Genomic DNA, 115343 nt, shown 5'->3' on the forward strand with positions numbered 1-115343 from the left:
GTATTATACATGCCGGTAAATAAAATCATAAATGCTGTAGCTGAGCAGACAAATAGCGTATCAATGTATACAGAGAACGCCTGAACAAGACCTTGCTTTGCCGGGTGAGAGACTTCGGCCGCAGCTGCCGGGTGAGGACCTGTTCCCTGTCCTGCTTCATTTGAATAAATCCCGCGCTTAACGCCCCATGAAATGGCCATCCCCAGCAAACCGCCAAATACTTGATCCACACCGAACGCGCTCCGGAAAATAAGTGCAATAACAGATGGAAGCTCTGTAATGTTCATTAACACAATAATCAAAGAAATCAGAATATAGCCGAGTGCCATAAACGGAACAATCACCTGTGCTGCATGGGCAATCCGCTTAACCCCGCCGAAAATAATAAATGCGAGAAGCAAAACAACAACAATACCAGTCATAACAGGGCTGATGCCAAATGCATTGTTAATTCCTGCCGCAATGGAGTTAGACTGAACGCCAGGCATAAGCACAGCCATCGCAATCAGCGCTGCAAAAGCGAACAGCATAGCAAACCATTTAATGCCGATTCCTTTTTCAATATAGTATGCAGGACCACCGCGATATTGACCATCCTGCTTTGTTTTGTAAATCTGTGCAAGCGTCGATTCAATAAACGCACTGGACGCGCCGATAAACGCAATCGCCCACATCCAGAAAACCGCTCCAGGTCCCCCGTAAAAGATGGCTGAAGCAACCCCAGCAATGTTCCCGGTTCCCACTCGTCCGCTCAAGGCGATGGCAAGTGCCTGGAACGAAGAAACCCCTGCATCTGAACTTTTTCCTTGAAACATCAATCTAACCATTTCTTTAATGTGACGCACTTGCAATAAGCGGGTCATGATCGAAAAAACAAGACCGACACCGAGTAAAATATAAATAACCGGCGTACTCCATAAAATTGAATTTAACCATGTCACGAAGGCTTCCAAACAACATCTCTCCATTTCTGTCTCTGAGGTGATTTACTTTTTTAGAATAAATGAAAATGTAAAAAATAACAATACCCATGTTATGTTTTCTTACACAAAAAGAAGAAAGAACGCTTTCTTTTCACCCCCTAATTGTAAGCGCTATCTAAATGACCATTCTATCATGCCTTATTTTCATTAAAATGTAAATTATTTTTTTGACTTTTCAATTTATTATGGAAGAAAAACAAAAAGCGTTCAGCTCAGGGCCGAACGCTTTCGCATTGTTTGGTTTTACGACGTAATAAAATCGCCGCCGTTTACATGAATCGTCTGGCCTGTGACGTACGTGGAGTCGTTTGAAGCCAGGTACACAAATGCAGGCGCATTTTCTGAAGGCTGTCCGCGGCGTCCCATCGGCGTATCTGCTCCGTGCTTCGCTACTTTTTCCTCATCAAAAGTCGCAGGGATAAGCGGCGTCCAAATAGGACCCGGTGCCACTGCATTCACCCGAATGCCTTTTTCAGCCAGGTTCGCAGCAAGGGAGCGGGTAAAGGTTGTAATGGCTCCTTTTGTCGATGAATAATCGATGAGCTCCGGCGCACCGCGGTAAGCTGTCACGGACGACGTGTTTACGATGGTATCCCCTTTTTGCATATGAGGAAGCGCTGCCTGGCTTAAATAGAACATGGAGAAAATATTTGTCTGGAACGTTTCCTGCAGCTGTTCCGGCGTAATCGACAAGAAATCCTTTGTCGGAAACTGTTTGCCGGCATTGTTCACCAGCACATTTAAGCTGCCGAATTCAGAAACGACCTTATCAACGAGCTTTTTGCAGTTTTCCACATCGCTTACATCCGTTGCGATGCTGAATGCTTTCACACCGTATGCTTCAATCAGCTTGACCGTTTTCTCAGCATCGCCGTCTTCATTCAAGTAGGCAATCGCCACATTGGCGCCTTCCTTCGCAAAAGCGATCGCGACCGCACGGCCAATTCCGGAATCGCCCCCTGTGACCAGCGCCGTTTTGCCGGCCAGCTTGCCTGACCCCTGGTAATCCTGATCATCATAAATCGGTTCAGGCGTCATTTCAGACTCGATTCCCGGCTGCTGGCTTTGTGTTTGCGGTGGTGTTTCCTCATGAATTCGTTCGAATTTATCCTTTGCCACAATATCCATCTCCATCCATTTTTAATGTACAAGGAAAGTATTCCCCTCTAATGAAAAGATAAACATGTTATAATGGGGCAAAAAGGATGGAAGCCGATGATTGAATATGAGCAGCTGCACCATGTGGGGTTAAATGTGACCGATTTAGAAAAAGCGAAAGTTTTTTATGGAGAAGTCCTTTGTCTTCCCGAACTAAAGCGTCCCCCGTTCGACTTTGAAGGTGCCTGGTACGCGGCCGGCAGTCAGCAGATTCACCTGCTCGTTTTACCGGAGTCCCAGACAATCCGCCACGATCCTTTTCTATCCAGCCGTGAAGGACATCTGGCTCTTCGGGTCAAAAGCTATGAGCAAACACGAGAATGGCTAGAAAAAATGAACATCCCGATGTTGGAGAAGCCAAACAGTGTCAGCGGATTTGCCCAGATTTTTGTGTCAGATCCAGACGGGAATTTGATTGAACTTCACGTAGAACGAAACAAATAAGGACGGGCATCGGCCCAATTCTGTGCTGTTATGGCGCAATCATCCTATCGACGGCGCAATGAAAGCACATTTGCGCCGTAATCACTTTTTATTTACTTATTTAATTTTGAATTTTGCACATAATGAAACAAGAAAATAATGAACCCCGTTTAACAGGATTCACTGGATTCTTGTTGCCGATTTTTGTTTCTGCGCCCCAGAAGTGCATATAAAGCAAGCAAAACAGACAAAAAAGTGACGGACACATACCAGGGCATTTTTTCCATCGCTTCTCCGAATGCAGTGTACAGCAGCGCTGGCGTGATCACGCCTAAAATCGAATATTGCATGTACTCACGATAGGATCTCGTCATGTCCATTAAATAGATAGACAGCAAATGAAAGTGGACAAATGGCATCACACGAAGAATCATGACCTGGCCGATCGTCATTTTTCGCTCCCCCGCCACCTTTCTCTTCACTTTCATCATCCGCTCCCGAACAAATGGAAACCGATTGACGATTTTATAAAAAACCGCCCCCATTAACGACAGCCCAATGATCGAATAAATCGCCCCTTGTACAAACCCGAATAAATAGCCTCCCGCAATACAAATAACAACGACCGGCAAAAACAAAAAAGGCCGGAGCAAATGAAGCAATATAAAGAAAACCGGCCCAAGCCAGCCTGCCTGCTCAATAATTCCTTCAATCCATCTTTCCACTTCCATCATATTCGTTCACCTCTCTGCTTTTAGTGTAGCAGATTTCAAGCAGGAGGAAACGGCTTCTTTCCTTTTACAATTCATTTAAAAGAAGAGACACAAACAAGCCAAGCGCTGCCAGAAACCCAACAATCGGCCCCCCTTCTTCAAACGCTTCGGGCATCATTGTCGAACCGACCATTGCGATGATTCCGCCCCCTGCAAAAGCAGCGATCGCCGCCATGACCTCTAAAGAAGCACCTCCAAGGAAAAAATAGCCCGCCCAGGCACTGAATCCAGATATAAACAACACAGTGATCCAAAGAATGAAAATGTTCTTTTTTGAATAGCCGCTCTTCATCAAACCCGTTGTACTGGAAAGGCCTTCAGGAACATTGCTGATGAAAATCGCGATCACGAGCAGCAAGCTGACACCCTGGCCGGCGAGAAGGCTTGCGCCAATCATAATCGATTCAGGGATCGCATCCATGACCGTTCCAATAAAAATCGCAATCCCAGAGCCTTGATCGGACGATTGCGAATGAGACCGTTTCCGTTTGGACGCGCCCTTTTTAGAAATGGCGATATCCAGCAGGGTGAAAACGAGCGCTCCTGCTAGAAAACCAGTCCCTGTCGCCAAAAATCCTCCTTTTTCTACTGATTCACCGAGTAGCTCATACGTAGCCGCACCGATTAAAACGCCTGTACCAAACGCCATTATGTAGCCGATCACTTTTTTTTGGATCGGCAAAAACAACGCAGCGAGTGCTCCGAGCAATACGGCAGAACCCGAAACCCCGCCCCACATGAAGGCATGCCACATACTTCCCCCTCCTTTTTCTTTTTCAATTCCCTAACGATCTTTTATTAAAACGACTAATATTTGAATTTTGCACATAGTTAAATAAGATAATTTCAAAAGCCGAACGATGCATCGTTCGGCTTTTATTCTAGTGGTTTTGCCAATAACGTTTTTTTTACTTCTGAAGCGCCCGGTTGATGAGAGCAGCGGATTCCTGCCGCGTCACTGGCTGCTTCGGTCTAAATGTGTTGTTATTGTAGCCGTAGGCGATTTGGGCTGCGATTACCCGCCGGATCGATTCATAGGCCTGCATTTCAGGATAGACATCGGTAAAGGCGATCGATGCCGTTTTGTTTAACGCAAATGCATTCGACAAAATAATGGCCATTTGTTCGCGCGTTACGGGGCGATCGGCATAAAAGGAGCCGTCCGTAAAGCCATTCATGACTTCGTGTCTCATCACCGTCTCGATTTCACTCGTTCCGTTTGTCGGAAGCCCAAGCGCCTTGACCATCATAATCGCTGCCTGGCCACGGGTAACGTATTCGCCCGGGCGGAATGTTCCGTCCGGAAACCCGTTAATAATTCCCTGACTTGAAAGCGACGTAATGTCCTGATAAAAATTGTGGGAAGATGGCACATCCGTAAAGGTTTTCACCGGTAAAGGCTTGTCCGTTTTTTCAAGATAGGCGGACGATACATACCCGGCTTGTCCCGTTGCGCTTTTAACCGGAATCCAGACATACTGGACATTTGAACCTGCGTTTTGATCAAACTGCCAGGAATCCGTCACTTCAAGAACGGTTCCTTTTGCTAAAGAACCACTCAAGCTGCCTCCTGGAGCCGTGCGCAGATTGGGGCTGGCAGTCGTTTGAACGCGATCCCCTTTTTGAATGGTGTATATTGTATCATGCGTCTGCTCTGTGACCGTATAGCTCATTTTCGTAAACACAATATTTTCTGATGAATTCGGATTGTACTGAAAATCGCTTGATTGAAATGTAAATCCAGCCAGCTTCGTGTCATTTAAATAGCTGTTTTGTTCAATTTTCGCAAAAACCTGCTCCTGGTAAGCGAGAAGGTTTGGCAAGCCCGTGGATTGAACAATCGGGCTGTTCACCGGCTTGATGCCATTATACGCCATAACCGGGAAATACCAGTTTTCAATGACATCACGATCTGCACCGGCGATTTTCGGCACACGAGCATCATACATCTTATCTAGTACGGTGACCCCGGACTCAATGTTATAGAGAATATCTGTTTTCAGCTTGTCTGTGTCAAAGTCGCTTTGATTCGTCAGCTGCATTAAGCCGATCCCGCCATCGGCTGACACAATGGCCTGTCCGTTTGAATCAAACTGCTTCCATGCTCCGCTTTCCTGCGAAACAACGGCTTTCACGACTTCCGGTGGTATCTCCTGCTCAAGCGCTTCTGCCGTAATGAGACAATTTACCTGCTGAAAAGACGGATTAACCCCTTTCTGCAAGCTTCCATATGAGGCACACGCTGATGCATCTGCGGAGGCTTGTCCGCTAAACGCCGCAAGTACCGTTAAAAATCCTGCTGCGATAACCGTTTTCTTCATTCGATCCCTCCCTTTCTTTCCCTTTACTTTACCATATTAGGTGATAACTTACTATTTTTACCATAAAAAAAGACTTGCCCATTAAGCAAGTCTCCCTCTTTTTAAAGCAATCGCGCAAAGGCCGATTGTAAATAACGGTCAAAGGCTTGCTGCTCCCCTTTCACCCAATACAGGCTTTCCGGATAAGACAGCTTGTCCGCGTAAATATTATCAACCACTTCCACTTCTTCATCCGTTGTTTTGCCGCTCGTCACTTGAATGAACGGTTCTGTTTCATCAAATACGACGTCAAACCGGAGAAACCGATCCTCGATCCGTAGAACAGCCGCATTTTCTGCCGCTTCAAATACACTGTCCAGGCCGACTGAATGATACTTTTCTAAATCATTGTCGAATGCTTCAAGCTTTCCGTATAAATCCAGAAATAAATCCGATAAAAAAAGTTCATCCTCAAACCGGTTATCCAGTGCAGAAAATAGCTGTTCCTTAAATGACATGACATCTGCTCCTTTTTTTGAATATTCTTATTTCACAGTATAAAGAATATTATTCATAATGGAAACCTTTCGTTTAAAATACGATTCCTTTTTGATTTCTGTCCGGTGCTTGTCATTTTCCGTAGCGGATTCGACAGATTTTGAGTAAAATAGAACTAAATCGTCTTTGACAAAAAAGGGGCAGATGTCATGGAACCTATTTTCACCTCTTCATCCCTGCTCACTGCGTATCAGTGGCTATTTGAACAAGATGACGAAATTTCTTTTGCCATGGATACAAGTGGCCGGATACAGCTGATGAACGAAGCGGCTACCCGTCTTTTAGGCTATTCTGCTACAGAATTTTTTACGATGGATTACACAGCCATTTTGCTCAAGCAGCACGCCGCTCAAACAGTGCAGCATTTTCAGCGGGTATTTACCGGACATAAAGAATCTTTCCGGACGGCGCTTCGCCATAAAAACCGGCAAGTAGTGTATGTAGCGGTAACGGCCGTGCCCATTTTTCACGATCAAAAGATTCAAGGAGCCATTGGCATTGCGCGTGTTCGCACCGAAGAGCAATACAACAGTGACCTGCTGAACGGACAAAACGCGGTTTTGCAAATGATTGCGAAAGGTGCGCCGATCCAGGACGTGCTGCAGCAAATTGTCAATACAATCGAACGGTTCTCACCCGGACACCCCTGCTCCATCCTGCTGCTGGATGAGGAGAAGAAACATCTTTATCACGGAGCAGCCTCTCATCTGCCTAATGAATATATTACAGCAATCAATGGCGCCGCAATCGGTGAAAATCAGGGCTCCTGCGGCACAGCAGCTTTTTTGAAAAAACCGGTGATGACGACTGACATCAAGCAGGACCTGAGGTGGGCTAACTATCGGGACATTGCTTTAAAGCACGGGTTAAAAGCCTGCTGGTCCACGCCGGTATTCGACAATGACCGGAATGTCATCGGCACATTCGCGATGTACTACAATCAAGTATCTGCGCCAACGAGTATGGACAAGCGCATCATCCAGGAAGCGACAGACCTGGCAAGCCTGGCCATCCAGCATTACAAAGCGAAAAACCAAATTCAGCAGCTCGCTTACCACGATTATTTAACCGGGCTGCCAAATCGGCGCCAGTTCCGCCGCGTACTTGATGAGACCATCGCACACAGTCCTGACGAAACACACGCCCTGCTGTTTCTTGACCTGGACCGTTTTAAATTTATCAATGATTCTTTTGGCCACAAAAGCGGGGATGAGCTGCTGAAGATGATTGTCGGCCGCATTCAGTCCCGCCTTGACGACACGGTTCTGTTCTCTCGTGAAGGCGGGGATGAATTTACGATTTTGCTTAAGGCTGCTGATGAGCAGCAAGCGGATATCATGGCAAAAATAGTACTGGACGAGTTCCGCGCACCGTTTACTCTGTTCGAAAACGATTTGTTTATAACAGCAAGCATCGGCATCAGCTTGTACCCACGAGATGGCCTCCAGGAAGAAGAACTGTTTCGCAAAGCGGATATCGCCATGTATGAAGCAAAAAAAAGAGGCCGAAATTCGTATGAATTTTACACAAATACGCTGGACCGCCAGTCATTAAAAAAGCTCAAAATGGAAAGTGAACTCCGGACGGCGCTGGACCGGGGCGAGCTGTTTCTCGTTTATCAGCCTGTTCATAATTTGTGCACCGGTCAACTGCAGGGAGCGGAAGCACTGATTCGCTGGAACAGCCGGCATTTCGGCCTTGTGTCACCCGCAGACTTTATCCCGCTGGCAGAAGAAACCGGCTTGATCATCCCGATTGGCGAATGGGTGATCCGGACAGCGTGCCGGCAATTAAACATATGGCAGACGCTCGGTCAGCCTATTCAATCGATATCGGTGAATTTGTCCATTTCGCAATTTTATCAGCACAATTTGGCGGGCATGATTGAATCCATTTTGCAGGAAACCGGCGTTCATCCGAGCCATGTCACGTGTGAAATAACAGAAAGCATGACGATGGACACCGACAACGTGGCTGCGGTATTGCACAGCTTAAAATCTCTTGGTGTGTCCATTTCGATTGATGATTTCGGTACCGGGTACAGCTCCCTCAGCTACCTGCAAAAGCTGCCCATTGATACGCTGAAAATTGACCAGTCGTTCGTCCGCGATATTGCGGTGAATGAAAGCGCGGAAAAAATCGCTACGACGATTATTCTCATGGCTCACCACCTCGGCCTTCACGTCGTTGCAGAAGGAGTGGAAACCGCCGAGCAGCTTCAAATTTTAAGGGATTACCGCTGCAATGCCGCTCAAGGCTATCTCCTGGGCCGGCCGGTGCCGCCAGATGAATTTTTCCCAAAGAACTTCCCGGTCAGCCTTTAACATAAAGAAGGGAGTGACAAAATGGTTCAATTACAAGCTGGAAAGCATTTGCTGAAACGAAAAATTGCGACCGGCGCTTTAGCCGTTACATTGTTTTCTTTCATAATCGCCTTTTACCAACCCACGGGCAAAGGCAGAGCTCATTTTGTCTCTTTTCTTTCATTTGCTTTTCGGCAGTATTTTGCTTTGGATCGGGCTCGCTGCTTCCCTGGTCTTTTTCTTGACGGACCGACTGCTTGCTCGTTTTCAAAAACCGCTCACCTACCCTCTTGCCTTCGGGAGTTTAGTTGTTCCGGCCGTGATCTGGCTTTTATTTATGAGTTATCATTGGGTAACATCTACTTAAAACGTATCACCTAAAAATGGCCGTCTCCCAAAAAGGATGCCCCCCTTTTTATGGCGCAAATATAGACATATAAGGCGCAATTCATTCGGAATTGCGCCTTATTAGCAATTATTGCGCCGTAATTTGAATTATTGCGCCAGCCCTTCCTTTTGCCATTGACATCCTCCTGGCTCCGTCATACACTACATATATACAATCAAACAAATATTTGAATGAAGGGGATGCACATGACCGAGCAAACAAAACGTAAAAAAACATCCGATTCGTGTGAAACAGCTTGTTTTAATGAAGAGGTTGTGACACGTGTCCAGCCGCGAGTTGAGGAAGTCAACGGAGTTGAATTGCTGTTTAAAGCGATGTCAGATGCCACTCGGCTGAAAATCATTTATGCGTTAACGCTCGAAGATGAACTATGCGTGTGTGATGTTGCTCAAATCATTGGCTCCTCCACGGCAACAGCGTCCCATCATTTGCGTCTTCTCCGGAATATGGGCCTCGCCAAGTACCGGAAAGAAGGAAAAATGGTGTACTACTCCGTCAAAGATCACCATGTTCATCAGCTGGTCAGTATTGCGCTTGAACATTCCAGAGAGGATTGAGGACGATGAGCGAATCAAAAAGTGTATACCGTCTGCAAGGTCTTTCCTGTGCCAATTGTGCGGCAAAATTCGAAAAGAATATTAGAAGCATTCAAACCGTCGAAGATGTGCATCTGAATTTCGGTGCGTCAAAAGTGGCGGTCACGGGCGAAGCATCCGTCGAACAGCTGGAAGCAGCCGGCGCGTTTGACGGCATTAAAGTATATCCGGAACGGCAGAAGTTCACAGAAGAAAAAGTCCCCTTTTGGCAAAAGCGTGAAAACAAAAACACCATCGCTTCCCTGTTCTTTTTGATTTTCGGCTATACCTCGAGTTTTACACTGGGAGAAAACCATGTAAGCACGACTCTCATTTTTGCTTTATCGATCCTGATCGGCGGGTTTGATCTGTTCAAGGTTGGCTTGAGAAACTTGATGAAGCTTGAATTTGATATGAAAACGTTAATGACTGTTGCCATCATCGGCGCTGTGATCATCGGCGAATGGGGAGAAGGAGCGGTTGTTGTCTTTCTTTTTGCTTTAAGCGAGGCGCTTGAGGGCTATTCGATGGACAAAGCACGCCAGTCGATTCGTTCGCTTATGGACATTGCCCCGAATACTGCGATCATTAAGCGAGGGAGCCAGGAGTTCGAAGTGGCAGTGGAAGACATTCAAGTCGGCGATCTTATGCTCATCAAGCCGGGCCAGAAAGTGGCGATGGACGGTGATGTGCTGCGCGGCCAGTCTTCCATTAATCAAGCAGCGATTACCGGTGAATCCATCCCTGTTCAGAAGGAAGCAGGTGACGAAGTATTCGCTGGCTCGCTAAATGAAGAAGGCTTTCTGGAAGTGCGTGTGACGAAGCTTGCGGAAGAAACAACCATTGCAAAAATCATTCATTTAGTTGAGGAAGCCCAGGCAGAGCGGGCTCCATCGCAGTAGTTTGTCGACAAATTCGCGAAATTTTACACACCGGCGATTATGGTTATTGCGCTGCTAGTCGCGGTCCTTCCTCCTCTTTTGATGAGCGGAGACTGGTCAGAGTGGATTTACCGCGGGCTGGCTGTTTTAGTTGTTGGCTGCCCGTGTGCACTCGTGATCTCGACACCGGTTGCCATTGTTACGGCGATCGGCAATGCCGCCAAAAACGGCGTGCTGATCAAAGGCGGGATTCATCTGGAGGAAACCGGCCGTTTAAAGGTCATTGCCTTTGATAAAACCGGCACACTGACAGAAGGAAAACCGGAAGTGACCGATATCGTGGCGCTGTCCGATCTGGACGAACGGGAGCTTTTAGCCATTTCAGCTGCCATTGAAACGTTTTCCCAGCATCCTTTAGCCTCTGCTATTCTCCGGAAAGCCGGAAAAGAAAACGTCACCCCGTACGCGGCGGATGATTTTCACTCCTTTACGGGAAAAGGAGCAAAAGCGGTCGTGAATGAAACGCTTTATTTTATCGGCAATCCAACATTATTTGAAGACATGCAGGTGATTCCACCAGAAATCAAGCAACAGGTGGCCCGTCTTCAAGCGGAAGGAAAAACCGTGATGCTTGTCGGTACAGAGGGTGACATCAAAGGCTTTTTCGCCGTCGCCGACCAGGTGAGAAAAAGCAGCCTGTCCATTATTCAAAAGCTGCAAAAGCTCGGCATCGAAAAAACGGTTATGCTGACAGGCGACAACCGGGCCACGGGGGACGCGATCGGCTCTCAGCTTGGGTTAAGCGACGTACAGGCTGAGCTTATGCCGCAGGATAAGCTTGACGCCATCAAATTACTCCGGGCACAGCATGAAAAGGTGGCGATGATTGGAGACGGCATTAACGACGCGCCCGCTCTTGCCAGTGCGTCGGTCGGCATTGCCATGGGCGGTGCCGGCACAGATACCGCGCTCGAAACAGCCGATATCGCGCTTATGGCGGATGACCTGGAAAAGCTTCCATATACGATTGCCCTGAGCCGCAAAACGCTTTTCATTATCAAGCAAAACATTGCCTTTGCATTCGGCTTAAAGCTGCTGGCGCTCCTCCTGATTATCCCGGGCTGGCTGACGCTGTGGATGGCTGTGATTGCTGACGTCGGCTCTACTTTAATCGTTGTCCTAAACTCGATGCGGTTGATGAAAACAAAAGATTAATGATGGAAGTGACCGGTAACCGATACGATCTGACCGATAAAACGATTTTTCCGGTCGGATCGGTCTGTTTATCAGTCACTTCCTTTATTTTATCAGTCAAAATGGACCTATCCTGTTTTAATAGCACGAGTAAAGCCCTGCATTTCTGCAGGGCTTTCCATCGTTATTCTTTCATTCGGTTTTCATTGACCCACCAGTCGATGTAGTCTAAATCGAATACGAATATGCCACTAGCAGGTTTTTTGTGAGGAAGCTTTTTTTGGTCAATCAGGTTCTCTATCTCCTCATAAGCTAGTGGGAAGTCGATCGAATCAAGGTATGAAAGTAAATGATTTATGCCTTGGATTCTTCTCATTTCATCACCTCCCACCAACATTTCTCATGATCTTAAAACGCTGAGAAACCTTCGTGTAAAGGATCAAACGATTGAATCTATCATCCTATATACCCACTCTAGCGGCTATTTACACCTGAACCGAGATGCAGAATCCGCTCACCCGGCACCATCATCTTAAAGCATTGGCCCGGATAATGCGCATAAAGATAATCGACAAAATAAGCCGGGTTGTCCGCGTTAAATGGAAAAAGATCATAATGAATTGGGATGACTAAATCCATTTGAACGGCTTCTGTCAGGTCGGCAGCTTCCCGAAAGCCCATGTTTCCAGCAATGCCTTTCTCCGCCCGGCTGTAATCTCTTCCATTAATCGGCAGGAACGCAAGGTCGATAGAGAATGGCTGCAGCGCTTCAATGAGCTCACTGTGCAAAATCGTGTCTCCGGCGTGATAAAAAAGAATACCGTCTGTCTTCACGATATAGCCAAGGTACGCATGGTCCCCGTTTTCATCTACTGAAAATTCTTCGTGCTGACAGGCAACAGGCAAAACAGATACGCCTGCATCATGAACCCATTCCCCCGCCCGAGCCTCGATAATCCGCTGATCCGGAATGCCGAGCGATTGAAGACGTTCCACAGCAGGCGCCGGACAAATAAACCGGGCGTTTGGTGAAGCGCTCTCAATGCCGCGCAGCGAAACCGGATCGAGATGGTCCCCATGGTCATGCGTGATCAGCACATACCCGGCATTTGTGACGCCCTCCGGCTGAAGCGGCGGATCAAATTTTCTCGGCCAGGCACCGCCTTCATTTAAGGAGTCCGATAAGTACGGGTCAATATAGAACATGACGTCCCGGGTTTTAAGCGCGACACTCGCCTGTCCAAGATGCCACACCGCCACTCCTCCATGCGGTACAGCCGTTTGATTCATTTCTTCGATCAGATTCTCTCCAGACCGGCAATTGCGGTTATTCCTTTTCATACAGTCCACTCCTTCATATTATTTTCGCTCAAACGCACGGCGCTCTCCGTATTCTGCACAGGACGGGCACAGCTTTACGGCTTTTCCGTCACGCCCTTGAAAAGAACGGAGCGGCAGACCGGATCGTTTACACATCGAGCATTTTCGTCGAAGCCATTGAAACACTCGTCAGTTCCCCTTTCATCATTTTATCTTTCACTCAGCATACAAGACTCTCTCCCTGCTGACTACCCTCAGAAGCCGTTCAACAGCCAGATCAGCAAACCATAACGTTCTACTGTATTGTTTGAAGCAAATATGATATGTTATAGGTACTATAAACATTCAAGGAGGTGTGTCTATTGGGAAGGCGTTATTGCGTATTGGCGAAGTGGCGAAATTAAGCGGACTCTCTTCACGGACGATTGATTACTACACACAGTGCGGGCTGCTGCCTGTTGAACGGTCTTCATCGAATTACCGTTTGTATCCCGAGACGGTCCTCCAAACACTTGAACGTATTCAATTGTTGAAAAAACAACGCTTGTCGATTGAGGAAATCAGCCTGGCACTTCGAACACCAGAAGATCAGGAAATCGACCCCATCATGTATGATGTACAGGACGAAATCGACTGTTTACAAAAAAAGCTCGCTTCACTGGAGGAAAAACTCAAAAACGCGCCACCCGAGGAAAAAGCGCGGGTGCATGGCGTATTGGAAAAACGATTGACAGATGTCATGAAGCTTTTAACATTGTTTTAACACTATATGGAGGTGAATCCCTCACTAGAGGGAAATAATTGGATATTATCACAATCACAAATTTGTTTATGCTTGTTCTTTTGCTTGGGCTGACGGCGTTTTTCGTCGGATCAGAATTCGCAGTTGTGAAGCTGCGCATGTCACGAATCGACCAGCTCATTGCAGAAGGAAATAAAAAAGCGGTTCTTGCTAAAAAAGTAGCGAGCGACCTCGACTATTATTTGTCCGCCTGCCAGCTGGGCATTACCGTCACAGCTCTTGGTCTCGGCGCACTCGGCAAGCCGGCGGTTGAAAGCCTCATGTACCCGATTTTTGATTATTTTGAAGTATCGGACGCCGCTGCATCTGCTTCGTCTTATGCGATCGCGTTTATTCTCGTCACCTTTCTCCACGTCGTACTTGGGGAAATGGCACCGAAAACATTAGCGATCCAGTTTGCGGAGAAAATGACGCTGCTGCTTGCCCCATTTTTATACTGGTTCGGCAAAATTATGTACCCGTTTATTTGGGCGTTGAACGGCGCATCACGCGTTCTTCTTCGTTCGTTTGGCGTTAAGCCGGCTGGACACGATGAATCGTATTCCGAGGATGAGCTGCGCATTATTATGGCGCAAAGCTTCCAGGGCGGCGAAATCAACCAGTCAGAGCTTGCGTACATGGAAAACGTCTTTTCATTTGACGAACGGGCCGCTAAAGATATTATGGTGCCGAGAACCTCTTTTATCGCACTGGATAAAGAAATGAAATATGCGGACATTGTCAGCATATTGGCTGAGCATAATTACACGCGCTACCCGGTAACAGAAGACGGCGACAAGGACCGGATTATCGGTGTCGTGAATGTAAAAAAAATGCTGACGCACATTGCCGCAGGACGCGAGCGCAAACTCGAAGACTTTGTCCGCGATCTGCCGCTTGTCCATGAAGTCACCGGCCTTCAAGAAGCGCTGTTGAAAATGCAGACGGCCCGTGTTCATATGGCGCTCGTCATTGATGAATACGGCGGCACAGCCGGCATCATTACAATGGAAGACATTTTAGAAGAGCTCGTTGGCGAAATCCGCGATGAATTCGATGCGGATGAAGTGGCCGATATCGTGAAGAAAAGCGATCGTCAATACGTATTAAACGGACTTGTTTTATTAGAAGAATTAGAAGAACGGTTCGGGCTTGAGTTTGAAGGCAGCGACGACGTTGATACGATCGGCGGCTGGATTCAATTCAATAAAATGGACAGTGTGGAAGTGAACGACACCGTGACAGACGACAACGGCACGTGGACTGTGACAGAAATGGATCATTACCAAATTAAGCAAATCCTTTGGGAACGGTTGGAAACAGAGGAAACGCAGTAACCGGAACCGCCGATCTCAAATGCGGTACGGACATTTTACGGAGGTGAGTCCCCGCTATAGGGGAAACAATTGGACGGAATGATAATATTAAACTTGTTTTTAGTAGCGTTAATGATCGCATTAACCGCGGTTTTTGTCGGTGGCGAATTTGCGATCTTGAAAGTGCGTATGTCCAGAATCGATCAGCTTATTTCAGAAGGAAACAAAAAAGCCGTTCTGGCAAAAAAAGTAGCCAATGATTTGGATTACTACTTGTCTGCCTGCCAGCTCGGCATTACCATTACGGCCCTTGTGCTCGGTGCACTCGGAGAGCCGACAGTTGAAAAATTGCTTCATCCTGTGTTTGAAAGCTTTGAAGTGCCGGATGCCCTCGCTACTGTTCTTTCATACGCGATTGCGTTGTCCATCGTAACGTTTTTACACGTTGTGCTCGGAGAACTGGCCCCGAAAACGCTGGCTATTCAATTTTCAGAACGCATGACCCTTCTTCTCGCACCGCCGCTTTACTGGTTCGGGAAAATCACCGCCCCAATTATTTGGACATTGAATGGAGCAGCGCGTCTGTTCCTGCGCTTGTTCGGTGTTGAGCCTGCCGGGCATGATGAGGTGCACTCTGAAGAAGAGCTGAAGCTGATTATGCAGCAAAGCTACAAAAGCGGTGAAATTAATCAAACAGAGCTTGCGTATCTTCAAAACATCTTTGCCTTTGATAACCGGATTATTAAAGACATTATGATTCCGCGAACTCAAATTGTCACACTAGAGAAAGACATTACCTTTGAAGACATGATTGCCGTTTTAGACGAGCACGATTACACGCGCTACCCCGTAACAGACGGACACGATAAGGATCAGGTCATCGGCTTTGTCAACACGAAGGAAATGCTGACGCACATCGCCGCCGGGAATGATCGGGAGATGGAACGATTTATTCATGACATGCCACGCTTTCATGAAGCGACACCGATTAGTTCCGTTCTCGTGAAAATGCAGCAAAACCGGACGCATATGGCGATCGTGACGGACGAATACGGCGGTACCGCCGGCCTCGTCTCAATGGAAGACATATTGGAAGAAATCGTCGGTGAAATCCGCGATGAATACGATATGGACGAGGTACCGGACATTCGCGCTAAAAGCGAAACCGAATATGTGATGAGCGGACGTGTGCTGCTGGCGGATCTGGAGGAACAGTTTGGCCTCGTCTTCCCTGACAGCGAAGATCTCGACACAATTGGCGGCTGGCTGCAGGTCCAAAGTGATAACGTCCCGGAGGAGGGCGACACCATCCCTCTTGAACCGCATCTCTGGACGATTTCCGAAATGGAAAATTACCAGGTGGTGCTGGTTGAACTAAAGCTGAATACGCAAGCTGACGCTTAACCAAAACAACCTGCTGACAGCTTGTCGGCAGGTTGTTTTTTCTTTGTATTATCCTGACTGCTCGCGTCAAAGCTGTTTGTTTCATCTTCATTTCAATCCGCTGATATCTACCTGTCCACCGCCGATAAAATAAAAACAACGCCGATATTTAACCCTCGATCGCTGATATCCTTAACATATCAGCGATCAATTCTTTATATCAGCGATAACGACTAGATACCGGCGATATGGTCATCCTCCTTCAGCTCTACACCCATTCATGATGATGCTTTCGAACAAACTCAATATCCGCTTTATAATGAGAAAGATGACCTTCCTCAACCATTTTCTGAAAAGCCGGATCTCCTTCACCCGCTTTTCTTTTGATCGTCTGGCACAGCCCCTCCAAGCGCAGCTGGACGATGTCAAAAAAGGTCGGCGGCATTTCCTCACCGTAGGCTTCAAAAAACAAAGCCATTCTCTTTTTTACGCGCTCGGCATGCAATAAAGAGTCATAATGAACAGTCTCCTCTGCCTCGGACAAATAAAAGCGGCTCAGCGGCAGACACGTATACAGCGTATAGGCGGCGTCCCACATTTTCGGACCCGGTCCCGCCACATCAAAGTCAATAATGCCGACCGGTTTCTGTCCGTTAAAAATAATGTTATATACAGCGAAGTCGTTGTGGCACACGACCTCCGCTTCTCCCGGTGTATGGTCAATCGGCTTCAGCTCATTCATAAACGGAAAATCTTGAACCGCTTCATGATACAGCCGCAGCATGTTCGCTATATCAATTAGGGAGGCATCAGACCACATATAATCCTTTAATGGATAATGACCGGCTTCTCCTTCGATAAAAGACAATACTTCTCTTCCCTGCTCATCCATTCCTAAAAAGCGTGGCGCATGCGGAAATCCTTTTTGTTCTAAATGGATCAGCAGCTTGTGAATCATCGCGCTTTCCGGCTTTTGCTCCCGCCGCACGGTTTTTCCTGAGCGGTAAACATGCGAGACGTTCCCGCCCGCCAGGAGTTCTTCATGTTCGTTCATCGTCATCTGCACTTTCCCCCTAACTCACGGTTCTCCCTCTTATTCTTCTAAAATACGCCGCAGAAAATCCTCCCGATGCTGCATGAAATACCGGGTAATCTGCACATGATCCGTTTCATCGTAATCGACTTCCTTCAAGGATTCATCATCAAAGGACACAATCGAAGCATCCGGAAAGCCCATCAAAATCGGCGAATGTGTAGCGATGATAAACTGCGCTTCTTTCTTCTTCACCAGGTCATGCATGATCCGCAAAAAAGCAAGCTGCCGCTGAGGCGAAAGCGCCGCCTCAGGCTCATCCAGCAAATACAAGCCCTTTTGTCCAAACCGGTTCGCAAACAAGGACAAAAAAGACTCCCCATGCGACTGCTCATGAAGCGAACGCCCACCATACGCCTCGTAAATGTCCGGCATACAGTCATCATCAGCGATCTGGTCAAGATGAGACGCAAAATGATAAAACGACTCCGCCCGCAGAAAAAAGCCATTCGTCACCTTGGGCATCCACGACAAGCGCAAATAATCCCCCAGCGCTGATTCCGATGCGTGCACATCATACGTATTATTTCGTCCACCACCCGCCGCCGGGAATTCACACTTGTCCGCAATCCCTTCCAGAAGCGTTGATTTTCCAGACCCATTTTCCCCGACGAAAAACGTCACACTGCTGCGCAGCTCAAGCCGGTCCAGCTGCTGGATCGACGGGATGGTGAATGGATAGCGGTCAAACGATGGAATACGGTCGCGCTGCAGTTCAATGCTTTTTAAAAACAAGTTTCCACCTTCTCCCCTTTTAATAAGTGTACCTTTCAGGACCTTTGAACACCTCTTTCACGTGCCAAAACAAAAAAGACTGATCAGGTTCATACTGATGACTTATTGGTTTTGTGATCGGCTTACTATGAAATTTTAAAAGCCATTCTTCAAAGCCGATTGTTCCATGCGCTTCTTCTGACACAATAAGAATTCGCTCAGGATTTAATGTGAAAACTCCGCGATCAAATAATTTATGATGTAGAGAGCATAAAGCAATTCCATTTTCTTCGATATCCGGTCCACCAGCTTGATGCCACTTAATGTGAGCTGCTTCGATTCCAACTAATGTATGGCCTAGCCTAACATTGAATCCACACACTGCACAAGAGTACCCATAAGCACGAAGAATTTTATCACGAAACTGTGGATCTCTTTTCTTTCGTTGAAAACCTGAAGCTGAAAAGTCAAGACCTACTGCTTCTAATATATCTTCATGAATAGTATCTGGGAAATGGAGGTTCAAAATCTTGTAAGCTGCTTGTTGAATTATATCAGGATTTGTCATTAGGAGATTGAATACTTCGTCAGTAAAGCCCGCTTCCACTTTTCCTTCGCGCAAAAGGCGTTTTGAAATAGTAGAAATTAATTGATTGATTTTCCATATCCCACTCGTTTCAAGTCGGATAAATGGCTCTTCAGGATGATTACTTTTCCTTTTTGGTCCAAAATCAATTAATAATTTTTCTAGTGTCTCCTCTACTTCATCAAATCGAAAAAACTGTGCTTGTTCATTCTGTAATTTTCCCAATGCATACAATAGTACCAGTGGTTTATGGGGAGCCCTTACACCATTATTTCTCCAAACATTTAAGTTTGATATTCTTTGCATGAATTCTTCCTTTTCCACCTAAACACGCCCTTTTGTACTTTATATACATTATTTTACCAAATGATGGTGGAATTTTGTTGATATTTCTTCAATCAAAAATCAAATATGACGTTGCCTATCGTTCATAACCTATCACAATTCTTCACACCCCAATATTTGTATGATATGGTAAACACACCTTGTCGCTTAAGGAGGCATCTTCTTACTGAAGTTTATTAAAAAATCAAAACTGCGCCTTTACATATTCCTTTTTATACTGCTTTTCATTTGGTTCATGATCTTTGATTATTTGAATGAAGGACAGGTGAATGCGCTGGTCAATGCATTTAAAGCATTATTTTTCATTGCGGTGCATCTTTTTTTCACCTGGGCATGGGACAGCAAAGAGTACAATAAAAAGGAAAAGTAAACGCAAAAAAAGACTGCACACATCGCAGTCTTCACACCTTCTTCTCCATGACAACATACAGCTGGCCGTCCTTTTCAAACTCCTTCACTGTTCGGCGCAGGCCGAATCGCTCGTAAAAGTCCGCTTTATCTATCCGTGCGTTGCACCAGATGATTTCAGCTCCATAGTTTGCGGCTTCATGCAAAACGTGCTTCAGCAAAGCGGTGCCGTAGCCTTTGCCCTGCTGATCGGTGCGTGTGGCGAATTTGCGGAACTGGGCGCTTGTTCCGTTGACGAACAGGGAGACGACGGATTGAAGTGCTCCGTTTTCTATTAAGCCGTAATGAAGCCCAGCTGCGTCGTCTGTCAGCTTGATGTAATCGTATGGCTTGTCCGGCCACATGACGGTGTGGCGGAGTGTCCAGGCATCTTCCTTGGTGATCCGGTGAATGGTCATCATTTCTGGCTTCCTTCGTCCGTTCTCATCTCTTTTTCCATTTGCTTCATCCATTCCAGGCATTCCTCTGGCGGCAGCGGACGGCTGAAGTAGTAGCCCTGTGCCACGTCGCAGCCGAGCGCCTTTAGCCTTTGGACCTGCTCCTTCGTTTCCGTTCCTTCCGCGACTGTGATCAAGTCGAGGTTGTGAGCGAGTGTGACGATGGTGGAGACGATGTCCTCGCCTTTTTTTCCTTCTGTTAAATCCCGCATGAAGGACTGGTCGATTTTCAAGCAGTCGATGGGAAACTCTCTTAAATAGCGCAGGGAGCTGTAGCCTGTACCGAAGTCGTCGATCGACACATGGACGCCGATCTCTTTCAGCTGCTGCAGGATGCCAATGACGATGTCGCCGCTTGAGGCAATCGATTCGGTGATTTCAAGCTCAAGAAAGCGCGGATCGATCCCGGTTTCCTCGATAATGGCTTGGAGCATGTCCACGAATTCGGTATGGTAAAATTGGCGAATCGACACGTTGACGGATACTTTTACCGGGCGCATTCCTTGCTGCTGCCACTCTTTCATTTGCAGGCAGGCGGAGCGGATCACCCATTCACCGATCGTCACAATCAATCCGCTTTCTTCCGCAATCGGAATGAATTCAGCCGGTGACACAAAGCCGATCTCGGCGCTGTTCCAGCGAAGAAGTGCTTCTACGCCGTGCAACTCACATGTGTTCAAGTTAACTTGCGGCTGGTAAACGATCGACAGCTCCTGGCGGCGGATCGCTTTTTTCAGCAGCGGCTCCATTTTAAAATACTGGTCGTGCATGTCGCCTTCTGCTGAGTCGTAAAAGCGGTACTGCTGCTTGCCGCTCCGCTTTGCGATATACATCGCATGATCCGCTTTTTTAATGAGCGTATCACGATTTTCGCCATCGTGCGGGAACAAGCTGATGCCGATGCTCGTTGAGGTCGTAATCTCGATTTCATTCAGCACAAACGGCTCCTCGAACAAGTGAATAATCTGCCGGGCCGTTTGATCCGCTTCTGCCTTGCCGGCCCCTTCAAGAACAATAATCAATTCATCTCCGCCGTACCGGAACATGTGGGCCGATGAAGGGAGCGATTCTGTCAGCCGCTTTGCCGTAGCCACAAGCAATAAGTCGCCAAAATCGTGGCCAAACGCGTCGTTTACTGATTTAAACCGGTCCAGGTCGAGAAACAGCAGTGCAAGTGGAGACGGCTGGGCCGCTTCGCTAAGCTCCTGCATGAACTGCTGGAAATAATGCTGATTCGGCAGCTTCGTCAAGTAATCATGAAACGCCATGTTATTCAGCTTTTGTTCAACGTTCTTTATTTCTGTAATGTCTTTTCCGATGCAATGAATGCCCGTAATGGCCCCACCCACAATAATCGGGATGACGGTAATGTGCAGTTCGACGACTTCGTTCTTTTTCGTCAGCATCGCGGTTTCATATCGTACGGCAGTTCCATTCATAACGCGCTCATAATTGTTGAAGGTCTCAGCTTGCCGATCCGGAACAATGTGCGGTAAAAACGGCTTGCCAATCAGTTCCTCAGCCATGTAGCCCATCAACTGCTCCGTTGCCGGATTCACGTATTGAAAGCAGCCGTGAAGGTCAAACGTCAGCACCGCATCAATATTGTTCTCGAACAAGGAATGATACCGCTGCCTGCTTTCAATCAGCTCCCTTTCAACAGCTTTTTCTTTCGTAATATCACGGGCTGTTCCGACAACACCTGTCACCGTTCCGTCCGTCAAGATCGGTACAGCGGTCACATCCATAAGCCGGATATCGCCCGTTCCGTTGCGGATACGCAATTCAAGCTCCGCCACCTGTAAATCGAAAATAGAGCGAAAATGGTCTCTGGCTCGTTCAATGTCCTCTTCAATAATAAGCTCTGCATAGTTCATAAGCTGAAGCTGTCGTTTTGTATAGCCGAGCAGTTTCACACCAGCCGGATTAACATTCGTAAAATGCCCTTTTTCATTCATCATAAAAGTAAAGTCCGGATTAAATTCAAACAGTGATTCAAGCTGCTGATGCACCTTTTCAAGCAGCCGTTCGGTTTCCTGCTGCTGGCTCGTTTCGTAAAACTGCACAACGCTTACCTGCTCGCCATTCTCGAGCTCGACGATCCGGACAAACACATTCACCGGCACACGGCGACCACTCTTTGTCCGGTGCAGCGATTCAAACGCAGCCGACCCCTTCCGAAGCGTTTCCTGGTGGTCATACGTCACCTTTCGAAAAAAAGAATCGCATACAAGATCAAATGTGATCATTTGGCTCAGTTCTTCTCTAGAATAGCCAATGTGCTCTACCAGTGCATCGTTCACGGCAATAAACTGGTGAAGATGAGCCTGGTCATTGCTTGATATGTACATCGGGACAGGCACCTGTCGTATAATGCGGTTTAAATCTTCTGCTGAATAGAACGGTTTCCCCAGTCCTTGCATCGTTCACACCCCAAGATTTGTTTGATTTCCACTACTATTTTATCACATTTCGACAGTGGCAATGTGGTTTTCTGTTACAGGAAAAACCTTCTCTGCTTTTACCACAAAGAAGGTTTTGATCGTTATACACGGAATTGGGCAGCGAGGCTCCGCAGCTCATCCGCTAAGTGAGAAAGCGATTGGGCAGATGAAGAAATTTCTTCCATCGAAGCCATTTGCTCTTCAGCCGCAGCGGAGGCGTTTTCTGTTCCGGCTGCTGTGGTTTCCGTTATGTTTTGAATGGTATCCATGGCTGAGACGATTTGTTCGGTGCCGGCGGCCATTTGCTGAACGGCCGCAGATACTTCTTCCACCTGTGAGGTCACGTGCTGAATGGACTGTTCGATTGAAACGAACGTCGCACTTGCGCTTTCCGTCACCTGAAGGCCGTCCTGCACTTCCGTCGATACTTCGGTCATCGATTGAACCGCACGTGTCGTGTCGCTTTGTGTTTCAGAGATTAAGCTTTCGATCTGCTTGGCCGATACAGCGGACTGTTCCGCGAGCTTCCGGACTTCATCCGCGACAACCGCAAATCCGCGTCCCTGTTCGCCGGCACGAGCTGCTTCAATGGCTGCATTCAGTGCTAACAAGTTCGTTTGAGCGGCAATGGCGGTAATGGAGTCAATGATCTGGCCAATTTCATCCGACCGTGTGCCAAGCTGCTGAATAACACCCGACAAGTCGTCGACACGTCCGTTGATGCTGCCCATTTGGTTCTGAATGCGGGATACGGCTTCGCTTCCTTGTGAAACAAGAGCAAGCGAGTCGCCTGCCAATCCGCTTACTTCCTGCGCGTTGCCGGCAATTTGCTGTACGCCTGTTGACATTTCGTGAACCGTTGTTGAAGCATCGGATACGTGCTTCAGCTGGTCATTGGCCCCGTCCGCTATAGTTTCCATCGTTCCCGCGACAAGCTCCGTTGCAGTTGTCGTTTCACCCGCATTCGCATTCAGCTCTTCAGAAGCCGCTGCCACCTGTGTCGCCGTTTCTGAAACGCGAACGACGACGTTGCGAATGTTCTCCACCATTTCATTAAACGAATGAGACAGCTGGCCAAGCTCGTCTTTTGAATCATAGCTGCTCGTCACCAGTAAATTGCCGCTGCCCGCTTCCGCCATCGCTTTACGAACCGTTTCAATCGGCTTGCGGATCATCATGTAAATCCAGCTGGCCAATGCAAGGAATAGAATGATTGAAAGAACCGGCAAAAGTATCAGCATCATATTTGCCGTGCGATTGTCCTCTTGGTTTCCTTCATTAAGCATCTTTGCAAAATTAGTCGTGCCATCCATTAAATCACTTGCCGTCGAAACTAACACTTCACGCTCTTGTGCCACATTGCTTACGTATAATTCGTACGCTTCTTCATTTTGATTATTTTCTGATAAAACAAATACCTCTTCAAGTTCCGTTAAATAAGTTGTCAATGTTCTTGATAATTCTTCATACAGCGCTGTCGTCTCAGGATTCTGACTGTACGATGCTTCGAACTTTTTCAGGTTCGACAAAATCTGCACCTTTCGCTCTTCAATGTTCACTAAAAGCTCTTCATTTCGTGTTTGATCGGTTGTAACCATAAGCTCCATCACGAATGAATCAAGAGCCCGGTTATCCGTACGAATTTGAGAGATATATTCAATTGGCAACAATGCCTCAGTATACATATCATCAGATTTTGCTGCCATTTCACTCGTATAATAAAAACCTGTTCCTGCAATAGCGGCTAAAAACACAACTGCTGATGCAATGAGTGCCATCATCTTCCCGCGAATTGATAGGTTTTTCATCCTAAATACCTCCCAAAAATAAACAAATTTTAACCCCTCATATAACTCATTTTAACCGAAAATATATGAAATTAGTATAATTTTTTCTAGGACTTTTTGTTCGTTGCGTGGACAATTTCATCCAATATCGACAGAAAGCGCCATCATTTTTGCGCTACTAAATTACCTATCGGAATTGGTCACTATACAGCATCTGCTGTTCCGTTTAAAATGAAACGATAACGAATAAAAAAGGTGTGAAAGAACATGTCGAAGGAAATGGAAGAGTTTATCATACAAAGCTATCAAAAAGAAGAAAACATGATGATTTTAGTGTTTGCGCAGTGGTGTGTGAATCACGATCTTGATCCGGTTGATCTATACCAGAAAGCATATCCGGATCAAGTGGAGAACCAGGCACTGAGTGACGGTATCGCTCTTACGGTGCCGAAGGAGGAAGCAGGCGACGTGCCGGATGACACGCTGCTCGGCGTGCTTTCTTTGTTTGGGAATGAGGATTTGGCATTCGTGGTCACGCAGGAAATCGAAAAACGGAAACGTTCATAAAAAGACCCCTCTCTTCAAAAGCTGAAGAGAGGGGATCTATTGTTGTTGTGCCTTTCTCTTTTGCCACTGTACATGCAGCCACTTCAGGGGATTATTGGCGCACAATGAGCATGTCCTGTTCGTCAAACATCCAATCTTCTCCGAAGGCTACCTCCCAGAAATAGCCGTTCGGGTCCTGGAAATAGCCGCTGTATCCACCCCAAAAAACAGTTTTCGGCTCTTTCACGATGGCGGCTCCTGCTTTTCGAGCCAGCGAAAACACGGCATCTACTTCTTCCTTTGATTTCCCGTTGTACGCAAGCGTTATGCCGCCAAAGCCCGTTCCGATGGATGGCGGCTCTTGGTCATTAATGTCTTTTACTAAACGGTCGAGTGGGAATAATGAAATTTTTGTGCCGGCATTATTGACAAAAATGACGTCCGGATTGGCTTCGTCGCCATAGACCACAACGTCAAAGCCGAGCCCTTCCCGGTAAAACCGCAGTGATTCGACCATGTCTTTCACGCCAAGCGTAATTAAATTCAACCGGTTCATTTTTTCATCTCCCTGTCTTATCGTCTACTTTTCTTTATCTAGTATTCTCTTTATGAGCTGAAAACCCTTCCCGATTCCAGAAGAGTATGAAACTTTTTCCTTTTTCCATTCGTAAAGGCTGATGAATGGTTAGAAAGGAGTGGAATTTGTTGAGTATGATCATGTGGTCGGTAGCAGGAGGAGTGTCGATTCTTGTCTTTTTTCTTGTCTTGTTTCAGGTCCATTTTCAGCGTGAAGTCAGTCAGTCAGGACCAGCGGATCTCGTTCAGTTTGTCTGCGACAATGAATCGAGCAAGCGGGCGGCACTGTTTATTCGCTATAATGGCGAAGTAATCGCTTCGGTCAATCCCTCTGTCAGAATGCCTCTCGCCAGCACCGTAAAGATCATCGTTGCGATCGAATATGCCCGGCAGGCGGCGGATGGACGGATAGATCCCGAGCAGCCCGTTTCACTTGATGCATTGAGATCGTTTTATGTGCCCAAAACAGACGGCGGTGCGCATGAAGCATGGCTCAGTCATGTTCAGGCGATGTACGGAAATGACTCGGTGCCTTTATCTGAAGTGGCCAGTGGCATGATTGCGTACAGCTCGAATGCCAATACGGAATATTTGCTTCAGCTGCTCGGCATTAACAACGTCAATGACGTTTTGTCTCTTTTTGGTTTGACGGATCACGAGCCGGTTTATCCGCTCGTCAGCACTTTATTCGTACCTGCCCGACTGATGACTGAAAATGAATGGACGAAAAAGCAAACCGCTCAAAGGATTGAACAGATGAAGCTGGCCGAATACCGGCAGTGTTCGATCGATATTCATGAACACTGGCCACCTTCCCATCAAGAAATAAAGCATATGTATCGTATGATGAATATGACGTTTCAAAAATTATGGTCAGACCGGCTGCCACGATCAACGGTTGAAGAGTACGCAACGGTTATGGCCAAGCTAAACAGCAAATCCTTTCTTTCTAAAGAGGTGCATGCCTACCTTGATCCTGTGCTGGAACAGATCATGAAGGAGCCCGCGAACCAACAATGGCTGCTCCATGCCGGAAAAAAAGGAGGCTCCACTGCATTTGTGCTGACAGAAGCAATGTACGCCACGGCAAAGGACGGCGGGCGCATGGAGCTGGCTTTTTTCTCAGACGGGCTCACTGTGCTGGAGCAGGCGAAGCTGTTACGCGCTTTAAACACCTTTGAACGAGAGCTTCTTCAAAACGAATCGTATCGTCAAAAGATAAAGGATCTATTCAGTGGGTGAAAAAATGATGGATGTCGTGCGTTTTTCAGTCTTTCTTTTTCAGCTCTTTTCTTGCAAGAAGCAGCCCGGTCAGTCCAGCGATGATGGAAGGAGCAATGCTAAATTGAAAAAACAGCCAGTTTCCAGTCACTGCTGATAAGATAAAAAAACAAAATGGAATGCCGATTAAAACGAGCACAGACACACGAAACGCGAGTAAAGGATTATTCTTCACGTTGGTCCCTCCTTCTTTTTTCTTCCATATACTGTTTATACGCTTGTTTCACTTTGTCTTTTTCCGGTTCTCCTTTTTTAAACTGAATCGTATAGCTGATTGTGTTGAGCACATAGAGAATTTGGAACAGGAAGCCGATAATGAGTGAAACCGCGAGCAAAAGCGCTAATTCAAATGACAACATCGTAAGGAGAAACAAAGCGGCCGCTGTGGCAATGGTGGCTAGGATGACGTACATATGTCACCTCTCTTGTTTTAAACTGTTATTATTTTTTACTCGGAATGTATTTCAAAAAATAAATACCCGCGACGAGCAGAGTCAACTGCACTAGCCAGGCATACAAACCGATTAAATCCATCCATTCGTCAATTAAACCAACCAGACCGATCGAACAAAAGCAGATCGGTGTCAGCAAGCTTTTAAAGCCAGTGATGCCGTGTTGTTTTCTTTTTCGGCGGATAAGCAAAACCGCAAGCAATAAAGCGGCAGCCAGGAAAAAAGCCGGCCCGTTCATCATAAAAAAAAACACTCCCTCCCTTTAATTGTAACATAAGGGAAGGAGTGGATCCTTTCTTTTTATTCGTTTACCGTTTGAGCCGCGCACACACGGTTTCGCCCGTTTTGCTTTGCTTGATAAAGAGCCTGATCCGCTTCACGGTACAGGTTGTTCCTCCCTGCTGCCACGCCGATCGAAACGGTTAACTCGATTGTCTCTTTGCCTCCAAAAATGTAAAACGGTGTTTGTTCAATCCGGGCGCGGAGTCCTTCTGCCAGCTGCACGGCTGACGCTTTCGTATAGTCCGGCAAAATGATGGTAAATTCTTCGCCACCATTACGGGAGACAGTGCCGCTCATCGCATGCTCCTTCAGCAGCTGCCCGAGCTGTTTTAAAATCGCGTCGCCTTCAGGATGACCGTACGTATCATTCACCTGTTTAAAGTGATCAATATCGATAATACACAGTGACATTGTCCCTTTTTTGGACAGCACTTCATTCATCGCTGCATCAAACCGGCGCACGTTGTTTAAACCGGTCAACGGGTCAATAAACGCGTTTTTCTCGTACTCTGTAAACAGGGCATTTATCTTGCGCATGTATTCCGTTAAATATACAGCGGCAATGCCGGTCCCGAACGACAGCAGCCAATAGGGAACGATAACACGCAGGAAGGCCTCACCTTCAAGGAAAAATGTATAGGTGACGATGGAAGAAAGTACATTATGAAACAGGAGCATATACAAAATCGTCCGGTACACACATCTCGTTTTTCGGGCAATGAGCAAATACCCGGCCGTCGTGACCGCAAGCATCAAAACGGCGGTGTATGCCGCCATGCCGGCCCCAATCGTCAGCCTGTAGCCCGCAATCAAAACAGCGGCAATCACAGCGGGCAGCCAGCCGGCATACGTCGCGGCCAGCATCACCGGAATGTGGCGGAAGTCCACAAGCAGCCCTTGATCAAGCAGAAAGCCGAATTCCATTAAAATGAGGCCGAGCAGACCGGTTAGTGTGCCTAGCAGTAGTTTGCGGCGTATGGAAGAACGTCTCGTTGTCCCGTCTTTTTTTAAGATTTGAAAATAAAAAAACAAGCTCGATATTAAAATGGTGACATTTATAAATAATTCCCGAATCATCTGGATCCCACCCTACACGTTTCCTTTTATCACCTGGCCGGTTGATGCGGGGCTGGCCAGACAAACCTTGTTCCTGCCGCTGCGCTTGGCGTTGTACAGCGCCGCATCCGCCATTCGGTATACATCCTCAGCCGGTATATCTGGAAACATCGCAACGCCGATCGAAATGGTCATTTGGATTGCGTGGCCATCCTCTGTTTGAAAGGTGGCCCGTTCGACCGCCAGGCGGATCTGTTCTGCCCGGTCTATCGCTTCTTTCGGATGAACTCCTTCCATGATGACGGAAAACTCTTCTCCACCATTTCTTGAGACAATCATCTTTTGCGGCAGCTGATCCCGGAGCAGCTGGCCGAGCTGACTCAGCATCTCATCTCCTGTCGGGTGTCCGTATGTATCGTTAATTTTTTTGAAAAAGTCGATATCGATCATCGCCAGCGCCAGAGTGCCCTGTTCAGCCGAGATCCGTTCAATCGCATTGTTCATGGCGGTATCGAACCGCCTGACATTGTTCAAGCCCGTTAAGGAATCGGTATACGCTTTTTCTTCATATTCTTTAAAAAGCAGTTTGGTTTTCCGCAAATATTGAGACGTGTGGATGGTTAAGAATCCGCCGGCAAACGAAAACAGCCAGTACAGCATATTAGCGACGGCATACGTTTGAAGATCGTCAGCAAGTGGATAGGAAATAAATAAAAAGGCGATATTGGATAAAAGCAGCATCGAAAAAACGGCTGTCCACAAATGACGGATCTTTGACGCGATGACGATAAAGCCAATCGTTGAACAAAGAAGGAACGCCATCGCATAGCCCGCAGCGGCACCGCCGCCGATGGACAATCTGGCGAAAGCGATGACGACAGCCGCGATGATTGCTGGACCCGGTCCCGCATATAAGGCCGCATACAGGAGGGGAATATGCCGCAAATCCATGATTAAGCCGTGGTACAAATCAATGGTGAATTGCATAAGCAGAGCGCCCCAGCTGCCCATCAAAAGACCATAGCCGCTTTTTTTCCAGAAAGAAGACTGACGGTTTACAACGGAGTGGTCCACATGCTGGTGGAAAAGGGAGATGAGCGTAATAATAATGGCGAAATTCAGAAAAAAATCAATAAACATGCAGTCCCTCCTCTTTTGCCCCGTGTCGATTCATGTCTATGATGCTATTGTACCAAATGACAACAGAGGGAAAAAAGAGGATTTCTGACATTTCATGACGATTTCATGAAAGCTACGGCTTTTTGTTTGAATACGTCCTCCCTTTCCACGTGTGAACAGGACGGGTCATGGCACTCAGAAGCAAAACGATAAACGCGGCGGCTGACAGTGGCATGAAGGGGGCATACCAGAGCGACTGGCGGGCAGCGGCGTCGACCAAAAGCTTTTGTAAGACGATGAGAAGGTAAGGCAGCCAGTAACCAGCAAATAGAAGAAATAAAGGAGCGACGTAGAAAACGGCATAAAACAGGATCAACAAAGCAGCAGCTCCTTTTGACCGCCCCAATCCGTTGAATGTATTTTTTAAAAACCCTTCCCACGTTTCTGCGTTTGTTTCATACATCGTGCACGTAACGGACGGGGCAATATTAGCGATCATCGCTTTATGTCCAGCCTTTTTCACATTACGCATGATATGCACATCTTCCACGAGCGACCCCTTGACGGACTGATGCCCGCCGGCTGCCTCGTATGCTTCACGGGTAAACAGCATAAATCCGCCATGTGCCGCTGATGCCGCCGCCCATTTCGTCCAGTTGGCCAGCAAAACAGGCAGGTGAAAAAACACAAAAAATGGTTGCATTGGGACAAGCAGCTTTGCCAAAACCGGCCTGGCCGGAAAGCGGGCAAAGCCTGAGAGGAGACCGGCGCTTCGCTTTTGCAGCAGGGTGACCGCTTCAATGATGGCAACCGGCTTCACGCGAACATCCGCGTCAAGAAACAGCAAATAATCACCGCTTGCCCGTTTCCCCAGCTGATGGCACGCATGCACCTTGCCAACCCAGCCCTCCGGAAGCTCTTTCCCGTTTACGATCGTAAAGCGCTGGTCTCTTCCTATGCTTTCGATCAATCGTTCTTCGGTCCGGTCGGTGGAGCCATCGTTTAGCACGATGCATTCCAGATTCGGCCAGTGAATCGATTGCACCGATTGAATAACGGCTGCCGCATTGCGTTCCTCATTGCGCATCGGAATAAGCACAGACAGCTTTTGGCCTGACATCTGTTCTTTTCGCTTGAGCCTCGGCATGGAAGCGATATTGACGATCGTCATGAAACAAAACAAAGCGAGAAGCCCGCTGTAAATGATCATGGCTGTCTCCTTTCCACCCGCTGGTCAATTGTTTTTTTGCCCTGCAGAAGCGGCTCAAAGCCTGCGGTCGTTTCTTGCTCGAGCTGGTGAGTCACGTCATCAAGCATTTCTTCCACTTTTTCCTCGAGTGTTCGGGTGACGGTTTTGCGGTCGCCTTCTGCGTGAACGGGCTCCCCAATCCAAACAAAGATATCCGGCTTCCGCTCATGACGGAACGCATAGGTGATCGCGACGGGCAAAAGCGTAGCCGACGGCACCCGTTCCTTTAAAAAGCCGGCGCCCGTTTTAAACTGAAGCGGACGAACCGTATGAAACCGTTCTTCCCCCTGGGCAAACAGCCAGACACTCCGGTTTTCTTGAAGAAAACGAGCAGCTGTCTGGATGGCAGCCAGTTGCTGTTTCGGCGATTGGCCGACAGGAAACGCGCCGATTTTTTTGAAAAAGGGAAACCGTTTCAGCCCCTCCTCCGCCATCATGCCCCGTGCATCTTCCCGCAGGAAAGCGGCATTCACGTAATAAATGACGAGGGCATCCCACCAGGAGGAATGGTTGGGCACATACAGCTTCGGTCCCTCTGCTGTTTTGGATGATCGTATGTACACATTCGCAAATTCTTTTTTCAATAAGAACTGTATGTACCGCTTAAACAGACCATTAAACATAACGGGCCCCCGAAAGCGTCACAGCAGCGAGTAAAATAGACAGTACGGCAGCAAGACCGATTCCCCCAACGAAAGATGTGATGGCAAACATAAGAATCATCAAGCCGTACAGAATTTGTGCCCGCTTTTCGTGAATTGGCTCTGCATTCGTTTCGCGGCCGATGAACGGGTATAAAACGAGGTGGATCGATAACGCGGTGAAAAACCAGCCGATAAAGTTTTGAGTGGGGATCTCCATAAACAAGCCGCCTTCTTCCCAGATCCAGTATTGCTTTAAGTGAAACGCGACCGGGTCAATGACAAGATCCATCGCCACAGCTAATAAGGACGCAAGCAACGGATAACCTGGAGACTTCTGTTTGGACTGTGGACTGATCAGAGCAAGGCCCGTTGTAATGACCATCAGCCAGGCAAAACCAATGGTAATCGGCACACCAAGCAGGTGAACGCCGAAATCTTTTTCGTAATGATACTCGCCGAAGATGAGGCCGGTTTTTGCGCCGAACGATTCGACGGAAATCGACCAGATGATAATAAACAAAGATAGCAGTATGCCTTTCCTCATCCCAAAACGCTTGACTAAATATACAGCGCCGATCAGTCCCGCCAAATAAAGAAAGACGGCATTTGCCCATTCGAGCGCAGGCGGTACCAGATCAAACGCAACGAGAACGACGCCCACTGAATACCAGATTAAAAAAATTCGCCAAAGCCATGCTGACATGCAAGACACCTCCACTTCCTTTATATCACAGTCTCAGTGATTCTTATAATCTCAACTTGTTATTTTTGTGCTATACTATTTTTCGGTAAAGGAGGGGTTTGGTTTGATTGAAACAGCCTCGACGCGTGCAAAGGTACGCCAGTTTTTATTGATTTTAGTTCCCATTTTAGTGACACAGCTCGCTATGTTTTCGATGACCTTCCTCGATACGATCATGTCGGGCCGCTACGGGGCGGACGACCTGGCTGGTGTCGCCGTCGGATCATCGCTCTGGTTTCCCGTGTATACAGGGCTCAGCGGCATCCTGCTGTCGATTACCCCGATCGTCGGCCATCTGATTGGCGGCAAAAAGAGGGACGGGGTGTCGTTTTCGGTTATACAAGGTGTTTATGTAGCGCTGCTGATGTCGATTGTCACGTATATTATGGGTTTTCTTTTTTTAGAAAAAGCGCTCGGCTTGATGAGTTTAGAAGATAATGTCCGGCGCATTGCTTTTGAGTATTTGATTGGCTTATCGATCGGCATCCTGCCCTTATATATGACAGCGATCCTGCGCGGGTTTATTGACGCGCTCGGCATGACCCGTACATCGATGATCATTACATTGATGACACTTCCGTTAAATGGCTTATTTAATTATGTTCTCATTTACGGAAAATTCGGCTTCCCAGAGCTGGGCGGTGTTGGAGCTGGCTATGCTTCCGGGCTGACGTACTGGCTGATTTTGTTTATTACCGTATGGATTATTTTGCGCCATGAGCCATTCTCGACCTACCGGATTTTCCACCGGCTGCCGCGCCCGAATGTGGCGAAGTGGAAGGAAATTTTTGTGCTGGGCCTGCCAATCGGCTTGTCCATTTTCTTTGAGACAAGCATTTTTTCGGCTGTCACACTGCTGATGAGCGAATACAGCACCAATGTCATTGCAGCTCACCAGGCGGCGATTAACTTCGCTTCGCTTACGTACATGATCCCGCTCAGCATTTCCATGGCGCTGACCATTGTGATCGGCTTTGAATCTGGAGCCGGCCGTTTTCACGACGCGCGCCGCTACAGCTGGATCGGCATTATGATGGCTGTCGGCGTTGCCTCCGTCGGGACCATCGTCATCTTCACATTCCGTGATGCCTTTGCTTACTTGTACTCGACTGATCCTGAAGTGCTCGAGCTGACCGCGGGCTTCCTCATTTTCGCCGCGATTTTTCAGCTGTCAGACGCTGTCCAGGCACCGGTGCAAGGAGCGCTTCGCGGCTATAAGGATGTAAATGTCACGTTTATTATGACGATGATCAGCTACTGGGTGATCGGGCTTCCGCTCGGCTGGGCACTTGCCCGCTGGAGTGATATGGGTCCTTATGGCTACTGGGTCGGTTTAATTACCGGACTGACGTGCGGCGCCATCACACTCTCCGTCCGACTGCGCATTGTCCAAAGGAGGAAAACCGCCCAATTGGCGGCGTAAATCAATTCAAAACAGCCGGGTGACTGCATTTCGCATGCTCACCCGGCTTTTTCATCTCCCTTTTTTTTCAACTTCTTTTTATAAACGAGCGGTGTGATGCCGAACGCCTTACGGAATGTCCCGATAAAATAGCTGGTGCTGTTAAAGCCCACCTGATAGGCCACTTCGGTCACGGTTGAATCCGGCTTTTGGAGAAGAGCCAGGCTTTTTTGAAGCCGGTAGTCGGTCACGTAGCGCATCGGCGGTTTTTTTAGCATCCGGCTGAAGGACCGGCAGCATTCAGAACGGCTGAGGTTTCCTGCTTTCGCAATGTCTTCGAGCCCGATTTTTTCCTCATAATGATCATGAATCCAATTTAGCATTTGCTTCATTCGCTCATTCCGTCCGTTGTCCACTTGTTCATATTCGAGCGGAAGACCGTTCGCCATCATCGTTTTCCACATGAAACCAAGCTGTGCTGCCGTGTCTATTTCATAATAAGATGGGGTTGCCGTCAAAAGATGATGAACGAGCAGCATGGATTTTAACACCTCACTTCCCCACTGGTCTCCTTCATAAATAGGTACATGAGCCAAATTGTCAGCCCTGATGTACGGCTCCACATAAGCTGGATACAATTCTTGAGGAAGAAGGAAGTGTGGAGACACGTTTAAACAAAGATACCGGCACTGCGAATTCTCACGATCTTCTGCCATATGCATAGCACCGCTGTTAATGAATAGCCCGTCTCCCTTCACAACCCGTACGTCCTCCTCATTTACTCGAAACACCGCTTCACCTTTTAACACATACACAAATTGAACTTCTTCATGCCAGTGCAGCGGAATAAAGCCATTAAAATGGTGGCAGATTTCGGTTTCATAACAGGCAACCGGGAGCACGACCGTCCGATGAACGGTTTCTTCCTTCAATGTCCTGTCAACTGTAAAATAAGTCGGCTTCATCACTCACCCTCAATATTCTTCTATTTTTCGATTCAATTTAGCTATTATTGCGCTGATTCCTTTAGTACGATGACACTATCTTATTATTTTTACATATTGTGATGGAGTTGAAAAGATGAAACGATCGAGAGGATTATTTTTCGTTATAACGGGCGCTATGTTCTGGGGAATAGGCGGAACCGTCAGTCAAAAGCTTTTTCAAGAGTATGATGTGGATATTAACTGGCTTGTGTCAGCACGGCTGCTGATCGCCGGCATTTTGCTGCTAGCGGTTCAGTTTATGAAAAAAGACCGCTCCCAGCTGCTGGGCGTATGGAAGCAAAAACACACCGCAGCGGCCCTGCTTATTTTCGGTTTGTTTGGCATGCTGGCGGTTCAATATACGTATATGGCTTCGATCCAGCTGGGCAATGCAGCCGTCGCCACGTTGCTTCAGTATCTTGCACCGGTCATGATTATCCTTTACTTGATTGTACGCAAGCAGTCTGTTTTATCCGGAAACGATCTTATCACGGTACTGCTCGCTTTAACCGGCTGCTTTCTCCTGCTTACCAACGGCTCTCTGACCGAGCTGTCGGTACCCGTCAGTGCCATTGTCTGGGGCATTTTATCGGGTGTGGCGCTTGCGTTTTACACGCTTTACGCGGTTCCGCTGCTGAAACAATTTGATTCGTTAGTGATCGTCGGCTGGGCGATGGTGATCGGAGGAGCTGCTTTGAGTGCTGTTCAGTTCCCTTCCCCGATGGATTTGGTCCATTTGCCTGCGGAAGCCTTAATGTATCTGCTTTTTGTCATCGTCTTCGGCACGATGCTCGCTTTCTGGTTTTACATTGAAAGCCTTCAAAGCTTATCCCCTAAAGAAGCCAGTTTATTCGGCACGGTGGAACCGCTGGCCGCTGTTCTTTCGACGGTGCTCTGGCTGTCTGAGCCGTTTGGCGCTTTTCAATGGGCCGGAGCCGGCTGTATTGTCCTTATGATGGTGCTGCTTGCGGTCCAGAAGGAACCTGCGCTTTCTTTCAAAAAGGACCTTGCCTGACTGCTTTACAATGAGCCGTCACATACCGGGCTTTTTCACTTGAGACAGAACGTGCTGAATGTCTTCCTTCGCCATCCGAAGAGCTTGATCCACTGTCCGGATCTCTCTTCGCGCCCAGTATTGATAAAGCATGGACAAATCGTGGCGATGGTAGACAACGCGGCCCATTGAAGCAAAAAAGTAAGCAACCAGTATCTTTTCCACCGTTTCAGGCAGGCTGCTTCTATGCTTCAGCATGGCATTCAGCGCCATTTTATCCAGCCCTCTTACGGACCCATCCAGTACTTTTTCCGCCACTTCATAGTGAGAGCTCTTTTCACAAAATTGAATAAACGCCGGATCTTGCAGGTTCACCATTTTCTATCCCTCATTTTCAGCACTCGGTTAAATAGGTGCGTCTGTTTCCTTCAGTATAACCCGCCCGCCTTGAAATAACGAATGCGGATGTTCAAAAGACGAAACAGGTATGAACAATTTATGGCGCCGGTTCGGCACAAACACGGTTTCTTCCTTTCGCCTTTGCGGCATATAATGCTTGATCACAACGGGCGATCACGGTGTCAACCGTATCCCCTTCTTGATAAAAGGCTACGCCGAAGCTTCCAGTTTGATAGCCAGCCTGCGGAAACGAAAACTGTTCAATGTGATAGCGCAGCTTTTCAGCAAGTGTGATGGCCTCAGATTCGGTCATATACGGGCAGACGATTAAAAATTCCTCTCCACCCCAGCGTCCTGCTGTTTGTGTAGGTGCGATGGTGTCCGATAAAATGCGGGCGGTTTCGATTAACACCTGGTCTCCCGCTTGATGGCCGTATTGATCATTCACCGACTTGAAGTGGTCCATATCCATTAAAATAATGGCCATCGGTTCGCCTCTCAGTTCCGATTGTGCCACTGCTTCCTCCAGTACATGGTCAAGTTTGATCCGGTTCGGAATTTTCGTGAGGCCGTCGGTGTTGGCAAGCTGCTGCATCTTGTCTCTTGCCCGTTCCAGCTGCTCCGTCCGTTCCTGCACTTTTTCCTCCAGTGTTTCATTTTGCTGCTGCTGCCACTTTTCCTGATTTCGTTTGATCAGGTTGATTTTGTCAATGAGAGCCAGCGATAAAAAAAGTGCTTCAAAGCAGGCTGCTACGCCCGGGATCAGTTCAAATAAAACCGGATGCAGCGGAATAAGCCCTAAAAACCCAAAGGCCTGAAGCAAAATGGCACTTAACAGAAACGTCCAGCCGATCATGTAAAAACGCGCCATTTTATGCCCCTTCAGCAGCATCAGAAGGCCCGAATACCAGAGGAACGACAAAATAACAACCGCAAACAGCACTGTAAAATCACTGAAAATCGTGACACTTTGCGCAAACAGTACAGCGGCTGATGACAGCAATGTAATAGCCAAAAAAGTCCGGATTACCGTAAAGTGCCGTGGAATATATCGTTTCAGCTCTAAAAACTCGGCTGCAAACAGCATCATGAAAATCATCATCATATTACAGGTGATAATAAGCGACCGTTCAAAAAACCAGACCGGCAGCCAGGATCCCATTATCTCGAGGTCAAGTGAGTTCATGCATGCCTGATAGAGCATAAAGCTTAAGACATACAGCACGTAGTACAAATAGGCTTTTTCGCGGAAAGAAACAAGCAAAAATAAGTTATATAGCATGAGTCCACCCAAAATCCCATAAAAAACACCTGTATAAAACTTGTACTCAATCAAATGATCCAACAGCCCGTCCATCGTATAACCAAACGAAATAAGCGTGATGGGCAGCTGCTTTGCATCGATTTTTAAATAAACAGTAGAGACGTCAGGATCATCTATCTCGAACAAATACGACCGGAATGGAACCGGCTGGTCTTCCACATGGGAAAAGCCTCGTTTTTGAACGGTAAACGTTCCGTCTGCCTTTACGAGATAAGCGTATATGCGTTCGAGCTTGTCAATTGCTTCAATCCAGTACGCTTCTTCCGGATCCCTTCCGATTGCATCCATCTCCAGCCGAAGCCACACCGTATCGTCTGTATGCCAGAAAAACAAATACGATTCAGTGCTCGGAACAAAGTCTTGATCATGCTGTCCTGAAAGAATGTCTTCAATCGTCAAGGTACTGGAAGGATCGCGGAAAACGTCATAGTACGATCCGAGCGGTTCACCTTCTTGTGCTCCATTAAAAGCGGAAGCACTAAAGGGAAATAGAAGAAAAAGAGTAAACAAAGAAAAGATGATCCGCTTTATTATCATATTCAGCACCGGTCCTTCACCTTAAAATAACGCGCGTAGCCGTTTCTTTCATTATGCAAAAAAAGTGACTATTGAACAAGTCCAATAGTCACTTTTTATTAACCGGTCAGCACATCCTCGGCCGGGTATTTATAATGTGCTTCATGCTTTCTGGCAAACATGTAGGCAAGGGTCAGCGGTCCAACCTTACCTGTAATCATCAGCACGATTAAAATCAGCTTTGACGGATCGCCCAGCATCGGTGTCAAATTCATGGAAAGACCAACCGTCGCAAAAGCGGAGACCGCTTCAAACATAAGCGGCAGGAATTCCATGTCCTCCACCACGTTAATTAAAAAGGTGCCTGTGACGACGACAAATGCCGCAATCATCGTAATAGACAGGACGCGCATCACATATTCCGGCTTGATCGTGCGGCGGAACAGGTGAATGTCTTTTTTTCCTTGTATGTACGTTACCATTGCCGCAGCCATCACGATAAACGTTGTCAGCTTAATGCCGCCAGCAGTAGACCCGCTTCCTGCTCCGATAAACATGAGAATCATCATAAAAAAGGACGTTTGCGGATTAATGGCGCCCATATCAATCGTGTTAAAGCCGGCTGTTCTCGTCGTGACGGCCTGAAACCAGGACGCCTGCAGCTGATCCGTAAAGGGCATCGCACCCAATGTCGCCATATTGCCCCGCTCCAGCAGTAAAATCATTAGAAAAGCAAACGCATTTAAGCCGATTGTAGCGGTTACCATAATTTTAGTGTGAAGTGACCATTTGCGAAACGACCGGTTTTCGTACAAGTCGATCAGCACGGTAAAGCCGATGCCGCCTAATATGATGAGGGACGTAATGCCGATCGTGATAATCCAGCTGTCCGCATGCCCCATCATATTATCCGGCCAAAGCCCGAATCCGGCGTTGTTGAAAGCAGAAACAGAATGGAAAATACTATAGTAAATTCCGTTTCCCCATCCGTATTGCGGCACCCAATCGATTGCCAAAAAAGCGGCCACAATCAATTCAATTGCAATCGAGAAAAGCAAAAGATTCCGCACCAGCTTGATGACGCCGCCGTAGTGAAGCTGGCCGAGTGCCTGCTGGACGATCATCCGCTGCTTCATACCAATTCGTTTGCCCAGAAGCATAAAGATGATAACGGAAAAAGACATAATGCCCAGTCCGCCCATTTGAATCAGCAGCAGAATCACCAGCTCGCCGAAAAGAGTAAATTCAGTGCCGGTATCCACTACAGCGAGGCCGGTCACTGTAAAAGCAGAGGTCGCTGTAAAAAGAGCATCCACCCAGGACAGCGGCGCATTTTCAGAAACGGGCAGTTTTAATAGGAGAGTACCGAACAAGATCGCACTTAAATAAACAGCCAGCAAAATGACGCCTGGCTCCATCGATTTTTTATTCATCATCCGTGCCTGGCTTTTTTTCATGAAGTGAGCCTGCTTTCCGTTAAGAATGACCTCATTTTACGCCTCGAACTGTTCTTTGTAAAGCACCTATTTACCGCCTGAAATGCTTGCCCAGCACGTCCTGTCCGCCAGTCACCGGAATAATCGCTCCTGTAATAAACGAAGACGCCTCTGATGCCAAAAAAGCGGCTACTCGTGCAATATCGCCGCCGGTCCCCGGTCGTCCAACCGGCACACGGTTTGCTTCACAGCCAAGCGCATCATCAATGTCTTTTTCTTTCCACGTGCCGCCAATATCACCCGGACAAATCATATTCGCCGTGATCCCATAGGCCGCTTCCTCTAGCGCAATCGTTTTAATCAGGGAGGCTGCACCGGTTTTAGCTGCTGCAAAGGCGGACCGGTCCACCCACCCCGGCGCTGTTTCCACACGGTCAAAACCAAAAGCGATCACCCGCCCGAAGCCGCGCTCCTTCATGCCCGGCAGCAGCAGCTTGGTCAAATAAAAGATAGCGGTCAAATTGCCACTTATGAGTGTGTTCCATTCATCCCAGGCGTATTCAGCCATCGGTTTTCGTTCTTGTATGTAGGGTCCTGCATTATGAATTAAAATATCGACCGCGCCTGCTGCGGCTGCCAGCTGCTCACAATCCTCTTTTTTTGAAATATCGCCGAATACAGCCGTTGCTTCCACATTGTACTGCTCTGCAAGGTATCTTGCCAGCGCTTCTGCCTGTTCAGGATCTGAACGGTAATTGAGGACAACATGGATGCCTGCTGCCGCTAAATATTCAGCTGTTTTTCGCCCCATTCCTTTTGAAGCGCCTGTAATCAGTGCCGTTTTCGCCATTGAAACGCCCTCCATTCTACGCTTTTATCGTATACGATATGCAGAACTTCTAGCAACTTTAAAAAGCCGGCGCATACGCACCGGCTTAAACAGATTCATTCATGCAAATAAAACCTTTTACATGAATATTATATTTTTTCAGCAGCCGAACGGAAAAGTTCCGTTCCATAGCAGAAGCAGCGGCGATATACACTTCCTGCCCGCCGAATTTCCCTGCGTTGCGTGGAATATAGCCGCATGGAATGTGCTCAGCGCCTGCAAGCGGCAAGCGGCCTGCTTCCTGCCAGTCCCGTACGTCAATAACAGGGTGACCGGCAGCTTCATCTGGTGAAATGCGCTGTACATTCACCGGCCAGTATCGTTTATATCCAATCAGCAGCACAGCAGTGACTAAAACAGCTGTGATGATGAAAACGGCCATTTTCCATTCCTCCTTTAATTCACTTCTTTATTTTATACGTGCAGGGGTATAAAATCAATCTTTTTGTTTGATGTTTTCCAACGTATGTATGTAAGCCGTGATCAGCTTCATTTTCTCTGTATCACTGAACGGGGCATCGCAAACACGGCGAGCCGCTTCGGCAAATTTGACCTCTGGTGTTTTTCGAAGACGCGGATGGTTCAGCTTATCAAGCAGTTCATTTTTCATCGCTTCCTCCGGATCAGCCACTGTGCGCCCTTTCCAGAGCAATTGATACAACGGCACCCAGTCACTCATGTTCATCACTCCTTCACACAACGTTCATTGTATGCCGAAACGAATCGTCTGTCTAGTCAAAAAACTTTTGCTTCTTTTAGCCTGCTTGTTTTTTTATGGCGCAATAATGGAAAATACGGCGCAATTCACGCGGAATTGCGCCGTAACGTGCAGATTTGCGCCGTAAATGCGAAAATTGCGCGTTATCTCGTTTATTTGCGCCAAATGCCAGCCTGGGATTGTTTTTCCACACTAAAACGGCACTCCATTTAAAAGGGAGTGCCGTTTTGGTGTTATTTCAGCTTGGCTTGAACGGACTCGATCGCCCGTTTCAGCTGTGTATCATTTTCTTCGAGCTTCAGCCGCAGGTTTTCCATCAGCTTCGTTGTTGAGGCGCCGGTCAGAACACCGGTTGCTTCAATCTCGGCTGCTTCCTGGAATTCTTCTACAGCACTTTCGGTTGTTTCATCAAAATAGCCGTCCACCTTGCCTGGATCATAGCCAAGTGCTGTCAGCATTTGCTCCGCTGTTTTCACTTCATCCGACAATGTTTCAAGCTTTAGCTCTGATTCCGGATTAATATACGTTAAATTCGCATACTCGGGAAGCTTCACTTCTGCATCTGGTGTGATGCCTTTTTCATGAATCCAGGTGCCGTTTGGTGTCAGCCATTTCGCCGTCGTCAGCTTTAAATTCGAGCTGTCACTGAAATCCTCTGCGGACTGAACCGTTCCTTTCCCGAACGATTTCTCGCCAATTAACGGAATGCCGGCGGATTCGTTCAGCGCTGCCGCTAAAATCTCAGACGCACTGGCGCTGCCGCTGTCGATCAGCACAGCGGTTGGCAGATCGATTTTTTCGCCGCCCTCTGCCGGATACGCCTGCGTTTCACCATCGGATTCAATTTGCAAAATGTTTTCGCCTTCCGGAACGAACAGGTTGGCCATTTCAATCGCTTGATCCAATAAGCCGCCTGGGTTTTGACGAAGGTCGAGGACAATGCCCTTCATGCCTTCTTTCTCCATTTCCGCAAGAGCGGTTTTCAGCTCTTCTGCTGTATGCTCAGAAAAGCTGGTGACTTGAATGTGCGCAATGCCGCCTTCGCCCATTTCTGCATACACCGTTTCAATCGGAATTTCGTCACGGACAATCGTGATCTCCTGAGGCGTTTCCGTTCCTGCTTTGCGTACTTCGAGCGTGACCTCTGTGCCTTTTTCACCACGAATCAAGAGCACGGCCTCTGAAGCACTCATTCCCTGGATACTTTTGCCGTCAACCGATACAATCATGTCATTCGGCTTTAAGCCCGCTGCTTCAGCAGGTGACCCTTTAATCGGGGAAACAATGACGATGTAGCCGTCCTGCTCCTGAATTTCCGCGCCGATCCCTTGGAAAGAGCTCGACACATCTTCGTGGAATTGAGACGCTTCTTCTTCATTCATATAATCTGAATACGGGTCTTCCAGTGAATCAATCATGCCATTGATCGCACCGTTCACAAGCTTATCCTGATCCACATCTTCATAATATGTATCTAGAATTTTGTCATACGCTTCATATAATTTATTGAATTCTGACCGGGCCGGCGCTCCAACCTCGACCGCTTTCTCGTCTCCGAAAGCGAGCGTAATTGTTGTGACCGCCGCCGTTATAAACACAAGCGCAAACATCAAAATAATAAACGGAAATCGTTTTATTTTGACGTAATGGCCCTGTTCCGGCTTTTCTTCTTCCATTCTGTTCCCCGCTTTCTGCATCAATCTACACTGATCTTTTCATTTTAGCAGTTTTCGAGTGTTTTTGAAAACAAAAACCCGTTTAAAAAAACCGGCAGATTATTCCGCCGGTTTCATTTCGTTAAAATAGTCCTCAAGCGTCCAGCCCTTTTCGTGGATCATGGCCGCTGCTTCCTTGCCGATGTAGCGAAAGTGCCACGGCTCATAAATGTACTGCGTCACGTCTTCCATGCCTTTCGGATAACGTAAAATAAAGCCGTACTCATGGGCGTGATCCTTCAGCCATTTGCCTTCTTCTGTCGCTTCAAACGACTGATTCAGCTCAAAGCCGTTGCTCTCGGATGAGATATCCATTGCGAGCCCCGACTGATGCTCGCTCATGCCGGGCGGTGCGATGGATTTCAGCGCTTCTTCTTCACTGCTGGCTGCAGCCCCCGCGGCCAAAATTTCTTCCTGGCGGTCGTAGGAACGGTAGCCGGAAACAGCAAATAAGAACAAGCCGTCCTCCTCTGCTCCTTTAAACAACGTTTCAAGGGCAGCGGCGGCTTCTTTACGCATGTAGCTTTTCTCAATGTCCTGATCTCCGAATGAAAATTGAACATTCGGGCGGACGAGGTCAGGCGGCGTGTAATCAGACGGCAGCGCAAACTCCTTGTTAACGAGCACCATCATGTTTTCCGGGTTTTGAATCACCTGCACACCGTCCACCTCTTTCAACTCATTGAAATAGGATGCGTCCAGCACTGGACCCGTTTCTTCTTCCACAGCCGGCTTTTCAGACGGCGTGGATTGTTCGGTTTCCGGTTCATTCACCGGTTTTTCTTCAGCGGGCGCACAGCCGGCCGCAAGCATGGACACCGCTAAAACAACTGCTGCTTTTCTCACGCTTGAATCGCCGCTTCCAACGCCACTTCAATCATTTCATTAAAAGTCGTTTGACGCTCCTCAGAAGTCGTTTCTTCACCGGTAATAATATGATCGCTCACCGTCAAGACTGAAAGCGCCCGGCGGCCGTGTTTTGCAGCCAGTGTGTAAAGAGCCGTCGTTTCCATCTCAATGGCTAAAATGCCATACTGCGCCCATTTGGCATGGTCCGCGTTGTCATTGTAAAACTGATCGGCGGTAAACACATTGCCAACCTTCAGCTGCAGACCTTTTTCCGTTCCCGCGTCATATGCCGCTTTCAGCAAGTCCCAGTTAGCTGTTGGCGCATAATCAATGCCGGGGAACGTCACGCGGTTCATGCTGGAATCAGTAGAAGAAGTCATCGCCAAAATGACGTCCCGCACCTTCACATCTTTCTGGATGGCGCCGCATGTGCCAACACGAATCAAGTTTTGAACATTATAGCTTTGCATTAATTCGTTCACATAAATCGAAATAGAGGGAACGCCCATCCCTGTGCCTTGAACCGAAACCTTCTTCCCTTTATATGTGCCGGTATAGCCCAGCATGCCCCGCACTTCGTTGTAGCAGACCGGATTGTCTAAAAATGTGTCGGCAATGTATTTCGCCCGAAGCGGATCGCCCGGAAGCAAAACCGTTTCAGCAATATCGCCCTTGTTTGCACCAATGTGTACACTCATTTCGTATTCCTCCAATATAGCCGCCGTTTGACGGCACTCAACCTTTTAAAGACTTATTGTATCATGCAAAGCGGCGGATTGTCTCATCCAGCTTCGACCGAAGTCCGGCCAGCTCGCTGCGCTTCACCCGCAGGCGCACATTTGTTTCGTCTGTCCCCATTGCTTCTGAGAAAAAGCCACTGAGGCCGCGCGCCCGCTTATCTACCTGCAGCAGGATATTCGCTTCTTCTTCAGACTGCTGTAAAAAAGTAACTTCTAGTTCATCAAGCTTTCCTGCGTATGCACCCGTCACCGGGACAAATTCAAATTCCTGTACGAATGGATATGACGTTAAGCGTGCATGCTGGCATTCCACCTCGCGAAGGCGAAAGCCGAGGCCGCGCACAGCATCCAGCACTTCTTCTGCAATGACGGTGGGCTGTACTTCGATATAGTCTTTATCAGATGGGTCCACCGCTTGTTTAATATCAAGGCCCGTTGCCACCCACACCCGCGTTTTTCCTTGTGTGATCGGTGTTTCATGCGGAAGCGTCATTTGCAGCGGAAATTCCCGCGTTTCGCCGGCACCAATTGTAAACGGCTCATTCAGCTTTTCCTTGATGACAACGGCTTCATCTGTCACTTTCCGGTCGTCGGTTTCACGCTCATAGGTTGTCATCACCGCGACATAAATGGATGCCACTTCCTGTGCGACGTTGCCGCCTTTTACTTCCACCACACCGCGCATGACATTTCCTGCTGTGTAACGGGCTTTTTCAAGCTTTGTGTCCACCTTTGCGTTTCCGATCCCGATGCTCGCCAATGCTTTGTTAAATAATGCCACTTGACCTCACTCCATTCGTTTTAATACACGTGCTTACGCACAAGAACAACAAAAGGTTTCAGCGATTCAATTCATCCAGTTCGTAATTTTCCCACGCCTGGTCAAATACACTCATGGACGGCATATAATCAACATCCATTTCCAAATAGCGGCTCAGCACATCATACGAATCCTCCGTTTTTGGAAACGAATGGTCACCAAAGGCGTGATTCGCAAATGACGCCAACTCATCTCTCGGCGGCTCTTCCCGGTATTTCATCAAGTAATGATAAAAAGACTTATGCACTCAAATTCCCTCCTTTTTTAAAAAAAGACCTTCAATAATGGTCTTTTCATTGTTTAAAAAAACAGATGTGTCAATGAAAAGCAGGTGACAATTTCTTCTTTTCAGCGCCACTGTGCTTGCGCGAACACGGTTCGGGCGGCTTCTGCAGGACTTCGCGTTCGGAGGGGCGGGCGGTGAGCTAACTTTTGTCGCTTCGCTCCAAAAGTGGATCTCACCTGCCCCGCTGATCCCTCCCGAGTCTTCGTCCTGCGCCAGCCGCCCTGGTGGGGAGGGAAAACAGGTCGTAAAACAAAATATAGAAATGGTTCTAAGTGGAAAGAAAGAGATGAGAACTCTCTGATTTTCTCCCTGTAGGAAAAGTAGGCTCTCTTCTTAATATCATACGTTTTCAAGAATAAACGTCTGTTATCCTCGCTGTTCTTTTAGAAACACTATGGGCGGAGGATGACGGTGAAGACTCCAGTGGGACGAGCGGACAGGCTGAAACAGCCGCGCTTTTTGGGCTGGTTCAGCGTTCGCCCCACCGGAAAGCGGAGCCGGCAGCCCGGAGCCCTTGAATGTTCTTTTCCAGAAAAGACAACAGCCTTTATTTTGCTAAGAAAAAGAAAGCAATCTTGAAAAAACATTTGGTTTCTCTTGACGAGTTTGATTTTCAAAAGTGAGAAAAGACCTTTTTAACAAAGGTCTTTGTACTCTCCATATCCTTCTGCCTCTAAATCCTCTTTCCGGATAAAGCGCAGTGAAGCGGAGTTTATGCAGTAACGAAGGCCGCCTGCTTCGCGCGGGCCGTCCGTAAACACGTGACCGAGGTGGGAATCGGCTGTTTTGCTGCGGACTTCGGTGCGGATCATGCCGTGTGACATATCCCGTTTTTCAAGCACCTCTGTTTCCTGAATCGGCTTTGTGAAGCTTGGCCATCCACAGCCGGCATCGTATTTGTCTCTTGATGAGAACAGCGGTTTACCGGAAATCACATCCACATAAATGCCATCTGCTTCTTCATTCCAGTATTCATTATGAAACGGCGGCTCTGTGCCGTTTTGCTGCGTCACATTATATTGCATCGGGGTAAGTGTTTCTTTCAAATTGTCTTTATTCATTGACTGTCCCTCCAGTGTGATTGAATAAATGCGGCGCGCCCTGATCCGGTTTGATACGCATTGTAATGCGCCGGATTTTTCTTGTAATAGTCCTGATGATACTCTTCAGCAGGATAAAAAGGCTCTGCTGGCAAAATATCAACCGCTATCGGCTTTTTAAAACGGCCGCTTGCGTCAAGTTCCTGCTTCGACTGCTCCGCCTGCCTCTTTTGCTCATCCGTTGTGTAAAATATAGCCGGCTTGTATGAACGGCCCCGATCAAAAAATTGCCCGTCTCCATCAGTTGGATCAATTTGCATCCAAAAAACACCGACTAATTTTTCGTATGAGAAAACGGCTGGATCAAACGTAATCTCCACTGCTTCGATATGGCCGGTTGCCCCGCTGCATACCTCTTCATATGTCGGATTTTCTGTCGTACCGCCTGTATAGCCGCTGATTACCGATTCAATCCCCGGCTGCTCATGAAATGGCTTAACCATGCACCAAAAGCAGCCTCCTGCAAAAATCGCTTTTTCCATCCTGTTTCCCTCCTATTGAGTAGCTCCCTCCGGCAATAGCACCGCAAACCGAATATCATCTTCTTTTAAATTAAACGATTCCGCCTTTACACGCATGCCGTTGTCGAGCCGCATCTCACCAAGCGACACGTAAATGCGCTGTTCTTCCGGCACAACATGAACCCATTCCGGAAAAGCATAGGCACTGTCCGCCGTTTTCAACACGTACGATGCGGGAATGTCCAGCAGTCCGACTCGCAGTCCTTCCTGCCGCAGCACGATGTTTCCATCCTCCATCGCTTCCGGCACAAAGGTCATGTAATAGTCAATATCGGTGCCGAACACCGGAAATGAGCCGTATAATTCTACTTCTTCCCCAATATACACATCGTAATCAATCGGGGCATTGCCCGCTTCTTTTTCTAAATAATACGTCACCAGCTGATTTAACTCCGCTTTTGATGACGTCACGTGAAAAGCTGTTTCTCCTTCCACCTCTGCCAGCACCGGTTTTTCGGCATCAGATGGCAGCAGAACAAGAAAAAAAACAAGACCGATCGCGGCGATCACACTGCCTAATAATAAAAAAAAGGCCACTTTCCATTTCGTCAATTTAATCCCTCATTTGAACGTACAATTTTTCCACTCGTTAACTGTTCAAGCTCGTCTTCGTTCATTGATTCAAAAATACGGCCGGCCATTTGCTCATAGCCGATGTCATTCGGATGAAACTGATCTTCGAAAAAAAGTCCGTCACTGCCTTCACCAAAAATGGTTTCCACGTTGACGAATACAGTCCGGTCAAATGAACGCGCGACTTCCTCCGCCCGCTCATTCCAGGTGCGCACAATTGTTTCATCGTCATCCGTATCCACAAATATGCGGCCGAATGGATTGTAAATGCCAACCAAAACGACACCTGCTTCTTCATTGATTGCCCGAATATCCCCGATCACGCTTTGAATCCGAGCCGCATATGCGTCTTCTTCCTCTTCAAACGTTTCAACCGTTAAATGCGACCAGTTCTCTTTAACGACCTTCACAACATCATTCCCGCCAATTGTTACGATGACGATGTCGGCTTGTTGGATATCTTCCTGGATGCCTTCCTGCTCCAGCCGCTTGATCAGCTGGTCTGTCCGGTTGCCCCGTTTTCCGTGATTGACAAACGATGCTTCGTTTATTTCATCAAGTGATTCCAGCTTCTCTTCCAAATACGGCACATAGCCGCCTGAATTCGTGCTGTCCCCGACACCTTGTGTAAGCGAATCGCCAATTGAAACAACGTTTATATTTTGCGGAACGATTGGCGCCACAGCTTCCTCTGCCCCATCCGCACATCCCGAAAGCATCACGGCGAGTCCAATGCCCGCGATCAACCGCTTCAATGCTTTCACCTCATCTTTGCTAAAATCTTCTGGAATGCCTCCTCCGGTTGAAAGGCATCTCTTTTCAATGTATGATTATATCAGTTTTAACTTGTTTCTTCTATTTTGAAAGGGGCTTGAATCATTGAAAAAACGTTTATCTGTTTTCGTTCTGGCGATGACGATTCCATTTGCGGCAGCTTGCGGGAATGAAGAATCGGCTGAATCGCACGAAAACCATTCACATACTGCTGCGAACGGGGACCTGCAGGAAGTAACAGCTTCCGCCGAGACACTACCCGGTTTTTTAGATGACAAGGACGATAATATGCGCGCCATTTATTTGGCCGCGGCAAAGCATGCCGGCGTGCTCGAGCAAATGCCGTGCTACTGCGGGTGCGGAGAGTCAGCCGGGCATCAAAGCAATGTAAACTGTTTTATTGCTGAGCAAAACGGCGAAGAAATTACGTGGGATGACCACGGAACCCGCTGCGGTGTTTGCCTGGAGATCGCTGCGACTGCAGCCGTTATGACTGAAGAAAGTAAATCACCAGCCGAAATCCGGACGCTCATTGACGAAACGTACAGTGAAGGATATGCGGAACCTACACCGACTCCACTGCCCGAGGCCTAACACATATTCGTCTTTCATTCGTATTTTTTGCCAAAGTATGGTACAATGTTAGTACGTCGTAAAAAAGAGGATTGGTTACACATGAGTATCAACGTATTTCTCGATGATTACCGTCAATGTCCTCCTGACCATACACTTGTTGAAACGATTGATGAATGTTTTGCTTTATTGACAACGGAAAAGATCGGACATCTTTCACTTGATCACGATCTTGTCAGTAAAACACAGAATGGCTTTGTGTTAGTGCAGCTTATGGTGGAGCATCAGCTCTTTGCAGAACGAATTACGATTCACTCTGCAAATGCAGGCCGCGGAAAAGCCATGTACCGATATTTAAAACAAGCGCAGATGGAACTGAAGATGCCTTCTTCCATTAAGGTGACCCTTCGTCCGCTGCCGCTTCATTGATATCTATAGATCAAAAGAGTGTCCCGCCATATTAAACGGGACACTCTTTTTTTGTTTTGATAAAAGCGACTTATTTCGCTTGATACATAATGCCAACTGCCCCTGGTCCGGCGTGTGCTGAAATGATCGGAGCGGTGACGCAAATATCAATGTCTGTAAAGCCAGTTAATTTCGTTACTTCTTCTTTTAATTTCTCAGAAAAAGCCGCGCTGTTATTTCCAGCATGCACGATTGAAAAACGAACGAGCTCTTTTCCTTTTAATTCCTCTGCCAGCTGCTCCGTAAAAAATTTAATGCCTTTCGCATGCGACCGTACCTTTGTGACAGGAGAAAGCGCTCCAATGTCAAGATTCGCAATCGGCTTTATATTCAAGAGCGAGCCAATAAACCCTTGGGCTCTGCCGATGCGGCCGCCCTTGATTAAGTTCTCAAGGGTATCCACCATAATATACAGCTTGGACTGCGCACGCACTTCGTCCAGCCGTTTAGTTATTTCTTCTACAGAATGACCCGCTTCCGCCATCCGTGCCGCTTCTAGCACCTGGTACGAAAGCGCTTTGGAAATATAACGCGAGTCAATGACCGTTACATCAGAAGAAGACATTTCCGCTGCCTGCTTGGCAGAGTCATACGTGCCGCTCATGCCACCGGTCATATGAATGGAGACAATCTGGCTTCCATCGGCTCCCAGATCGTCGTACACCTCTAAAAACCGGCCCACTGGCGGCTGCGACGTTTTTGGCATGTCCTTTGCATTCGCCATTTTTACTAAAAATTCTTCTGCGGAAATTTCAACGCCATCAAGATATGTCTGCCCGTCCACTAACACCGTCAGCGGCACCATCGTAATGCCCATTGCTTTTAATTCCTCACCCGTCATATCCAATGCGGAGTCCGTTACAATTTTAATTTTGCTCATAAAAAATCCCTTCTTTCCTGCCATCAGCGTGCATCTGAGTTCATTTTACTATTCTTTAACCGTTCTTCCTATATGATTAACACATTTGCCACAAAAAAAAGAAGACACGCGGTCTTCTTTTTTCTTAAGACAGCAGGGAACGGTCGCTAAGTCCGCCCCCGCCTTTAATTTTCTGGAATTCAGCCAGCAGTTTTTCGACGGTTAAGTTCTTTTTCTCTTCTTCATCGGCTGAAAAGATGATCTGCCCCTTGTCCATCATGATCAGCCGGTTGCCAAGATCAAGTGCCTGCTGCATGTTGTGCGTGACCATCAGCGTGGTGAGGCCGAGCTTTTCCACAATTTCTTTCGTTAAGTTTGTAATCAGCTCGGCACGGGATGGATCAAGTGCAGCTGTATGCTCATCCAGCAGCAGGATCTTCGGGTCGGTAAAGGTCGCCATAAGCAGAGAAAGGGCCTGCCGCTCCCCGCCCGACAGAAGTCCTACCTTGGCGCCCATTCGATCCTCGAGCCCAAGATGAAGCATCTCCAGCTTTTCCCGGTAAAAGTCCCGCCGTTTTTTTGTGACACCAAAAGCGAGCGTGCGCTTTTTCGTCCGGTTGTAGGCAAGTGCCAGGTTTTCTTCGATCGTCATCGTCGGTGCTGTTCCCGCCATCGGGTCCTGAAACACGCGGCCGATTTTGGCGGCCCGTTTATGCTCCGCAAGTGCGGTCATGTTTGTTCCATCGATGAAAACAGATCCCACGTCCGGTGTTAATTTGCCGGAAATGACGTTCATCAGCGTGGATTTCCCCGCACCATTTGAACCAATAACCGTGACAAAATCACCCGGGCGCATCGATAAATCAACTTTGTTTAACGCAATTTTTTCGTCTGGTGTTCCTTCATAAAACACTTTAAAAATGCCGCTCATCTCAAGCATTCGCTTTGCCTCCCAACTGCTGAAGCCGTTTTTTCTTGCGGGATGCTGCCTTTTGCCTGTCAATGATCTTCGGCAGCACAAGCGCGATAATCACGATAATCGCTGTAATGAGTTTCATATCTCCTGTGTCCAAAAATTCAATTCGAAGAGCCAGTGTGACAATGATCCGATACAAAATAGCCCCCACCACAACCGCGAGCGTTGCGCGGGCAATTTTGGAATGGCCAACGACCGCTTCTCCGATAATAACAGAAGCAAGACCGATAACGATCATGCCAATGCCCATACCGACATCGTTAAAGCCATTGTATTGCGCGACAAGCGCTCCTGAAAACGCCACCAGCGCATTCGACAATCCCAGCCCTAACACCTTCATCCAGCCCGTGTTGGCGGAGAAGCTGCGTACCATTCCTTCGTTGTCACCGACCGCACGCAGACTTAAGCCCACCTCTGTTTTCAAAAATAAATCGGTCACAAATTTTATGATCAGCGTCACAACGAGCATAAACAGTAAAATGCTCCAATCCGATGCGAACCATGACTCGATTTTTGTGATCACCGTTTCCTCTGCTAAAAGCGGCACATTCGGCTTGCCCATAATGCGTAAATTAATCGAATAAAGCGCAATCATCATTAAGATACCGGAAAGAAGCGGGTTGATTCCGCCTTTTGTGTGCAAAATCCCTGTGACGCAGCCAGCCAGAAAACCAGCAAACAGGGCGGCCATTGTCGCCACAAATGGATCACTTCCATTTACAATCATGATCGAAGCCACCGCTCCACCCGTTACAAAGCTGCCATCTACCGTTAAATCCGGAAAATCCAGCACACGGAATGACAAGTAGACGCCAAGGGCCATGATTGCGTAAATGACGCCTGATTCAACGGCGCCAAACAAAGCTGTCAACATAACAAAATCCTCCTATTAACATGAAAAGAGCGCCCGGTAAAGGCGCGCATTTCAACTCATTTCACCATTTCTGCATCCTGTTTCCATTCATCTTTGATCTCAATATTCATTTCAGCTGCCGCTGTTTCATTAATGACCAGCTTCAAATCCTGCGGAGGCAGCACTGGCAGTTCGCCCGCTTCTGCTTCACCCTTTAAAATCTGAGCCGCCATTTTGCCGGCTTCCATGCCGATGTTTTCGTAATCAAACCCATATGCCGCAAAACCGCCGCGTGCAACTGAATCCTTTTCACCGACAAACAACGGAATATCTTCATCATTCGCCACTTGAATAACCGACTCAAGCGCAGAAACGACCGTGTTGTCAGTGAAAATGTAGAACATGTCTGCTTTTCCGATTAAGCTTTCAGCCGCCTGCTTTACTTCTGATGAAGTAGAAACCGTTACAGGCATCATTTCCAGCCCGTTTTCGGTTAAAATAGATTCCACCTGCTCCGCCTGGGCTACGGAATTTTGCTCTCCGGCATTGTAAATGACGCCGACGTTTTTGCCGTCAAACTCTTCTGCCATAAATTTCACCGTGTTGGAAATCGCATCCGGATGAAGATCGACTGTGCCTGTCACGTTGCCGCCCGGCGCTTCTGTATCCTGCACAAGCCCTGCTGCGACTGGATCTGTTACAGATGTGAACACAATCGGAATATCTTTTGTCGCATTAAGAGCTGCTGTTGCACTTGGTGTCGAGTTTGCGAAGATTAAATCAACACCATCTGCCACGAAATTTTGAGCGATGGTTTGGTTGTTGTTTTGATCGCCCTGTGCAATTTGCTCATCAAATTCCGCTGATACGCCAGCTTCCTCCAGCCCTTTTTTAAAGCCTTCGTACGCATTATCAAGCGACGGATGCTCAACAATTTGTGTGACACCGATTTTATACGTTTCGCCTTCTGACGAACCGCCTGAATCCGTTCCTGCTTCTTCTTCTCCACCGCACGCTGCGAGCATCATCGCTGCTGCGCCTGTTGTCATCATCCATTTCCACTTACTCATCCAAAAACTGCCCCCTCTTTTTCGCTTAACCGCTTCTATGTAGTAAATTAATTTTCATTATCGTCGAATAATAACAGAAAAGCAAGAATTTTTTCACATCACTGACTTCTTTCCATTTTAGCCAGCTGCGTTTGAATTCGCCCCTGCACGTCAGCTGTGGTTTTTTTCAAGTCTTCTTTTTCGAATTCTGAGGGCATTAAAGGTGGGAGAATCGTGACCTCGACGTGCGCCGGGGTCAGTTTTTTGCCTGAATTATGTTCAAAAATATTGGCTGTTCCTTTTATGGCTACTGGAACAATCGGAACAGCGGCATCCTTCGCCATTCGGAAGGCGCCCGTTTTAAACGGCTTTAATTCTCCGCCTTTGTTTCGCGTTCCTTCTGGAAAAATAAACAGCGAATGTCCCTTTTGCAAATTTGATGCCCCTTCCCGCAGCATTTTCACCGCATCCCGCCGGTCATTCCGGTTAATAAACAAACAATGAATATGCTTCATCCATGTGCTGAGAAGGGGGATTTTTTTCATTTCTGTTTTGGCGACGAATCCGAACGGCTTTTGAATAAAGCCGATCAATGCGGGTACATCGAAATCGCCTTCGTGATTGCTGACGAACATGACGGGGCCTGCCGGTACATGGTGCTCTCCAGTAACCTGAACGCTCGCACCGGCCATTTTCACCACACCACGATTCCATTTTTTCACGATTGGGTGAACGACTGCATCCCGGTCTGCTGCGGAAAGTGCGGGATCGAACTTTTTAAATCGGATCATTTTCGGAATTAATCTGATTAACGTGACAAATAAATAGCCGAAAAAAACAATCAATCGGATCATGACGTCACCCGTTCATACACGTAAAAGGAGTAATCGTACGGATTTTGTTCGTTTTGGTCTCCTTTTGTGCAGGACGTTTCCTTAAAATCGGCCCACGGAATAAAATCAATCACTGTATCGCCTTCAAATTCCGCTTCAATTTTTGTGACATATAATCGGTTAGCCTCGTCCATAAACTGCTTGAACACATTGGCTCCGCCGATCACAAACAAGTCTTCCCGCTTCGCTCGTTCTACTACCTCGTCTACTGAATGAACAACGGTTACTCCATTCACCTCAAAGGCAGCATCCGTCGTTAACACGACATTTTCCCGCTTCGGCAGCGGCCGGCTGCCAAATGATTCAAACGTTTTACGTCCCATCACAATCGGATAGCCAAGTGTCGTTTTTTTAAAATAGCGCAAATCCTCCGGCAAATGCCAGGGCATGTCATTGTCAAGCCCGATGACGCCGTTTTTATCCTGTGCCCAAATAAATGAAATCATTGTGTTCTTCCTTTCTGTTCCTGCTTGCTAAACGGGCAAATCCCAGTTTCCTTTTATCCTACCATATTTGCTGGGGCAATACCTTTTTGGCACGCAAAAAACCGGCTCAAAGGCCGGCTTCTATACTGCCACCGGCGCTTTGATCGCAGGATGCGGATCATAGCCGGACAGCTTCATATCCTCTAATTCCATCTCAAACAGCGGCTTGCCTTTTGTAACCTCGAGTACCGGCAACACTTTTGGTGCGCGGGAAAGCTGAGTCTTCACTTGATCGATGTGATTCGTGTAAATGTGCGCGTCGCCAATCGTATGCACAAATTCACCCGGCTCAAGACCGCACTCGTTGGCGATCAAATGCGTGAGGAGCGAGTATCCGGCAATGTTAAACGGAATTCCTAGAAAAATATCTCCTGACAATTTCTTCAGTTAAGTTCGCTACACTTAACCCGTTCGATGATGAACTGCTGCATATCACTATGCAGATGAGACTATATCACGGTCTATCTTCATAGACCCTCTGCGTTTCGAATTCCAATCGCTTGAATTCTACTCCCACCACGGGATAGTCGTTCGGCATTTAATTATTCTTTATAATTATAAAAATAAAGTTAGCACAGGATTGCCTTCTCGTGAAAAGGGGTCCCCTGTTTAGCAGAGTTTTTCATTACGGATCACTCCGTAAAGGCGCCCATTTTTAACGCTGGTACAATTGACAGGAAAGTTTTCCGTCCGCTACATAAAATTGAAACATCGTATGGCACGGCGGCAGCGCCATGGAGGGCACATCCTCCGGGTTCCAGGCGGACACAATTAAGCGCCGGGAGTCCGGGGTTTTTTTGATCATCTCAATGACGTCGCCAATTTGATCGATTGTTTCGCCCAGTGATGTTTTCCAGGCGCGCCACTGCCGGCCGTACACATCCCCAAGCTCGCCGTACATTTCGGCAAATGCCGAATCCTCCAGCACACGCTGCTTGAACAGGGTCATTTGCTCATGATACAGCTCGGCAAATGCTTCATCGACGAGCGACCGGCGGCCGAAATCGGTCATATCCGGGCCTGTATACTCATCGCTTTCCACCCAGCGCTTAAACGCCCATTCATTCCAAATGTTGTTGTTGTGCTCAAGCAGGTAGCGAATGTTTGTATCTCCTTTTAAAAACCAGAGCATTTCGGATGCAACCAGCCCAAAAGGCACACGCTTTGTTGTCAGCATCGGGAATCCTTCTGACAAATCAAAGCGCATTTGGCGGCCGAACAAAGAAAGTGTCCCCGTGCCGGTCCGGTCTTCTTTCCGGTTGCCGTTTTGAAGCACATCCCGGCATAAATCTAAATATTGCTGTTCACTTTTGCTCACGTTTTCCCTCCTTATAGTTGCTTTTCATTCAAGTACCCACACGCATCATACCAAAAGAAAAGACGAAAATACAATGTGTTTGTATCGCCGGAAAAAGAAAAAAACCGCTGATATCTGGTGCGCTAACGCCGGTATCTTTTTATATCGGCGTTAGCTACCCCATTATCAGCGAAATATGGAATTTATCGGCGTTAACAGCTCGTTTTCCGGCGGTAAATCCATTTTACTGGCTATCTTTACACGTTAATCACACCAAAGTGGAATTTGGATGTTTTGCGGATTTGCTGCTCAAAACCGAGCTGATTGAAGCGTTCCGACCGGAAATGATCCTTTAACACCACCCGCTGCCGCGCAATCCGTTTTGCCTGCTCAACAGCCTCCATCGTTATATCTGCGTACGAGGCAAACGAACGAAGTGGGGCAATGCCGCTTGAGTCCACGGCTTCTTCAAACATCGGATCAAAGTAAACAACATCGAATGAGCGGTCCGGCACGGTGTACAAATACTCGTGATAGTCTGCGGCTGCTACGGCTACATTTTTCATGGCACTGATGAGTTCAGCAGGGCCCTCGCTCCATGTGTGAAGCCCTTCCTGCACAATGCGGGCAATAAACGGATTGGCTTCAATCGCCTGCACGCTGCCGGACGGACCGACAGCGGCAGAGGCAGTAATGGTGTCTGACGCCGGTCCCATCGTGCAGTCTAAAAACGACATCCCCTCCTGCAGCCCGCATACCTTCACGAGCTCGTCCTCACCGCCCGAGAGCAGCCGCTTGACACGAAACATCGCCGAGCCCGGATGAAAAAAGAACGGATTGCCGGTTCCGTCGTGCAGCTCAATTCGCTCCTTCGAGACGAGCAGGACCGGACACTGGTAAAAAGCAGCCAGCTTGTTCACCGGCTGCTTGCTTCGATTCACATAGGGAACGATGAACGCTTCAGCGAGCGAGGCAGCTTTTTCTTTCACCGCCCGGTCCGCCCGCTGAGAGGTCGTCACAATCACTGGCAATGCTCGTCAAAGGCCGCTGTTAAATTGGCGATAATGGCACCTAAATCATGGCCTTCAATTTCGTGGCGATGGACAAAATGAACCACTTTGTTTCCTTTTAATAAAGCCATTGACGGAGATGACGGCTCGAATTCCGGCATCCATGCACGCATCGCCTCCGTTGCTTCCCGGTCCTGTCCGGCAAAAACCGTTACGAGACGATCCGGTGCATGCTCATTCATTGATGCTTGAACAGCAGCCGGACGGGCAAGGCCAGCCGCACAGCCGCAAACCGAATTAATCACGACTAAAGACGTTCCTTCCGCTTTTTCCATAAAGTCATTCACTTCTTCTTCAGTTGTCAGCTCTTCAAAGCCGGCATTCGTTAATTCTGCGCGCATTGGCACGACCATTTGCTTCATATATTCTTCATACGCATTCATTTATTATTCCTCCTTTATTGATTACGGGCTTCCGTCATTTGTTTCCAGACGGACCCTTTTGCTTCCTCGCCGCCTTCAATGCGTTCGATCGCCATCATCACTTGCATTTTCACTTCAAACTCCGGATCATCCGCTGCTTCACGCAACGCTGGAAGAGACTGTTCATCTCCCATTTCATATAAAAACATCGCCGCACGCCAGCGGACAATCTTGCTTCGGTCCTGCAGCGCCTTGATCATCATGCCGGCCGCTTCCGGAAAGCCGAGGTCACTCATGCAGTCGCCGGCTGTGCGGCGCACGGTGACTGCCGAATCCTCCATTGCTTTGAACAAAACCGGAAGAATTCGCTCGTCTTCAATCATGCCGGCATATACGACAGCCAGCCGGCGAATCGCCGCTTTTTCATCCTGCAGGGCTGCTTCCAGCAATGGAATGTCGCTGACATCCGGATCAGGCATTTGTTCAAGCTGCTGATAGCGTGTGCGCCAGTCTGTCTGGGCCAGCCACGCGGATTTTTCTGGCTTGACGCCGTGCTCCTTATGCTGCACGAGCGGCCCGCCTGCTTTTGCTGCTTCGACGATGCGGTCAATACGCTCTTTCGGATACGCCGCCAGCACTTCCTCCAAAAGCTCCGGCGCCAGATCATCCAGCTCACCGTAGCGGATGCCGAACTCCTGCCATTTGCGTTCTAAAATATAATTGTCGCCCGCTGCGGTCAGCTCCGCAAAAGCCTCCTGGCAATAATCCGGCAGCGCCACTCTTTTTTCCGCCTCTGCTGAAGCAAGCTTTAGCTGAAGCGGTATTCCTTTATAAACTTGAATAAATGTCTCCACTTCACCAAAGTGCTCCAGCGGCTTCGCTTTTTTTTCTTCCGCATCTGTTTCTCCGAAAGCAGCGCGTACATTCGGCAAAATATCCTGCCAGTCGTAGCGTCCGTTCCGCTCAAGGGCGATAAAGTCCGCCACATGATAAACACCTTTTACACCGTCGATTTTTAAAAGAGCCTGTATGACGTCCGGTGCTCCTTCAGCATTGTCCGGCTTGTAGTTTGTGCTTTTTCCGGCGGCGAGCTCTTCGTCTAAAATCACCTTCATTGTATTCGGGCTTGGTGTCGGTTCGATTTTTAAAATATTCAATTAATGACTCCTCCTCCATTTTGGAAAAAAATCCGCCCGAGCTTCGGGACGGATTCATTCTTTGTTTCGTTCATTTACTTTTTTCAGCGCTTGCATACGCTCGGCATCTTCTTCAAAGTATTCGATCAAGTCCGCGATCCGGTTGATGGAATCGGAACTTAAATGATGTTCAATTCCTTCAACATCCTCGTAAATGTGCTCTTCCTTCACACCAATCACCGACAGAAACCGCTCTAAAAGATCGTGGCGCTCAACTAAACGCTGGCCGATCTTTTGACCTTTTGCTGTTAGCATGAGCCCTCGGTACCGCTCGTAGACGAGGTATTCGTCCTTGTCGAGCTTCTGGACCATTTTCGTTACGCTAGACGGGTGAACCGACAGCGCACCGGCAATGTCCGATACACGAGCATAGCCTTTCGTATCAATCAGCAAATAAATCTGTTCTATGTAATCCTCCATACTCGGTGTCGGCATAAGGATATTCCCCCTGACATTCTCATCATTAAAAGTGTACTATAACTGCCCCCTTCAAACAAGGAAAAAGCCGGGCAGACGCCGGCTTAAGAAAGCTTATCTCCGTACTGTTTTAATTTTTCCCCGATTGTGCATTCCGTAATGCAAAATTTATGGGCAGCCATTTTGCCTTTTTCTTTGCGCAATGTGCTTTTAACGAGGCAGTCTTTGCAGTACGTGTTTAAAAGCTCTTCCACTTCAAGAAAAACTTCTGTTCGGTTCAAAACGCAGCATCCACCTTTCCCATTAAGTGCCAATCTCCGTATGACTGGAGATCGCTGTGCCTTCAAGCGCTTGCCTGGCGAGCTGGTCAGCTTCTTTATTGTGCCTTCTATCGACCGGTTTGTAAAGTGGCTTGATTCTCATTCGATCCAGTTTTTCTTCAATTTTTGTTAAAAAACGGGCATGGCTTTCTTCAAAGCAAGCCCACTCTCCTGAGAGCTGATGAAGCACCGTTAAAGAATCTCCCGTTATGGTAACCGGCTGACTTTGCACCCCAAGCTCTTCAAGCTTTTGCATGGCAAAATAAAGAGCGGCATATTCCGCTTCATTGCTCGAGTCCAGTTCCGACAGCTCTGCATTTTCACGCAGCCGGTACCGCCGGCCGCCCTTTGAATAATAAATAGCCGCTCCAACCCCTGAACGGCCTGATTCCTTATGAAAGCTGCCATCAAATAACACCGTCAATTTTTCCGGTTCCTCGTCCATCTGCTCGTTCAGCTTTTTAAATTCCTTCAACGTCCATTCTTGATTTAATTCATCGATGATCTCCACATCCCGGACCCGGCCGGTTTTCAGGAGATCCTCGGTTATTTTCAGGACAAGCTCCCGGTCAACAAGGTCTGACGTGAAGGCGAGCTTTACTCCTTTAAAATCATACACATAACGAATTTTCATTTGCATTTTAACGCCTCCTTTCTTTACACTTATGAAGTATAGATGAGGGGGAATCAATATGTTTGAAGTGTATACAGATGGCGCTTCGACGGGCGATCCGGGAAAAGCGGGCGCAGGGATCGTCATTCGCCGGGACGGCCAAACTGAGCGCTTTTCCATTCCACTTGGAGAAATGGACACACATGCAGCCGAATTCACAGCGGTGATCAAAGCGCTGGAGCTGTGCAAGGAGCGTGGTGCCCAGACAATTTCACTTAGAAGTGATTCGCAAACGGTTGTTGCCGCCATTGAAAAGGAATACATTCACAAGCAAGCGTATAAGCCGCTGCTGCAAACCATTTTATCGCTAAGCAGCGAATTCCCGCTTTTTTTCGTGAAGTGGATTCCATCCAAGCAAAACAAAGCCGATCAGGAAGCGAAAAACGCGATCCGGGCCAACCGTTAAGACACAACGAGACGGTTTCGGCCGGATCGTTTTGCTTCATATAAAGCCCGGTCCGCTTTATCGATAAACCCTTGTATGTCTTCACCTTCATACACTGCAATGCCGGCACTGATCGTGACGGCTACTTGCTTTTCCTTGTACACTACATTCAGCTTCTCTACATTTTGAATGATCCGGTCAGCCACACTGATGCCTTCCTCCATTTGCGTGTTGGAGCACACCACCGCAAATTCTTCACCGCCAAGACGCACAACAACGTCGGACGCCCGCAAACTGCTGCGAATCACCCCGCCTGCTTTTTTCAAAACAAGATCGCCACAAACGTGACCATGCGTATCGTTTATTTTTTTAAAATGATCAAGGTCGAGTAAGATTAAAAGGGGTGGGATCTTTTTGTTTTCATCCACTGATTTTATCATATGTTCTTCAAAAAAGCGGCGATTATGCAAGCCGGTCAGTGCATCTACATGGGTGAGCTTCCTTAATTCACCTAAGACCACCTCATAGCGCACCCGAAAAAAAGCAGCCGTGTAAAAGATCGCCGCATTCATAATCGAACCGCCAATTAAATAAATGGCTTCCGATGAGGACCAGTGCCCAATCGTTAATTCAATGCCATATTTAATGGAAGAAAAAAACAATCCGATACATACAGCTGCTTTCCATGTTGGATAAAGATGAATAAACACCAGGCAGGGAATAATAAACAACGCCCAAATAAGGGGGACATGCCTCCCTTGAATAATCCACAAATCAAGTGCAACGGTTAGTCCAGCAATGAACGAGATGAATAGCCAGCTCCATACCTTCATCCTTCTACCTTCTTTCATTTTCCTGTCACCATGCGATGTTACTTATTATGACTTGAACTACCCCCACTTAACTGACGCTTGAAGTGGGGGATTCCTACGATCACCGGCGTAACCGCCCGTTATTTAGTAGGCTAACCCCGCCGTCCCAGCGGTTGAAGAAGCGATGAGGCGTTCTGCTTCTTGTTTCAAATTCAGTCCTGCGTTAAGGTCCCGGTCATGATGGATGCCGCACTGTGGGCAAATCCATTCACGCAGCGCGAGATTCTTCACGTCTTGATGTTTGTGGCCACAACTGGAGCAAAGCTGGCTAGAGGCGAAGGTTTTGGACACAATCACCACTTGCTTTCCGTACCAGGTTGCTTTGTACTCCAGCATCGTTCGAAACTGCGCCCAGCTCACTTCGCTGATGGCTTTTGCAAGGTTGCGGTTTTTGAGCATGTTCACTACCTGCAAATCTTCTATGCCAATGATGTCGTGGTTTTTGACAATATCGGTAGAGATTTTATGCAAGTAATCCGCGCGTGCGTTGGCGATTTTTTCATGAATACGTGCCACTTTCCGCTTTTGTTTTTGATAATTCTTCGCCTCAAACAGTGGCTGTTTTCGCTGGATAGCCCCTTGTTTGCGGCGTGAGAGGATACGCTGCTCTTTCGCCAGTTTTTGTTCAAGGGAACGGAAAAATGTCGGGTTTTTAAACACGGTGCCATCGGACAAAATGGCGAAATCTTTGAGGCCGACATCTACTCCAACCGAAGAACCGGTTTTTGGCAGCGGCTGTACAGCTGTTTCCACCATGATGGAGACAAAGTATTTTCCCGTTGGATGACGCCGAACGGTGGCAGACAAAATACGCCCTTCCACTTCCCGGCTTTTGGCAAAGCGGACGAGGCCAAGTTTTGGCAGTTTGAGCCGGTTTCCTTCAACGGCAATGTTGTTGTTTGTGCATTTGGTTGTATACGATTGCACCCGATTTTTCTTGGATTTGAATCGTGGAGCCTGATTTTGTTTCTTGAAAAAACGTGAAAAGGCATCCGCCAGGTGTTTTATAGACGATTGTATCGCAATGCTGTCCACTTCTTTAAGCCATTCATATTCTTGCTTTAACGCAGGGAGTTGAGAAGAACAGGCGCCGTATGTCAACCCTTTCCCTGTTTTCTTAAAGGCGTCATTCCATTGCGCTAAAAACCGGTTAAACACAAAGCGGGAACAGCCGATGGTTTTAGCGATGAGGATTTCTTGTTCTTTGTTTGGATAGAGACGGAATTTATAGGCTCGATGAATAATCAGATGACTCACCACCTTCTTATGGTTCGATCGAAAGAGATCGGCTGGTGACGGCTCTAAGGGATCCATGTTTGGGGATACAAACAGGTTGTAGCTCATTCGTTTTCATTCTGCATTCTCTTCCTATTGCACTCATTATATCTAAAAGAACACGCGTTTGCAAAGAAGAAAGAAAAGCAACGATTCATCTCCCCTCTAAGAAGCCCACTTTGAAGAGGGAGTCTTTTCGCCAAAGATGATAAAAACCTAGTCCAGCCCGAAAGGATCTACTTCAGCATAGCCATCATGACGGGCAAATCGGGATAGCCCCTTCATTCCGTGCGCTTCAATGAATGAAAACGTCCGGTCATCCGTTCCCGTAAACATCGCCTGCTCCATACTCCATTCAAGCGGAACGTCGCAATGAATTTGCGCCAGCTTTTCGGACATCCGGAGCATCTCCTCGCCTTCCTTCAGCTTTTTTTGAACAGAGGGGGTTAATGTATGAGCTCCTTGGAGTACTCCTTCTGTTGTGCCAAATTGGCGGATCAGCTTCAGTGCTGTTTTTTCACCGATGCCCTTCACGCCCGGATATCCGTCGGCAGCGTCGCCCATCAGTGCTTTAACGTAATGGAATTGGGCCGGCTCGATGCCGTACTCTTCCCGAAACAAACCGGCATCGTACGATTTCCAGTTGCCATACCCGGATTGAAGCAGCCATACATAATTGTGCCCGTTCAACAGCTGCAGCAAATCGCGGTCTCCTGTTAAAATGTACGTTTCGACGTCTGCCATTTTGGAGGAAATGGTCCCAATACAGTCATCTGCTTCATAATTTTTCACACCGATTCCATGAAGGCCAAATGCTAAAACAGCTTCCTGAGCCAGATCAAATTGAGGGATAAGCTCGATGGGAGGAGCCGGTCGGTGCGCTTTGTAAGAATCGAACATGTCAGTTCGGAACGTGTCCTTGCCCATATCCCAGCAAACCGTTATGTGAGTGGGCTTGATTTCGTCCGCTGCCGCAAACAAGTGACGGATCATGCCCTGGACTGCGTTTGTCGGCACTCCTTGTTCGTTTATCATAAACCGGCCGCTCGGTGCCGTCTGGAAAAAAGAGCGGAATAGAAGCGCCATTCCGTCTACGAGCAGTAATTTGTCATTTGTCATGTTGTGCCTCTCTTTCCTTGTCCATCAATTTCTTCACCTGGTCTTTCGGGTCCCAGCAGTCAAACCGGTAGCCCGGATTCGTTTCGAACCCGAGCCGGCGGCATCTGTATATCATCTTTTCCGGTCCTTTGAACGCTTGAAATTGCCGGCAGGTCGCACATGCGTGAAAGCGTGAATCAAGATATGTCACGGAGAATCAGCTCCCACTCCTCAACATTCTCATGCTGCTCCAGAACAAGAAGCCATGCCTCAAACTGCTCTTTTACATCCAATTGGGCAGCTTGCTTTACATGAGTGGTTCCTTGTTCAATAAAACGATATGCCGCCGTCAGCAGCCGCTCCTTCTGATCGGTTAAATACTCGTCAGCAAGCGGCTCCAGCTGCTCTTGGAGCTGCTCCATCATGACTTGCTTTTCATTTTTTTCGAAAAATGATTTAGCATTTTTAAACAGCGACAGCGCTCCTGAAAACGAATCGGCTGACAGCTCCTGAAAGGCGGATTCAAAATCAGGAACTGTGATTTTGCCCATTTCAGCCTTTGACAGCAGCAGCTCCGGTTCGATCATCGCCGCTTTTTGTTCAAATCGCTGCTGCTTGTCTTCGAGCAGCTTTCTGCCGTGGTTTTCGACCCGGATGGACGTGGCCCGCATTTCCTGCGCCAAATCGTAGCCAAGAGAGCCGAGCAATTCCTGCATCGATTTCCTCAGTGCCGTTTTGGAATCACTTTGACCGCTCAGTGTGGCCGGGTTGAAGGACTCTTTAAAGAAATCAGAAAAACGGAAAAACACACGCTGTTTCACGTAATGAACAAGCTCATCCATCTCCTGGCCGATTCGTTTTCTTTCGATATCAGAGCCTTCCGCTTGAATAATCGTGTCCATTTCGCTTCTTTTGCGAAGAAGCTCTGCGCGCATCACGTCACCGCGTTCGATGCTTTCTTTTGCTGATGCGATCAGCTTTTGAAGCTGGCTGCGTCCTCTTTCCGCTTCCGCATCTGCCGATTGAACGGCCATTTGGGCCAGATCATTCGCCAAAAACGAACGGAACGGTTCTTTAAACTGCTTCATTCCAGAGGCTGGATGATCCCATTCGCCGGCCATCGCTTCTTCAACGGCCAGCATGCTGGACACGCCATGCAGCCGAGGGAAACGAATGCCATACTGAAGCAGCTGCTCCCGCACGTAGTCTTTTACGTCCTGTACTTCTTGTTCATCTGCAGCTAAATCAATCGCATTAATAATGAAAAACATTTTATCAAGCTCAAAAGCATCCTTTACACGGCCCAGCTGAATTAAAAACTCCCGGTCCGCTTTGGAAAAAGCATGGTTGTAATACGTCACAAACAGGATGGCATCTGCATTTTTAATGTATTCAAACGCCACGCCCGTGTGGCGAGCATTAATCGAATCGGCCCCCGGTGTGTCCACAAGTGTGATGCCAAGACGAGTGAAATCACAATCATAATATAAATCAATCGAGTCGACAAAACAGCTTTTCGCCTCATCCGCCACGAACTGCTTAAAGGCATTTAAATCAACCGTTAAAACAGTTGTTTCGTGTTTTTCATATTCACGAAAGCCCGCATGAAAAGCCCGCAAAAAAGACAGGTGGATTTTTTCTTTTCCCTCTCCTTTATTCGCCGCAAGTACGTCAGGAATCCGGCTATACGCATCTTCCAGCGAAGCCGCCTGCTGATGAAACAAGCCAAGAGAGGCGTTCACATCCGCCAGCAGCACGTCTGCTGTTTTCAAGTGGACATTTGCTGTCCGGTGCTTGTGCTCTTCTGTTACCGGATGGATGCGGTTCACAGCCGCTGTTGTTGGGTTCGGCGAGACCGGCAGCACTTTTTCCCCGAGAAGGGCATTGGCAAAGGACGATTTCCCGGCTGAAAAAGCGCCGAATAACGCGATGGTATACGTCTGGTTCTCAAGACGAGACGCCTTTTGCACCGCTCCATCCACAAAACGTGAAAAACCGGGCACATGCTGAAGGCGGTCTGCCATTAAACGCAGCCGTTTAATCGCGGCTTCAACATCGCCATTCGCTTCGGTCAGCTCCGGCTCAGCTGATTCCTCCACTTCCTCACGCGCCGCAGCCGTCCATTGCTCGACACCATCATACAGCATCACTTCGCCGTCTTCAGCCTGCCATTTGTCTTGAAGCGCAGCCATCGAACGCGGCAATAACGGGTCCTCCTCCGTCAAAACCGATTGCAGCTCCTGCTCGCGCTCCTTGCGCACCTGCTCCAGCTTTTTCAGCTCGTTTTTCGCGTCCAGCCGCTTCACCCAAACATCATAGTCCGCTTTAATCAAAGCGAACTCCGATTGAAACTGATCAGCTAAAACGAGCGAGGCTTTTTCCTTCCAGCGGTCCGACTCCACACGCGCACGTTTTTTAATGAGTGAGGCCACGTCCTCTGAATAATTTAACAGAGCATCACCCGTTATCCCTGCACCCGGCTTGACGGCTTTTTGAACGATGTCACTGTCGACGATAATCGCCATTTCCTCTGCCTGCATAGCAAGAGATGGATCATCCAGGCCGCTTTCCTTCATCCAGCTGGCATTCAGCTGCCGAATCAGCCATTCCAGCTGTGATTCAGTTTGCTTCGTTAAATCTGCGACGAGCGCCTGCAACCGAGCTTCCCGTTCTTCCTCGGTTTTCTTTTTAGCAAACAACATGCCCACCTTGAAGTCAGGGCGTATCGACTCTAAAAAGCTGCGGGCCAGCTCTCTCGTTGAAGCAGGAATGAGCCGGGCGTTTTTCAATGCTTCATCGCGGCTTTCTTCATACTTTTTCAGCCAATATGCGGCATCTCGCTTCGTCAATTCTGCCCGGAGTGATGCTTCCTTTTCTTCAATAGAGTGAGCGCCTGCTTCGGCTGTTATCGCTTGAAGCGGCTCCATTGTTTCTTTTTGCTGCGCAGCCAGCCAGGTCATGTGCTCATGCACAAGCAGGTTCATCATCGTTTCGGCAGACTGCTCAGATAACATGTCCCGTTTTTCCATACTATTTTGAATAAGCTGCTTTACTTCGTCAAAATCATTGTACGGAAGCTGGCGATTTCGAAGGCTTGTGAAATAAAAGGCTTCTGGTTCCACATTCCACATCGCGAAAGATTCCTTGACTGACTGGCGGAAGGCATCGAACGATAACTCTTCTTCCTTATGCTTATCCACTTGATTAATAATCAAATACAGCTTCACGCCATGCGACTGCAGCTCTTTTGTGTACACGAAATTCAGCTCAGATTGAACATGGTTGTAATCCATAACGTAAAAAACCATGTCAGCCAAATGCAGAGCAGATTCCGTAGAAATGCGGTGCGCGTCATCTGTCGAATCGACACCCGGCGTATCCATTACGGTCACGCCTTCGGGAAGACTTGAGCCTGCGTGCCCAATTTCAATCGAGGATACTTCCTCGCCATCTTTGGCAAACCTTTTCACATGATCCATCTCATACGGAGCTTGAAACAGAAGCGGGCGGCCGTGATGATAATGGATTTTCGCAAAATCCTCCTTTGCCGGCTTAATCTTCACAACGTTTGCACTTGTCGGAATCGGACTTGCCGGCAGCAGCGCTTCACCCGTCAGTTCATTGATCATCGTGGATTTGCCGGCTGAAAAGTGCCCGCAAAAAGCGACGATAAACTCTTTTTCATGAAGCTTGCGGAGAAACAGCGCCGCTTTGTCCGCTCGTTCTTTGTCACCATTATGTATAAATTGCTCGTAAAGTCCTGCTGTACGCGCACGGATAACATCCAGCGTACGGCCCATCGTCTGCGTTTCCATCTATGCCATCCCCTTTGGTGCAATGCATTTTCCTCTATTGTATACGATTTCTCTTCAATAAAAAAGGATGCAAGAGCGGAATCCATTCCACATCTTGCATCCTGTTATGTCTTATTTTTTTAAGGCAAGGGCTTTGTTTCCATTTGACGTATGGTCAAGCACATATTTCATCACGCCGCCGTATACCGCAACTGTTGCTCCAACGAATAACCAAACCATGCAAAACGCCTTCCTTCTTAATTGATAATAATTTTCATCCTCACTTACATCCTATCATCATTTAAAAAGGAATACAACAAAAAAAGGCACAATTAAGCGCCTTGTTCAATGCTCAGAACTAACCGATAGCTGCCTGCTTCAGCAAACGAAAGCGGCAGTTCAATTCCCTGTTTAAATCCGGATATTTTCGAATCACCAACAATAATAGTCGGCGGCGTAATATCAATCGTCATTCCTTTTGCTGCCAGTGCCACACCCATATGCCCCGCAATCATATTGACAACTTCTCCAGCAAACGACTCGACCATTTCACCTTCAATAGGCATCCCGAACATTTTCGTGCCCAGGCTGGCAAAGGCCGATTCATCTCCATCCAAAATGATACGGCCTGGAAGATCGCCGGTCATGCCAATAAAGACACCAATGCCGTGATGATCAAAGGACCCTGTTAAAAAGGAAGGCTTCCCCAGGTCCATTTGAGCTGGAATAATCGTTTTCATCGCTTCAACTGCACAATTTAATACTTCTTTTACTAGGCTGTTTTGATCTTGTTGTACGTTCGTCATATTGCACCCCCGCCTGTTTCTTTTTATTTTACAAGAAAACGTTTCTGGTGTCAGTACTTTTTACTAAGTCATTATAACTAAATCGTATTATATTAATGACTTTTTTTGAAAAATAATCTAAATTTCCTTACATTATGCAAAAGCAAAACGATATAATACATAAGAACTACTTAATTTGTCATCATCATTTACATATGGAGGGATTATAGTTGAGAATATATCGGAAAATGATCGTAAGTGTTTTTTTGCTTTTTTTCATTATTGCGGGGATTTCCCCTTATGAAACGTATGCCGCTTCATTTGTTAAAGGAACGTTTGAAGAAGCTGTCTATGAGTATGTTCAACTAGATAATGACACAACTGAAAAACGGTTAACAGGGGTGAAAATACGAAATGAGCAAAACAAAACCGTTGTTTTCACTATCGATTCTTCTGCAGCATTGACCATTAACTCGGTTGGTGTGACCATTGAGGCCTTTAAAACCGGCATGCCTATCCAAGCTACAATCAATCTAAGAAGAGTTAAAACGATGAGTGGTTCATCTTTTCAGTCGCCAGGTGCGATTGACACAAAGGATAGGGTTATCAATGGAACGATTAATAGAATCGATCCAAATGGCGCGTTTTTATCCATTCGACTTGATGATAACAAGACGAAAACGTTTTATCTTAATGAAGGGACGGAGGTTTTCAAAGGCACTGCTCTCGTTGATTTAAGCACTTTATATGAGGGAGACCGTGTAAAGCTTACCTTTGCCTCGTCAAACACATCTTACATACAATCGATCGACGTCAACACACAGGGAGTGAAAATAGAGCGATTGGCGAAAGGAACGATTCAAACTATTGACCCCATTCGCCGCAAGCTGACGATTAAAAATGAATCGACTTTTACGGATTGGAAGTGGGATGACAAGCTGCCGCGCCAAACAAGCTATACATACACAGCCAAAACCCCGATTTATGCTGGCAATCAGCCGATTGCCATTGATAAAGCTCGATACTATCAAAACAATGAAGCCTATTTTGTCACTGTCCGACAATTTAATAAAGAGGTCGTTGAGCGGATTGTGATTAAACGTAACAAAGAACGAACGTTTTACGAGCCCATTTCTTCTGCAAATCTTTCTCAAAAAAAGCTCAGCCTGCTGAAGTCCGGTTCAGTTACATACCACAATGGGACAATCCTTATTCGTAACGGGCGGATTGTCGACTCTAACAGCCTTCCCTTTAAAGGAACTGCTTTTGTCGTTACAGACGGACTTCAGACAAGCGAATACGCCAATGTGATTCATGTAACCAATGATGGCTTCCAAAGTCCGAATCTCGCCAATCATACACTTTATTTTGGACAGATCTCGTATTCTAACGGCTACCGACTGACGATTTCCAACACTAGTCAGCTTAATGGAAATCGATGGACTTCATCCGCGCCTGTGTCTCTTTCCTTTAGCAACGACACAGTTTCAGTTGAAGATCGCGGTACTGGGTACATTGACATTGTTCCACAGCAGGATGAAGTCAGAGAGCACATTGGGTCATATGGTTACTTTTATGTAGCAAATGGTCATATTACCAGCCTGCATCTCGTTGACGGAGCATCGTTAAAAGCCAGCCTCATTTCAGTCGGACGACTTGACTCATTATCCACTGACCAAAAAACGATCATTGTGCGCAATGTAAGCCATTGGACAAACGGTTCCTGGGAAGAAACAGGACGCCTTCAACAAATGGACATTCAGCAGACGACTTTTATTCGAGATGGCAGCGTAATCTCAGCGAATGAGCTGAACATTCATGACCGCTTATACATAGTGCATGAATCTGTCATTAAAGGACGGATCATTCTTGTTAATTAATTTTTCCCGAAAGGATTTTTTGATGAAAAAATCAATTTTACTATTCATTTTGCTTCTCATTACAATCGCCGCTTCTCTGGTTACTATACCGGCCGTGCAGGCGGCACCGCCCGATTACAGTGGCGGCGTTCATAATGAATACATGTACGAGGAATATGTTTTTGTTTCCGGAATACCGGTTAAATTCAGTGGAAAAGTATCGATTTCTGATCGTGAAACCGCTACTCAGCGAACAGAAACGTACCGGTATACATTGACAAATCCGCTTCAGTCAAAGGATAAACTAACGCGAAATGTTTCCTATGTAACGGACATTAGTGTCAAAACAGATAAAGGCCAAACAACTTCCCAAACGTCTGTAAAAAGCTACAATGAGAAGATAACCATTGGCAATGAAACGTTTTCCCTTGATGACTATCAGCTTTCGCAAGGAACGATTGCTGACAACCGTCCGGCGTCTGATTATTATTCGGGCAACATTGCCGGTCGAAAAATTTACACATTAAAGTCAAGTGGGGATCTCGTTACTGTTCATTTCAGCGGTCGAAATGTCGGTTATGAAAACTTTTGGGGCGCGACCGAAACACAGCTGATTGATTATGAAATTCAATCAGCTGCCGGTACATCATTTGTAAAAAGTGCCGTATCAGACAGCAAAACAAGGTTTTTGCAGTATGAGCCGCATGACGCCGATTTATCCAGTTTTACAGGTGGCTATGCACGCATAAGTGAGCAGTCTATGATTGGAGAATATACGTACACGCAGCCCGGCAGCAGTATCGAAAAATCGGTTTATATCGGACAGGAAATGGTTCCGCTCATTGAACGGCTGATTGTGCCGAAATTCCGGGATTTAAACGGGCACTGGTCAAAGGAAAATATTGAACAGCTTTATGCATTAGGCGTGTTTGATGATTCGAGTTCGTTTTTCTCCCCTGGAACGCAAATGAACCGTTATCCCTTTATTGTCGGTGTCATGAAAGCCGCTGATATTCGCGTGCTTGAAGAAACAAAAAAGAAAAAAACACCTGCCAAAGCCATTTTTTCAGATTTGGACCCGCGTGACAAAGATTACGCGTACATTGAAAGCGCTATGGCAAAAGGGATTTCCAAAGGATACAGTGAAACGGAATTTAAGCCAAACGGCGCTCTGACCCGTGCCGAAGCAGTCGCTATTTTAGTTCGCGCTCTCGGTCTGGAGCAACGCGCTCCTGACCCCGGCTATAAAACCGGTTATGTCGACGACTCCTCCATTCCGAAATGGGCAAAGGACAGTGTGTACGTCGCCTCGGAGCTCGGACTTGTTTATGGGGACTTGAACAATCGATTCAACCCGACGAAGACGATGTCAAGAGCAGAGGCATCCGCTTTAACGATCCGCTTTCTGCATTTCCTTGAAAAGGATTTAAAACAAAATTACCGCGATGATATGCTGTTTTTCAACAATTGAAAAGGATGACTTGAATGAACTACTTTGTGAATAGAAAGCACCTTCTTCTTCTCTTTTTTGTACTAAGCTTATTGATGCCGAATACAGGAAAGGCGGCTGTTCCTTTTACCGATATGAAATCAACGCACTGGGCCTTTGAATCCGTTGATTGGGCTTATAATAAAAAAATTATTTCCGGTTATGCAAACGGCACATTCGGGCCCAAAAGAACGCTGACTGAAGCCGAATTTCTAGTGATGCTGAACCGGTATAATTGTTTGAATGATAAAGGTGTTGTAGCGAAAAATACAGATCGTCACTGGGCCGCGCAGGAATATGCTTATGCTAAAAGCAAAAACCTTCCTTTAAACGGCTATACCAATATCCTTTTGCGAGAAAAACCGGTTACACGCGGTCAGGTGGCGCGCATCGTTGCAGCGTTTGACGGCTTCGATCTTAACCAGACCCATGCCGCACAGTATATGTATGTAAATCAATTATCGAGCGGGACAACCGGCATTAAAAACTACGCTGATTACGCAGTTGATCAACCTTTAACCAGGGCGGAAGCAGCCGTGTTTGTTCACAGGCTGGCCAAACGCGGACAGTGCTCTATGATCGGCCTTTCAAATTCAGCAACAGGTAAAGATGATGCCCGTTTTCCTCTCCCAGCTCATTTTATGCCAGAAGGAGCTGTTGAGTTTCCAAAACCGGAGGAAGACTCAGACATGCCGCCATCTGCACCATCTGAAGATTCCCGCCTGCAATCGGTCGATATTGAAAAAGAGACACTAATAGCAAATGGAGTTGATTCAACGTTTATTACGTTAACGTTAAAGGACTGCTTCGGAAAGCCAATCCCCTATGAAGAATCAATGGTGTTTCAGGCTTTTTCTTCTGCCGGTGCATCCGTATCGAATGAAGAATATTTTGATGACTACGGTGAAGGCGACTTCTTGTCTGCCGCTGCAGCCTCCTCCACATCTGTTCTTTCGGACGGACCGGATGTGACGGTCAAAGTGACAGCTCCTGCGTCAACAGCTGTAAAATCGGATAAGATTACGTTTCAAGTCTCTTCTTATGAAAGCAAAAACGATAAGATGGCCTGCTACCGGACGCCCGTGACCGTTGATCTAAGCTATATGGCCAAGCCTGAGCTTCTAGTATCTGTCAGCAGCCCATCGATTGCGGCAAACGGTTATGCCGCAGCTACGGTGACAGCGAAAATCGTACAGCCTGGCGGGCAGACCATGACCAATTACAATGGGCGTGTCCGCTTTTACTCAGCTAAAGGCGCACTTTTGTCAACGAGCAATGTGACATTTTCAAATGGACAAGCGTCCGCTCAAGTGACATCACTATCGACCGCCTCACCGGTTGAAGACACCATCTATGCGGAGCTCGTTCAATCTGACTCAAGATTTTCCGCCTGGAACCGTGACATTCAGTCAGCTCGTCACAGTACTCCGGTTCTTTATGACCCGGGTCTTTCCGTAGGATCAGGCTGTGCTCGTGATCAATTAGAAGTCGCGTTTATTATCGACTCATCGAGCAGTATGAAGCAAAGCGATCCGGAGCGGCTGCGCGTATCAAAATCTCAGCAGCTGCTTTCCACTTTAAATGCACCTGTTAACCTGGCTTCTCATTTTAACGGGAGTGGAATGCTGCTAAGCAATCGCGCTACAGCGGCCAGTGTCAGCGCACGGCTTTACGGTGTTTTTCAGTCTGGCGGCACTAACATAGCTGCTGGGATGGAAAAAGCCTTCAGTGGATTCTCAACTGATGACAAGACGAAAAAAGTGGCCATTCTTGTGACTGACGGCAAATCGAATGAGCAGCAGGTGCTTGCTCGAGTAAAGGAAGCACGCGATCTAGGCATCACCCTTTACACTATCGGACTTGGCTCTGAGACACAATTAAACGAGGATCTTTTACAAAAAGTCGCAGATGAAACCGGTGGACGCTACTTTCATGTTGAAAAAAGCAGTGATATCAGCACCGCTTATCAAACGATTTTAAATGAGGTATCGTGTGGAGAATTGTTTCTCGGCTGTTCTCCCTCTGGAATGGTTTTTACCGAATCGACTCTCCGAATGACCAATTCTACCTTTTACATGAATACGATGATCGAAAAAGCATGTGAAGAAGAAGTCAAACGCGTCGTGCTCCGTCTCCATTCCATAAATGGTCATATTGACTATGAATTGATTGATCGAGGTCAAAACTATTACGCTTTGAAAAAGGACATGACGGATATTAACGATTATGTTTATTTTGATGAAGGAACGTTTCTCGCTTTCGATGAAGCAGGCGTCTTGATCGGAAAACGTGTAATTTCCATTAATAGAAACAATTAAAAAGAGGCTGGGACATAATAATGTGATTGGTCCCCTAAATCCGAATGTTCTAGCAGTTTAAAGCTTTTATTCTTCTTTTTTCTTGGAAAAGCACACACAGGGGCTCCGGGCTGCCGGCTCCGCTTTTCTATGTGGCGAACGCTGAACCAGCCCAAAGTGCGTGGCTGTTTCAGCCTGTCCGCTCGTCACATGGAAGTCTCCGCCGCCCTCCGCCCGTTGTGGTTCTAATGAAGCAATGAAGTTAAAAAATGCTTAAAAAGGGCTTATTCTCACTGATTTACGAATAGCTGTAGGAGAACCGCCTTTTCTTTTTTTTACACGAATAATAGAATGAGGTTTGTTGTTACGCATTCAGCACGCTTCTTTTTGGTTTACCAGTTGCTTGTCCTCCCACTAAGGGCGGCTGGCGCAGGGCGGAGACTCGGGAGGGATCAGCGGGGCAGGTGAGATCCACTTTTGGAGCTTAGCGACAAAAGTTAGCTCACCGCCCGCCCCTCCGAACGCGGAGTCCTGCAGAAGCCGCCCAAACTATGCTGGCGCAAGCGCAGTCACTAAACAATTTCTGATCATGAAGTGATCGTAAGAAAGCCGAACGATACGAGTGATCATTCGGCTTTTTCTTCAATTCAGACCCTTTTTTCCCAATCTCTTTTTTCATGAAACTTGTTTGTGAACCGCAGACACGGCTTTCTTCTTCCGTCCCAGTTCATTAAAGACGATATTCAACACGATCGCAGTCAAGCTTCCCGCCACAATGCCGTTTCCTGTTAAGATCTGAACGCCGCCTGGAAGACTGGCAAACAGGTCCGGAACGACGGTCACGCCAAGCCCTAATCCAACCGAGCAGGCAATAATGAGCAGGTTTTCCTGTGCGTTCATATCCACACGGCCCAGCATCTTCATGCCTTGTGCAACGACCATTCCAAACATGGCAATCATCGCACCGCCGAGGACACTTGGTGGAATAATGGTGGTAAAAGCGCCGATTTTCGGCACGAGTCCCAGCACGATTAAAAAACCGGCTGTGTAAAAAATAACGTTCCGTGATTTCACGCCTGACAGTTGCATTAAGCCGACATTTTGTGAAAAAGCGGTGTAAGGGAATGCATTAAAGATACCGCCGAGTACGATCGCAAGCCCTTCTGCCCGGTACCCTTTCGCTAAATCCTTCTCTGTCACTTCTTCCTCACAAATGTCTGAAACGGCGAAATAGACTCCCGTTGACTCCACCAGACTGACCATCGCGACGAGAATCATCGTCAGGATGCCTGTCCATTCAAACGTAGGAATGCCAAAATAAAACGGCTGCACGAGATGGAACCAGGAAGCCTCTGCTACTGCAGCCAAATCGACCTTTCCCATGAAAAAAGCCAGTACCGTTCCAATTAAAAGACCGAGCAGCACAGCAATCGACCGGGCGAAACCAGTCAAAAAACGGTACATGACAATAATGATCGCCAGTGTGGCAAACGCAAGAAGGACATTTTCAGTGGAGCCAAAATCTGAGCTTCCCTGGCCGCCGCCCATATTGTTCATCGCGACTGGAATAAGTGTCAGCCCGATAATCGTCACAACCGACCCGGTCACAACGGGCGGGAAAAACCGAACGAGCCTGCTGAAAAACGGAGCGATCAGCAATACAAAGATTCCGGAGGCGATAATGGCCCCGTAAATGGCTGTAATGCCGTGTGCTGCACCAATCGCAATCATCGGGCTGACCGCTGTGAACGTGCACCCGAGCACGACCGGCAGACCGATTCCGATTGCTTTGCCGCGGTACACTTGTAATAACGTCGCAATTCCGCACATAAAGATATCGATGGACACAAGGTATGTGAGCTGCTCAGGCGTCATGCCTACTGCGCCGCCGACGATAAGCGGCACGATCACAGCGCCGGCGTACATCGCGAGAACGTGCTGAATGCCAAGCGATGCCGTTTTTAGCTGATGGTTCATTTCGCCACCTCTTCTTTAAACTGAATGTGCCCATCCTGAAGAGAATCAATTCGTGCAAGTGACTCAACCCGCATTCCTTTTTCCTCCAGCAGCGTCCGGCCGTTTTGGAACGATTTTTCAATTACAATCCCAATGCCGGCAATTGCACTGCCCGCCTGCTGGACGATGTCGATCAGCCCAAGGGCCGCCTGTCCGTTTGCCAGAAAGTCGTCAATGATTAACACCGTATCCTCTTTTGTTAAAAAGGTATTGGACACCGCGATTCGGTTCGTTGTTTCTTTTGTAAAGGAGTAAACATCCGCCGTTAACAAGTCGTCGGTCATCGTCAGCGACTGACGCTTTCGTGCGAATAAAACTGGTACACCCAGCACAAGTCCTGTCATGACAGAAGGCGCAATTCCACTTGACTCCAGTGTCACAATTTTCGTAATGCCGGCTTTTTGAAAAAGTTCCGCAAAGGCTTCGCCGATTTCTTTCATTAGCTGCGGATCAATTTGGTGATTTAAAAATGAATCTACCTTCAGCACGTGCGCTGACAGCACTCGGCCTTCCTGTTCCATTTTTTCCTGCAGACGTTTCATCCTGAATTCCTCCTCCGATTCGTCTTCAGGCATAAAAAAAGCCTGAAGCGCAACGTATTCCTCAAAAAAAGAGTGAACAATGCCTTCAGGCGGCGAGCCAATAAAAAGCTCTCTTGTTCACTCATAGTCGAACCATTTACGGTGGTCCGGTAGAAACTTGCAGGCCAATTCCCGCGATTATATGAGTGAATATGTTTAATTGATAAACATTATAATAGCATAATGATCGTAAAAATCAATACAAAACACGAACAATAATTAATTATTTTTAATGAAAGTTCGTTAATGTATCCCCTTTCTTTTTTCACCGTTTCTTCACAATTTCGGTCCAATTTGTGACTTTCATCACAGAATGATTTTTTTTGCACGGTTAAGATAGTGTTAACAAACCCGCTTTAGGAAGGAGGCGCAAGCATGGCTTCAGAAAAACACAAGCCTGTATCAGAGAATGAAAAGGATTCATTAAAAGGCACATTATATTCTGTTTTTGGATTAGGTATTTTTATTATCGCAACATGGATCATGGTGTTTTCTATTTTTATAGACCGTTTTTAATGCGAAGGGGGATTTAGGATGCATTTACACCGTTATGAGAAATGGTGGCTGACATTTGGCGTCGGATCACTCGTTGTGTTTCTCGTCGTTATTGGCGTAGGCGCGTTCCACCAGGGACACCAGCCGCCCAGTTCTGTGAAAACCATTAATTATGAGCAAGTGGACAAAACCGCTCCATTTGATGAGCCAGGCTTGAAAAAAGTAAGCGGCCAGGATTGGGACTACGAGCTTGTAGTCGTTGCATCCGCTTTTTATTACGCGCCGGTCGAGGCGGAAATTCCAGTTGGCTCCAAAGTGAAAATTATTGCGACAACAAAAGATGTCGTTCACGGCTTTGAAGTAGCCGGCACGAACATTAACATGATGCTTGAACCAGGCTATATTAGCGAATACGTCACGACGCTGGACAAAACAGGTGAGTTTCTTGTGCTGTGCAACGAATATTGCGGCACCGGCCACCACACAATGAAATCGATGCTGAAGGTGGTCGAGTCAAATGAATAATCAATTAATCTCTCGCGTGAACAAACAGGACGCCCGGGTAGCTATGGCCCATATGTATGTAGCTTTTTTAGCACTGGCCATCGGCGGCTTAATGGGGCTTTTACAGGTGTTTGTCCGCTCGGGAAAATACGAGCTTCCCGGAAATATTGGCTATTACCAGGTATTGACGGTACATGGCGTGATGCTTGGCCTTGTGTTGACAACATTTTTTATTATGGGCTTCCAATACGCAGCTGTTAGCCGAACGGCCGGCGCTTTTTCAGCGAAGCAGCGAACAAGTGCCTGGATTGGCTTTTGGCTGATGACACTTGGCACGGCGATGGCAGCCGTCATGATTTTATTAAACGAAGCCACTGTGCTGTATACGTTTTATGCACCGCTTCAGGCGCACTGGATTTTTTATCTCGGGCTGACGTTTGTCGTTGTCGGCAGCTGGCTCGTCGGCTTTGCGCAAGTATCCCGCTATGTCCAGTGGCGCAAGGCGCATAAAGGGGAGCCTTCGCCGCTTTTGACTTTTATGGCTGTTGTCAACTCGGTCATGTGGTTTGTGGCGACAATTGGCGTCGCATCAGAAGTGCTGCTTCAGCTTTTGCCATGGTCGCTCGGCTTGATTGAACGGGTAGATGTGTTAATTACACGCACTTTGTTCTGGTACTTCGGCCATGCACTCGTTTATTTCTGGCTGCTGCCTGCTTATATGGCCTGGTATGCGATCGTGCCCAAAATTATTGGCGGCCGCATTTTTTCGGATTCACTCGCCCGCCTTTCCTTTATGCTGTTTTTGCTGTTCTCGATTCCGGTCGGTTTTCATCACCAGCTGACAGAACCCGGCATTAGCGCTTTTTGGAAATTCCTGCAGGTCATCTTAACCTTCATGGTCATTATTCCATCTCTTATGACGGCGTTCAGCATGTTTGCCATGTTTGAAATGCGCGGCCGGGAACTGGGCGGCAAAGGGCTGTTCGGCTGGTTCCGCAAGCTTCCGTGGGGTGACGCACGTTTTCTCGTTCCGTTCATCGGCATGGTCGCTTTTATTCCAGCCGGTGCAGGAGGCATTATCAACGCTTCTCACCAAATGAATCAGGTTGTTCACAACACCATTTGGGTCACCGGTCACTTTCATTTAACAGTGGCAACGACAGTGCTGCTGACGTTCTTCGGCATTGCGTACTGGCTGATCCCGCACTTGACCGGACGGGTTTTAACGCCGCAGATGAACACACTGGCAATTGTTCAGGCCTTTACATGGGCATTCGGCATGACGATCATGTCCGGAGCGATGCACTGGGTCGGCTTGCTTGGAGCTCCGCGCCGCTCGTCATTTTCCACTTACGGCGATGCCGCACAGGCCATGGAATGGATTCCGTATCAAATCGCACAGGCGGTCGGCGGCACGATTTTGTTTTTAGGCATTATTTTAGTCTTGATTATCTTCGCGAACCTTGCCTGGTTTGCGCCAAAAGGCGACGAAGAATTCCCGGTTGCCGAAGTAGCAGAGCAAGCAGAGAAAACACCGATGGTCCTCGAAAACTGGAAGATTTGGATGACGGTGCTCGTGGCTCTTATTTTAATTGCGTACACGATTCCGGTCATGGATATAGTAAATGGCGGACCGCTCGGCTCAAAAGGCTTTAAATTGTGGTAGATTCTCAATTAAACTCCCGCAAGTAAATTTTTCCGTTATTGATTTTACAATCTGCTTTTCCTCCCACCAGGGCGGCTGGCGCAGGACGAAGACTCGGTAGGGGATCAAGCGGGTCAGGTGAGATCCACTTTTTGAGCAAAGCGACAAAAGTTAGCTCACCGCCCGCCCCCCGAAAGCGAAGTCCTGTTCGATGCCGCCCGAAGTGTGTTCGTACAAGCACACTAGCTTTACAAAAAAGAAATGACCACCTGGTTTCATTGACAAATTCTGTTTTTTACAGCAAAACGACCCGAAGCACAATTGCTTCGGGTCGTTTTTTCGTTCAGATCTATGCCCGTGGCGGGCGTTTTCCCCAGTATTGATAGTAATCACAGCGGATAAAGCCGTTGAACAGCTTTCTTTTCTTCGTGGCCGGACGGCCGTATACGTCTTCAAATCCTTCGTGAGACGTCAGCATGTAAATGGACCATGTATCCAATTTTTTGAATGCGTGTCCTAAATCGGCATACAGCTTTTCCACACCCGGCCGGTCGCTTAGCCGCTCTCCGTATGGCGGGTTGCCGACAATGACGCCGTATTCCTTGTCCGTGTGAAAAGCGGTAGAATCCGCTGTTTGGAATTGAACAAGGTCCCCAAGCCCAGCTTCAAAAGCATTGGCTTTAGCAATTTGTTCCATTCTCGGATCAATATCCAGCCCCAGAATGTCCAGCGGCTGATCGTAATTGGCCTGGTCCTCCGCTTCTGTGCGCACATCCTCCCAGATCCGCTCACTCACCCAGTCCCATTGTTCTGAAACAAATTCACGGTTAAAGCCTGGCGCAATGTTCTGGCCAATAAGGGCCGCTTCAATCGGAATGGTACCGGAGCCGGCAAACGGGTCAACAAACGGCTTATCTGGGTACCAGTTTGTCAGCTTCACAAGCGCCGCAGCCAGCGTTTCCTTCAGCGGTGCCTCCCCTTGTCCTGTCCGGTAGCCGCGCTTATGCAGACCTGCTCCGCTGGCGTCAATCGTCAGCGTGACTTTATCCTTTAAAATGGCCACTTCAAGCGGAAAACGGGCGCCTGTTTCTGCAAGCCACGTTTCAACATGATACGCCACTTTTAACCGCTCCACGATCGCTTTTTTTACGATCGCCTGACAGTCAGACACACTGAACAGCGTGGATTTAACGGACTTTCCCTGAACAGGGAATGATGCATCCTTCGGTAAATAGTCTTCCCAGCGGACTGCTTTTGTTTTTTCAAAAAGCTCATCGAACGTTTTTGCGTAAAATTCAGCAACTACTACCTTCACGCGGTCTGCGGTCCGCAGCCACATATTGCAGCGGGCGATGGCTGTCGCGTCTCCTTCAAAATAAACCTTGCCGTTTTCGGTACGCGGCTCGTACCCAAGGTCTTTTACTTCCTTCGCTACGATGGCTTCAAGCCCCATCGCAGCGGTTGCAATTAATGTGTACATATCCATCCTCTTTTCATTTGCTCTCGTCCGGCCATTCCATAAATAAAAAATCAATGAACGCGGATAAAGGTACCGGTTTGGAGTAGTAATACCCCTGAACGATTTCGCATGATTCTTTCTTCAGCAGTTCAAGCTGCCGCTTGTTTTCAACGCCTTCCGCCACAACCTTTAAGCGCAGGCGGTGCGCCATCGTAATAATCGCTTCCACGATGGAGGAGTCCTCATCATATTGGTCCATCATCTTGATAAAGCTGCGGTCAATTTTCAAATAATCTATCGGAAACCGTTTTAAGTAACTAAACGACGAGTAGCCCGTGCCGAAATCGTCAATGGACAGCTTAAAGCCACTCGTTTTCAGCTGCGTTAATCGCTGAACGGCCATTCGGGCGTCCGGCATGACCGTGCTTTCTGTTAATTCCAGCTCAATGCGCCGGGCCGACATATTTTCTTCAAACAAAATGGAGCGAAACGACTCAACAAACCGGTCCTGTGAAAATTGAACAGCAGAGACGTTCACAGCAATTGAAAAATCGGCAAAACCGTATTGATCTAACGTCGTTAAATCCCGGCATACCTGGTGGAGCACCCATTCGCCAATCGGGATAATGAGACCGGTTTCTTCGGCAATGGGGATAAAAACACTTGGCGGGACTTCGCCAAAGTGCTGATTGTTCCAGCGCAGCAGCGCTTCTGCTCCGGCAGCTTTATTTCGCTTTACATCCACTTTCGGCTGATAATGAATGGACAGCTCCTGTCTTTCAATGGCTTTTCGCAGCTCCATCTCAATTGTCAGCACTTCCTTTGTTTCACGATCCATGTCTTCATGATACACCGAAAAACGATTCCGGCTTTTTTCTTTTGAATAATACATGGCTTTATCTGCTTTATTGATCAGCGTGTCCACATCAAGGCCATCCTCTGGAAAAAAGCTGATGCCAATGCTCGTCGACATGTAAATATCCTGTCCTTCCAGCTGAAAAGGAACCGAAAAAGAATGGATAATGGCTTCTGCCAGCCCGAATGCTTCGCGGGCATGACGAATGTTTGTAAGGGCAATTGAAAACTCGTCTCCGCCCAGCCGGGCAATGAAATCCTTATTCCCAAGCAGCCGCTTCAGCCGGGTTGACAATTCAACGAGCAGCTGATCACCCGCTGAATGACCAAACGTATCATTTACTTGCTTAAAGCGGTCTAAATCCAGAAAAAAGACCGCCAGTTTTTGATCAAAACGGATGGATGTTTCGATGATCGAAGCCAGCCGGTTATGGTAGGCATAGCGGTTTGCGACGCCAGTTAAAGAGTCGTGATGAGCCAGCTTTTTCAGTTCTTCCTCTGCTGTTTTTTGATCCGATATATCGGTAAACACACCAATGTACTGTTCAATTTGTCCCTCGTCACCACTTACAGCGAGAATGGTCAGCCATTCCGCATACAGATCCCCGTTCTTGCGCCGGTTCCAAATTTCTCCGCTCCATTTTCCGCGCTTCTTAACCTCTGACCACATGAGCGTATAAAAGCGCTCGTCATGAATGCCCGATTGAAGCATATTCGGTGTTTTTCCGATCGCTTCTGATTCCGTGTATCCTGTGACCACTTGAAAAGCGGGATTCACATACTCAATGATGCCTTTATGGTCTGTGATCATCACACCTTCACGTATATGGTCGATAATAACATTGCTCGTTTTCTCTTTTTTCATTAAGAGGCCAGCCCCCGTCAAATAGAACAAAAGCTCCCCTATAAAGGAGAGCTGTACTTGTTTAAATGAATACCCTGAATAACGTTCTGTAAGCCATGTTTTGTTCCATCGTACTGCAAGCGACCAGGGTATGGTCTCGTACTCCGGCGGCAATCATCTATCTGCAAAGCATACACTTTGCCCTTCCATCCGTTCAGTTCCGTCCGGAAGGTGCCCCTACCAAAATTTGGGTTGCTCACTCACGGGGTTTACCTCGTTCCACCTTCACCGTTTCCGGCAAAGCTACGTCACTGTGGCACTTTCAAGGTATTCACACCATATCCGAAGACGTAGGTGTTTTCCCTGCCGTCAGCTAAAAGCTGCCCTGGCTTATGGTTTCGCCAGGCGCGATCACTACAGGCATCTCAGCACTGTGCGAGCATGGACTTTCCTCTGCGAACATAATGCCCGCAGCGATTACCCGAACGCTATTCATTTTCCGTTCCTTATTATAAAAGAAATTCAGTCATTTCGCAATGAAAAGTTATTCATTATGAAGTCTATCACCAAATACATGCTTTTCCAAATTCGACAGTCTCTTTAAAATATCAAAATTAGTCGAACCCGGAGCCGGCTGCTGCTGGCGAATCGGCGCTTCCGGTACTGGCTTGCGGGATGAAATAGAACTGTTCTCCTTTTTCAGCCGCAAATTTTCCTGCTGCAGTTCTTCAATGGCTTGCTGAAATACATCATAGTCTTTTATGACAAGGTCTAAAAATTGGTCCACTTCATCGGGATTGTATCCACGCATGGATGTTTTAAATTCTTTTTCAAGAATATCTTTCCCGGTTAATTTAATTTTATCCGATAACATTGCCCTGCACCACCTTCATCGAATCCTGTCTGTTTCACTTAATTGTTTCAAAAACAGGGTTATTTGTCAATTAGAAAGCAGGCTCTGACAGGGTTTTCTTTGTTACAAAAAAGCATAGAAACTATCTTTTAAATTTGTCAATACGAATGCAGTTAAGCCGACAAACACGAAAAATAAAAATAAAATCGCACGATACAACCTGTCATTCACCCCATATTTTTAGTCTCTCACTTAAATAACCAGTTACTATTTTACGTGGTTTGCAGAAAAGTTACAACTGTATGACAACTTTTTTCTCGTTATTTCGACAACTTTTTTTCAAGCCGCTGCAAACGGTGCTGCAATGCGTGTTTCAGCGATTCTTTTTCTACGTCTTGCTCGAGTGCCCACCTCGTTTCCTGTAATGCTTTAGGCAAATCCTTCCACTGGTGCTCGTATACCTTTGCAAGCTCCACTGCCGCATCAATAGACTGCTCCATACCGGACGTTCGGACACGCAAGAATAATGAAACGGCCTCTTCATATGAACGATTTCTTTTGTGCTGCATCGCAAGCCGGTACGCAGCACCTGAAGCCACAGCCCTTTCCTCGCTTTGAGCGGATTGCTCAAATGACTGTAGTGCGGCCGCTGTATTGCCGGCTGCTTCAAACCATTTGCCAAGCTCGTAAGAAATCCGGTCGTCGGCATTTCCTCCTTGACGCAGCACAAGGCTGCTAATATGCGCATACAGCGTGATCAAGCTTAAAATATCCCGCTCATTATGCTTCATGACCTGCAGTACACCTTCCGGGTCTCCCCGTTCCACAAAATCAAAGTAAATGATCGGCGCCAGGTGGCCCGGCACATCGTTCACGCGCTCCAGTCCGAGATGTTCTTTTTCAACGTTTACGAGCTTGACCGATTCCATTGTATGTTTAAACAAGCGGTGGGATGCATGATATAAATCAAAATGGCCAAAGGATGGAAGTGACGGCACTTTATCTCTAACAAAGGTATGACGTGACTTCACCTGGGGCCAGTCAAATGATTTTCCATTATATGTTACAAGTGTAGAATAATCAGTTTCCTGCAGAAATTTGGCGTAAAGTGCTGTTTCGTTGCCTGGAGACGGCAAAAAATATTGCTTCACCGTTACCTGATCTCCCCAAATTCTGGCGGTTCCAAGCAGAAAGATGACGCTGCCTGTTCCACTCAAACCCGTTGTTTCGATATCGAAAAAAAACAAATCAGACGGCTGAAATCCTTTGGCGGACAACGGATGGTTTCCTTTGAAATCAGACCATTGACGGATGATTTTTTGCGCATCTTTGAACGTATACTTCCCATGCTCTGTGTCAATATCGTAATGAGTCTCGCGTGTCAGACAGTATTCGTCGTCCAATTCAAATACTTCTGCTCCTTCCGCTTTCCACACATCCCAATACCGAATGCCCTCTGGCGGTTCTTCTTTTTTAAGTGCTGGCGGCTCTTCGCGCACAATATGCTTTTTCAGCCGCTGCAATTTTTTGGCCATACTCATTTTCGCCACTCCTTAAAACTGGTCAAGCAACTCGACGCTTTTCCGTTTCAGGTCCATCCCATCAAAGCCCATGCCGATACAGGACGGACAGCCATTGTCACACGGGCATTTTTGAATCAAGTCTTTTGCCGCTTCCTTTACTTCGTTAAAACGCTTAAAAACATCCTCCGCAAGCCCGATCCCGCCCGGATAATGGTCATATAAAAAGATCGTCGGCTTCCCGGAATGAGCCGCTTTTATTTGCGAGCTCACATGAATATCGCTTCTGTCACACATCGTATGAATCGGCACAACGTGATGCAGCACATTCGCCACGCCCATCAACAGATGCTCAAGCGATTTTTCCGGTTCTTCCATTTCAAGTTCCATCCAGACAGCGCTCGTATGAATTTCTTCTTCCGGAAGAGTAATCGGTCCCGAGCCAATGTTTTCAAATGTCGTCATCTTTATTTTTTTAAAAATCGTTGGCAAAATGTTCACCGTGACATCGCCATAATGAATGGCAGAGACCGGTTGTTCTTTTGTCCGGTCGATTTCCAGCACGTTTAGCCCAACCGCAAGATTCGCATCCGTATAATACTCCACATCCACCTGACGGACGTATGCTTTTTTATGTGCCCAGTCCAGCTTTTCCACTTGAAACTGAACACCTTCATGCAAATAAATAGCTTCATCATGCAGCAGTGTCATGGCGCTGAGCCGGTCCATCTCCCCGATGATTTTCACGTTGGCCCGCTCCGACTGATCCACAATGACGACATTTTCCTGCGTGGCCGAACGAAGACTGATGTTTGTTGCCGGAAAGGATTCATTTGACCAGTGGTATTTCCCCCCATTGTAATGAAGAACCCGTTCCTCCCGCAAGTATTCCAGCACATCCCCGACATCCATCGGGCCAAACGCTTCTTCTTCTTTGAACGGAATCTCATAAGCGGCACACTTCAGGTGATCCACTAAAATAATTAAGTTTTCCGCATTAATGCGCGCTGATTCCGGGTTTCGTTCAAAAAAGTAATCCGGGTTTTGCACAACGTACTGATCAATTGGTGTAGAGCTCGCAACCATGATAATGACTGCTTCCCCGTGCCGTCTGCCTGCCCGGCCCGCCTGCTGCCATGTGCTCGCGACACTGCCCGGATAGCCCGTCATCACACAAACCTGCAGCTGGCCGATGTCCACGCCGAGTTCAAGGGCATTGGTGCTGACAACACCTAAAATATCACCGTCGCGGAGGCCTTTTTCAATGGCTCTTCTTTCCTTTGGCAAGTAGCCGCCCCGGTAGCCGCGAATCGTTTTCGGTCCGATGTCTCCCTTCACCAGCTCTTGTATGTGAGATAAAATAATTTCCACCCGAACCCTGCTTCGGGCAAAAATAATCGTTTGAATCTGGTTTTTCAAAAACTCGCGCGCCAGCCGGTTCACTTCCACCGTCGCACTCCTTCTAATGTTAAGCGGTTCGTTAACGACCGGTGGATTGTAAAACACAAAATGCTTCCGGCCCCGCGGTGCTCCGTTGTTATCAATCAAGCGCATCGGGCTGCCGGTCAGTGCTTCGGCCAGTTCCTTCGGGTTGGCGATGGTGGCCGATGTGCAAATAAACTGAGGACTGCTGCCGTAAAAAGCACAGATTCTTTTTAACCGTCTCAGCACATTGGCGACATGGCTGCCAAAAACGCCCCGGTACGTATGAAGCTCATCAATCACGATGTATTTCAGGTTTTCAAATAAGCTGACCCATTTCGTATGATTGGGCAAAATGGCTGAATGCAGCATATCTGGATTTGTCATCACAATATGACCGGCCTGTCTCACCTTTTGCCGAATGGCCGGTGATGTATCGCCGTCATATGTAAAACTTTTAATATCCGCACCCATTTCTTCAATGATTTCGTTCAGCTCACTTTTTTGGTCCTGGGCCAGCGCTTTTGTCGGAAACAAATATAATGCACGGCTTGTGGAGTCCTCTGCAATCTGCTCCAAAACGGGCAGGTTGTAGCAAAGTGTTTTTCCAGAAGCGGTCGGGGTGACGGCGACGATATTCTCTCCCTTCTGGACCGCTTCAAAGGCAGCATGCTGATGGGTATATAATTCACGAATTCGCCGTGTCTCCAGGGCTTGACGAAGCTTTTCATCAATGGTGTCCGGCAGCGGCCTTGTTTTCGCCTCCACAGGCTCCAGTTCATGCCAGTGAATGACATTTTCATCATCACGCAGCTCTGCAATAAGATCTGCCAGTGTTTTTTTCCACATCTTCCTCACCTCATTTTCAAATGGTTTCTCTTTTTATCTATTCTATCGAACAAACGATCTTTTTAAAAGCAAAAAAAAGAACGCACCCGGGCGCTCCTTACGCGTGCATTCCTTTTTGAAGCGACTCCAGTACATACAGCGCTGAATCGGCCGACTGAATGAACTTCGCTTTTCCTGTATCAAAAAAATGAGCATGCGCTCCTACACGACGAGCGTTATCAGCTGCCTGGACAATTTGAGCTGTGTGAACATATTTTTGCGGCTGCTCTTGTAAAAATGCAAGCGCCTCTCGTTCCCACTGATCCGCCGCTTCATCTACCCTGTCCGCAAACGGCTTGACCGTGTTGAAAAAGTCCGCTGCTTCTTTTGTCTCTCGATGGTGAGCATAAATGGATTTTGCTTCTTCTATTAATTCATGCAATGCAATCGTGCTTTCTCGTAAAGCCACTCGTTACCCCTTCTTTCACATAGAACCGGCTGCCGGCTTTAATGAATGAGCAGCATCCCCGCATAAAAAACGGGCTCCCTCTTCCACTAACAACAAACGATTATGAAGGTGTTCTGTTCGAATTCGAAACCCGGCAATCTTGCGGCTTCGCTCATTTGCTACACTCATCTTCAACCGGCGCTCAAGCTCTAACGTATCTTTCTCCAATTCGACCAGCCGCTCCATCCACTCTTCTTTCGTCATCGACTCCACCCCTTTGCCGTAGTATAGAAAGGAATTCGTCAGAAAGGGAAGAGTTCCTTCCCACCTGACAAAACTAGTGAAGAAGAGTCAAAGAAGGGAATGGTACGACAAATTATGCGAAAGTCATCCCTTTTTTCTTCATTAAATATTGGAGCGCACTCCGAAAGGTTAAAAAGGTGTTCAAATCGGTTCGCAGCTGCAATCCGCTGGTCATTAATGTCTGCGTAAAGCCTGGCGTGAAGCCAACGAAAAACGTTTCCGCTCCCATTAAGTTTAAAGAATTGACCAGATTGTCGATCGACTGCCCGATCACCTCCATTTGATCGATTTCGTTTTTGGAGATCGCGGTGAAATCGATAATAACGGTTTCGACAGACTGTTCATAGCAGGCATTCAGCAGGACAGAAATGATCGTTTCAAACCGCTCCTGAGACAGCTTGCCTGTGATTGGAACTAAAATCGTTTCCGGAATGATAGACGGAATAATAGGTGCTGACACGTCTTGGACAAGCTGTTTATATTCGGCCAGTTCTTCTTTTAATAAACGGATCTCTTCTTGTAAAGCAGAAAGATCCTCTTGCTTTTTACTCATATTGGCTCACCTGCTTTATCATCTTCATTCTATTTTAATATAGGGACCTCCATCCTGCAATCCACCCCCTAAAAAAAAAGGCCCAAAGCAATACGTCTTTTCAAACAGGCGATTTGTTCGCTCATATGGTATGATATTGATTGGATTCAAGAGGAGGGAAAAAGATGGCGATCCGCTATCCGAATGGAAAAAAATATGCGCAGTCTGATCAGGCAGGCAGCACAAAGCCACTGAAAAAAAATTCATTATTTTCAAACCGTGGCATGACGCTTGAAGAAGATATTAACGAATCAAACGCGTATTATTTAAGCCGCAACCTGGCTGTCATTCACAAAAAACCCGTGCCTGTTCAAATCGTTCGAGTTGATTACCCTGCAAGAAGCGCAGCTGTTATTAAAGAAGCGTACTTCCGGCAGGCCTCTACGACAGATTATAACGGGGTTTATAAAGGAAAGTATATTGATTTTGAAGCGAAGGAAACGAATCATACATCGTCGTTTCCGCTGAAAAATTTTCATGCCCACCAAATTTCACATATGAAACAGGTTGAAGAGCACGGAGGCATTGCGTTTGTCCTTATCCGCTTTTCCAAAACGGATGAACTATTTCTTCTCCCCTTTGCGGCTTTATATGATTTTTGGCTTCGAATGACTGATGGCGGCCGTAAATCTATCACAAAAGAGGAGATTGAAAACCGGAGCAGGTCACTGAAGCTTGGGCTTTCACCGCGCATTCCCTATTTGCAAGCGGTGGATCACGTATACTTTTAATTTTTGAAAGCGAGGAAAAAAGACACATGTCTGATGAATACAAATCAAGAACCGAGAAGCGGAGCCAGCAAAAGAAAAAACCAGCCCGCTCCCCGAAAAAAACAAAAACGAAAAAAGCGCCAGCTTCTAAAAAGCGGTCGATTGTCAAACGGATTATTCTCGGTGCATTTTTAGTCGCATTGCTTGTCCTAATCGGCGGAGCCGGCCTTTTTGCCTATTATGTGAAAGACACACCTGAAATTGATGAAGCGATGCTGAAAGATCCGATTTCATCCAAAATTAACGCTGATGACGGCTCCCTGCTGACGAATATCGGCTCCGAGCGCCGTGAATATGTCGAGTACGATGACATCCCTGTGCTCGTGCGTGATGCGTTTATCGCCACGGAAGACAGCCGTTTCTTTGAACATAAAGGGATTGATCCGATTCGTCTCGGTGCTGCGGTTATGAAAAACGTGACCGATGGCTTTGGCTCGCAAGGTGCGAGTACGATCACACAGCAGGTGGTTAAGCTCTCCTTCCTGTCATCGGATAAAACGCTAAAGCGGAAAGCGCAGGAAGCATATCTTGCCTACAAGCTGGAGCAGGAATACTCAAAAGAAGAAATTTTTGAAATGTATGTGAACAAAATTTACATGTCAGGACCGATTAATGGAGTGAAAGCAGCCGCCGATTATTATTTCGGCAAAGAATTAAGCGAGCTGTCTTTGCCTGAAGCAGCGTATCTTGCGGGCATGCCACAAAGCCCGAACAACTATAATGCATTTACAAACCCTGAAAATGCAGAAAAACGGAAAGACGTCGTTCTGTCTCTCATGAACCAGCACGATAAAATTTCCGCAGCTGAAATGGAAGAAGCGCAAGATCAGAACATTACAGACTTTCTATTGGATGAACCGGTCAGCAAGTCCGGAGTAGATCCGGAATACGATGCGTTTGTTGACCTGGTCATCGAGGAAGTAGAAGCCATGGGCTACAACGCATATACAGACGGTTTAACGATTGAAACAACGCTCGACAAAGAAGCGCAGGAATATATGTACCAGCTTCTGAACAGCGATGAATACGTTAATTATCCAAGTGACTTGTTCCAGGCGGGCATTGCGTTGACGGATACGCAAACCGGCGCCATCCGGGCGCTTGGCGGCGGCCGGAACCAGGAAGTGCAGCGCGGCTTAAACTATGCAACTGATATTAAACGGCAGCCGGGTTCTACAATAAAGCCGATTCTTGATTATGGACCGGCGATTGAATATTTGAAATGGTCAACGTATGAGCAAATCGAAGACAGCCCGCTGCAATACTCCGGCGGCGGCTCTGTTGGAAACGCCGGCGGCTCGTATGCAGGCATGATGTCGATGCGTGATGCACTTGCCCGTTCAAAAAATACTGCAGCGGTCCGTACCTTCCAGGAGGTCGGATTTGAGGATGCGTATGAATTCGCCGGCAAACTGGGCATCAACCTTGAAAACGAATATGAATCGTATGGCATTGGCGCTATGGACGGCGATGAAGGCATTTCGCCGCTGCAAATGGCAGGTGCTTACAGTGCATTCGGAAACGGCGGCATTTATAACGAGCCTCATACAGTCACAAAAGTGACATTGGCCGACGGAACCGTTGTCGAAAATGACATCACCTCCGAACCGGCAATGAGCGATTACACCGCCTATATGGTTACTGACATGCTCAAAAGTGTAGTGGATTACGGAACAGGTACGGCAGCCAATATCCCGTCTCTTCACATGGCAGGGAAAACAGGCACGACCAATTATACAGATGATGAACTTCAAAAGTATGACTTCCCATCCAGTGCGTCGCCGGATGCATGGTTTGTCGGCTATACGACCAATTATACAGCCGCTATCTGGACCGGCTATGAAAGCCGGACCGAATATTTATCAAAGGAAAGCCAGCAAATTGCAAAAGAACTCTTTAAGCAGCTGATGACGGAAGTATCTGAAGGTGTGGATACGCCTGATTTTGAAAAACCGGACAGTGTGCTTGAGCTTCCGATCGTAAAAGGGTCGAATCCAGCTGTTGTGGCGGGAAGCGGCGTTTCGGACAGCAACAAAACCTACGAATTGTTTATTCGCGGAGAACAGCCGAAACGAACGACGCCGGTTGAAGAGCCGGAAGAAGATGAGGAAGAAGAGCAGGAGGAAGAACAGCCCGAAGAAGAAACAGCGAGCGGCAGCATTACCGGCTTATCTGCTTCTGCCGATGCGAGCGGCAATATGTCCGTATCGTGGGGCTACAGCGGTGACGGCAGTCCAACCTTCAGCGTCTCAAATGGACAGGAAACGCAGTCGATTGGCGGCTTCTCTACCGTATTTGGCGGTGGCCAGCCGGGTGAAACATACTCGATCACGGTAACAGCGACAGTAGATGGCGAGAGCATCGATTCCGCTTCAACGTCTGTCACGATTCCAGGCGGCGAACCAGCGGAACCGGAAGAGCCTGAACCAGAGCCGGAACCTGAACCGACACCGGAGCCAGCTGAGCCAGAACCGGAACCAGAGCCGGAACCAGAGCCAGAGCCTGAACCGGCACCCGAGCCCGAAGAACCGCAAACCGAACAACCGGCCAACGGCAATTCAGGTAATAATGGCGGCAATGATGACGCCACCGGGAACTCTTCCGGCAACATCGAAAACGGCAATGGGTCAACCCAGAGCAACGGCTCACAGGACACTGAGCCAACAGAAGAAGCACCAGCCGAATAACGAACAAACCCCCTGATCGCGATGATCAGGGGGTTTTCGTATTTCATTCTCTCGATCATGTACGGCGAGAGCTTTTAAGCAGCTGGACGGCCGATGCTTTTTTCAGTTCTGTCATGAGCTCGATTAATTGCCGGTAGGCCATATACGTGTACGGACGGCTGTCGATATACGTAAACCGTTCCAAAAAGTTTATCGGCTTTACCATTAAATCCGGCTCTTTTTCCATCCATAGCACCGGTGCCGCTGGCTGATTGTTCGCCCAGAAAAGAGCCATAAAAAACAGCGCCAGGAGTGTGTCTACTTCCTCTTTGACGTCCTTGCTTCTGGCCAGCTGTTTTTCTTCCAGCTGTTTTACGGCCTGCTCCCACGCTTCCTGAAGCAACGGCAGACCGTTTTTTTCCTGCTCCCACGGCTTTTCCCCGTTCAACTCATAACGAAAATACGGATACTCGGATAAAGACGCCGGAAGCTCCGCTTGTGAATCAGGTGAAAAGTACCGGAGCTCTTCTGGTATGTTCACGGTCATGTTCTTTTCCCTCCAAGCTTCATTCGTTTCTTTCCTTCACGGCATATGTCGAGAAGCGGGCACTCCGGACAGTTTGGCGACTGCGCTTTACAATGATAGCGGCCGAAAAAAATCATCCGGTGATGCGTATCTGACCATTCTTCCATCGGGATCTTGCGCATTAATGTGTTTTCTACCTCTGTCACACTGTCCTTCCAGCGGCAAAAGCCGAGCCGCTTTGAAATCCGCTCCACATGGGTGTCTACCGCAATCGCCGGAACACCAAAGGCGACGGATGCAACGACATTCGCTGTTTTCCGGCCTACGCCAGGAAGCTTCACGAGCTCATCCTGGGTTTCCGGAACGATACCGCCCATTTCTTCCAGCAGCAGCCGGGACATCTTTTGAATGTTTTTTGCTTTATTCCGGTACAAGCCGATCGACCGGATGTCCTGCTCCAGCTCTTCAAGCGGCACTGCCAGGTAATCCTCTGGCGTCTTATATTTTTGAAACAGGTTTTTTGTTACTTTATTTACGAGTGCGTCTGTACACTGCGCAGACAGCGCAACCGCAATGACAAGCTCAAACGGGTTTTTATGATTTAATTCGCAGTGGGCTCCGGGAAACATTTCCGCAAATGTATCCAGACAGCGCCGAATTTGTGTTTTGTTCAGCATGTTCGTTCTCCTTACTGCTCCAGCCAGTTATAAAAAGGCACTGCCTGCTCCGAGCGGGATACTTGTTCCATAGCGGCCGGCTTCCGGAACTTTTTACCCTGCTCCCGGGCCTGTTCAACCGTTTTAATCCCTTGTTTTTTCCACTCAAATAAAATCCGGTCAATGTAGCGGAAGTTCAGCTTCATCGATAAAACAGCTTCACGAAGCGCTGCTTTAATAACTGACGGTGAATGGCCGTCCTGGTCAATCCAGAGCGCCAGTGTTTCACATTCAATGGAGGACAGCGGCCGCCCGAATTCTTCCTCAAACAAGCTGTATAAATCCTTTTCCTCTGTCATCGCCTGCTGGACAGACTGACCGCGTGCTTCCGATTCAAAAAGAGCCACAAGCTTGTTCCATAACGGCTCCAGCGAGTAAGATTCATAGCCGGTCTGGCTTCCCTGTTCAATTTCCACCACCTGCTTTTGCAGCAGCTTTTTCACGCAGCCTGCACACTCAGACGCCGTGATCGACATCCGGTTAGACAGCTCTTCAAAACTCGGAAACAGAATTCCCTTCTGGCTGTATGAATAAATATGAAGAAGCAGCATCATTTCCTGCTCATTTAACGATAGCTTTTTATAGTTTTCAAGCAGCACATTCGGTACACTTGTAGACCCTTGCTCCATCCAGTGAATCATGATCTCTTTGTCTTTCATTTTCCCCACCTCGACCTTTTGCAATGCTTCATATTATACTAGCTGGATGAAAAAAAGAAAAGCCGCCCGATTGGACTGCTTTTCTTCATCTTGTTACCCTTTTTGGTTTGATTTCACATAATCGGCGATGCGGTCAACCGCTTTTTCCAGCAGTTCAAGCGACGTCGCATACGATAAGCGAATATTCGGAGGCGTGCCGAAACCGCTGCCCGGTACGACGGCTACGTTTGCTTCCTCTAGGAGCGCAGTAACAAAGGCATCCACGCTGTCGTGGCCCGTTGCGTTTGCCGCTTCGGTTACATTCGGATACAAATAAAAGGCACCTTGCGGCTTCAAGCACGTTACGCCTGGAATAGCAGATAATTTTGCATGAATAATGTTCATGCGCTCTTCAAATGCTTTTTTCATGACCTCTACCGGCTCTTGTGTGCCTGTGTACGCCGCAATCGCCCCGTATTGGGCCGTTGACGTCGGGTTGGACGTTGAATGGCTTGCAAGGTCCGTCATTGCTTTAATGACCTGTGCATTTCCTGCTGCGTAGCCAATGCGCCAGCCTGTCATCGAGTGAGATTTGGATACGCCATTGATGATAATCGTTTGCTCTTTTAATTCAGATGATAGTTCGGCAATGGATACGTGCTTGTTGCTGCCGTACACCAATTTTTCATAAATTTCATCTGATACAATCCAAATATTGTGCCGAATCGCCACTTCCCCAAGCGCCTGCAGCTCTTCAGCTGAATACAGCATACCTGTCGGGTTGGATGGCGAGTTAATAATAACGGCTTTTGTCCGGTCCGTAATCGACGCTTCCAGCTGCTCCGGCGTAATTTTAAAATCGTTTGATTCTGCACCGTCCACATAAACCGGAACGCCATCCGCTAGCTTCACCTGCTCCGGATAACTCACCCAATACGGTGTTGGGATAATCACTTCATCTCCCTCATTGAGGATGACCTGGAATAAGTTATAAAGTGCGTGCTTCGCGCCTGTGGTCACGATAATTTCGTTGGGCTTGTATGTAATTCCCTGGTCCTGCTTGAATTTCCCGATAATGGCGTCCTTCAGCTCTGCTACGCCGCCAGCCGGTGTATACTTTGTTTGTCCGTCCTTCAGCGATTCATACGCTGCTTCGATAATGTGCTCCGGTGTATTAAAGTCAGGCTCTCCCGCGCCAAGCCCGATCACGTCGATTCCCTGCGCTTTCATTTCTTTTGCTTTTGCCGTGATGGCAAGTGTTGTGGAAGGAGTTAATGCTTTTACGCGTTCTGCTAATTGTACGTCCATGAATCGATTCTCCATTCTATTATTAAATGTTTTCAACCTTTTTCCACCAGGTCCCGTCCGTAAACGACAAATAGTAGTAATTCAAGCGGCCGTTCTCATTTTCAAATAAAAACAGCCAGACCGGTGTTTTTTGTTCCATGCCAAGTGTCACAGATAAAAGCGCTGCGTCTCCTGCTTCCTCACGGAAAAGCGCACGTGCTTCTTTTTCTGTCACACCTTCTTCGAGCGGGCGGACCACAGGCTCGGAACCTTCTTTCTCAGAAAGCCAGACCGCTACGTTTTGCCCGTTTTGATCCTGCCCGGTCGCCGCATAAACCGTTTCTGTGCTGTGATACACATATACATCATCTGTTTGAGAAAGAGACGCTTTTTCCTCCAGCTGCCTGGCCGCTCTCTCCTTCGCCTCTTCATACGGTTTTTGTGCATTATTATACAAGATTATAACCGCAATCGCAATGATCAGCACCGGAATGCCGATGATTAAAGCCCATTTTTTATAAGTTGTTCGCATAGTCACCACGTTCTTTTATGTTCGATAAATTGTAAAAACTGCTTTTGACTGATCCTCCGCATCAAGCGCGAGGCCGAACATGAGGTTTTCCCGCTTCAGCGTCCGGTTCAGCGTGTCAACAAGCTTGTACAAATCACCGTTATTTTCGACTGTTACCGTTGAAAGCACTTCAATTTTTGACTCCATAAACATCCCTCCTGGGTCAAATTATAACAGGAACAAAACCGATCGATACAGCTATTTTTTGCGCGGCAGCCACTTTTCGATCAGATCCACCGTTTCCCCTATATCGGTTTCTTTTACAGGTACATCGGGGATCGATTCAAGGAAGGCTTTTCCGTAACGGCTTGTGCTGACTCGGCGGTCAAATAACACGACGATGCCGCGATCGGTTTGAGTCCGAATCAAGCGGCCAAAGCCCTGGCGAAAGCGAATAATGGCCTGCGGCAATGAATAAGCAGAAAACGGATTTTTCCCGGCCTCCTTCAGCTGCCGGTTTTTCGCGGCAACGAACGGGTCATCCGGAGGGGCAAAAGGCAGCCGTACGATAAACAGGACAGATAAATCCTCTCCCGGAATATCGATGCCTTCCCACAGCGCACCTGTTCCAAGCAAAATGGCTTTATCATACTGGCGGAAGTTTTTAGCGAGTCGCGCGACACTTCCATTTGTAATCCCCTGTGCAATAATGGCATATTCAGCCAGCAGCTCTGTTTCACGAATGAAATCGTGTGTTTTTTTCAAAATATCAAAGGATGTAAACAGCACCAGCATCCGTCCATCTGCTGCTTCTGCTGCAGCAATAATGTAATCCGCTACGGCCTGTGCATACGTTTCTGCATCCGTTTCTTTAATATCGGGTACATCATTTGGAATAACGACCCGGCATTGGTTCTGATAGTCAAATGGCGACTTGATCACGTACGCATCGTAATCTCCGGTGCCGAGACCCATTTCAGCCGCGAAAAAAGAAAAGGAATGCTCCACTGTCAGCGTGGCAGACGTAAACAGGACCTGGTATCGCTCTAACAGGAACGATCGGATCAAGACACCCGGCTGCACCGGCTGCGTCCGAATGGAGATCGTATTTGAAAGAGATCTGACGTCTCCCTCGACCCAGACAACTTCTTCCTCATCCGGACGAAACACAATCGTGAAAAGCTGCTCGTTCCAGGCCCGGCACCGCTCAACGAACAGAAGCGCATCATCTACAAAAAGCTCGTCCCGTCCCGACAGCTGCTTTCTGACTTCCTCCAGCTGTCTTACCTTCGCTTCGGCTTCTTGAATGACCGCTGCCATTGCATGATACAGCCGCTCAGCTCCGTATTCAATTTGCTGCCATCCTGCGGTTTGCCGTTTATCTTCTGTTATGGCGAGCTGGCGCTTGGATTGATTCATGCGGGCTGTCTGCTGTTCAAAAAAAGCGGAAACAGCACCAAACCACTCTTCTGACTCCGTCATTGCTTTTTGCAGGACACCTGCAATGTCTAAAAACGAATTCGCCGCCAGCCTTTTTGATTCAATCCGGTTTAAATGATACAACAGTCGCCGGTCATCCGCTGAACCCATTTTCCCGAGGAGAAACTTCAGATGGGCCAGGGACAGCTCCTGACCGAGACGCTCCCTCGCCGCTTTTTCAAACCGGTGAGCTTCATCAATCACAATAAAGCTTCCAGGCTGCAAAAGTGGCTTTTCCGCCTTCATCTCGGTAATGAGGAATGAATGATTGGTGACGATCAGATCCGCATTTGCAGCGATTTCTTTTGCATACAAGGCAAAGTCGTGCTTTTTCCATGCCTGCTTTGCTTTGTTCATATATTGATCCGCCTGGCATATTTCTTTCCAGTAAAGCGCGCCGCCTGACGATAAATTCAGTTCATCGCCATCTCCGGTTTTCGTTTCAAGAAGCCAGACGAGCATTTGCATTTTTGTTAAAACGCGGTCGTAATTTTTTTCTTTTTCCCGGAGTGACCGGACAAAGCGTGATAAATCTAAATAATGGCGCTTTCCTTTTAACACAGCTGCTTTCACGTCAAACGGCAGCATCATTTGAAGCCTGGCAATTTCACGGTCGAGAAGCTGGTGCTGAAGAAGTACGGTATATGTTGAAACAACTACCGGACGACCGGATTTTCGGCTTTCGTAAATGGAAGGGATCAGATAAGCAAGAGATTTGCCCGTTCCTGTTCCGGCTTCAATAACTGTATGCCGGCCTTCTTCAAAAAACCGCTCCACCGATTCCATCATCTGCATCTGGCCATGACGCCGGTCCATTCCCGGCACGCTTGATAAAAGCGCCCACTTTTCGTCCGCTTCCTTTGGAAACGAAACGGCCTCGTCCGCTTTCCGTTTTTGCGGCACCGGTTTTGTCCGGAGCGCCAGTCCACGGTAAACGGTCCACTTTTCCGGAATGATTTCAATCCGCTTTTTCTTTTGCGCTGCAATGCATGACAAAAGAAAGTGAATGTCGCTTTTCAAGCCCGTTGATAATTTCAGCAGCTGCTCAATGGTGACAAGCGGCAGTTCCTCTATCCGTTCAACAAGATGAATAAACAGTTCCGCTGTCGCATAGGCATCGCTGTCCGCGCGGTGCTTCTGTCCATGATTCAATTCAAACTGCTCGGACAAATCGCCGAGCTTATAACTTTCAGAAACCGGCAGAACGATCTTCGAAAGCTCAACCGTATCAATAAACCGGCCGTCGAAAGGAGCCTCTCCCGCTTCCACCAGCTCGCTGTTTAAAAAAGTCAGGTCGAACGAAACATTATGCGCCACAAAAACGGCATCGGTCAGCCAGTCCACAAAACGGCCTGCTTCTTCTTTGAAAAATGGCGCCTGTCGAACGGTTTCTTCCTGAATGCCCGTTAATTCCTGAATAAAAGGAGGAATCGGGGCATCTGGGTTTAAATAAGTATCGTATTGGTCGGTAATCCCGGCCTCTTCAATCCTCACAAAAGCCGCCTGCATAATGCGGCCGCCGCTTGCATAGGAGTGACCGGTCGTTTCAAAATCAGCCACTGTAAAACGTACGTCGTTAATCACGGCAAACACACCTTTAAATTATTCCTTTTCAGTTTACCACAAGAAAAGCAAAACGTACCTTCTTATCCGTTGAACCGCGCAAAAAGAGTTTCCCCTGAGAAAACAAGTGATCCTTATCGAACAACAAAGAAAAAGCCACTGCACTTGCGCGAACACGGTCCGGGCGGCTTCTGCAGGACTGCGCGTTCGGAGGGGCGGGCGGTGAGCTAACTTTTGTCGCTACGCTCCAAAAGTGGATCTCACCTAACCCGCTGATCCCTCCCGAGTCTTCGTCCTGCGCCAGCCGCCCTGGTGGGGAGGAAAAACAGACCGTAAAGCCCAAAAAAGGAATCGGTTTGATTGGGAACATGGAGACATTTGTTTTTTATCACTGTAAAAAGCCCTTCTTTTTCATAAAGTAGAAAAAGAAGGGCTCATTTCCTTGACCTATACATTATTTATCAGCTTAAAAAACGCATCAGTCATTACATGATCGTTGCGGCAGGTTCCTGGTAAAGCAAGCTGGCGATTCGGTTTTCTTTGTCCATAATCAGCACTTTCGGTTTATGGTCCTTTACTTTTTCTTCGGCAACCAGCACATACGAAATGACAATGACTGTGTCGCCGGGCTGCACAAGCCGGGCGGCTGCTCCGTTTAAGCAAACGACACCGCTGCCCCGTTCCCCTGGAATAATATACGTTTCCAGGCGGGCGCCGTTATTGTTGTTCACAATCTGCACTTTTTCATTCGGCAGCATTCCGGCAGCGTCCAGCAGGTCTTCATCAATCGTAATGCTGCCGACGTAGTTTAAATTCGCTTCTGTCACCGTGGCCCGGTGAATCTTTCCATTCATCATTGTACGAAACATAGCGCACTTCCTTTCAGGTTAAAATAATATTGTCTATTAACCGGGCGTTTTTGTATTTTACGGCCGCCGCCAAAATAACGGAGCCGCTGACGAATTCAATCGGCTCCAGCTCCGGATACGTTAAAATATCCACATACTCCAATTTCGCACCGCTCTTGGCCGTTAAAAAATCGGCCGCCTGCTCCTTTAAAAAGGAGGTGCGCGTTTCGCCGCCTTCAATCAGCTGTTTTGTCTGCTGCAGCGACTGGTACAGTGCAGGTGCTTTTTCACGCTCGTCCGGCAGCAAGTACACATTGCGGGAACTTTTTGCCAGGCCATCGCTTTCCCGCACGGTGTCCACTCCCTGAATGGCAATCGGCACGTTTAACGACTCCACAAGCCCGTGAATAACCGCCAGCTGCTGGGCATCCTTTTTGCCGAAATACGCCCGGTCAGCCTCCGTTAGATGAAACAGCTTCATGACCACCGTTGCCACGCCGTCGAAGTGACCGGTCCGCGACAGGCCGCAAAGCGCGTTTGTTCTTTTTTGAACGGTAAGCGTGACAGCCGGTTCACTTGGATACATTTCTTCAACAGACGGCAAAAATAAAACATCTACGCCGGCTTCCTCGGCAAGCTGCGCATCCCGTTCCTCGTTGCGTGGGTAGCGTTCAAAGTCTTCATTGGGACCAAATTGAAGCGGGTTCACGAAAATCGACATGATCACCTGGTCATTTTCTTTTTTGGCTCGATGCGCCAGCGTCAAATGCCCTTCATGCAAAAAGCCCATCGTCGGGACAAACCCGATCGCTGCGTGACTGGATTTCATCTGGTGCACGTCTTTTTTTAATGCGTCAATGGTGCGAACGATTTTCATGAAGGAATGCCCCCGTATAAGCGGTCCAGTTCGTCCTCGCTCATTGTGAACGCGTGGGCTTCTTCTGGGAACTCACCGGCTTTTACGTCCTCGACATAACTCGATACGGCTTGAACACCGGTGCGGTCAAACTCCGCATAGCTTTTCACGAACTTTGCTGTACGGTCCACGCCGTATTTCATGATATCATGATAAACAAGCACCTGGCCGTCTGCTTCAGCACCCGCACCAATCCCGATCACCGGAATTTGCAGTGCCGCTGATACAGTCCTGGCTACCTGGTGCGGCACACATTCAAGAACGAGCATAAAGGCACCGGCCTGTTCCATCGCCCTTGCATCTGCCAGCAGACGCTGCGCTGATTCTGCCGTTTTCCCCTGCACTTTATAACCGCCCAGAACGCCAACGGACTGCGGTGTCAGGCCGAGGTGAGCACATACAGGCACACCGGCTTCGGTTAATTCCTTTACCCGATCAACCACTTCGCCTGCCCCCTCAAGCTTGATGGCATCCGCGCCGCCCTGGATCAGTGTCCGAGCCGCATGAAAGGTTTGTTCCTTGTTTACGTGATACGTCATAAATGGCATGTCTGTGATGATAAAGGTATCACGCGCTCCCCGTTTTACCGCTTTTGTGTGATGTACCATGTCATCGATTGTCACATGAACCGTCGAATCCAATCCAAGCACGGTCATCCCGAGTGAATCCCCGACTAATATTACGTCCGTCCCGCCCGCTTCTGCTTGCTTGGCGGATGGAAAGTCGTACGCCGTTATCATGGCGATTTTTTCATTTTCTTTTTTCATCTTTAAAAAATCAGCAGTTCGTTTCATATCAGTATCCTCCTTTTTACTAGAGGAGACGAAACAGCAAAAAAGGTCCTTATGCCCGAAAAAGAAGCAGAAGGACCCGTTGTTGACGGATTAAATGTTTCGACCCTCTGTCCCTGTCCATCCGGATCAAGGCAGTGTTTGTCTTATGTGAATGCGTTTAAACTTGTTGAACGCGGTGCAGCTCGGGGATGATGCCGCCCTGTTCAAGCTCATTATATCAGCCTGGTTCTTATTTGACTACTGGTCGATCTCAATATCCGCTGAGTAAATCGAATGAATAGCACCCTGCTCATCCTCGAGCTTTAACACGCCTTCATCTGTTATGCCGAGCGCCTTGCCTCGAATGGAGCCGTTTGCCGTTCTCGCCGTGATGTGCCGGCCAATGGAAACCGCCAACGATTCCCACTTTTCCTTTATCGCAGCAAATCCATTTTCCATATATTCTTCATAGTAGCGTTCAAGGTTTTTTAAAATGGCTTGGACGAGCTGGGCTCTCGGAACCATTTCTCCTTTTTCAATCGCAAGGGATGTGGCAATGCCTGATAGTTCCTCAGGAAACGATTGCTGGTTAACGTTTACCCCGATGCCGATGATAATGGAATGAATCCGGTCTGAGTCGGCTTGAAGCTCCGTTAAAATACCGGTGATTTTTTTTCCGTTTATCAGCAGATCATTCGGCCATTTAATTTCGGGTGTAAGGCCGGCCGTATCACGGATCGCTTCTGCGACAGCAACGGCCGCAATCAGCGTGAATTGGGGTGCTTTATAAAGAGGCAGATCCGGCTTTAAGATTAAGCTCATCCAAATGCCGGTATGCTTTGGCGAATGAAACACCCGTGTCAGCCGCCCCCGGCCTGCTTTTTGCTCCTCGGCTATGACGAGTGTTCCTTCTACGGCTTCTTCCGCTATTTTGTGTGCTTCTTTCTGTGTGGACTCAACAGATTCTTTAAAGACGATCTGTTTGCCGAGCCGTTTCGTTGTTAAGCCGATCAGCAATTCATTTTCACTTACTTTATCGGGCTTTGCGGTAATCCGGTAGCCTTTATTACGGACGGCTTCAAGGACGAAGCCGTCCTGACGCAGCGATTCGATGTGTTTCCAAACCGCGGTCCGCGAACAGCCGATATGATCCGCCAGCGCCTGGCCGGAAACAAAGTCACCATCTGCTCTAGAAAATACATCAAGTAATTTATGTTTTACAGAAGATTGCATTCACGCAGCCACCTTTCTATGTCATGCCTTGTATTCAGAACATCCTTACGAACAACAGCTTGCTCCGCCTGCTGAAGGATTTCTTTGATCCAGGGACCCCGGGACCGATTTGTCCATTGAAGCAGATCCCCCCCGGAAATCGCCAGCTCCTGACGATGTTTGATCGGAAGCGCGTTCCAGCGGTCAGCTGCTTGTTCAAGATCTGGATCTCGATTTTCTAAACAAGCAACAGCAGCTGTCGCATCAACGGCTGCCTCCCGTCCTGCCTGGAAAAACAGCCAGTCGTCTGCACCACTTGCTTGCAGCTGGCCGATCGTTTTCACACTTCGCTCCACATGCTGAATCCGTTTTTGCGGAAAACGCCAGCCCTTTAGAAACGGCTTTACTTCTTCCTTTACGCACAACCAGGACAATACAATCCAGCACTGTTCCTTTGTTAACGTATCGACCTGAAGAGAAGCGAAATGCTCAAGCGCTGTTTTTCGATCCGCCAGTCCCGGGAGAAAGCGGTACAGTCCCGTTTCAATTAACGACGTCAGCGCTTGCTTCTTGTTGCTGCCTTCCAGCAATTTATCCAGCTCCGCCAGCTTTCGCTCGACGGCAATGTGCTCCAGCAACTGAGCCTGCTGCTGCATCGCCGTCTTTGTTTGTTCTTCCAGCCGAAAAGAAAGCTGACTGACAAAGCGGGCTGCCCGCAGCATCCGGAGCGCATCCTCTGAAAACCGCTCAGATGCGAGACCGACCGTGCGAATAAGCCCGTTTTGAATATCCTCTTTTCCATTAAACGGATCAATCCATTGACCTTCCTTGTCCATCGCCATGGCGTTCATCGTAAAATCGCGACGTTTTAAATCGTCATAAAGAGACCGGACAAATTCAACGTGATCCGGTCTTCTAAAATCGCTGTATGCTGATTCCGTCCGAAATGTCGTCACTTCAAATCCAGTGCCTTTATGCAAAACTAGGATTGTGCCGTGGTCAATTCCGACATCCACTGTATGCGTAAAGATGGCCTTTACTTCAAGTGGGGTGGCCGATGTAGCAATATCCACATCGTGAATGGAGCGGCTCAAAAAAAGATCGCGAACTGCTCCGCCGACGAAATAGGCTTCATAACCTGAATCCTCCAGTTTACTCAAAACGGGCAGCGCCTGCTGAAAAAAAGAAGGGATGATCATAATGCTGCTTCCTTGAGCAGACCTTCATAAACCGCTTCATATTGTCTGACGATGTCCGAGGAATGAAACCGCTCATGGACAGAATCCATTGCCCGCTGTTTGATTTGTTTGTATAAATCAGGATCGGACAGCAAACGGATGGCTGCTTCACTAATGGCATCTACGTCACCAATCGGACGGACAAAACCATTGTCTCCATCGGTAATCACTTCGGGAATTCCACCGGCGTCCGTGCCGACGCATGGGACGCCACATGCCATTGCTTCAAGCGCCACAAGTCCGAAGCTTTCTTTTTCAGACAGAAGCAGCTTCATATCACTAATGGCGTAAAGCTCCGTTAAATTATTTTGCTTTCCTAAAAACAGAACCCGTCCTTTCAGACCGAGCGATTCGGCAAGTCGGCATACTACCGTCATTTCAGGTCCGTCTCCAACGAGCAGCAATTTAGCTGGCATTTGCTCGGCAATCCGCGCAAATACTTTTACCACGTCGGTCACCCGTTTCACTGCACGGAAGTTGGACACGTGGATCACCACTTTTTCCTCTTCCCCGATGCCGTATTCATTTTTTAAATGACCGGCTGTATCAATCGGCCGGTACACCCGCTCATCAATAAAGTTGTAAACCGTTTCAATTTGCTTGTCCGGTGCAATCATGTCCACCGTTTGCTCCGCGAGGGAATTGGAGACAGCCGTCACCGCGTCGGACTGCTCGATCCCGAATTTAATAGCGGAGGTTAAGGCAGAATCTGTCCCGAGCACCGTGATATCCGTTCCGTGCAGCGTTGTGACAATTTTCACGTCCGACTTCGCCATTTGTTTGCCCAAAATAGCGCAGACCGCATGCGGAATCGCATAGTGAACATGCAAAATATCCAACTTCTCCCGCTTGATGACATCGGCCATTTTGCTAGCCAGCGCGATGTCATAAGGCGGATACTGAAAAACGGAGTACTGATTCACTTCCACCTGGTGAAAAAAGATATTGTGGTACATCCGGTTCAGCCGAAACGGAACAGCAGACGTGATAAAGTGAATGGTATGCCCCTTTTCAGCGAGGAGCTTTCCGAGTTCTGTTGCTACGACCCCTGACCCGCCCACTGTCGGGTAACAGGTAATGCCAATATTTAATCCCATTTGTCTCCCCCTGCCAATCATTGACTCTGTTCTTCAATAATGCCGTCAATCAAGACGCGCGCTGTGCCTAAATTGGTTGCCAGCGGCACGGAATACACGTCGCACAGGCGAACGAGCGCTGTTACGTCCGGTTCATGCGGCTGTGCTGTGAGCGGATCACGGAAAAAGAACACAAAATCCATTTCGCCCCGCGCAATACGCGCCCCAATTTCCTGATCGCCGCCGAGCGGTCCGGATTGGAACCGGTGGACATTCAGCCCCGTTTGTTCCATGACGCGCGTTCCAGTAGTACCCGTTGCAAACAGCGTATGTGTGCCGAACACCTCTTTATGAAGATCCACAAATTCAATTAAATCGTCCTTTTTCTTGTCATGGGCAATCAGTGCAATATTCATCGGTATCCTCCTTTAATCTAAAATATTTTCTAAACCGTAAACAAGCGTTTTCGTTTTCATCACCGTTTCTACACAAACCTTCACGCCGGACATAAACGAAGCCCGGTTATAAGAGTCGTGGCGGATGGTTAACGTTTCACCGTCTGCTCCGAATAATACCTGCTGGTGAGCGATTAAGCCAGGCAACCGGACACTATGAATGTGCATACCGTTCATTTCAGCTCCGCGAGCACCCGGCATTGTTTCTTGTTCATCTGGATGACCCTGTTTTTTAGGCTCACGGATCTCATTGATCATTTGAGCTGTCTTTACAGCCGTTCCAGACGGTGCATCAAGCTTTTTGTCATGATGAAGCTCAATGATTTCTACATCACTGAAATATTTAGCCGCCATTTGTGAAAATTTCATCATTAACACTGCTCCGATCGCAAAGTTCGGGGCGATGATGCAGCCTAGCTCCTTTTCTTCAGACAATTCTTTTAATTCAAGAAGCTGGTCCTCTGTAAAGCCTGTTGTGCCTACAACGGGCCGGATGCCATGCTCAAGTGCTGTTTTCGTATGTACGTATCCAAATTCGGGTGTAGTTAAATCGATCAGCACATCGGCTTGATGCTCGGAAAAGCATTCGGCTGCATCGGTGTAAATCGGTGCCTGTGAGCCGCTGAACCCGATGTCACCAAGCGTTTCACCGCCATGCTTCCGGTCGAGTGCTGCCACCAATTCAAATTCAGGTGTATCCATGACCATTTTCACTGCTTCAAGTCCCATGCGTCCGCGCGGGCCCGCAATAATCACTTTCGTTGTCACTTGTTTTCCTCCTCTATTTTCGTCCAGCGGTCCTTATCTCTCGTCTGGAATTTATTCATGACCCGGTCATGTGCGGTCTGCAGGTCAATGTCGAGCGAATTCGCCAGACAAATCGCGACAAACAGAACATCTCCAAGCTCCTCTTCAATCGTTTTTTCTTCTTCTGTTGCTTTTTTCGGCTTTTCGCCATGGTAATGATTCACTTCCCGGGCAAGCTCTCCCATTTCTTCTGTGAGGCGTGCCATCATGGCCAGCGGACTGAAATAGCCTTCTTTAAACTGGCTTATGTATGAATCCACTTCTTTTTGCATCTCACGCATTGATTTATCCATATTTTTCACCACTTTCTCTCTTCTATATGTTACATATTATAAAGGGGCGGCGCAATTTTTTCTTTTCATCTGTATATTAAAAAAGGAGATTTTTTTATGAAGCAAGGATTAAAAGCCAAAAACATCTTTTTTATTTTACTCGGCTCAGCTATTTTTTCATTTGGACTTGTTCATTTTAACATGCAAAACAACCTGGCTGAAGGAGGATTCACCGGAATTACGCTGCTTCTTTACAGCTTGTTTGGCATTGATCCGTCCTATTCGAATTTGCTGCTGAACATTCCCATCTTTTTTATTGGCTGGAAGCTGCTCGGGCGCGTTTCATTTTATTACACACTCATCGGAACATTTAGTGTCTCTTTTTTTCTCTGGGTGTTTCAAAAAGTGCAATTTCATATCCCGCTCCGCGATGATTTATTTTTAGCGGCACTGTTTGCCGGTGTGTTTATCGGAGTTGGGCTCGGCATCACGTTTCGGTACGGCGGGACAACCGGTGGTGTCGACATAATCGCACGCCTCGTTCATAAATACCGAAACATCAGCATGGGAAAAACGATGTTTCTATTCGACGCCGGGGTTATTGTCGCTTCCATTTTAACGTACATTGATTATCGTGAAGCGATGTATACGCTTGTTGCCGTGTTTACAGCGGCACGTGTGATTGATTTTATGCAGGAAGGGGCTTATGCGGCACGGGGCGCAATGATTATTTCCGGGGCGCATGATGAAATCGCGGATGAGATCAATAAACGAATGGACCGCGGCGTGACCATTTTAAAAGGATACGGCTCCTTCACGAAACAGGAGCGGGATGTACTGTACTGCGTTGTCGGAAAAAACGAAATTGTCCGGTTGAAAAACATAATTCATGCGGTGGACCCGCATGCGTTTGTGTCAGTGACAGTCGTTCATGACGTATTTGGGGAAGGTTTCACATTAGACGAAAACAAGCAGCCGATTGAGCAATAACAGTATTCCTCAAACGTAAAAAGCCAAACGACTCGGTCGTTTGGCTTTTGTGATTCTGTAAATTTTAATTTTAGTCGTCGCTTTGTGCCATGCCTGTATACATGAGAACTAAACGGACAAGCTCCAGTACAGCAACGGCTGCTGCAGCTACATACGTCATTGCCGCCGCGTTCAGTACTTTGCGGGCTTCGCGTTCTTCATCATTGCGAATGACACCAGAAGCCACAATTTGATCCATTGCGCGGTTGGATGCGTTAAACTCCACCGGAAGCGTCACAACCTGGAACAAGACACCTGCGGCCATGAGTACGATACCGAGCAGGAGCATGTTGCTTGCCTGTGCAAAAATACCGATCATAATGAATACCCATGACATGTTTGAGCTAATGTTGGCAACCGGAACAAGCGAGTGGCGGAAACGTAAAAATGCGTATCCAACCTTGTCTTGAATGGCATGGCCTACTTCATGGGCCGCAACGGCAGCGCCCGCAATGGAGTGGCCGTGGAAATTATTCGATGAAAGGTTAACGGTTTTCGTCATCGGGTTGTAATGATCACTTAAAAACCCGCGTGATTCAACGACTTTCACATGCTGAAGACCATTATCATCTAATATGCGGCGAGCTGCTTCAGCGCCGGTAATACCTGTTGAAACCGGTACTTTAGAATATTTTTTATACGTGCTTTTCACCTTAAATTGCGCCCAGAGCGGCAATAAAATCAACAGGGCAAAATAAACGATCCAGATCATGTAACTCCATCTACCTCCATCAATATTGTCGTATTTTGTCTTATCACTATTGTAACGATTTATACCCCTGTGCGTCAAAGATTACGCTTTTGTTCACGTTCTTTTTTGATTCCTTTATATTTTTTTCTTCCTGTATAAAGAAGCGCGGTAACAATCACGCCTCCGGTTATTGCCGTTACGTGAATAAATTGTTCTTTTTTTTCTGGCTGCAACTCTTCTGCACCAGCAAAAGGCGTAAACACGAGAAGGAAACTCCATAAAAACGCCACGACTTTTTCCATCGCAATCCCTCCATCCGCTTCATTAGTATATGCGGGACGAAGGAAAAAAGATGACGATTTTCACCAGATTGTTCGAGTGGGACGGACACACATAAACCACGTAATGAAAATCGACAGAATACTGAGCCAAAACGTAAAGTAGCCAATCTCTTGTATATATAAGTGAAGCTGTGAATAGACAGGGTACTGCATAAAGACATAATCAATGATTTCATTGTGCACTGTCCAAAGAGCGGCGATGACCAAATGGATTGGTTTCATCCGAAAAAACGGGGCATACAGGAGACCTTGCAGCGCCATCCCAAAATGAGAGGCGACGAGCATCCACCCCAGCCACGATAAATCTCCGGTCACGATTAATGTTAAAATATTCATCACGACGGCCCATATGCCGTATTTAAACAGCGTCATGACAGCAAGCGCCTGAACAAGACCCCACTGTTTGCCGATTAACAGGCCAAACAGCGCAACCGTGAAAAACAAGCTCGCGGTCGGACTGTCGGGCACAAACGGCAGGAAGATGGGCTCCGTCCGCTCAAGCTGCGGACCATACCATATATATCCATATATAGTTCCCAACAAATTGATGATGAAAAGCGCCCACATAAAGGAACGATTCGATAAAAGAAAATAAAGCATAAACAGCCTCCATCGAAAAAAAGGACTGCCGAACAAGTCGGTCAGTCCTTTTTGATTATTCTGCTTCGAGTGTAGAAATGAACTCAGACAATTTCACAAGATCTTCGTCATTCCCTTTGTACATCCCTGCAGGCATGGATCCTACACCATTTTTCGCGATTTCAGCGATTTCTTCCGGTGTCAGTCCTGTACCGACAAGAGATGGTGCAGCTGCTCCGCCCGACAGTGTGTCACCGTGACAGTTAATACAGCCATTTTCCTGATAAATTTTAAATCCATCAGAGCTGGTGTCAATCGCTGCTTCTTCAACGATGGCCCCCTGTGCTTCTTTTGCTTCCCAGTCAACTGCGACAACAGATTCCCATGTGAGGAAAATGGTTGCGGCAAGAGCTAAAAGCATAAAGCCTGTCGCAAACGGACGTTCAAGCGGGCGGCGTTTCGGACCGCGGTCGATAAACGGTGCCAGCATCAATCCGCCGAAAGCAAGACCTGGAATAATAAACGCGCCGATCACATTGTAAGGACCCGATGCGTATGTGTATTTAAGCAATTGGTACAAGAATAAGAAATACCAGTCAGGCAATGGCAGGTAGCCGGTATCGGTCGGATCTGCGACACGCTCAAGCGGCGACGGATGAGCGATCGTTAAGCAAAGGTAGCCGACAAGGAATACCGAACCGACCATCCATTCCTTTAACAGGAAATTTGGCCAGAAGGCTTCTGTTTTGCCAGGATATTCCGAATAATCTTTTGGAATATTTGGTTTTCGTTCAGCCGGAATACGTGAATCGCCGACGAACTTCATCCCTTTTCCACGATGCATTGCGTTCCCCTCCTTTTCATCATTAAAAGCACGAGGCGCTAATTATACGGGCGCCTGGAGCTGGACAGTTAAAGCTTAAGCAGATATGTCCGGCTTACAACGGTCCGGAAATACCCTGCTTCCGAATCATGATAAAGTGAGCACCCATTAAGCCAAGCAGTGCTGCAGGCAGGAAGAAGACATGAATCGCAAAGAAGCGGGTCAGCGTCTGCGCACCAACAATATCAGGATGTCCGGCAAGCAATACTTTTAATTCATGACCGATCAGCGGAGTTGATGCCGCAATCTCGATCCCTACTTTTGTTGCAAATAGTGCTTTCATATCCCATGGAAGCAAGTAGCCAGTAAAACCTAGGCCAAGCATAACGAAGAAAATCAATACGCCGACAACCCAGTTTAATTCACGAGGCTTTTTGTATGCGCCCTGGAAGAAGACACGAAGCGTATGTAAAAACATCATAACAATAACAAGGCTCGCACCCCAGTGATGCATTCCGCGTACGATTACACCAAACGCTACTTCATTTTGCAAATAATAAACAGATTCCCATGCATTTTTAATATCCGGCACATAGTACATTGTCAGGAACATTCCGGACAGAATTTGGATGACTGTGACGAAAAACGTCAAGCCGCCAAAACAATAAACGAATGCCGAAAAATGATGAGCCGGGTTGACGTGCTCAGGCACTTCATGGTCTGCAATATCGCGCCACATTGGCGTAATATCAAGACGTTCATCCACCCAGTCATAAATTTTGTTGAGCATGTGGTTACGCCCCCTTTACACGATATTGTTTGCCTCTGGCTTGCCAAGCTGCAGAAGGCCGTCTTTTTCAGCAGTTGGATACACATCAAGCGGTTTAAGCGGTGGTGTACCTGGAACATTTTTCCCGTTCTTTTCATACAAGCCGTTATGACAAGGACAGAAAAATTGGTTGGCGTGGTCATTGCCCTCCCAGCTTACTGTACATCCCAAATGCTTACAAACCGGTGACAGGGCAACAACGTCGCCACTCTCATTTTTGTAAACCCAGGCTGTATTCGTTACTTCAGACGTATACCAGGCATCTGTTTGCTCATAAGAGAAATCGACGCGCACTGGCACTTCTGTTAAATCAGCCACTTTTTGCTGCGTTGGATGGAAATCGCCGGCCGCTTCACCTTTCAGCACTGGATCAACAGCAAAACGAACCATCGGCATCAGCATGCCCGCAGCCATGAAACCGCCTACACCTGTGAGCGTGTAGTTTAAAAATTGGCGTCGTGATACAGGTTGTTTACTCATTCTTTTCCCCCCTCTATACAATAAGCTTCGTCCGCAATGGACCGTATATGAGCATAAACATAAACTAGGACATTATTATGATAATCGATACGTGTGGACAGGTCAATAACATCCGGAATGAAAACGAATTTTTGAATGTGACGATTTTCCGAATTATCCGGCATTCCCCTGCCATTTCTCTACAATAATATTGACAATTTGCTTTGACTGGTTTTCAATAATCGAATATTTCACCCGATCATCCATATCGCCGAGCGGAACAGACGGAACCCATATGACCGATCCGTTTACTTCTTGATCCTGATCACGCCATCTGCTGTCCGATGTGAAATAAAACACATGCTTAAAGCCGGCTTTCCGAAGCTGTTCAGACCAAAGCTTGACAACCCCCGCTGCGTTCTCTGCCCGGGATAAATACGTATGAGGCGGCGCAACAAGCAGGCGTCCCTTAAACTGCCTTTCTAAAAACACCGTTATCAGCTGGACAAATTCATACTGCTCCGCAGACTGCATCATGCCCGTTCCGAAATCAGTCTGCACCAGCGGGACGATCACCGTATCAATGTATTCTTTTTGCTGCTGAAACAGCGCAGCATCTTTTCCGTTCCAATTCATTTTTCATCACCCTGTTTCATCATACATTTTCATCCTTTTTCTTGCAAACACGAGAATGAAAAACACCCGATCATTGATCAGGTGTTTTCAGGTGGTGCACCAATTCATTCAGCTGTTCCGTTAACTGGAGAAATGTCTCCTTGTCCCCACTATCGAGTGCGGCGTCAATTTTCTCATTCAAACGATCCCGCTGAAATTCGTACACACTCCATTTCAAGAATTGCTCCGCCAGTTCCTTTTCTTTTTCCGTTAACCGGGTTCGCTTCGGCATGAACGGATTTTCTACGCGAACGGCCGCGTATTGATGGGACTGCTGCGCCCCTTTGAATTTCAACTCAATAAAAATATCCTCATCTTTATTTAAACGAATATCGTGGAATGACTTTTCCGCGTCCGTTGTCATAATATTGTCTTTGAAAAACCGAAACGGGGCACTGTCCACACAATGGGAGGACATGATCATGCCGCGCGGGCAATACTGGGCGTCGTCCACAAAATGCACATGCTCCATCAGCTGATCATGGCTCATTAAATAATTTAAAATCCAGACAGATTCTCTTCGCTTCAATTGATAATGATTTAAAAACCAGCGGATAAAGTCCTTTTTCTCATGAACGGAAACCGGGGCGGCCATCATCATCACTCCTCTGTCTTTTTAGTATACATCCATTTTCAGCCGTTCAACAAGCTCGGCCCATTCCTCATTGAGCGGCTCTTCAATAAGCAATTTTTCAAACAGTGATAACGCTTGCGTACGGTTGCCTTCCTCTAGTAAAAAATAGCCGTAGCCCGCTAAAAATTCCGTGTTTTCATTTAAAACAGGATACAGATACTCATACAGTTGAGCGGCTTCCTCGTAGTCTTCTGCTCCCTCCGCCGCGCGTGCTGCATCCCAAAGCAGAAGGGGCTCGGCACTGCCTGAATCGCGGAATGGAGACGCAATTTCCAGAACGCCTGCATAGTCTTCTTTTTTCATTAAAAGAGCATTTAGCGCAAGAGCGGCTTCCGTGTATTCCGGATCAAGCGCCAGTGCCTGCCTCAAGTGTGCTTCTCCTTCTTCTTCAAGACCCGTTTTCAGCGCCAGCTTGCCACCCATCAAATAAAGCTCTTTCTGATAGGCATCACGGGCGATGCCGGAACGCGCTGCTTCCAGAGCCGCATCCAGCTCTTCTTCCATTTCGTATGCCCGCGCCAAATGCAGATAAATGGAATGGTAATCCGGATCGAGCTCCGCCGCCTCGGTTAATTTAATGGCAGCCGTTTTAAACTGGCCTGCTTGAAAAGCCGTAAACCCGTACATAAAAAGGGTGTCCACATCCATTTTGTCGTCTAGTGCCCGTTCAAAGTGAGCGAGACTTTCTTCAAAGGCGCCTCCTGCACTATATGCTTCAGCGAGCCTTTTTTGAATAGAAATACCCGCAATATCCTGCATGCCTGCTTCTTCGAGTTCTTTGTACTGGCGAACGGCTTCTAAAAATTTACCTTCCTCTAAATAAAGCTCACCGAGGGCAAGCTTAATCACCGGTTCGTCAGGCTCCACGTCCCGTGCCTTGAGCAGCTTTTGTTCACTGACTTCATACAGCCCCTGCATTTGATACAAGTCTGCGAGAACGAGAAGGGACCGCGCATAAAAGGGATCTGTATCGTCAACCTCGTCCAAAATAAGCATCGCATCCTCTTCCCGGTCCAGTTCAACGAGCGTTTCGGCCAGCAGAAGCGATAATTCTCCTTCCCCTGGAAATGATGCCAGCAGCTGTTCAAAAAGCTGGCGTGCCTCATCTAAAAAGCCAAGCTGGAGCAACTGCTCGCCCAGCATAAATTGTTCTTCTGCATCACTAGAGGCGAGCACCTTTTCATATAGGGCGAGGGCCGATGCCATGTCCCCCTTTTCCAGGTGTGCGATCATCTTTTCCGCATTGTTCATGTTTTACCGCCTCTTCTTTCTCCGTCTTCTTTTCTTGAGTTCTTATTTTAATCAAAGATGGTCAATCGGGCAACTTTTTCGCTTGTACATCATGTATTCTACTTCAATACCCATTTTCCTTCTTTGAACAAACAGAAAAAACCCCCCGTGTGGAGGGAGGTTTCTTATTTGACAAGCTGGTGCAAATGATCGAAAAATTCCGGGTAGGAAACGGCAATCGCTTCATGATCATGAATGCTGAGTTCGCCTTCTGCAATAAGAGAGGCAATCGCCATTACCATGCCAATTCGGTGGTCGCCATGTGAGGAAACCGAGCCGCCGTGCAAAGACGATTTTCCACGGATGATCATGCCGTCATCCGTCGCTTCAATGTCAGCGCCGAGCTTTTTCAGCTCGTCCACAACCGTGTCGATCCGGTTCGTTTCTTTTACCTTTAATTCTTCTGCATCCCGAATGATCGTATCTCCTTCTGCCTGCGTGGCAAGCAGCGCAATGACGGGAATTTCATCAATTAAGCGCGGGATAATCGCTCCGCTGATTTCTGTTCCTTTTAATTGCGAGGTTTTCACCGTAATGGTACCGATCTCTTCGCCTTCAGCAGACGTTTTTTCAATCGTCATCTCTGCGCCCATTTGTTTAAACACATCAATAATACCGGTGCGCGTTTCGTTTAATCCTGTATTTTCCAGCACAACCTCACTGTTCGGGGTGATCGCCGCTGCCACCATAAAAAAGGCAGCAGATGAAATATCGCCTGGTACATAGACATCGGTTCCTTTAAACGATTGTCCGCCCTGCACGATAATCCGGTCACCTTCGCGGCGGATGCTGCCGCCAAACTGTTCAATCATCTTTTCTGTATGATCACGCGTTGCTTCGGGCTCGATAATGACTGATTCTCCGTCTGCTTGAAGCGCCGCAAATAAAACAGCCGATTTCACCTGTGCACTGGCAACAGGCAGCTTGTACTGGGCCGTGTTGAGCTTTTTGCCTCGAATCGAAAGAGGGGTAAAGCGGCCGTTGTCACGCCCGGCAATGTCTGCTCCCATCGATGCAAGCGGAACCGTTACGCGGTCCATCGGGCGCTTGCCGATGGACTCGTCACCGATCATAACGGAATGAAACGGGCGTCCGGCTAATATGCCAAGCATTAGGCGTGTTGTCGTGCCTGAATTGCCTGTATCCAAAATGGCAGAAGGCTCTTTTAAGCCATCCCATCCTGCACCGTGGACAATGATTTCGTCCTTTGTTTCGTCAATCTGCACGCCGAGCTTGCGAAAGCAGTCGATCGTGCTTAAACAGTCTTCCCCTTTTAGAAAATGGCGGATTGTTGTCGTTCCTTCCGCCAGTGCACCAAACATAATAGATCGGTGAGAAATCGACTTGTCCCCCGGCACTTCAATGGTTCCGCCAAGAGACGGCTTATTAAACTGTAGTTTCATTTGGAAAACCCTCTCTTATGCTAAAAATAAATCGTATGTCGTTTTTTGTTCAAGGCAGCTCTTCGCCCGCAGACGGTCTTTTTCATTTTGAAAGCTGATGACAAGAACCCCAAAGACGTCGTCTCTCGTTTCGACAATCCGAATGTTCGTAATGCTGATTCGTTCATCTGCTAAATAGCCCGTTAGCTCTGAAATGACTCCCGGATAATCCGGTACATCTACATACATTTCGTAAAAAGCAGGAATCGCCCCTTTGGATGCAGCCGGCAGCCCGTCCCGGAAGGCTTTTGCTTCGGAAAAATAACGGTACAGTCCTTCTTCATCTTCCGTTTCCAAAATGGACAGGACATCGTTCATTTCATTCCGCCAATCGGATAACAGCGTGACCAGTGTTTTCTTATTATGAAGAGAAATGTCCTTCCACATTTCCGGGTTCGATGACGCAATGCGGGTAATGTCCCGGAATCCACCCGCAGCCAGCCGTTCGATCAACGGGTTTTGATCATTATACTTTTGAGCCTGATGAACGAGCGAGGCGGCGATAATATGCGGAAAATGACTGATCACTCCTGTCATTTCATCATGCTCTTCCGCTGTCACTTCCAATATTTTCGCACGGGTTCCTTCCAGCCACTTTTTCAAGATGGCTGTGTGCTTTTCTTCCGCTGCACTGCCAGGCGTCAGCAAATAAAAAGCATTTTCAAACAAAAGCTCCTTTGATGCCGCCACTCCGCTTTTATGTGATCCCGCCATCGGATGGCCGCCGATAAAAGCAATGCCTTTTTCACTTAAAAGAGAGGCCCGGTTCATAATACGGGTTTTCGTGCTGCCGGTATCTGTAATCAGCACCCCTGTTTTTAATTCAAGGCCAGCCAGGAGCTCAATCATTTGTTCTGTTTTTAACACAGGAACGGCCAAAATGATTAAATCCGCTTTTAAGGCGCCTTCTTCAAACGAGACGGCTCGT

Annotated in this window: 119 protein-coding genes, 1 other RNA gene, 2 pseudogenes and 1 riboswitch (2 of these 123 cut by a window edge); of the genes and pseudogenes, 24 read left to right on the forward strand and 98 right to left on the reverse strand. The window is 47.6% G+C overall.

Annotated elements, in window-relative coordinates; translation table 11 throughout:
- Together BW952_RS01415 and BW952_RS01420 are read right to left on the reverse strand one after the other, a co-directional pair.
- Positions 1 to 968: the 5' portion of an alanine/glycine:cation symporter family protein gene (locus tag BW952_RS01415; RefSeq protein ID WP_094031932.1), read on the reverse strand. Its footprint begins 490 nt before the window's first position; the window shows 968 of its 1458 coding nt (coding positions 1–968); the start codon lies at positions 966 to 968; its stop codon lies off the left edge, out of view.
- 258 nt (positions 969 to 1226) lie between these two features.
- Positions 1227 to 2111 (reverse strand): SDR family oxidoreductase, encoded by an 885-nt coding sequence (locus BW952_RS01420; protein ID WP_414735776.1) that lies wholly within the window; start codon positions 2109 to 2111, stop codon positions 1227 to 1229.
- Between the two features lie 87 nt (positions 2112 to 2198).
- Between BW952_RS01420 and BW952_RS01425 the strand changes: the two genes are divergently transcribed.
- A complete protein-coding gene (locus tag BW952_RS01425; RefSeq protein ID WP_045849518.1) occupies positions 2199 to 2585 on the forward strand; it encodes a VOC family protein in 387 nt (128 codons plus the stop codon).
- Positions 2586 to 2734: 149 nt separating this feature from the next.
- On the opposite strand, the gene BW952_RS01430 is transcribed toward BW952_RS01425, so the two are convergent.
- From BW952_RS01430 to BW952_RS01445, 4 genes are all read right to left on the reverse strand, one after another.
- Positions 2735 to 3298 (reverse strand): TVP38/TMEM64 family protein, encoded by a 564-nt coding sequence (locus tag BW952_RS01430; protein ID WP_045849517.1) that lies wholly within the window; start codon positions 3296 to 3298, stop codon positions 2735 to 2737.
- A gap of 64 nt (positions 3299 to 3362) precedes the next feature.
- Complete coding sequence (locus tag BW952_RS01435) at positions 3363 to 4091, reverse strand: ZIP family metal transporter (protein ID WP_045849516.1); 729 nt, start codon at positions 4089 to 4091, stop codon at positions 3363 to 3365.
- A 154-nt stretch (positions 4092 to 4245) separates the two neighbouring features.
- Positions 4246 to 5658 carry an S-layer homology domain-containing protein gene (locus tag BW952_RS01440; protein ID WP_076496161.1) on the reverse strand — a complete coding sequence of 471 codons (1413 nt, stop codon included), beginning with the start codon at positions 5656 to 5658 and terminating at the stop codon, positions 4246 to 4248.
- Positions 5659 to 5759: 101 nt separating this feature from the next.
- Entirely contained in the window at positions 5760 to 6155 is a 396-nt protein-coding gene (locus BW952_RS01445; protein ID WP_045849515.1) for a hypothetical protein, read from the reverse strand.
- Positions 6156 to 6344: 189 nt separating this feature from the next.
- Between BW952_RS01445 and BW952_RS01450 the strand changes: the two genes are divergently transcribed.
- From BW952_RS01450 to BW952_RS01460, 4 genes and pseudogenes are all read left to right on the forward strand, one after another.
- A complete protein-coding gene (locus tag BW952_RS01450; RefSeq protein WP_052698358.1) occupies positions 6345 to 8519 on the forward strand; it encodes a bifunctional diguanylate cyclase/phosphodiesterase in 2175 nt (724 codons plus the stop codon).
- 21 nt (positions 8520 to 8540) lie between these two features.
- Entirely contained in the window at positions 8541 to 8879 is a 339-nt protein-coding gene (locus BW952_RS19190; RefSeq protein ID WP_139325403.1) for a hypothetical protein, read from the forward strand.
- Positions 8880 to 9092: 213 nt separating this feature from the next.
- Positions 9093 to 9464: an ArsR/SmtB family transcription factor gene (locus BW952_RS01455; RefSeq protein WP_045849514.1), complete on the forward strand. Its 372-nt coding sequence runs from the start codon at positions 9093 to 9095 to the stop codon at positions 9462 to 9464.
- 5 nt (positions 9465 to 9469) lie between these two features.
- A pseudogene (locus tag BW952_RS01460) lies at positions 9470 to 11578 on the forward strand (heavy metal translocating P-type ATPase).
- A 163-nt stretch (positions 11579 to 11741) separates the two neighbouring features.
- Here BW952_RS01460 and BW952_RS01465 read toward each other — a convergent pair.
- From BW952_RS01465 to BW952_RS19285, 3 genes are all read right to left on the reverse strand, one after another.
- Positions 11742 to 11933, reverse strand: coding sequence for a hypothetical protein (locus BW952_RS01465; protein ID WP_045849513.1), 192 nt, complete (start codon positions 11931 to 11933; stop codon positions 11742 to 11744).
- A gap of 98 nt (positions 11934 to 12031) precedes the next feature.
- Positions 12032 to 12898: an MBL fold metallo-hydrolase gene (locus BW952_RS01470; RefSeq protein WP_045849512.1), complete on the reverse strand. Its 867-nt coding sequence runs from the start codon at positions 12896 to 12898 to the stop codon at positions 12032 to 12034.
- A gap of 18 nt (positions 12899 to 12916) precedes the next feature.
- The gene (locus BW952_RS19285) at positions 12917 to 13063 is read right to left on the reverse strand and encodes a hypothetical protein (RefSeq protein ID WP_156149406.1); all 147 of its coding nucleotides are present in this window, start codon (positions 13061 to 13063) and stop codon (positions 12917 to 12919) included.
- Positions 13064 to 13232: 169 nt separating this feature from the next.
- Between BW952_RS19285 and BW952_RS01475 the strand changes: the two genes are divergently transcribed.
- The 3 genes from BW952_RS01475 (at position 13233) to BW952_RS01485 (ending at position 16378) form a co-directional block, all read left to right on the forward strand.
- Positions 13233 to 13640, forward strand: a complete 408-nt coding sequence (locus BW952_RS01475; RefSeq protein WP_231581275.1) for a MerR family transcriptional regulator — start codon at positions 13233 to 13235, stop codon at positions 13638 to 13640.
- Positions 13641 to 13678: 38 nt separating this feature from the next.
- Positions 13679 to 14995, forward strand: a complete 1317-nt coding sequence (locus tag BW952_RS01480) for a hemolysin family protein (protein ID WP_045849511.1) — start codon at positions 13679 to 13681, stop codon at positions 14993 to 14995.
- A gap of 69 nt (positions 14996 to 15064) precedes the next feature.
- Positions 15065 to 16378, forward strand: coding sequence for a hemolysin family protein (locus BW952_RS01485; protein ID WP_045849510.1), 1314 nt, complete (start codon positions 15065 to 15067; stop codon positions 16376 to 16378).
- Positions 16379 to 16625: 247 nt separating this feature from the next.
- Here BW952_RS01485 and BW952_RS01490 read toward each other — a convergent pair whose 3' ends face one another.
- From BW952_RS01490 to BW952_RS01515, 6 genes are all read right to left on the reverse strand, one after another.
- Entirely contained in the window at positions 16626 to 17417 is a 792-nt protein-coding gene (locus tag BW952_RS01490; protein ID WP_045849509.1) for a phosphotransferase, read from the reverse strand.
- Positions 17418 to 17450: 33 nt separating this feature from the next.
- A complete protein-coding gene (locus BW952_RS01495; protein ID WP_045849508.1) occupies positions 17451 to 18185 on the reverse strand; it encodes an AAA family ATPase in 735 nt (244 codons plus the stop codon).
- Between the two features lie 19 nt (positions 18186 to 18204).
- Positions 18205 to 19074: a phosphorothioated DNA-binding restriction endonuclease gene (locus tag BW952_RS01500; RefSeq protein WP_045849507.1), complete on the reverse strand. Its 870-nt coding sequence runs from the start codon at positions 19072 to 19074 to the stop codon at positions 18205 to 18207.
- Between the two features lie 422 nt (positions 19075 to 19496).
- The gene (locus tag BW952_RS01505) at positions 19497 to 19904 is read right to left on the reverse strand and encodes a GNAT family N-acetyltransferase (protein WP_414735775.1); all 408 of its coding nucleotides are present in this window, start codon (positions 19902 to 19904) and stop codon (positions 19497 to 19499) included.
- Positions 19901 to 22363: a sensor domain-containing protein gene (locus tag BW952_RS01510; protein WP_045849506.1), complete on the reverse strand. Its 2463-nt coding sequence runs from the start codon at positions 22361 to 22363 to the stop codon at positions 19901 to 19903. Before BW952_RS01510 ends, BW952_RS01505 begins: the two co-directional genes overlap by 4 nt.
- Positions 22364 to 22485: 122 nt before the next feature.
- Entirely contained in the window at positions 22486 to 24192 is a 1707-nt protein-coding gene (locus BW952_RS01515; RefSeq protein ID WP_045849505.1) for a methyl-accepting chemotaxis protein, read from the reverse strand.
- Positions 24193 to 24438: 246 nt separating this feature from the next.
- Here BW952_RS01515 and BW952_RS01520 point away from each other — a divergent pair, with 246 nt between their 5' ends.
- Positions 24439 to 24738 (forward strand): hypothetical protein, encoded by a 300-nt coding sequence (locus BW952_RS01520; protein WP_045849504.1) that lies wholly within the window; start codon positions 24439 to 24441, stop codon positions 24736 to 24738.
- A gap of 91 nt (positions 24739 to 24829) precedes the next feature.
- Here BW952_RS01520 and BW952_RS01525 read toward each other — a convergent pair whose 3' ends face one another.
- Positions 24830 to 25273, reverse strand: coding sequence for a VOC family protein (locus tag BW952_RS01525; RefSeq protein ID WP_045849503.1), 444 nt, complete (start codon positions 25271 to 25273; stop codon positions 24830 to 24832).
- Positions 25274 to 25428: 155 nt separating this feature from the next.
- Here BW952_RS01525 and BW952_RS01530 point away from each other — a divergent pair, with 155 nt between their 5' ends.
- Positions 25429 to 26535, forward strand: coding sequence for a serine hydrolase (locus BW952_RS01530; RefSeq protein ID WP_231581279.1), 1107 nt, complete (start codon positions 25429 to 25431; stop codon positions 26533 to 26535).
- 25 nt (positions 26536 to 26560) lie between these two features.
- Here the strand turns inward: BW952_RS01530 and BW952_RS01535 are convergent, their stop codons facing one another.
- From BW952_RS01535 to BW952_RS01570, 8 genes are all read right to left on the reverse strand, one after another.
- Positions 26561 to 26749, reverse strand: coding sequence for a hypothetical protein (locus tag BW952_RS01535; protein ID WP_045849502.1), 189 nt, complete (start codon positions 26747 to 26749; stop codon positions 26561 to 26563).
- Positions 26739 to 26987, reverse strand: coding sequence for a hypothetical protein (locus tag BW952_RS01540; RefSeq protein WP_045849501.1), 249 nt, complete (start codon positions 26985 to 26987; stop codon positions 26739 to 26741). The genes BW952_RS01535 and BW952_RS01540 overlap by 11 nt, the downstream gene beginning before the upstream one ends.
- A 28-nt stretch (positions 26988 to 27015) precedes the next feature.
- Entirely contained in the window at positions 27016 to 27267 is a 252-nt protein-coding gene (locus BW952_RS01545; RefSeq protein WP_076496187.1) for a hypothetical protein, read from the reverse strand.
- Between the two features lie 59 nt (positions 27268 to 27326).
- Positions 27327 to 28385: a GGDEF domain-containing protein gene (locus tag BW952_RS01550; protein WP_045849500.1), complete on the reverse strand. Its 1059-nt coding sequence runs from the start codon at positions 28383 to 28385 to the stop codon at positions 27327 to 27329.
- Positions 28386 to 28397: 12 nt separating this feature from the next.
- Positions 28398 to 29504 carry a GGDEF domain-containing protein gene (locus BW952_RS01555; RefSeq protein ID WP_052698356.1) on the reverse strand — a complete coding sequence of 369 codons (1107 nt, stop codon included), beginning with the start codon at positions 29502 to 29504 and terminating at the stop codon, positions 28398 to 28400.
- Between the two features lie 112 nt (positions 29505 to 29616).
- The gene (locus BW952_RS01560; protein ID WP_045849499.1) at positions 29617 to 30693 is read right to left on the reverse strand and encodes a glycosyltransferase family 2 protein; all 1077 of its coding nucleotides are present in this window, start codon (positions 30691 to 30693) and stop codon (positions 29617 to 29619) included.
- Positions 30690 to 31355, reverse strand: coding sequence for a lysophospholipid acyltransferase family protein (locus BW952_RS01565; protein ID WP_045849498.1), 666 nt, complete (start codon positions 31353 to 31355; stop codon positions 30690 to 30692). Before BW952_RS01565 ends, BW952_RS01560 begins: the two co-directional genes overlap by 4 nt.
- Positions 31348 to 32079 (reverse strand): carotenoid biosynthesis protein, encoded by a 732-nt coding sequence (locus BW952_RS01570; protein ID WP_045849497.1) that lies wholly within the window; start codon positions 32077 to 32079, stop codon positions 31348 to 31350. The genes BW952_RS01565 and BW952_RS01570 overlap by 8 nt, the downstream gene beginning before the upstream one ends.
- Before the next feature lie 103 nt (positions 32080 to 32182).
- Between BW952_RS01570 and BW952_RS01575 the strand changes: the two genes are divergently transcribed.
- Entirely contained in the window at positions 32183 to 33541 is a 1359-nt protein-coding gene (locus BW952_RS01575) for an MATE family efflux transporter (RefSeq protein ID WP_045849496.1), read from the forward strand.
- Positions 33542 to 33579: 38 nt separating this feature from the next.
- Here the strand turns inward: BW952_RS01575 and BW952_RS01580 are convergent, their stop codons facing one another.
- Entirely contained in the window at positions 33580 to 34485 is a 906-nt protein-coding gene (locus BW952_RS01580) for an AraC family transcriptional regulator (protein ID WP_045849495.1), read from the reverse strand.
- Between the two features lie 115 nt (positions 34486 to 34600).
- On the opposite strand from BW952_RS01580, the gene BW952_RS01585 reads away from it, so the two are divergent.
- Positions 34601 to 35521 (forward strand): DMT family transporter, encoded by a 921-nt coding sequence (locus tag BW952_RS01585; protein WP_045849494.1) that lies wholly within the window; start codon positions 34601 to 34603, stop codon positions 35519 to 35521.
- Between the two features lie 18 nt (positions 35522 to 35539).
- Here BW952_RS01585 and BW952_RS01590 read toward each other — a convergent pair whose 3' ends face one another.
- The 15 genes from BW952_RS01590 to BW952_RS01665 all read right to left on the reverse strand — a co-directional run bounded on the left by BW952_RS01590 (position 35540) and on the right by BW952_RS01665 (position 48141).
- Positions 35540 to 35878 (reverse strand): hypothetical protein, encoded by a 339-nt coding sequence (locus BW952_RS01590; RefSeq protein WP_045849493.1) that lies wholly within the window; start codon positions 35876 to 35878, stop codon positions 35540 to 35542.
- A 118-nt stretch (positions 35879 to 35996) separates the two neighbouring features.
- A complete protein-coding gene (locus tag BW952_RS01595) occupies positions 35997 to 37760 on the reverse strand; it encodes a sensor domain-containing diguanylate cyclase (RefSeq protein WP_045849606.1) in 1764 nt (587 codons plus the stop codon).
- Positions 37761 to 37858: 98 nt separating this feature from the next.
- Complete coding sequence (locus BW952_RS01600) at positions 37859 to 39196, reverse strand: TrkH family potassium uptake protein (RefSeq protein ID WP_231581273.1); 1338 nt, start codon at positions 39194 to 39196, stop codon at positions 37859 to 37861.
- A 70-nt stretch (positions 39197 to 39266) separates the two neighbouring features.
- A complete protein-coding gene (locus tag BW952_RS01605) occupies positions 39267 to 40025 on the reverse strand; it encodes an SDR family oxidoreductase (RefSeq protein ID WP_045849492.1) in 759 nt (252 codons plus the stop codon).
- A gap of 85 nt (positions 40026 to 40110) precedes the next feature.
- Complete coding sequence (locus BW952_RS01610) at positions 40111 to 40446, reverse strand: hypothetical protein (RefSeq protein WP_045849491.1); 336 nt, start codon at positions 40444 to 40446, stop codon at positions 40111 to 40113.
- A gap of 54 nt (positions 40447 to 40500) precedes the next feature.
- Positions 40501 to 40743 (reverse strand): hypothetical protein, encoded by a 243-nt coding sequence (locus BW952_RS01615; RefSeq protein ID WP_052698355.1) that lies wholly within the window; start codon positions 40741 to 40743, stop codon positions 40501 to 40503.
- A 272-nt stretch (positions 40744 to 41015) separates the two neighbouring features.
- Positions 41016 to 42458 carry a lmo1851 family serine protease gene (locus BW952_RS01620; RefSeq protein WP_045849490.1) on the reverse strand — a complete coding sequence of 481 codons (1443 nt, stop codon included), beginning with the start codon at positions 42456 to 42458 and terminating at the stop codon, positions 41016 to 41018.
- Between the two features lie 99 nt (positions 42459 to 42557).
- The gene (locus BW952_RS01625; RefSeq protein WP_045849603.1) at positions 42558 to 43310 is read right to left on the reverse strand and encodes a M15 family metallopeptidase; all 753 of its coding nucleotides are present in this window, start codon (positions 43308 to 43310) and stop codon (positions 42558 to 42560) included.
- 29 nt (positions 43311 to 43339) lie between these two features.
- Positions 43340 to 44044: a purine-nucleoside phosphorylase gene (gene deoD, locus BW952_RS01630; protein WP_045849489.1), complete on the reverse strand. Its 705-nt coding sequence runs from the start codon at positions 44042 to 44044 to the stop codon at positions 43340 to 43342.
- 61 nt (positions 44045 to 44105) lie between these two features.
- Positions 44106 to 44867 (reverse strand): sporulation protein, encoded by a 762-nt coding sequence (locus tag BW952_RS01635; protein ID WP_045849488.1) that lies wholly within the window; start codon positions 44865 to 44867, stop codon positions 44106 to 44108.
- Positions 44868 to 44925: 58 nt separating this feature from the next.
- A complete protein-coding gene (locus BW952_RS01640; protein WP_076496163.1) occupies positions 44926 to 45153 on the reverse strand; it encodes a YozE family protein in 228 nt (75 codons plus the stop codon).
- A gap of 674 nt (positions 45154 to 45827) precedes the next feature.
- Complete coding sequence (gene msrB, locus BW952_RS01650) at positions 45828 to 46253, reverse strand: peptide-methionine (R)-S-oxide reductase MsrB (protein WP_045850565.1); 426 nt, start codon at positions 46251 to 46253, stop codon at positions 45828 to 45830.
- Complete coding sequence (msrA, locus tag BW952_RS01655) at positions 46250 to 46774, reverse strand: peptide-methionine (S)-S-oxide reductase MsrA (protein WP_045850566.1); 525 nt, start codon at positions 46772 to 46774, stop codon at positions 46250 to 46252. The genes msrB and msrA overlap by 4 nt, the downstream gene beginning before the upstream one ends.
- A gap of 12 nt (positions 46775 to 46786) precedes the next feature.
- On the reverse strand, positions 46787 to 47365 hold the full coding sequence (locus tag BW952_RS01660; protein ID WP_052698418.1) for a YpmS family protein: 579 nt from the start codon (positions 47363 to 47365) through the stop codon (positions 46787 to 46789).
- Entirely contained in the window at positions 47362 to 48141 is a 780-nt protein-coding gene (locus BW952_RS01665) for a GDSL-type esterase/lipase family protein (RefSeq protein ID WP_052698423.1), read from the reverse strand. The genes BW952_RS01660 and BW952_RS01665 overlap by 4 nt, the downstream gene beginning before the upstream one ends.
- A gap of 124 nt (positions 48142 to 48265) precedes the next feature.
- Between BW952_RS01665 and BW952_RS01670 the strand changes: the two genes are divergently transcribed.
- Both BW952_RS01670 and BW952_RS01675 read left to right on the forward strand, forming a co-directional pair.
- On the forward strand, positions 48266 to 48754 hold the full coding sequence (locus BW952_RS01670) for a PCYCGC motif-containing (lipo)protein (protein WP_045850568.1): 489 nt from the start codon (positions 48266 to 48268) through the stop codon (positions 48752 to 48754).
- Positions 48755 to 48835: 81 nt separating this feature from the next.
- A complete protein-coding gene (locus tag BW952_RS01675; protein ID WP_045850569.1) occupies positions 48836 to 49162 on the forward strand; it encodes a cyclic-phosphate processing receiver domain-containing protein in 327 nt (108 codons plus the stop codon).
- A 70-nt stretch (positions 49163 to 49232) separates the two neighbouring features.
- Here the strand turns inward: BW952_RS01675 and BW952_RS01680 are convergent, their stop codons facing one another.
- The 14 genes and pseudogenes from BW952_RS01680 to BW952_RS01745 all read right to left on the reverse strand — a co-directional run bounded on the left by BW952_RS01680 (position 49233) and on the right by BW952_RS01745 (position 59618).
- Positions 49233 to 50081: a DegV family protein gene (locus BW952_RS01680; RefSeq protein WP_045850570.1), complete on the reverse strand. Its 849-nt coding sequence runs from the start codon at positions 50079 to 50081 to the stop codon at positions 49233 to 49235.
- 124 nt (positions 50082 to 50205) lie between these two features.
- Positions 50206 to 51000 (reverse strand): ABC transporter ATP-binding protein, encoded by a 795-nt coding sequence (locus BW952_RS01685; RefSeq protein ID WP_045850571.1) that lies wholly within the window; start codon positions 50998 to 51000, stop codon positions 50206 to 50208.
- A complete protein-coding gene (locus tag BW952_RS01690) occupies positions 50993 to 51910 on the reverse strand; it encodes an ABC transporter permease (protein WP_045850572.1) in 918 nt (305 codons plus the stop codon). Before BW952_RS01690 ends, BW952_RS01685 begins: the two co-directional genes overlap by 8 nt.
- A 56-nt stretch (positions 51911 to 51966) precedes the next feature.
- A complete protein-coding gene (locus tag BW952_RS01695) occupies positions 51967 to 52959 on the reverse strand; it encodes an ABC transporter substrate-binding protein (RefSeq protein WP_045850573.1) in 993 nt (330 codons plus the stop codon).
- Positions 52960 to 53057: 98 nt separating this feature from the next.
- Entirely contained in the window at positions 53058 to 53792 is a 735-nt protein-coding gene (locus BW952_RS01700; protein WP_045850574.1) for a lysophospholipid acyltransferase family protein, read from the reverse strand.
- Positions 53789 to 54277, reverse strand: coding sequence for a dihydrofolate reductase (locus BW952_RS01705; protein ID WP_045850575.1), 489 nt, complete (start codon positions 54275 to 54277; stop codon positions 53789 to 53791). Before BW952_RS01705 ends, BW952_RS01700 begins: the two co-directional genes overlap by 4 nt.
- A 120-nt stretch (positions 54278 to 54397) precedes the next feature.
- A complete protein-coding gene (thyA, locus tag BW952_RS01710; protein ID WP_052698419.1) occupies positions 54398 to 54694 on the reverse strand; it encodes a thymidylate synthase in 297 nt (98 codons plus the stop codon).
- A 280-nt stretch (positions 54695 to 54974) separates the two neighbouring features.
- Positions 54975 to 55634, reverse strand: a pseudogene (locus BW952_RS01715) (thymidylate synthase); the annotation flags it as partial.
- Between the two features lie 236 nt (positions 55635 to 55870).
- On the reverse strand, positions 55871 to 56638 hold the full coding sequence (locus tag BW952_RS01720) for a class I SAM-dependent methyltransferase (RefSeq protein WP_045850577.1): 768 nt from the start codon (positions 56636 to 56638) through the stop codon (positions 55871 to 55873).
- Complete coding sequence (locus BW952_RS01725; RefSeq protein ID WP_045850578.1) at positions 56635 to 57066, reverse strand: BrxA/BrxB family bacilliredoxin; 432 nt, start codon at positions 57064 to 57066, stop codon at positions 56635 to 56637. The genes BW952_RS01720 and BW952_RS01725 overlap by 4 nt, the downstream gene beginning before the upstream one ends.
- A 14-nt stretch (positions 57067 to 57080) precedes the next feature.
- Positions 57081 to 58202: a conserved virulence factor C family protein gene (locus tag BW952_RS01730; RefSeq protein ID WP_045850579.1), complete on the reverse strand. Its 1122-nt coding sequence runs from the start codon at positions 58200 to 58202 to the stop codon at positions 57081 to 57083.
- Between the two features lie 54 nt (positions 58203 to 58256).
- Positions 58257 to 58676, reverse strand: a complete 420-nt coding sequence (gene mntR / locus BW952_RS01735; RefSeq protein WP_045850580.1) for a transcriptional regulator MntR — start codon at positions 58674 to 58676, stop codon at positions 58257 to 58259.
- A gap of 86 nt (positions 58677 to 58762) precedes the next feature.
- On the reverse strand, positions 58763 to 58939 hold the full coding sequence (locus tag BW952_RS01740; protein WP_076496165.1) for a zinc-finger domain-containing protein: 177 nt from the start codon (positions 58937 to 58939) through the stop codon (positions 58763 to 58765).
- Between the two features lie 22 nt (positions 58940 to 58961).
- Positions 58962 to 59618: a reverse transcriptase-like protein gene (locus BW952_RS01745; protein WP_045850581.1), complete on the reverse strand. Its 657-nt coding sequence runs from the start codon at positions 59616 to 59618 to the stop codon at positions 58962 to 58964.
- Between the two features lie 52 nt (positions 59619 to 59670).
- Here BW952_RS01745 and BW952_RS01750 point away from each other — a divergent pair, with 52 nt between their 5' ends.
- A complete protein-coding gene (locus tag BW952_RS01750) occupies positions 59671 to 60057 on the forward strand; it encodes a ribonuclease HI family protein (protein ID WP_045850582.1) in 387 nt (128 codons plus the stop codon).
- Here BW952_RS01750 and BW952_RS01755 read toward each other — a convergent pair.
- The 6 genes from BW952_RS01755 to BW952_RS01780 all read right to left on the reverse strand — a co-directional run bounded on the left by BW952_RS01755 (position 60054) and on the right by BW952_RS01780 (position 67881).
- A complete protein-coding gene (locus tag BW952_RS01755) occupies positions 60054 to 60869 on the reverse strand; it encodes a GGDEF domain-containing protein (protein WP_052698421.1) in 816 nt (271 codons plus the stop codon). The genes BW952_RS01750 and BW952_RS01755 overlap by 4 nt on opposite strands.
- Before the next feature lie 123 nt (positions 60870 to 60992).
- Positions 60993 to 62153 (reverse strand): IS200/IS605 family element RNA-guided endonuclease TnpB, encoded by a 1161-nt coding sequence (gene tnpB / locus BW952_RS01760; protein ID WP_414735796.1) that lies wholly within the window; start codon positions 62151 to 62153, stop codon positions 60993 to 60995.
- A 246-nt stretch (positions 62154 to 62399) separates the two neighbouring features.
- Complete coding sequence (locus BW952_RS01765; protein WP_045850583.1) at positions 62400 to 63302, reverse strand: 5'-3' exonuclease; 903 nt, start codon at positions 63300 to 63302, stop codon at positions 62400 to 62402.
- Positions 63292 to 63492: a hypothetical protein gene (locus tag BW952_RS01770; RefSeq protein ID WP_045850584.1), complete on the reverse strand. Its 201-nt coding sequence runs from the start codon at positions 63490 to 63492 to the stop codon at positions 63292 to 63294. Before BW952_RS01770 ends, BW952_RS01765 begins: the two co-directional genes overlap by 11 nt.
- The gene (locus tag BW952_RS01775; protein ID WP_045850585.1) at positions 63479 to 67096 is read right to left on the reverse strand and encodes a dynamin family protein; all 3618 of its coding nucleotides are present in this window, start codon (positions 67094 to 67096) and stop codon (positions 63479 to 63481) included. The genes BW952_RS01770 and BW952_RS01775 overlap by 14 nt, the downstream gene beginning before the upstream one ends.
- Positions 67097 to 67407: 311 nt before the next feature.
- Entirely contained in the window at positions 67408 to 67881 is a 474-nt protein-coding gene (locus BW952_RS01780; protein ID WP_045850586.1) for a chemotaxis protein CheX, read from the reverse strand.
- 209 nt (positions 67882 to 68090) lie between these two features.
- Between BW952_RS01780 and BW952_RS01785 the strand changes: the two genes are divergently transcribed.
- From BW952_RS01785 to BW952_RS01795, 3 genes are read left to right on the forward strand one after another with little or no spacing between them, the layout of a single operon-like run.
- The gene (locus BW952_RS01785; RefSeq protein ID WP_139325404.1) at positions 68091 to 69740 is read left to right on the forward strand and encodes a hypothetical protein; all 1650 of its coding nucleotides are present in this window, start codon (positions 68091 to 68093) and stop codon (positions 69738 to 69740) included.
- A gap of 22 nt (positions 69741 to 69762) precedes the next feature.
- Positions 69763 to 71190: an S-layer homology domain-containing protein gene (locus BW952_RS01790; protein WP_045850593.1), complete on the forward strand. Its 1428-nt coding sequence runs from the start codon at positions 69763 to 69765 to the stop codon at positions 71188 to 71190.
- A 14-nt stretch (positions 71191 to 71204) separates the two neighbouring features.
- Positions 71205 to 73526: an S-layer homology domain-containing protein gene (locus BW952_RS01795; protein ID WP_045850587.1), complete on the forward strand. Its 2322-nt coding sequence runs from the start codon at positions 71205 to 71207 to the stop codon at positions 73524 to 73526.
- Positions 73527 to 74180: 654 nt separating this feature from the next.
- On the opposite strand, the gene BW952_RS01800 is transcribed toward BW952_RS01795, so the two are convergent.
- Positions 74181 to 75482 carry a nucleobase:cation symporter-2 family protein gene (locus tag BW952_RS01800; RefSeq protein WP_045852471.1) on the reverse strand — a complete coding sequence of 434 codons (1302 nt, stop codon included), beginning with the start codon at positions 75480 to 75482 and terminating at the stop codon, positions 74181 to 74183.
- Positions 75479 to 76063, reverse strand: coding sequence for a xanthine phosphoribosyltransferase (locus BW952_RS01805; RefSeq protein ID WP_045852472.1), 585 nt, complete (start codon positions 76061 to 76063; stop codon positions 75479 to 75481). The genes BW952_RS01800 and BW952_RS01805 overlap by 4 nt, the downstream gene beginning before the upstream one ends.
- 104 nt (positions 76064 to 76167) lie before the next feature.
- A riboswitch (purine riboswitch) is annotated at positions 76168 to 76268 on the reverse strand.
- 209 nt (positions 76269 to 76477) lie between these two features.
- Here BW952_RS01805 and BW952_RS19290 point away from each other — a divergent pair.
- The 3 genes from BW952_RS19290 to BW952_RS01815 are packed head-to-tail and all read left to right on the forward strand — an operon-like array spanning position 76478 to position 78767.
- Positions 76478 to 76618, forward strand: a complete 141-nt coding sequence (locus BW952_RS19290; RefSeq protein WP_169714074.1) for a hypothetical protein — start codon at positions 76478 to 76480, stop codon at positions 76616 to 76618.
- An 18-nt stretch (positions 76619 to 76636) separates the two neighbouring features.
- Positions 76637 to 77122: a cupredoxin domain-containing protein gene (locus BW952_RS01810; protein ID WP_045852473.1), complete on the forward strand. Its 486-nt coding sequence runs from the start codon at positions 76637 to 76639 to the stop codon at positions 77120 to 77122.
- A complete protein-coding gene (locus tag BW952_RS01815) occupies positions 77115 to 78767 on the forward strand; it encodes a b(o/a)3-type cytochrome-c oxidase subunit 1 (protein WP_045852474.1) in 1653 nt (550 codons plus the stop codon). The genes BW952_RS01810 and BW952_RS01815 overlap by 8 nt, the downstream gene beginning before the upstream one ends.
- Before the next feature lie 328 nt (positions 78768 to 79095).
- Here the strand turns inward: BW952_RS01815 and BW952_RS01820 are convergent, their stop codons facing one another.
- The 9 genes from BW952_RS01820 to BW952_RS01860 form a co-directional block, all read right to left on the reverse strand.
- Positions 79096 to 80232 carry a THUMP domain-containing class I SAM-dependent RNA methyltransferase gene (locus tag BW952_RS01820; RefSeq protein ID WP_045852455.1) on the reverse strand — a complete coding sequence of 379 codons (1137 nt, stop codon included), beginning with the start codon at positions 80230 to 80232 and terminating at the stop codon, positions 79096 to 79098.
- A 7-nt stretch (positions 80233 to 80239) separates the two neighbouring features.
- Positions 80240 to 81925 carry a putative bifunctional diguanylate cyclase/phosphodiesterase gene (locus BW952_RS01825; protein WP_045852456.1) on the reverse strand — a complete coding sequence of 562 codons (1686 nt, stop codon included), beginning with the start codon at positions 81923 to 81925 and terminating at the stop codon, positions 80240 to 80242.
- A gap of 84 nt (positions 81926 to 82009) precedes the next feature.
- Positions 82010 to 82393, reverse strand: an RNA gene (rnpB, locus tag BW952_RS01830) — RNase P RNA component class B.
- A gap of 55 nt (positions 82394 to 82448) precedes the next feature.
- Positions 82449 to 82778, reverse strand: coding sequence for a cell division regulator GpsB (gene gpsB / locus BW952_RS01835; RefSeq protein WP_045852457.1), 330 nt, complete (start codon positions 82776 to 82778; stop codon positions 82449 to 82451).
- A gap of 299 nt (positions 82779 to 83077) precedes the next feature.
- Positions 83078 to 84298: a ribonuclease H-like domain-containing protein gene (locus BW952_RS01840; protein ID WP_045852458.1), complete on the reverse strand. Its 1221-nt coding sequence runs from the start codon at positions 84296 to 84298 to the stop codon at positions 83078 to 83080.
- Between the two features lie 12 nt (positions 84299 to 84310).
- Positions 84311 to 86548, reverse strand: a complete 2238-nt coding sequence (locus BW952_RS01845; protein WP_045852459.1) for a DEAD/DEAH box helicase — start codon at positions 86546 to 86548, stop codon at positions 84311 to 84313.
- A 97-nt stretch (positions 86549 to 86645) separates the two neighbouring features.
- Positions 86646 to 86996, reverse strand: coding sequence for a DUF1798 family protein (locus tag BW952_RS01850; RefSeq protein WP_045852460.1), 351 nt, complete (start codon positions 86994 to 86996; stop codon positions 86646 to 86648).
- A 15-nt stretch (positions 86997 to 87011) separates the two neighbouring features.
- Positions 87012 to 87239 carry a hypothetical protein gene (locus BW952_RS01855; protein WP_045852461.1) on the reverse strand — a complete coding sequence of 76 codons (228 nt, stop codon included), beginning with the start codon at positions 87237 to 87239 and terminating at the stop codon, positions 87012 to 87014.
- A gap of 112 nt (positions 87240 to 87351) precedes the next feature.
- Positions 87352 to 87831: an STAS domain-containing protein gene (locus BW952_RS01860; protein ID WP_045852462.1), complete on the reverse strand. Its 480-nt coding sequence runs from the start codon at positions 87829 to 87831 to the stop codon at positions 87352 to 87354.
- Between the two features lie 164 nt (positions 87832 to 87995).
- Between BW952_RS01860 and recU the strand changes: the two genes are divergently transcribed.
- A complete protein-coding gene (gene recU, locus BW952_RS01865) occupies positions 87996 to 88601 on the forward strand; it encodes a Holliday junction resolvase RecU (protein WP_045852463.1) in 606 nt (201 codons plus the stop codon).
- A gap of 26 nt (positions 88602 to 88627) precedes the next feature.
- A complete protein-coding gene (locus BW952_RS01870; protein ID WP_045852464.1) occupies positions 88628 to 91327 on the forward strand; it encodes a transglycosylase domain-containing protein in 2700 nt (899 codons plus the stop codon).
- A gap of 55 nt (positions 91328 to 91382) precedes the next feature.
- Here the strand turns inward: BW952_RS01870 and BW952_RS01875 are convergent, their stop codons facing one another.
- From BW952_RS01875 to BW952_RS01950, 16 genes are all read right to left on the reverse strand, one after another.
- Complete coding sequence (locus tag BW952_RS01875) at positions 91383 to 91853, reverse strand: YpoC family protein (RefSeq protein WP_045852465.1); 471 nt, start codon at positions 91851 to 91853, stop codon at positions 91383 to 91385.
- A complete protein-coding gene (nth, locus tag BW952_RS01880) occupies positions 91850 to 92509 on the reverse strand; it encodes an endonuclease III (protein WP_045852466.1) in 660 nt (219 codons plus the stop codon). Before nth ends, BW952_RS01875 begins: the two co-directional genes overlap by 4 nt.
- 11 nt (positions 92510 to 92520) lie before the next feature.
- Positions 92521 to 93207: a DnaD domain-containing protein gene (locus tag BW952_RS01885; RefSeq protein ID WP_045852467.1), complete on the reverse strand. Its 687-nt coding sequence runs from the start codon at positions 93205 to 93207 to the stop codon at positions 92521 to 92523.
- A 93-nt stretch (positions 93208 to 93300) separates the two neighbouring features.
- Entirely contained in the window at positions 93301 to 94494 is a 1194-nt protein-coding gene (locus BW952_RS01890; RefSeq protein ID WP_045852468.1) for a pyridoxal phosphate-dependent aminotransferase, read from the reverse strand.
- Positions 94495 to 94516: 22 nt separating this feature from the next.
- Positions 94517 to 95005, reverse strand: a complete 489-nt coding sequence (locus tag BW952_RS01895; RefSeq protein WP_045852469.1) for a cell wall elongation regulator TseB-like domain-containing protein — start codon at positions 95003 to 95005, stop codon at positions 94517 to 94519.
- A gap of 15 nt (positions 95006 to 95020) precedes the next feature.
- Positions 95021 to 95191, reverse strand: a complete 171-nt coding sequence (locus BW952_RS01900) for a YpmA family protein (protein ID WP_076496166.1) — start codon at positions 95189 to 95191, stop codon at positions 95021 to 95023.
- Positions 95192 to 95242: 51 nt separating this feature from the next.
- Entirely contained in the window at positions 95243 to 98047 is a 2805-nt protein-coding gene (dinG, locus tag BW952_RS01905) for an ATP-dependent DNA helicase DinG (protein WP_052698557.1), read from the reverse strand.
- Positions 98048 to 98511: 464 nt separating this feature from the next.
- Positions 98512 to 98895 carry an aspartate 1-decarboxylase gene (gene panD / locus BW952_RS01910; protein ID WP_045851449.1) on the reverse strand — a complete coding sequence of 128 codons (384 nt, stop codon included), beginning with the start codon at positions 98893 to 98895 and terminating at the stop codon, positions 98512 to 98514.
- Between the two features lie 13 nt (positions 98896 to 98908).
- The gene (panC, locus tag BW952_RS01915; protein ID WP_045851448.1) at positions 98909 to 99751 is read right to left on the reverse strand and encodes a pantoate--beta-alanine ligase; all 843 of its coding nucleotides are present in this window, start codon (positions 99749 to 99751) and stop codon (positions 98909 to 98911) included.
- Positions 99748 to 100584, reverse strand: coding sequence for a 3-methyl-2-oxobutanoate hydroxymethyltransferase (gene panB / locus BW952_RS01920; protein ID WP_045851447.1), 837 nt, complete (start codon positions 100582 to 100584; stop codon positions 99748 to 99750). The genes panC and panB overlap by 4 nt, the downstream gene beginning before the upstream one ends.
- Positions 100585 to 100821: 237 nt before the next feature.
- Positions 100822 to 101796, reverse strand: a complete 975-nt coding sequence (locus BW952_RS01925) for a biotin--[acetyl-CoA-carboxylase] ligase (protein WP_045851446.1) — start codon at positions 101794 to 101796, stop codon at positions 100822 to 100824.
- Positions 101781 to 102974, reverse strand: coding sequence for a CCA tRNA nucleotidyltransferase (locus BW952_RS01930; protein ID WP_045851445.1), 1194 nt, complete (start codon positions 102972 to 102974; stop codon positions 101781 to 101783). Before BW952_RS01930 ends, BW952_RS01925 begins: the two co-directional genes overlap by 16 nt.
- On the reverse strand, positions 102971 to 104110 hold the full coding sequence (gene bshA / locus BW952_RS01935) for an N-acetyl-alpha-D-glucosaminyl L-malate synthase BshA (protein ID WP_045851444.1): 1140 nt from the start codon (positions 104108 to 104110) through the stop codon (positions 102971 to 102973). Before bshA ends, BW952_RS01930 begins: the two co-directional genes overlap by 4 nt.
- 17 nt (positions 104111 to 104127) lie before the next feature.
- Positions 104128 to 104505 carry a methylglyoxal synthase gene (locus BW952_RS01940; protein ID WP_045851443.1) on the reverse strand — a complete coding sequence of 126 codons (378 nt, stop codon included), beginning with the start codon at positions 104503 to 104505 and terminating at the stop codon, positions 104128 to 104130.
- 12 nt (positions 104506 to 104517) lie between these two features.
- On the reverse strand, positions 104518 to 105312 hold the full coding sequence (gene dapB, locus BW952_RS01945) for a 4-hydroxy-tetrahydrodipicolinate reductase (RefSeq protein WP_414735817.1): 795 nt from the start codon (positions 105310 to 105312) through the stop codon (positions 104518 to 104520).
- Positions 105309 to 105644 carry a nucleotide pyrophosphohydrolase gene (locus BW952_RS01950; RefSeq protein WP_045851451.1) on the reverse strand — a complete coding sequence of 112 codons (336 nt, stop codon included), beginning with the start codon at positions 105642 to 105644 and terminating at the stop codon, positions 105309 to 105311. Before BW952_RS01950 ends, dapB begins: the two co-directional genes overlap by 4 nt.
- A gap of 96 nt (positions 105645 to 105740) precedes the next feature.
- On the opposite strand from BW952_RS01950, the gene BW952_RS01955 reads away from it, so the two are divergent.
- Positions 105741 to 106613, forward strand: coding sequence for a YitT family protein (locus BW952_RS01955; RefSeq protein WP_045851442.1), 873 nt, complete (start codon positions 105741 to 105743; stop codon positions 106611 to 106613).
- Positions 106614 to 106683: 70 nt separating this feature from the next.
- Here BW952_RS01955 and BW952_RS01960 read toward each other — a convergent pair whose 3' ends face one another.
- The 11 genes from BW952_RS01960 to BW952_RS02010 all read right to left on the reverse strand — a co-directional run.
- A complete protein-coding gene (locus BW952_RS01960; RefSeq protein ID WP_045851441.1) occupies positions 106684 to 107364 on the reverse strand; it encodes a zinc metallopeptidase in 681 nt (226 codons plus the stop codon).
- A gap of 74 nt (positions 107365 to 107438) precedes the next feature.
- The gene (locus BW952_RS01965) at positions 107439 to 107645 is read right to left on the reverse strand and encodes a sporulation protein YpjB (RefSeq protein WP_045851440.1); all 207 of its coding nucleotides are present in this window, start codon (positions 107643 to 107645) and stop codon (positions 107439 to 107441) included.
- 60 nt (positions 107646 to 107705) lie between these two features.
- Positions 107706 to 108290, reverse strand: coding sequence for a lipoprotein heptaprenylglyceryl N-acetyltransferase LhaT (gene lhaT, locus BW952_RS01970; protein WP_094031942.1), 585 nt, complete (start codon positions 108288 to 108290; stop codon positions 107706 to 107708).
- A 49-nt stretch (positions 108291 to 108339) separates the two neighbouring features.
- Complete coding sequence (locus BW952_RS01975; RefSeq protein ID WP_045851438.1) at positions 108340 to 109107, reverse strand: menaquinol-cytochrome c reductase cytochrome b/c subunit; 768 nt, start codon at positions 109105 to 109107, stop codon at positions 108340 to 108342.
- Positions 109108 to 109201: 94 nt separating this feature from the next.
- Complete coding sequence (gene qcrB / locus BW952_RS01980; RefSeq protein WP_045851437.1) at positions 109202 to 109876, reverse strand: menaquinol-cytochrome c reductase cytochrome b subunit; 675 nt, start codon at positions 109874 to 109876, stop codon at positions 109202 to 109204.
- 15 nt (positions 109877 to 109891) lie between these two features.
- A complete protein-coding gene (locus BW952_RS01985) occupies positions 109892 to 110395 on the reverse strand; it encodes a Rieske (2Fe-2S) protein (protein ID WP_045851436.1) in 504 nt (167 codons plus the stop codon).
- Between the two features lie 153 nt (positions 110396 to 110548).
- The gene (locus BW952_RS01990) at positions 110549 to 111010 is read right to left on the reverse strand and encodes a YpiF family protein (RefSeq protein WP_045851435.1); all 462 of its coding nucleotides are present in this window, start codon (positions 111008 to 111010) and stop codon (positions 110549 to 110551) included.
- 70 nt (positions 111011 to 111080) lie between these two features.
- Complete coding sequence (locus BW952_RS01995) at positions 111081 to 111644, reverse strand: ReoY family proteolytic degradation factor (RefSeq protein WP_045851434.1); 564 nt, start codon at positions 111642 to 111644, stop codon at positions 111081 to 111083.
- A 21-nt stretch (positions 111645 to 111665) separates the two neighbouring features.
- Positions 111666 to 112934, reverse strand: coding sequence for a tetratricopeptide repeat protein (locus BW952_RS02000; RefSeq protein ID WP_045851433.1), 1269 nt, complete (start codon positions 112932 to 112934; stop codon positions 111666 to 111668).
- Positions 112935 to 113098: 164 nt separating this feature from the next.
- Entirely contained in the window at positions 113099 to 114376 is a 1278-nt protein-coding gene (gene aroA, locus BW952_RS02005; RefSeq protein WP_045851432.1) for a 3-phosphoshikimate 1-carboxyvinyltransferase, read from the reverse strand.
- Between the two features lie 15 nt (positions 114377 to 114391).
- Positions 114392 to 115343, reverse strand: partial view of a prephenate dehydrogenase gene (locus BW952_RS02010; protein ID WP_045851431.1) — the 3' portion only. The gene runs 152 nt beyond the window's last position; only the last 952 of its 1104 coding nucleotides appear in the window; the start codon falls outside the window, past its right edge; it ends in the stop codon at positions 114392 to 114394.

Source organism: Domibacillus enclensis, from assembly GCF_900156125.1.
Taxonomy (GTDB): Bacteria; Bacillota; Bacilli; order Bacillales; family Domibacillaceae; genus Domibacillus; species Domibacillus enclensis.

Coding starts and splice junctions, on each gene's coding strand:
- BW952_RS01420 (WP_414735776.1), bottom strand. CDS start 2,111: ATGGATATTGTGGCAAAGGATAAATTCGAACGAATTCATGAGGAAACA.
- BW952_RS01425 (WP_045849518.1), top strand. CDS start 2,199: ATGATTGAATATGAGCAGCTGCACCATGTGGGGTTAAATGTGACCGAT.
- BW952_RS01430 (WP_045849517.1), bottom strand. CDS start 3,298: ATGATGGAAGTGGAAAGATGGATTGAAGGAATTATTGAGCAGGCAGGC.
- BW952_RS01435 (WP_045849516.1), bottom strand. CDS start 4,091: ATGTGGCATGCCTTCATGTGGGGCGGGGTTTCGGGTTCTGCCGTATTG.
- BW952_RS01440 (WP_076496161.1), bottom strand. CDS start 5,658: ATGAAGAAAACGGTTATCGCAGCAGGATTTTTAACGGTACTTGCGGCG.
- BW952_RS01445 (WP_045849515.1), bottom strand. CDS start 6,155: ATGTCATTTAAGGAACAGCTATTTTCTGCACTGGATAACCGGTTTGAG.
- BW952_RS01450 (WP_052698358.1), top strand. CDS start 6,345: ATGGAACCTATTTTCACCTCTTCATCCCTGCTCACTGCGTATCAGTGG.
- BW952_RS19190 (WP_139325403.1), top strand. CDS start 8,541: ATGGTTCAATTACAAGCTGGAAAGCATTTGCTGAAACGAAAAATTGCG.
- BW952_RS01455 (WP_045849514.1), top strand. CDS start 9,093: ATGACCGAGCAAACAAAACGTAAAAAAACATCCGATTCGTGTGAAACA.
- BW952_RS01465 (WP_045849513.1), bottom strand. CDS start 11,933: ATGAGAAGAATCCAAGGCATAAATCATTTACTTTCATACCTTGATTCG.
- BW952_RS01470 (WP_045849512.1), bottom strand. CDS start 12,898: ATGAAAAGGAATAACCGCAATTGCCGGTCTGGAGAGAATCTGATCGAA.
- BW952_RS01490 (WP_045849509.1), bottom strand. CDS start 17,417: ATGACGATGAACGAACATGAAGAACTCCTGGCGGGCGGGAACGTCTCG.
- BW952_RS01505 (WP_414735775.1), bottom strand. CDS start 19,904: ATGATGACCATTCACCGGATCACCAAGGAAGATGCCTGGACACTCCGC.
- BW952_RS01510 (WP_045849506.1), bottom strand. CDS start 22,363: ATGCAAGGACTGGGGAAACCGTTCTATTCAGCAGAAGATTTAAACCGC.
- BW952_RS01515 (WP_045849505.1), bottom strand. CDS start 24,192: ATGAAAAACCTATCAATTCGCGGGAAGATGATGGCACTCATTGCATCA.
- BW952_RS01520 (WP_045849504.1), top strand. CDS start 24,439: ATGTCGAAGGAAATGGAAGAGTTTATCATACAAAGCTATCAAAAAGAA.
- BW952_RS01525 (WP_045849503.1), bottom strand. CDS start 25,273: ATGAACCGGTTGAATTTAATTACGCTTGGCGTGAAAGACATGGTCGAA.
- BW952_RS01530 (WP_231581279.1), top strand. CDS start 25,429: ATGATCATGTGGTCGGTAGCAGGAGGAGTGTCGATTCTTGTCTTTTTT.
- BW952_RS01540 (WP_045849501.1), bottom strand. CDS start 26,987: ATGTACGTCATCCTAGCCACCATTGCCACAGCGGCCGCTTTGTTTCTC.
- BW952_RS01545 (WP_076496187.1), bottom strand. CDS start 27,267: ATGATGAACGGGCCGGCTTTTTTCCTGGCTGCCGCTTTATTGCTTGCG.
- BW952_RS01550 (WP_045849500.1), bottom strand. CDS start 28,385: ATGATTCGGGAATTATTTATAAATGTCACCATTTTAATATCGAGCTTG.
- BW952_RS01555 (WP_052698356.1), bottom strand. CDS start 29,504: ATGTTTATTGATTTTTTTCTGAATTTCGCCATTATTATTACGCTCATC.
- BW952_RS01560 (WP_045849499.1), bottom strand. CDS start 30,693: ATGATCATTTACAGCGGGCTTCTCGCTTTGTTTTGTTTCATGACGATC.
- BW952_RS01565 (WP_045849498.1), bottom strand. CDS start 31,355: ATGTTTAATGGTCTGTTTAAGCGGTACATACAGTTCTTATTGAAAAAA.
- BW952_RS01570 (WP_045849497.1), bottom strand. CDS start 32,079: ATGTCAGCATGGCTTTGGCGAATTTTTTTAATCTGGTATTCAGTGGGC.
- BW952_RS01580 (WP_045849495.1), bottom strand. CDS start 34,485: ATGAAGCCGACTTATTTTACAGTTGACAGGACATTGAAGGAAGAAACC.
- BW952_RS01585 (WP_045849494.1), top strand. CDS start 34,601: ATGAAACGATCGAGAGGATTATTTTTCGTTATAACGGGCGCTATGTTC.
- BW952_RS01590 (WP_045849493.1), bottom strand. CDS start 35,878: ATGGTGAACCTGCAAGATCCGGCGTTTATTCAATTTTGTGAAAAGAGC.
- BW952_RS01595 (WP_045849606.1), bottom strand. CDS start 37,760: ATGATAATAAAGCGGATCATCTTTTCTTTGTTTACTCTTTTTCTTCTA.
- BW952_RS01600 (WP_231581273.1), bottom strand. CDS start 39,196: ATGAAAAAAAGCCAGGCACGGATGATGAATAAAAAATCGATGGAGCCA.
- BW952_RS01605 (WP_045849492.1), bottom strand. CDS start 40,025: ATGGCGAAAACGGCACTGATTACAGGCGCTTCAAAAGGAATGGGGCGA.
- BW952_RS01610 (WP_045849491.1), bottom strand. CDS start 40,446: ATGGCCGTTTTCATCATCACAGCTGTTTTAGTCACTGCTGTGCTGCTG.
- BW952_RS01615 (WP_052698355.1), bottom strand. CDS start 40,743: ATGAGTGACTGGGTGCCGTTGTATCAATTGCTCTGGAAAGGGCGCACA.
- BW952_RS01620 (WP_045849490.1), bottom strand. CDS start 42,458: ATGGAAGAAGAAAAGCCGGAACAGGGCCATTACGTCAAAATAAAACGA.
- BW952_RS01625 (WP_045849603.1), bottom strand. CDS start 43,310: ATGCTTGCGGCCGGCTGTGCGCCCGCTGAAGAAAAACCGGTGAATGAA.
- deoD (WP_045849489.1), bottom strand. CDS start 44,044: ATGAGTGTACACATTGGTGCAAACAAGGGCGATATTGCTGAAACGGTT.
- msrB (WP_045850565.1), bottom strand. CDS start 46,253: ATGAATAAAGACAATTTGAAAGAAACACTTACCCCGATGCAATATAAT.
- msrA (WP_045850566.1), bottom strand. CDS start 46,774: ATGGAAAAAGCGATTTTTGCAGGAGGCTGCTTTTGGTGCATGGTTAAG.
- BW952_RS01675 (WP_045850569.1), top strand. CDS start 48,836: ATGAGTATCAACGTATTTCTCGATGATTACCGTCAATGTCCTCCTGAC.
- BW952_RS01680 (WP_045850570.1), bottom strand. CDS start 50,081: ATGAGCAAAATTAAAATTGTAACGGACTCCGCATTGGATATGACGGGT.
- BW952_RS01685 (WP_045850571.1), bottom strand. CDS start 51,000: ATGCTTGAGATGAGCGGCATTTTTAAAGTGTTTTATGAAGGAACACCA.
- BW952_RS01690 (WP_045850572.1), bottom strand. CDS start 51,910: ATGTTGACAGCTTTGTTTGGCGCCGTTGAATCAGGCGTCATTTACGCA.
- BW952_RS01695 (WP_045850573.1), bottom strand. CDS start 52,959: ATGAGTAAGTGGAAATGGATGATGACAACAGGCGCAGCAGCGATGATG.
- BW952_RS01700 (WP_045850574.1), bottom strand. CDS start 53,792: ATGATCCGATTGATTGTTTTTTTCGGCTATTTATTTGTCACGTTAATC.
- BW952_RS01705 (WP_045850575.1), bottom strand. CDS start 54,277: ATGATTTCATTTATTTGGGCACAGGATAAAAACGGCGTCATCGGGCTT.
- BW952_RS01725 (WP_045850578.1), bottom strand. CDS start 57,066: ATGAATGCGTATGAAGAATATATGAAGCAAATGGTCGTGCCAATGCGC.
- mntR (WP_045850580.1), bottom strand. CDS start 58,676: ATGCCGACACCGAGTATGGAGGATTACATAGAACAGATTTATTTGCTG.
- BW952_RS01745 (WP_045850581.1), bottom strand. CDS start 59,618: ATGCAAATGAAAATTCGTTATGTGTATGATTTTAAAGGAGTAAAGCTC.
- BW952_RS01750 (WP_045850582.1), top strand. CDS start 59,671: ATGTTTGAAGTGTATACAGATGGCGCTTCGACGGGCGATCCGGGAAAA.
- BW952_RS01755 (WP_052698421.1), bottom strand. CDS start 60,869: ATGAAGGTATGGAGCTGGCTATTCATCTCGTTCATTGCTGGACTAACC.
- BW952_RS01765 (WP_045850583.1), bottom strand. CDS start 63,302: ATGACAAATGACAAATTACTGCTCGTAGACGGAATGGCGCTTCTATTC.
- BW952_RS01775 (WP_045850585.1), bottom strand. CDS start 67,096: ATGGAAACGCAGACGATGGGCCGTACGCTGGATGTTATCCGTGCGCGT.
- BW952_RS01780 (WP_045850586.1), bottom strand. CDS start 67,881: ATGACGAACGTACAACAAGATCAAAACAGCCTAGTAAAAGAAGTATTA.
- BW952_RS01790 (WP_045850593.1), top strand. CDS start 69,763: ATGAAAAAATCAATTTTACTATTCATTTTGCTTCTCATTACAATCGCC.
- BW952_RS01795 (WP_045850587.1), top strand. CDS start 71,205: ATGAACTACTTTGTGAATAGAAAGCACCTTCTTCTTCTCTTTTTTGTA.
- BW952_RS01800 (WP_045852471.1), bottom strand. CDS start 75,482: ATGAACCATCAGCTAAAAACGGCATCGCTTGGCATTCAGCACGTTCTC.
- BW952_RS01805 (WP_045852472.1), bottom strand. CDS start 76,063: ATGAAACGTCTGCAGGAAAAAATGGAACAGGAAGGCCGAGTGCTGTCA.
- BW952_RS19290 (WP_169714074.1), top strand. CDS start 76,478: ATGGCTTCAGAAAAACACAAGCCTGTATCAGAGAATGAAAAGGATTCA.
- BW952_RS01810 (WP_045852473.1), top strand. CDS start 76,637: ATGCATTTACACCGTTATGAGAAATGGTGGCTGACATTTGGCGTCGGA.
- BW952_RS01815 (WP_045852474.1), top strand. CDS start 77,115: ATGAATAATCAATTAATCTCTCGCGTGAACAAACAGGACGCCCGGGTA.
- BW952_RS01820 (WP_045852455.1), bottom strand. CDS start 80,232: ATGGATATGTACACATTAATTGCAACCGCTGCGATGGGGCTTGAAGCC.
- BW952_RS01825 (WP_045852456.1), bottom strand. CDS start 81,925: ATGAAAAAAGAGAAAACGAGCAATGTTATTATCGACCATATACGTGAA.
- gpsB (WP_045852457.1), bottom strand. CDS start 82,778: ATGTTATCGGATAAAATTAAATTAACCGGGAAAGATATTCTTGAAAAA.
- BW952_RS01840 (WP_045852458.1), bottom strand. CDS start 84,298: ATGAGTATGGCCAAAAAATTGCAGCGGCTGAAAAAGCATATTGTGCGC.
- BW952_RS01845 (WP_045852459.1), bottom strand. CDS start 86,548: ATGTGGAAAAAAACACTGGCAGATCTTATTGCAGAGCTGCGTGATGAT.
- BW952_RS01855 (WP_045852461.1), bottom strand. CDS start 87,239: ATGACGAAAGAAGAGTGGATGGAGCGGCTGGTCGAATTGGAGAAAGAT.
- BW952_RS01860 (WP_045852462.1), bottom strand. CDS start 87,831: ATGAGTAAAAAGCAAGAGGATCTTTCTGCTTTACAAGAAGAGATCCGT.
- recU (WP_045852463.1), top strand. CDS start 87,996: ATGGCGATCCGCTATCCGAATGGAAAAAAATATGCGCAGTCTGATCAG.
- BW952_RS01870 (WP_045852464.1), top strand. CDS start 88,628: ATGTCTGATGAATACAAATCAAGAACCGAGAAGCGGAGCCAGCAAAAG.
- BW952_RS01875 (WP_045852465.1), bottom strand. CDS start 91,853: ATGACCGTGAACATACCAGAAGAGCTCCGGTACTTTTCACCTGATTCA.
- nth (WP_045852466.1), bottom strand. CDS start 92,509: ATGCTGAACAAAACACAAATTCGGCGCTGTCTGGATACATTTGCGGAA.
- BW952_RS01885 (WP_045852467.1), bottom strand. CDS start 93,207: ATGAAAGACAAAGAGATCATGATTCACTGGATGGAGCAAGGGTCTACA.
- BW952_RS01890 (WP_045852468.1), bottom strand. CDS start 94,494: ATGGACGTACAATTAGCAGAACGCGTAAAAGCATTAACTCCTTCCACA.
- BW952_RS01895 (WP_045852469.1), bottom strand. CDS start 95,005: ATGCGAACAACTTATAAAAAATGGGCTTTAATCATCGGCATTCCGGTG.
- BW952_RS01900 (WP_076496166.1), bottom strand. CDS start 95,191: ATGGAGTCAAAAATTGAAGTGCTTTCAACGGTAACAGTCGAAAATAAC.
- panD (WP_045851449.1), bottom strand. CDS start 98,895: ATGTTTCGTACAATGATGAATGGAAAGATTCACCGGGCCACGGTGACA.
- panC (WP_045851448.1), bottom strand. CDS start 99,751: ATGAAAATCGTTCGCACCATTGACGCATTAAAAAAAGACGTGCACCAG.
- panB (WP_045851447.1), bottom strand. CDS start 100,584: ATGAAACGAACTGCTGATTTTTTAAAGATGAAAAAAGAAAATGAAAAA.
- BW952_RS01925 (WP_045851446.1), bottom strand. CDS start 101,796: ATGCAATCTTCTGTAAAACATAAATTACTTGATGTATTTTCTAGAGCA.
- BW952_RS01930 (WP_045851445.1), bottom strand. CDS start 102,974: ATGATCATCCCTTCTTTTTTTCAGCAGGCGCTGCCCGTTTTGAGTAAA.
- bshA (WP_045851444.1), bottom strand. CDS start 104,110: ATGGGATTAAATATTGGCATTACCTGTTACCCGACAGTGGGCGGGTCA.
- BW952_RS01940 (WP_045851443.1), bottom strand. CDS start 104,505: ATGAATATTGCACTGATTGCCCATGACAAGAAAAAGGACGATTTAATT.
- BW952_RS01950 (WP_045851451.1), bottom strand. CDS start 105,644: ATGGATAAATCAATGCGTGAGATGCAAAAAGAAGTGGATTCATACATA.
- BW952_RS01955 (WP_045851442.1), top strand. CDS start 105,741: ATGAAGCAAGGATTAAAAGCCAAAAACATCTTTTTTATTTTACTCGGC.
- BW952_RS01960 (WP_045851441.1), bottom strand. CDS start 107,364: ATGATCTGGATCGTTTATTTTGCCCTGTTGATTTTATTGCCGCTCTGG.
- BW952_RS01965 (WP_045851440.1), bottom strand. CDS start 107,645: ATGGAAAAAGTCGTGGCGTTTTTATGGAGTTTCCTTCTCGTGTTTACG.
- BW952_RS01975 (WP_045851438.1), bottom strand. CDS start 109,107: ATGCATCGTGGAAAAGGGATGAAGTTCGTCGGCGATTCACGTATTCCG.
- qcrB (WP_045851437.1), bottom strand. CDS start 109,876: ATGCTCAACAAAATTTATGACTGGGTGGATGAACGTCTTGATATTACG.
- BW952_RS01985 (WP_045851436.1), bottom strand. CDS start 110,395: ATGAGTAAACAACCTGTATCACGACGCCAATTTTTAAACTACACGCTC.
- BW952_RS01990 (WP_045851435.1), bottom strand. CDS start 111,010: ATGAATTGGAACGGAAAAGATGCTGCGCTGTTTCAGCAGCAAAAAGAA.
- BW952_RS01995 (WP_045851434.1), bottom strand. CDS start 111,644: ATGGCCGCCCCGGTTTCCGTTCATGAGAAAAAGGACTTTATCCGCTGG.
- BW952_RS02000 (WP_045851433.1), bottom strand. CDS start 112,934: ATGAACAATGCGGAAAAGATGATCGCACACCTGGAAAAGGGGGACATG.
- aroA (WP_045851432.1), bottom strand. CDS start 114,376: ATGAAACTACAGTTTAATAAGCCGTCTCTTGGCGGAACCATTGAAGTG.